Genomic DNA, 86,479 nt, shown 5'->3' with positions numbered 1-86,479 from the left:
GCCGCCGCCAGCGCCAGTGCCGCCGAGGCCCCGCAGATCGCGGTGGCGCCTCCGGAAAGCAGGCCGAACAGGCTGTTGAAGCCCATGGCGCGGGCGGCGGCGATGGACACCAGGATGGTCACGACCACCAGCACGACCACCATCGCCACCGGTTGCCAGCCGAGCGCGGCGATCTGCCCGAGGGTGATGCGGATGCCCAGCAGCGCCACGCCCAGGCGCAGCACCTCGCGGGCGGTGAACTCGATGCCGGCCTTGCAGGTGCCGTCGGCGGAGAGGAAGTTCAGTGCCAGCCCCAGCAGCAGGGCGAAGAGCATCACCGGCGCGCCGTAGTGCTCGGACAGGAAGGTGGCCGCGGCGGCGACCATGGCGCTGACCAGCAGGCCGGGCAGCAGGGTACGGCTGCGCGTACCCAGCGCAGCGATGGCGGTGGCGCTCATGCGGGAAGCTCCTCGGGCTCGGAATCGGAAATCACGACGATGCAGGTGTCGCCGTCCCATTCGATGGCGTGGCGGCGCACGCCGAACCCGGCCACCCCGGCGGCGCAGCCCGTGGCCAGGTCGAAGCGCAGGCCGTGGGCCGGGCATTGCAGCCAGCGGCCCTGCAGCTTGCCGGAGAACAGCGAGGCGCCGGCGTGGGGGCAACTGTCGTCGATGGCGTAGTACTCGCCTTCGACGTTGAACAGCAGCACGCCGCGCCCGTCGAGGAAGAACAGGCGCCGCCCGCCCTCCCCCGGCAGTTGCCCGGCGGGCACGGCCAGGTTGCTCATGCCCCTGCCTCCGCCTGGTGCTTGCGTTCCACGGCGCGCGACAGGGCCGCCAGCAGTTGCTCCGGCGGCTGGGCGCCGAGGGCGAAGGGCCGGCCTTCGAGCAGGAACAGCGGTACGCTTGAATCGGCCAACCCCACCCGGCGGCCGATAAAATAGCGTGCTCCCTCCGTCAGTGCCTGCTCGAAGTCACCGGTCTGGTAGCCGCAGGCGCGCAGGATGCGCCGCAGCGAATCGGTTTGGCCAAGGTCGTCGCCCAGCACGAAGTGCGCGCGGAACAGCTGTTCCAGCAGGCACTCCAGTTGTACCGGCGTACCGACCTGGGCCGCGCGCTGGAACACCCGGTGCGCGTAGGTGGTGTTGGGCATGACGCGGATGCGCTCCAGCTCGATGTCGACCCCGGCCTTGCGCGCCGCGTTGCGCACCTCGGCCTGCCGCGCGCGCACCGCGCGCTTGCCGCCCAGGCGGCGCAGGTAGAACTCGGCGAAGGGCTCGCCCTGCATCGGCACCTGCGGCAGCAGTTGCAGGCCCAGCCAGGAAAGGTTGACGCGAACCTCCGGGCGCTGCTGGGCGAACGCGCGCAGCACCGTATCCAGGTTGCGCTTGCCGATCAGGCACCAGGGGCAGATGAAGTCGAAGGTCATCTCCAGTTGCAGGTTCAGCATGCTGCGCCCTCCCCGCCCCGCAGGCGCTGGATGTCGGCCGGGTAGTGGCGGTAGGCGTAGCAGAACACCAGGGCCGCGGCGACGCTGATCAGCGGTATCAGCTGGAAGGCCCGGTCCAGCCCCAGGTGGTCGGCCAGCACGCCGGTGAGCAGCGGGCCCGGAGCCAGGCCCAGGAGGTTGTTGACCAGGGTCAGGGTGGCGAAGGCGGTGCCGTGCACGGCGGCGTGGGTCAGGTTGGCGACCATGGCCCCGGCCGGCCCGGACGTGCCGGTGGCGACCAGCATGGCCAGGGCGATCAGGCTCAGCTGCACGGCACCCGGCGGCAGGCGGAAGGCGACCGACAGCAGCAGGCAGCTGATCACGCAGAAGGCGATGGCCAGGACGATCTTGCGCTGCGGCGCGGTGCGCCCCAGGCGGTCGCAGAGGATGCCGCAAAGCACCATGCCGGTGCCGCCGACCAGCACCACCAGGCCCGAGACCATGCCGGCGCGGTCGGTGCCCATGTGGTAGTAGCGGTTCAGGTAGCTGGGCAGCCAGACCATCACCGCAGCGCCGACGAACAGCTGCAGGCCACTGCCGATGTAGGCGCTGACCACCGAGCGGCTGGCGAACAGGCTCTTCAGCGAATGCCCGCTGCGCGTGCCCGAGGTGGTGCGCACATGGCCGATGCGCTTGTCGTTGACCAGCAACGGGTAGGCCAGGGCCAGCAGCAGGCCGAACAGCGCCATGCCGGCGAATGCCCAGCGCCAGCCCAGGTGCGCTGCCAGCACGCCGCCCAGGCCCATGCCCAGCACCGAGCCGAACATGCCGCCGGCCATGAAGGCGCCGGTCAGGGTCGCGCGCAGGTGCGCGGGGAACACCGAGATCACCACGGCGATGCCGACGCTGCCGTAGGCCGCCTCGCCCACGCCCACCAGGAAGCGCGCGGCGAACATCTGCGGGAAGTTCTCGGCCAGGGCGCAGCCGAGGGTGGCCAGGCTCCAGAGCATGGCCATCAGCACCAGGCTGCGCACCCGCCCCCAGCGGTCGGCCAGCAGCGACAGCGGGAAGGTCAGCACGCCGACCATCACCGCCACTATGCCGCTGAGCAGGCCCAGCTGCGCATCGCTCAGCGCCCACTCGGTCTTGAGCAGCGGGAACACCGCATTGAGCACCTGGCGCGACATGTAGTCGGAGATCAGCAGGCCGAAGGTCAAGGCGAACACCACCCAGGCGTATCGGCGCGACACGCTGGGTTCGGTGGCGGGAATGTCGCCCAGGGCGACGGAGTGGATGGCCATGGCGCTACCTCTCCAGACGAGATGGTTTCTTGTTGTTGTAATGGACGGCGGCCGGGGCGCGGGCCCCGGCCGGCACTGCTCAGGCGCGTTGCGGCACGCCTTTCTGACCCGGCACGCGGTTCGGCGCCATGCCGTTCATGCGCAGGGTTTCCTCGATGCTCTCGTACTGTACGCCGATGCGGTAGATCGCCCGTGCCTCGCGGCCGTCGGCGACTTCGCGGCCCAGTTCGTGGGCGACGCGCACGCACTGCTGGATCTGCTCCACCGAGGTCATGCGCTGGCCGTGCTGGTCGATGATGGTGTCCTCGATGCCGCAGCGCGGGTGCAGGCCCATGGCCATGGCGATCATGTTGAACGGCAGCACGTTCTTCAGCAGCGACTCGGCGGTGACGCAGGCGCCATCGGGTGCGCGGTGCACGAAGTTCATGAAGTTGAACGGGTTGGGGCCGTCGAAGCCACCGCCGATGCCGATCCAGGTCAGGTTCAGCGGGCCCTTGTAGACGCCCTTGCGCACCAGGCGCTCGAGGGTTTCCAGGGCGTGCATGCCGGTCAGCTGGAAGTGCGGCTGGATATCGTTCGCCTGCAGGCGCTTGAGGTGCTCCTCGACCCAGGCCGGGCCGGCGGGCACGGTCATCTCGCTGTAGGCCGCCTGGTACGCCGGGTTGGCCAGGGAGGTGCCCGCCAGGTATTCCGGGTAGAGCAGCTCCATGATGTTCATCTGGGTGGTGTTGATCGCCACCGTCACCTGGTCCGGCTTGGGCGTCAGCTCGGCGAGCATGTGCCGGGTGTCGTCGGACAGCCACTTGGCCGCCTCGCCCTCGTCCTCCGGGGCGAAGGAGATGGAGCCACCGACCTGGATGATCATCTCCGGCACCGCCTCGCGCACGCCGGCGATCAGCTCGTTGAACTTGGACAGGCGCTTGGAGCCCTTGCCGTCCAGCTCACGCACGTGCAGGTGGAGCACGGTGGCACCGGCCTCGTAGCAGTCCACGGCCTTCTGCACCTGCTCGTCCATGGTCACCGGGATGTCCTCGGGGAAGTCCTCGGGCATCCATTCCGGGCCGTAGGGAGCCACGGTGATGACCACCTTCTCCTGGTTTTCCGGGTGCAGGGAATCGTCGAAAAATTGCATGTCGGTCTCCTCGGATTGTTCTTGTCGGATCGACGTCGGGCGCGCGGCCCGGCTCAGTACGGCTTGTCGCCGATGATCCCGGCGCGCTCCATCTGGCGCACGCAGGGCGGGTAGTCCATCACTGCGTAGTGCTGGGTGCAGCGGTTGTCCCAGATCGCCACGCTGTTCTTCTTCCAGCGCCAGCGCACCTGGTACTCGGGGATGTAGGCCTGGCTCACCAGGTAGCGCAGCAGGTCGCCGGCGCCGGGGTTGGCGTCCTGGCCGAAGCGCACGTTCTGCGCGGTGTGGTAGTTGCTGAAGTGGGTGGTGAAGGCGTTGACGAACAGCACCTTCTCGCCGGTTTCCGGGTGGGTGCGCACCACCGGGTGCTCGGCGTCGGGGTACTGCGCCTTGAGCGCCAGGCGCTTGTCGATCGGCATGGCCGCGCCGAAGCTCGCCTCGATGCTGTGGCGCGCGCGCAGGTCGGCGATCTTCTCCTTGATCTCCGCGGGCAGGTTCGCATAGGCCAGGGCCATGTTCGCCCACAGGGTGTCGCCGCCCACCGGCGGGCACTCCACGCAGCGCAGCACGCAGCCCATGGGCGGGATCTCGCGCCAGGTGGCGTCGGTGTGCCAGGCGTTCTCGTAGCGGTCGTTGGGCTGGTTGGGGTTCTTGTAGATGCGCACCAGGCCCGGGTGCTCCGGGTCGCTGCCGGCCACCGGGTGGTCCTCCAGCTCGCCGAAGCGGCGGGCGAAGGCCACGTGCTCGGCGCGGCTGATGTCCTGGTCGCGCAGGAACAGCACCTTGTGTTCGAGCAGCAGGCGGCGGATCTCGGCGAACAGGTCGGCGTCCCGTGAGGCGTCGCCCAGGTTCACCCCGGAGATTTCGGCGCCGATGCTGCAGGTCAGTCGTTCCACGTGCATGGCCAGGCCCTCAGATGACGAAGATGGATGAACCGGTGGTCTTGCGCGCTTCCAGGTCGCGGTGCGCCTGCACGGCGTCCTCCAGCGCGTAGTGCTGGTTGATCTCGATGCGGATGTCGCCGTTGCCGACGTGGCCGAACAGCTCGTCCAGCAGCGCCTGCTTCTCCAGCGGGTCGGCGATGTAGTCGGCCAGCGCCGGGCGGGTGAGGAACAGCGAGCCCTTCATCGCCAGCAGCACCGGGTCGAAGGCCGGGATCGGCCCGGAGGCGGTGCCGACGCAGACCATCAGGCCGCGGCGCTTGAGCGAATCCAGCGAGGCCATGAAGGTGTCCTTGCCGACGCTGTCGAAGACCACGTCGACGCCGCGGCCGTCGGTCAGCTCGCGCACGCGGCTGGCGACGTCTTCCTCGGCGTAGTTGATGACGTGGGCGCAACCGTGGTCATAGGCGATCTGGGCCTTGGCCGCGCTGGACACGGTGCCGATCACGTTCAGCCCCAGCAGCCTGGCCCACTGCGCGACGATTAGGCCGACGCCGCCGGCCGCCGCGTGCAGCAGCACGCTGTCGCCCGGCTCGAAGTAGTGGATGCGGCGCAGCAGGTAGGCCGAGGTGAGGCCGCGCATGGTCATGGCCGCGGCGGTCTCGAAGGCGATGTTCTCCGGCAGGCGGATCAGCGGCGCGGCCGGCACCAGGCGCTCGGTGGCGTAGGCACCGAGGGTGTTGACGAAGCCGGTGTAGGTGACGCGGTCGCCGGGCGCCACGTTGGCCACGCCCTCGCCCACCGCCACCACCACCCCGGCGGCCTCCACGCCCATGCCCGAGGGCAGCGGCACCGGGTAGGTGCCGTTGCGGAAATAGGTGTCCGCGTAGTTCAGGCCCACCGCCACGTGGCGGATGCGCACCTGCCCGGGGCCGGGGTCGCCGACCTCCACCTCCTCGAAGCGAAGTACCTCGGGGCCCCCTGTCTCGTAAAAGCGTACGGCCTTGGCCATGCCGGATTCTCCAGTCTGCATTGTTCTGCTGGGCACTCGCCCATGGACCGGACTCTAGGCAGGGGGCCTGCTGGCTGCTTCACATGGCACGACAGGCAATTCGCATTTCATGACAGGGGCATGAAGCCAGCTGTCGAGCCGACCGCAGGCCCCTCGCCGCCTCACCGCCGGCTGCTAGCATTTCACTGTACGCAGGCGCTCAAGGGCGCTGCTCATTTCACCGTTGGCGGCCAGGAAGCGGCGCGCGGTCGATACGTCCCTGTGTCAGGAGAACTGGCGATGCAAAGTGGCGGCCCCCTCGACGCGCTCCCCCTCTGGGGGCTGTTCGTCACCATCCTGCTCCTCGTCCTGCTTTCCGTCGAGGCCGGCTACCGTCTGGGCAGGTACTGGCGCAGCCGCTCGGAGGATGAAAAGGAATCGGCCGTCGGCGCGATGGTCGGGGCCACCCTCGGCTTGCTGGCCTTCATTCTCGCCTTCACTTTCGGCCTGGCGGCCGAACGCTTCGATACGCGCCGGCAGGTCGTCCTCGACGAGGCCAACGCCATTGGCACGACCTACCTGCGCGCCGGGCTGCTTCCCGAGCGGCGCGAGGAAATCCGGGCACTGCTGCGCGAGTACGTGGACGTGCGCCTGGAGGCCGTGCGCTCGGGCACCATCGCCGCGGGCATACTCCGCTCGGAGCAGTTGCACACCCAACTGTGGGCACAGACCACGGCCCTCGGCGAAGCACACCCCACGTCGATTGTCCTGGGCCTCTTCGTCCAGTCGCTCAACGAGGTGATCGACCTGCACGCGAAACGGGTGACCGCCGATGTGAGGAACCGCATTCCCGGCGCCATCTGGGTGGCGCTGCTCGCGGTGGCCGTCCTGTCGCTCGCCGCCATGGGCTACCACGCCGGCCTCTCGCGCACGAGCCGCTCGCTCGCCGAGGTGGCGGTGGCGCTGACCTTCTCCATCGTCATCGGACTGATCGCAGACCTCGACCGCCCCCACGAAGGCGCCCTGCAGGTGAGCCAGCAGGCATTGATGGACCTGCGGCAGTCCATGTAGGTGAGTACCCGTAACCGTAGCTGGGCAACGCGGCGCATGGCGGCCTGGTTTCAGCCGCCATGCCCGGTGCTGCGGGGCCCCGTCACTTGCCGCTGGTCACCCGCGTCCACAGCCGCGTGCTCAGGCGCATGCCGGCCGGCGACAGGGTCTGGATCGGGAACAGGCTGTCGAGGACTTCCTTCGGCGGGTAGACCGCCGGGCTGTCGCGCAGCGCCGGGTCGACGTACTGCAGCGCGGCGGCGTTGCCGTTGGGGTATTTCACCGCGTTGCTGATGTTGGCGATTACCTTGGGCTCGAGCAGGTAGTTCATGTAGGCGTAGGCGTTGGCCAGGTGCGGCGCGTCCCTGGGGATCACCACGGTGTCGATCGCCACGGTGGAGCCCTCGCGCGGGATGCTGTAGCCCAGGTTCATGCCGTTCCCCGCCTGGTGCGCGCTGCTCATGGCCTGCAGCACGTCGCCGCTGAAGCCGATGGCCACGCAGATGTTGCCGTTGGCCAGGTCGCTGACGTACTTGGACTGGTGGAAGTAGCGGATGTAGGGGCGGATGGCCAGCAGCGCCGCCTCGGCCTTCTTCAGGTCCTCGGGGTTCTGGCTGTGCGGGTCCAGGCCCAGGACCTTGAGGGTGATGGAGACGATCTGCGTCGGGTTGTCGAGGAAGGCCACGCCGCACTGGCTGAGCTTCTTGATGTTCTGCGGGTCGAACAGCAACTGCCAGGACTGGGTCACGTCGGTATTGCCGAAGATTGCCTTGACCTTGTCGGCGTTGTAGCCGATGCCCACCGTCACCCACATGTAGGGGATCGCGTACTGGTTGCCCGGGTCGCTGGCCGCGAGGATCTGCATCACCTTGGGATCGAGGTTGTTCCAGTTGGGCAGCTTGCTCTTGTCCAGCGCCTGGATGGCGCCGGCCTTGATCAGGCGCGGCAGGAAGTGGCTGGACGGGCTGACCAGGTCGTAGCCGCTGCCGCCGGTCATCAGCTTGGCTTCGGTGGTCTCGTTGCTGTCGATGACGTCGTAGGTGGGCTTGATGCCGGTACGCTGGGTGAACGTGGCCAGGGTGTCGTCGGCGATGTAGCCGCTCCAGTTGGCGATGTTGACGGTTTCCTCCGCCTGGGCGGTGCCGGCGAGCAACGCCATCGAGAACATGGCGGCACAGGTGCGCTTGATCATCTGCTTCCTCTCTTGTTTTGGCTGTGGCCTGTGAATCGCGGGGTCAGCGTTCGTTTCTCGCCCGGTGGACTTCCCAGGCCATGCGCACGCTGGCGCCGATGTCGAAGAAGGGCCTGGGCGGCAGGTAGCCGGGCCGGGCCTGGCTGAGCACGTCGCCGAGCAGGGGTGAGTCGATGCCGCTGGCCATCTCCACCAGCAGGCGGCCCCACAGGGTGCCGCGGGCGACACCGGAGCCGTTGCAGCCGGCGACCGCGTGCAGCCCCTCGTCGACCCGGGCGAAATAGGGTTCGCCGGAGCGGGTGCCGCTCAGGTGGCCGGTCCAGGTGTATTCGAGGTCCTGCGCCTGGATACCCGGGAAGCGCTTCTGCAGCCCCCGCAGGTGCTCGCCTTGGCGCACGGCCAGTTCGCCGGCGTCGAGGTCGCGCTGGCGGTACTCGACGGTGTTGCGAATCATCAGGCGGCGCCCCGGCAGCAGGCGCAGGGTGCAGCCGCCCGGCAGGGTCGAGAGCACGCCCCAGCCCTGCTCGTCGAACAGCGACTGCCAGTGTTCTTCGGTCAGCGGGCGGGTGATGCTGGCGCTCAGTTCCAGCGCGAAGGTGCCGCTGCGCCACAGCCCCACCCGCGGCAGGAAGGCGCCGACGCAGACCAGGACCTGCGCGGCCTCCACCTCGCCGACCGAGGTGCGCGCCTTCCAGCCCCGGCCCGGCAGGCGCCGCAGGTCGGTCACGGCGCTGTTTTCATGCACCGCCACCTGTTCCGGCAGGCTGTCGGCCAGGCCTTTGACGTAGCGCGCCGGCTGCAGCAGCCCGTTGCCCCCGGCGCAATGGATGGCCCGGGCATAGAACGCCGTGCCCAGGCGCTTCTGCAGGGCATCGCCCTCGAAATAGCGCGCCTGGGCGCCGACCGCCTGCAGGGTTTCCACGGCCCGTTCGGCCTGCTGCAGGTGCGCCGGCTCATGCACCGCGAAGTGGTAGCCGTCGTCGCTGAGTTCACAGGCTATGCCCAGCTCGGCGATGCGTCGGCGCACCTCCTTGCCGGCCTCGGCGCCGATGCGCGAAGCCACCTGGTAGGCGGCGAACCCCGGGGCGCCGATCAATTCGCCGGCGCCGGGCAGCTCGTGGCTGACCACGAAGCCGGAGTTGCGCGCGGAGGCGCCCTGGGCAACCCGCTGGCGGTCGAGCAGGACGATGCGCTGCGACGGGAAGCGGCTCGCCAGGGCATGCGCCGCCGAGAGGCCGGTGATGCCGCCGCCGATGATCAGCCAGTCGGCCTTGTGGGCGCCTTCCAGGCGCGGCCGCACGGGAGATTCGCCGGCCAGCGCGATCCAGCCGCAGTGGTTGTTCATTGCCTTTCACTCCTTCACAATCGATGCGCAGGCGTTATTGGCAATAACCCCATGAATGCGCCGCATGGCCTTAATTTACGGGCAGACATGGCCAGGTTCTAACGTTAAAAATTCATCCATCCATTCGGAATTCGCATGGATAACATGCTTCGCGTTCCCTCGCTGCAGGCGCTGCAGGCCCTGGTTCGGGTCGCCGATACCAGCAACTTCACCGAAGCCGCCCGGCAGCTGCACCTGACCCAGAGCGCCATCAGCCGGCAGGTGCAGCAGCTCGAGGAGCACTACCAGACGGCGCTGTTCGAACGCACCAGCCGCAAGGTGGCGCTGACCGCCCACGGGCGGGAGGTGTACGAGGTCGCCCGGGAGATGCTCAAGGCATTGCGCGCACTGGAGCAGCGCCTAGCGCCGCCGCCCCAGGACCGGCCGTTCCGCATCCGCATCTTCGTGTCGCTGGCGGTGCGCTGGCTGCTGCCCAGGCTGAGCTCGTTCTATGCCGTCAACCCCGGCCTGTGCCTGTCCATCGAGACCGTCAGCGGCGAGACGGTGGACACCGGCGGCGACTGCGACGCCTACGTGCTCTACCTGCCCGGCGGCCTGGACGAGCGCCCGCTGACGCCGCTGTTCGACGAATACCTGATCCCCGTCTGCGCCCCGCAGCTCAGCGGCGGCCTGGCGCCGCCACGCTCGCTCGACGAACTGGCCGGCCACGCCCTGATCCACGGCTCCACCGGCCGCCACGAATGGACGCTCTGGCTGCAGGCCCAGCAGGACCTGGCCGAGCGCAGCTACAAGCACATCCTCTTCAACCTCGACGACCTGGCGCTGGACGCCGCGGCCCGGGGCCTGGGCGTGGCCATGACCGACAAGGTCCTGGCCCACGACGCCCTGGCGCGCGGCGACCTGGTCGTCCCCTTCGGCGAGGCCCTGCGAACCGGTGGCGTGTACGCGCTCTGGCTACGCGACAGCGGCGTGAAACACCCCGCGTGCCAGGCCGTGCTGAACTGGTTCGAGGAGCAGCTCGAACAGACGACGGGGCAGGCGCAGGGGGATCGGGCCGGCTGACCCGGCGTGCCCATGTCGTTCCGGGGCCAAGTGGACGGCCCCAGCTGCGAAAAAACCTGGTGGGTGCGCCTGCCACCCACCCTCACTGGCGCTTGCCGCCATTTATTGAGATGATAATTATTCGCATATACGCCTACCCCCTCCCCTCGCGACCGTCAGACACCCGGCACCGTGACAGACCCAGGCCAACACAAGCTGCAGCTGTTCCTTACCCACCGCACCGCGCTGGTCACCTACGCCACGCCCATCGTCGGTTGCCGGGCGCACGCCGAGGACGTCGTCCAGGAGGCCTGGCTGCGCTTCGCCAGCGCGGAGATGAACGTCGCCCAACTGCACCAGCCCAGCGCCTACCTGTACCGCATCGTGCGCAACCTGGCGCTGGACTTCGTGCGCCGGCCACTGCATGGGGAACAGCAGGCGGCAGACGATGACTTCTTCGATTTCCTCAGCGACCAGCGCCCCTCGCCGGAACAGATCGCGCTGCAGCGCGAGGAATTGCAGCGCGTGCACCGCGCGCTCGGCGAGTTGCCCGAGCGTACGCGACGGGTCTTCGAGCTGTACCGCCTGGAAGGCCTGACCCTGCAGGCCATCGCCGACCAGCTGGGGCTTTCCGTGGGGATGGTCCACAACCTGGTGCGCCAGGCCCTCGGCCACTGTGCACGGAGCCTGACCGACGATGGACAATGAAACCTGGCGCCGCGGGCGCAAGCGCCCGACAATGACGCCCTCCTACCCCATGGATGAGCAGGACTGCGTGAGCGAGACCGACGAGCGACACCCGCCCCGGGACGATGATCCAGCCTGGCAGCAGGCCATGGACTGGCTGATGCGCCTGCGTGAAGCGCCGGACTCGATGGAACTGCGCCGCGCCTGCCGCGCCTGGGCCGAGGCCGACCCGCGCCACGCCCGGGCGCTGCGCCAGCTCGGGCGGGCCTGGCAGCTCAGCGGCATGCCCGCCGAAAGCGCAGCGGCGCAAACACTGGCACCCCAGGCCGCGCCTGTGGCGCCAAGGGCCCAGCGCCAACGGCGCAAGCGCTGGCCGCAGGCATTGGCGGCCTCGCTGCTGCTGGGCATGCTCGCCTGGACCCTCCAGCCGGAGGACCCCGACCGCTTCAGCGCCAGCACCAACCGCGAACTGCGCCTGCCCGATGGCAGCCAGGTATCGCTGGCCGCCGGCAGCCGCCTGGAGCTGGCGTTCAGCGGCAACCAGCGGCAGGTCCGCCTGGTGCAGGGCGAGGCCTTCTTCGACGTCGCCCGCGACAGCGCGCGCCCCTTCAGCGTCGAGGCCGGTGGCGGCACGGTGGTGGTGACCGGCACGGCCTTCGACGTCCGTGCCGAGGGGCAGGCCTGGGAGGTAGCGGTGGCGCGCGGTTCGGTGCGCGTCCAGCCGCCCCGTGGCCTGCCGCCGCGCCAGCTGGGCCCCGGTGACCGGCTGCGGGTCGAGGTGCCCGACGGGCAGGTGCGCCAGGAGAAGGTGCCCGCCGGACAGATCGGCGCCTGGCGCCAGGGCCAGCTGCTGGCCAACGACACGCCGCTGCTCGACCTGCTGGAGCAACTGCGGCGCAACTACCCGGGCGTGCTGCTGGTGGATGAACAGGCCTTCGCCGGCAAGCGCGTCACCGGCATCTACGACCTGCGCGATCCACGCCGCGCACTGCAGGCCATGGTCCGGCCCTTCGGCGGCGAAGTGGGCGGCTGGGGCCCGCTGTGGCTGTCGGTACATCCAGGAAAGTAAGAAATTTCATTCGGCGATTGAAAAATCGCCCCCTCACTTACGTCATTGAGCGCTGAACACGACTGATAGTCGTTATCAACTGCACATGGCGCCTTCGCGCGCCTTTCGGAGACAGCGCTCCATGAATCTGAACGGGAAGTCCGTGGCCCACGGCCGCGGCCGTTTCTACCTGCCCCTGCGCCGACTCGGCGGCATCGGCCTGCTGTGCCTCGTCCCCCTCGCGTCCCTGCCCGCCCTGGCCGATGCCCCGGCCCAGGACGACGACGCGCCACTGGAGCGCAAGCAGCGCTTCGAGATTCCCGCGCAACGGCTGGCCACCGCCCTGCTCGTCTTCGGCCAGCAGAGCGGCCTGCAGGTCAGCGCCGACAGCGAACTGCTGGAAGGCCTGCGTAGCCAGCCGGTGTCCGGCCAGATGAGCGCCTGGGACGCCCTCAACCAGCTGCTGCAGGGCAGCGGCCTGCACTGGCGCTACGGCGAGCCGAACCTGGTGTCGCTGTTCCGCGTCGACCTCAGCCATGCCATCCCCACCGCCGACGTCTGGGTGCGCGCCACGCGCGAACAGGACTTCCAGGGTGCGATGAGCTTCGACCGCGAGCTGATCGAGCGCATGCCGGCCGGCAACGGCGACATCACCAGCCTGCTGAAGATGGACCCCAACGTGCAGTTCGACGACGCCCAGCTGAGCAGCAAGACGCCCGGCGAGATCGACCCGGCCAACGTCAGCATCAACGGCGCCAAGTATTGGCAGAACCTGTTCCTGGTCGACGGCGTGAGCATGAACAACGACATCAACCCGGCCGCCGACGCCGGCAGCGCCAGCAACATGACCGACGTGCCCGGGCGCAGCCAGGGCCTGGCCCTGGACACCGACCTGCTCGACTCGGTGACGGTGCTCGACAGCAACGTGCCGGCCGCCTACGGCGGCTTCAACGGCGGGGTGATCGAGGCCAACACCCGGCAGCCCACCCGGGAGCTGCATGGCAAGGTCTCGGCCCAGGTGAGCCGCTCGGAGTGGACGCGCTACCACATCGACGAACGCGACCAGCAGAGCTTCGAGGACTCCACCAGCTACCTCAACCAGCCGGAATTCGACAAGCTGGTGCTGCGCAGCACCCTCGAAGGCCACGTCACCGACGACTTCGGCCTGCTGCTGAACTACTCCTCCAAGCGCTCGACCATTCCGCTCAAGGGCTACAACGCCAACTACAGCGACCCGGCCGAGGGCGTCGACAAGGACCAGACCCGGCGCATCGACAACTACTACCTCAAGGGCGTCTGGCAGGCCCGCGACGACCTCGCCTTCGAGGGCGCGCTGACCTACGCGCCGCAGGACAACCGCTACTTCATCGTCAACGGCCGCGACTCCATGCTCGACATCGAGTCCGGCGGCTACCAGGCCAGCCTGCGGGCAATCTGGGACGCCTCGCTGGCCAACGTCACCCAGACCTTCGGCTGGTCGCGCCTGGACAACTCCCGCGACAGCCAGACCAACTACTACAAGGGCTGGCGCTGGTCGCCGGAGAAGAACTGGAGCGCGCCCAACGCCACCAGCTCCACGATGCTCAGCTCCGAGGGCAACTACGGCGACATCGAGCAGCGCCAGACCAGCCTGACCTACAAGCTCAACGCCGACTGGCATCCCTGGCACCTGCTGGGCAGCGAGCACGAAGTGCAGACCGGCCTGGAGCTGGCCCGGCAGAACGCCTACTACGAGCGCCTGGAGGAATTCCAGTACGGCTCGCTGCTCAAGGGCAGCGACGCCTGCGTGGAAACCGACTGGTGCTCTTTGAGCCCGGCACCCTACTTCCCCAAGAACCAGGGCCAGGCGTTCACCCAGCTGAACGTCTACGAAGCCGGCAAGATCGAGCTCGACACCACCTCCTGGGCGCTCTACGCCCAGGACCGCATCGCCATCGGCCGCCTCACCCTGCGCCCCGGCCTGCGCCTGGACGGCGACGACTACATGGACAAGAAGACCCTGGCGCCGCGCTTCGCCGCCGAGTACGACCTGTTCGGCGACGGCCACACCCGCTTCAGCGCAGGCGCCAACCGCTACTACGGGCGCAACATGTTCGCCTACCGCCTGTACGACGGCCGCAGCGCCCTGCAGTACAAGATGACCCGCGCCAGCGGTGGCGCCGACTGGGGCGCCCCGGTGCGGACCCTGAACGACACCCGCTTCAACCAGCTGGACATCCCCTACGACGACGAGTGGACCCTGGGCGTCAGCCAGTTGGCCTGGAACACCGAGTTCGCCCTGAAGTACGTGCACCGCGACGGCCGCGACCAGATCATCCGCACCCAGGGCCGCTACCTCGGCCAGCCGGCCAGCGGCGACCTGAGCACCAGCTACTACACCTACACCAACGACGGCAGCAGCGAGAGCGACATCCTCACCTTCACCGTCACCCCGCAGCGCCGTTTCGAGCTGGCCGGCACCAGCAGCATGCTGCAGCTGGCCCTGGACTGGACCGACGTGACCAGTTCCAACGTCGACTACTCCACGGCGGTCAGCGAGGCCGACCTGGCCGACCCGATCATCCAGTACGACGGCAAGTTCATGCGCTACTCCGAACGCCCGGCGGACAACTTCAACCGCCCCTGGACCGCGCGCCTGACCACCATCACCGAGATCCCCCGGGCCAACCTCACCTGGAGCAACTTCCTGCGCTACCGCGCCGGCTACCGGCAGATCATCGACACCGGCGACAGCGTGGACTACCAGGGCACCCCGGTGGACGTCTGGGAAGAAAAGCGCCAGAGCGCAGTGGTCACCTGGGACCTGCGCCTGGCCTGGGAGCAGCCGACGGCGAAGGACCAGGCGGTGTTCGTCAACCTCGACGTGTTCAACGTGCTCGACAAGGTCGCGGTGAGCACGGTGAGCAGCACCTCCGGCATCCCCACCTACGAGGTCGGCCGCCAGTTCTGGGTGGAGGTGGGCTATCGCTTCTAGGACGCTGCTGGCCGCCGGGCTGCTGCTCGCCGGCCTGGCCCACGGCGAGGACTGCGCCACGCGCCTGGAGGCGAAGCCGGTGGACTACGCCTGCCTGCGCCAGGTCTACAGCCGGCCCGCTGCGCAGTGGCCGGCGCCCCATGTCGACCCCGGCGTGGCCTGGCGCGAGCTGGCGCCGCTGTCCGCGCCGCCGGCCCAGGACAAGCGCCAGGTCGACCTGGGCAAGCGGCTGTTCTTCGACCCGCTGCTGTCGCGCTCCGGGCAGATCGCCTGCGCCTCCTGCCACGAGCCGGACCTGGCCTTCGCCGACGGCCGCCGCGTGTCCTTCGGCCACGACCGCCAGGCCGGCACACGCAACGCCCCCAGCGCGGCCATGGCCGGCCACTTCGCCAACCTGTTCTGGGACGGCCGCGCCGGCAGCCTGGAGCAGCAGGCGCTGATGCCCATCGTCGACGCCGCGGAGATGGCCTTCGCCATCGACCCGCTCCTCGAGCGCCTGCGCGCGCACCCAGACTATCCGCGGGCCTTCGCCGACACCTTCGGCAACGTGCCGATCGACGCCGCTCAAGTGGGCAAGGCGCTGGCGGCTTACCAGCGCAGCCTGACGCCCCGGCGCGGCGCCCTCGACCGCTTCCTGCTGGGCGACGGCAAGGCGCTGAGCGACACCCAGCTGCATGGCCTGCACCTGTTCCGAGGCAAGGCGCGCTGCCTGAACTGCCACCAGGGCGAGGCCCTGAGCGACGACAGCTTCCACAACCTCGGCCTGACCTACTACGGCCGCCGCTACGAGGACCTCGGCCGCTACCGGGTGACCGGCCGCGCCGAGGACGTCGGCGCATTCCGCACGCCCTCGCTGCGCCAGGTCGCGCGTACCGGGCCCTGGATGCACAACGGCCTGTTCGGCGACCTGCGCGGCATCCTCAACATGTACAACGCCGGGATGTTCCACCCGCTGCCGACGGCCCGGCAGAAGGATGACCCGCTGTTCCCGAAGACCTCGCCACTGCTCAGGCCCTTGCAACTGGATGCGCAGGAGCTGCAGGCATTGCTGGATTTTCTCCAGGCGTTGTAGGTGTCATCGGTGAGAGTGGTCTTGCCGAGAATCATGACGCCAAACAGTTCTTCATCTTCGAGGGGCACCATCAGAAGGTAGCGAAGACGTAGGAGTGCATTGTCGAAAACGACGATGGGCAATTCCTCCCGGATGATTCCGTGATCCAGGATACCGCTCAGGTCCACGCTCGACGGCGACATGCTGTCGGTGGTGTCCATCTCGCTGAACTCGTAACCGGACTCGATCGAGTAGACCGTTCCGTTGCTCATCATGAAGTCAGTCGGGTACACAGCCAATCACACCACGATGCCAGGCCACGATACGGGCGCAGCAAACCCTCGTCCGTGGTTTCATAGGACTCTAGAAATGACGAAGCCCGCTCAGGGCGTAATGCTGTTCACTTAAGCGGAGCGGCCTTGCGGTTCACCGGGTAGCGAGTCTTTGAGATCTTCACCGTCCTTGGCCTGGTAGGCCTTGGACGGCGATCCAGAAACAGCCCGCCGATCCCGGCCCGCAACTCCGTCAATCGCCTTCCGGTAGCAGAAATCGGATTGGCCGCTGCCATCACGATCAGTTGAACGGCGATGTAGTGGGCTACCGGCTTGAAGCGTATCTCGGATGCTGAGCGGCCGAAGGCCACCGCTGCCTGACTCGCCTCACGGCGAATGACGTTGTAGCTCAGCAGCAACCCCCAGACTTCCTGATAGATAAGCTCGACCTTCTTGCTGCGCAGGGTGACCGCGTTCTGCTGCAGGGAGCTCTTGATATCCCGGAAGCCCAGTTCAATCTCCCAGCGCTCCTGGTACAGGTCGGCAAGGGCCTTGGCGCTGTAGCGATCGGCCGGCAACGAGGTCAGCACGGTTTTCAGCTTGCCCTGGCGTTCGTAGCTAACTTCGCGCACCTCCCAGTGGGTCGGCAGTTCCGGGTTACGTTTTCGCGCCTGCGCCGACACCTTCATGCGCAGCAGGCGGTCCTGCTTGCCGTAACGGACCAGCTCTTCGCTGACCAGACCCCTGCGAGCAGGAATCAACCAGTGGCGGTTCTCGCCTGCAGTGGCGACGCTCAGCAGTAAATCGGCACTCCAGAAGGCCTTGTCGAAGAGAGTCACCGAGTGATCGGGGATCTGTTGAAGAAACTCGTCAGCCAGGCGCATTTCGCTGCGTCGGTAGGGGCCCAACTGGGCATCCAGAATCACGTGCGAGCGCACGTTCATCAACGCGACCAGGCGCATCATGGGATACGGCGTCTGGCGGTCAGTGGCGGTGTTGCCGGAGCTGAAATGCTCGCGCAGCTCGGGGGTATCCGGGGTGCGCAGGAGCGCGCCATCCACCGCCAGGACACGCAGATCCTGCCAGGTATCACCGTCATGGCGTTCGCATCCCCACTGGTTGCCGGTCTTGCGGAACAACCATTCGACCGGATCGGCGCCGAGCCGCTTGCGGGCCTCGCTGACACCACTTCTCGCCAGCAGGTGGTCGGAAGCCAGGCCCTGGGCGCAGATATTCAGGCGCCTGGCCACTTCATGGACGGGCTCATCGCGGAATAGCGCCATGCCCAGTACCAACCAGAGCACCTGATCGGCAGGCAGGCGCCGCCGCCGGATGGTGGCCTGCGAGGAAAGGTGCAGCGCGGATTCCACCCACTCGACCGGAATGTTCTGGGTGAAGGTACTCAGATCGGAGAAGTTGAACAGGTCGCCCAAGTCGAGCAGATGCTGTTGGAAAGACATAAAAAATCCGATGCCAGAAGTCTGGCATCGGATTTTCAGGGAAGGCCCCGCTGAGGCTCAAATGCTTAAGTGAACAGCATTACGCTCAGGGCGGGCTTTATTCGTTGCTGACCGTCTATACGGCTATAGGCCGAGAAGGACCTGCGCCAGAGGGGTAACTGCCAGCGCCAGGCAGCCAAGAGCAATCAGCAAAATAGCGACGCCGATACAGGCGCGAATCCACCAGTCAGTGACAAGATCCATTTTCAGCCCCTCTCTCGGGTGAATCTCTAACTTTGATCGACTATCATCCAATCACGCTCTCCTCATGGTCTGTACATGGGGTGGATGAAAACTCCCGCGAGCCGGCCAAGCTCTTGGGGGTTTTGCTTTTTCTATGAAGAAATTTTGCACCCGATCTATCGCCAATTACAGGCGAAGGGGTTCAGCAGTTCTTCATGGTTTTCTACCAACCGACTCCCGCTAGAAGGGTTTCTCCTGCACGTTTTCTGCAATAAAAAAGACTGCCACACCCCTTGCGCACGCAACCGGACTCCCAGCCAGAATGGTCCTTACCCCACGAACGGTCTTTTGGAACCTTCCAAAATTCCGCGCGCCAAGCGTTAATTCTGCACTGGCGGTAGTACTCGATGGACTGCGCAGCCATGACGCCACGCCGCTTATCCTTGTCCGAGTAGTAAGCCAATCGACTTGCCTAGGCCCTGCCTGTCTGCGGCCTGATGTTGACCGCCCCACCTCTGACGTAATCGCTGAAACCAGTGGAGTTGATCACCACGGGAGTGGTCATGTTGCTAACACCCGTTACCAGAGTGCGCAGGTCGTTTATTTGCATCATCCCGACAACGCCAGTGACGCCAATAACGAAGCTGTGCGAGTCCTCGGCAATGACTGCGCTACTTCTTGTAAAGTGCGGCGAGTTCCTCTACAGCAAGCCCACTCAGTTCGATTGCCTTGACCAACCAGGGCCTCAGCGTCCTTCTGATTTACCAGTCGTGCAGTTCTCCAGAAACAATGCAGGGGCCGAAGCCCCTGGTTGTCGTTGTGGGTTGGATCAGCCGAGGAGCAGTCCGATGTGTTCGAACTTAATGGCGTGGCCCCAGGCCAGACAGACGTGATAGGCGGTCCGCAGAAACTGGCGATAAACCGGGTCTTGAGGGCCGGCCGATCAGCGGGTCGGTGATGGTCATCACATCATCCGTCATGTCGCCACCTTCCGGCATGGTGGGATTACGGGTCGCCAGCACAATTGCCAAGCGAGTGCGTCCTCGCCACGTTGTTCGACATCTAAAAGGCCGTCGGCGTATGTGTTGGCTCGGACGCAGCGGATGCGTCGCATCATCTAGCTGACCGTATCTCCCTCGACGCTGCAGCATGCACTTGCTGTGCTGTGCTGTGCTGTGCTGTCTACGAGCCAACTCGAGATATCGCTTACGCGCAGTATGCAATGCCTGAGCATGGCTTAGCGGCAGAGACCTGCCTGGGGAAACTTAGAAAATCAGTGCCATTTCCGCGGCCAAATCCTCAGGTGGAACAATAGAAAGACCGACATTAGAGCGAATGGCACAACAGCAGTTACCAACTGCCACTTCAGGGAAAGATCGAAGAGAAATGTCATCAGTGCGGCAAACGCAGATGCAATGGCCGGAATGGCAAGAGCAAGCGCCCATTCATGCCAGCGGCTTTTGCTGAGAACGACACCGAGAACGCAAAAAGCGATGGCAAGCAATAGCCATCCAAAAGCACCTAGATACACAGACATCTCCTTGAATTGAAAGCTCTTCCTTGGTGCCAGCAATCAACCTACTGACTGGCAGCAACGGTACTCATCTATCGGATTGTGCGTAACCCGCCCTTCCCTAGCGCCATCCGCGGCCCTGCAGCGAGGCGGCCTGGCCATCGGCATATTCGGCTCGTCGATCCTGGACCTGGTGCCCCAGGTGCTCAAGCGGTTCACCAGCGCCCACCCCGAGGTAAGGGTCGCCCTGCACCCAATGGACAAGGACGCGCAGATCCAGGCCCTGCGCGAGCGCCGCCTGACCATCGGCTTCAATCGGCTGGTTCCCGCGTAACCGGACATCGCACAGGAAGAGGTACGCCAGGAGCCGCTGATACTGGCCCTGGGGGAAGGCCATCGGCTGGCGCAGCAGGAAAGCATCGACCTGCAGGAGATTCTCGAAGAACCGCTGATTCTCTACCCGCGCGGCGTGCGCGGCAGCCTGGTGGTGCAGATCCGGCAGATGTTCGAGCGCTACGGGGCTCAGCCGGTGGTGGCGCACGAGGTCACCGACGTGACCACCAGCATCGCCCTGGTCGGTGGCGGCATGGGCCTGAGCATCGTGCCGCGGGCAGCGGTCAACCTGCGCCTGCCGGGGGTGATCTACCGTCCGCTGAATTGCCGCGGCGACTCGACCATCGAACTGATCTGCCTGTACCGCAAGGGTGATCAGTCGCCGGTGCTACGAGCCTTCCTGGAAGTGCTACGCGGCTTCAGAGATATCGAGTAGCACCCCGCTCCGGTTGCCAGAGCCCGTGGACGATGATTGGCTTGCTCCCAGGCATTCGCACAGCGTTTGGTCGGCGCGGCCAAGCGGCCACCCCCTCGATCAGAAGCCAATCAGCTCCTTGCCCGGCACAACCGACAACGCAGTGCCATGAACCACAGCCCGGTCGCCAGCAGCCCCGCCCCGGCCATGGCGACAGACATGGGGTACGCCGTGCCATCCTGCAAGGCGGCGACCAGGCTGCTGACGAGAAAGGCGAAGAGGAACTGCAGGATGCCTATGAGCGCCGAGCCCATCCCTGCCAGGCTGCCGCTGGCGCCCATGGCGAGGGCGGCGGCGTTGCCGGCGATCAGCCCGAGCGAGGCGATGCACAGCCACAATGGCAACAGCAGTAGCGCCAGCTGGCCCAGGCCAGCCACTGCGACCAGCGCCAGCCCGGCAGCCAGGTTCAAGCCGAGCGCCAGCCCCAGCAGGCGTTCCATCGAATGGCGGCGCAGCAGTTGCCGATTGACCTGGGCGCCGACGATCAGGCCCAGCGCATTGAGGCCGAACAGCCATCCATAGGCCTGCTCGCTGACAGAGAAGGTCTCCATGAATACGCTGGGCGAGCCGGTGATGAAGGCGAACATGCAGGCCTGCGCCAGGCCGCCGACCACGGCGGGTATCAGGAAGGCCGGGGTCCGGCACAGCGCCAGGTAGCCACGCCCCACGGCCAGCGGATGAATCGACTTGCGTCGCTGCGGCCCCAGGGTTTCCGGCACGTATCGCCACACCAGCCCCAGGCACAGGGCGGCGAACGACAGCAGGAACACGAAGATCGCCTGCCAGCCGGCGAACAGCAGGATCCACCCGCCAAGCAGCGGCGCGACTATGGGCGCAAAGGCCATCAGCGACATCAACAGCGACAGCACCCGGGCGCTTTCCAGCGGGCCGAACAGGTCGCTGACGATTGCCCGGCCAATGATCATGCCGGCGCAGCCGCCCAGCGCCTGGGCGAAACGCATGCCGCTGAACACCTCCAGGCTCGGCGCCAGCAGGCAGCCGAGGCTGGCGCCGAGGAACAGGACCACGCCCAGCAACAATGGCAGGCGGCGGCCGTAGCGGTCTATCAGCGGGCCATAGAAGAACTGCCCGACCGCCAGGCCGAGGAAGAACAGCGACAAGGTCGACTCCATGCCGCCATGGCTGGAGCCGAAATGCGCAGCCAGTTGTGCGAAGGCGGGCAAATACATGTCGGTGGCGAAGGGCGCGAAGGCGGCGAGCATCGCCAATACGACGATCAGGCGCCTGACGGCGTTGGGTGAACGGATATCTGCCGATGCCCGCATGCAGCGTTTTCCTTGTAGCGGATCCGATGGAGATTGGAGCGGCCTACGGGAACGGGGCGAGGCGCAAGCCGGCCCCCGCCCCAGGGGTCATCCGGCGGTGGCGCCGCCGTCCACCTTCAGGTCGCTGCCGGTGACCCAGGCGGACTCGTCGCTGGCCAGGTAGAGCGCGGCCCAGGCGACGTCCTCCGGCTGCCCGATGCGCTGGCGCAGCATCTGCTTGTCGAGCGCGGTCTGGAGGAACGCGGGGTCGCGCGCCAGGTGCTCGCGGGTGGCATTGGTCTCAATCAGCCCGGGCGAGATGCTGTTGGCGCGAATCCGGTGTGGCCCACCCTCCAGGGCCAGTTGCCGGGTCATCGCCAGCACGCCGCCCTTGCCAGCGCAGTGGGCCAGTGCCGGCGAGCCTTCCAGGGCCATCCAGGCATTGGCCGAGGCGAAGTTGACGATGGAGCCGCCGCGCCGCTTCAGATGAGGCCAGGCGGCCTGGCAGAGCAGGAAGACGATGTCCAGCTCCCCGCTCAGCGTCCGCCGCCACTGGCTCTGGTAGTCCATGTCCTCGATCCAGGCGAAGGCACCGAACGCCGCCGCATTGACCAGGACATCGATGCCGCCGTGGCTGGCAATGGCGAACTCCACCAGGCGCCTGGCGTCCTGCGGCTCGGTCAGGTCGCAGGGGTGCAGGCTGAGCAGCTCCAGCCCCTGTTCGCGGGCCATCGCCAGCGTCCGCTCGGCGGCCGCGGCATCTATGTCGCACCCCACCACCCGCGCCCCTTCCCGAGCGAACAGCAGGGCGCAGCCCTGGCCGATGCCGCTGCCGATACCGGTGACGATGGCGACCTTTCCGGCCAGACGTTGTCCCTTGGTCATTCAGGCGTCCTCCAGGTTGCGGGCCACCACGCGGACGATGCATCTCTTGCGCTTGTATCGGCACAGGCAGGCGACGAAGGCGGCCAGGACGACGGGCACCAGGGCCCAGCCCAGCCACCCCACGGTGACCGGCAGCGCGCCGCTGGCGCGGCTCAGGGCAACCACCAGGATCGGGCTGAGGAACATGCCGAGGCAGTAGCTGCCGTACCACATGCCGGTTCCCAGGCCGCGGCGGAACCAGGGCAGCTCGCGCATGTTCCAGATGGCCAGCGTCGGTAGCAGCAGGCCGCAGCCCAGGCCGTTGACCAGGGCGACCTCGAGCATCCCGCGGCTGTCGTGGACGCCGGGAATCAGCAGGAAGCTCGCGGCGATCAGGCCGAAGGCCAGTGTCAGGCAATGCGGCGTGCGCAGCCCCAGGCGCACCAGCAGGTGCACCGAGAGGGTGCCCAGGACGATCATCACGCTGCAGGCCGAGGCGATCAGGCCGGCGGTGCGTGGCGAGTGCTCGCCGATGCCCGCCAGCAGGTAGGCCATCTGGATCTGCAGGACCATGAAGGCGACCGCGCCGACGAAGGTGATCAGGCAGATACCCAGCAGCAGGTAGGGCCGGAAGACCTGCGGGCCGCCACGGCTTTCCTCCTCGGCCCGGGCCAGCTCCGCCGGCAGAGGCTCCCACAGCAGCAACTGGCAGAACAGCGCCAGCAGCAATGGCAACGAATAGACCACGTACGGCACGCGCCAGCCCAACTCGCCCAGGGCGCCGCCGATCATGAAGAAGAGGATCGCCGAGGTCGAGGCGAAGGTCGTCTGCAGGGCCAGGTACTTCTGGCGCTGGGCACCGCTGTAGTAGTCACCGATCAGCATGGTGCTGACGGTCACTATCACCGCCTCCACGCAGCCCAGCGCGACACGGCTGGCGATGATCGCATGCAACGATTGCAGGAACATCGGCAGAGTGCCGAGCACGCCGTAGCCGACGATTGCCCAGATCAGCAGGCGCTTGCGCCCGAAACGGTCGGCGAGCACGCCCACCAGCGGGCTGAGCAGCGCGACCAGCAGGCCGGGAATGGTCAATGCGACCGGAACCAGGAACTCGACGTGGGGCACGTCGGCGAAATGCGCCTGCATCTGGGGCAGGCTCGGTGCTATGACGATAGCCGCCATGGGGGACAGGCAGTTGACCAGCAGCAGCAGGTAGGTCGCCAGCGCCGCCTTCGGCGAACGGGCCAGGCTGGATGAGCTCATCGGACTCTCCGGTTTGTTCTTGTATCAGATCGAGTCGACAGGGGTGGCGGCCCTCGCCCGGGAACCCGGGACGAAGGCGCGCCGCAACCGCAGGCGCTAGTGCGGCATCCCCATGGAATGGGTGACGCCATCGGTGGTACGGCTGAAGCTGTAGTAGCCGACCTTGATGTCGGTGAACTTACCTTCGTCGTTGAGCTTGTAGAAGATCGGCCCATGGAACTGGAAGCGTTCGCCCTTGCGCAGCGGGCCGAACGGCGTATTCGCCGCATCCCTTGGCACGTCGAAGGTCACGAGCAGTTGCACGGCGAGGGTCTTGCCATCGAAGAGGAACTCCTCGAGGTTGACCTTCTCGTCCATCGCCCCCCAGATCTTGCGGTAGTGCGCCTCCACCTCCGGGATGCTGTTGAACACCAGCCCGCCGTTGGACATACGCACGTTGGGCGCGTAGTACTTCTCGAACGCAGCCGGGTTCTTCTGGTTGAACAACGCCAGGTAGTGCTCGAAGCTCTGCCGGTCAACCACGTGTCCCTCCTCCGGCGCGCTGGCATCGGCGGCGTATGCGCCGGCGATTGCACCCAGGGCCATGGCGGTGACGGCGAGTACGGCGGCGAACTTGTTCAGTTTCATGGTCTTGCCTCTCTCTTTGTTGTTGTACGAGGAAAAATTCAGGCCGGCTCGCGCCAGGCCATGGCGTTGTCCACCAGCGACTGCACGCTGCCGTCGTGGCGGAAACCGATCGCTTGCGCGGCGCGGGCATCCAGCGGCGGGAGACAACCGAAGGCGGCCTCCAGCTGTGCGTCGGGCCGGTAGTCGACCAGCGCCCGGCGTTCTTCTCCGAAGCGTGCGGCCAGCCCCTCCACCACTTCCGCCACGCTCAGGCGCAGCACCGGCAGGGTATAGGCGCGTCGCGCAGCAACCTGCTCGGGCAGCAGCCGGGCCGCATGCAACAGGTTCCCGGCGCAGCAGCCGACCGACATCCACCAGGCCACCGCGCCGGCGGACACCGGGCAACGGAAGGGCTCGCCGGCGGCCAGCTTCCAGAACAGGTCGCTCATGAAAGCCGACAGCAGCCCCGAGGGCTCCGGCGGCCTGGCGACTATGCCGGGCAGGCGCAGGATGCGGCCATCCAGCAGGCCGCGGCGGCTGTAGTCCTCCAGGAGGATTTCGCCAACCAGCTTGTGCGCCCCGTAGGACAACCCCGGGCGCAGCGGCGAGGCATCGTCCACCTGCGCGGGCAGCGGCGAGCCATAGACCGCGATGGTGCTGGTGAAGACCACCCGCGGGCACCTCCCCTGCTGGGCGAGCCGCTGGAACAGCGCGAGGGTCGCGTGGAGGTTGACCTGCAGGCCCAGCTCGAAATTGCGCTCGGCGGCCCCGCCGGGAATGCTCGCCAGGTGGAACACCAGGTCCGGCGCCACCTCCAGCGCGGCATCCAGCACCGCCGGATCGGCGATGCTGCCACTGACCAGATGCAGCCGCGGGTCGGCCGGCAGGTGCTCGCCGCCCATGTCCACCACGCTCAGGCGCCGCAGCGGGGTCCCTTCCGGCAATGGCGAAGCAGCCGCCAACAGGCGCTTGACCAGCTCGCGGCCGACGAAGCCGTTGCCGCCGGTTACCAGTACGTTCATGCCCTGCCCTCCGTGGACACCAGGCGCTGCTCGATGGCGCCGAACAGCGACTGGCCGTCGAGGCCGAGCATCTCGAAGCGCAGCACCTCGCCGAAGCGCATGAAGCCGGTGCGCGGCTCACCCTGTTCGAGCTTCTCGATCGCCCGGCGCTCGGCCAGGCAGGCCGAGCCGACCTCGCGGTAGCCACGGTTGGAGAAGGTCCCCGAGGCCAGCACGGTGCCGGCGCGCAGGTTCCGGTTGTAGGCCAGGTGGGCGATCAGCTCGCCGAAGGAGAAGTCCATCTCCGCGCCATTGGGGTTGCCGAACCATTCCCCGTTGCGGCTCACCTGCAGGTCCAGGTGCACCCGTCCGTCGCGCCAGGCCTCGCCCAGCTCGTCCGGCGTCACCGCCACCGGGGCGAACACGGTGGCGGGCTTGGCGTTGATGAAGCCGAAGCCCATCGACAGCTCGCGGAACAGGTGCGCGCGCATGGACACGTCGTTGAGCAGCAGGAACAGCTTGATGTGCGCCTGGGCCTCCTGCGCCGTCACGCCCATGGGCACGTCATCCAGCAGCACAGCCACTTCTCCTTCGAAGTCGCAGTTGTCCTGCTCGCTCGGGAAGGGATAGTCGTCGCGGGGGCCGCGGAAGTCGTCGCCCTGGCGCTGGACCAGGATGGGCACGCCGCTTTCCTTCCTCACGTCGAGGTCATAGGCGCGCTCCATGATCTCGCCGTGGTTGAGGAAGGCCGAAGCGTCGACGAACTGGTAGGCGCGCGGCAACGGCGCCATGACTTGCGTCGGCTCGAAAACGAAGGCATCCGTCGCCGTGCCGGCGTTCAGCGCGGCGTATTCGGCCTGCAGCGCGGGCTCCAGCTCATCCCAGCGCTCGATGGCCGCCTGTAGCGTGGGCGCGGCCTGGGCAAGGCACGCACGGGCGAGATCGCGTGACACCACCAGCAGCCGGCCATCGCGGCTGCCGTCCCTCAGGGTCGCCAGTTTCATTGAGTGTTCTCCTTGCAATCGCTTGTGGATGACGCCCACAGCTCGGGGCACTGGATCAGCTCCAGCAGGTTTCCCGAGTTGTCGCGGATGAACGCCATGGGCGTGCCCTGCACCACCTTCTCGAAGACGATGTCGGCGCCCTTCTCCCGCAGCCCGGCGACCGTCGCCGGGACATCCCGCACGGCCAGGCACAGGTGCTTGTTGCCATGGGTGCGCACGTCCTGGTTGGGTTCGCGGCGCTCGGCCGGCAGCGGCGCGGCGCCCTCGACCTGGAACAGCTCCAGGCGGAAGTCGCCGCGGCGGACGAAGGCCACGTCCGCCGGGATGATGTCGATGAAGGCGCGCATCTCCAGTTCGAAGCCGAGCATGCGCTGGTACCAGCCGATGGCGGCGTCGATGTCCGGCACGCTGATGCCGACGTGATGCGGGCGTATCTCCGGCAGGGTCGAATTCATCGCTGCGCTCCTGTCGCTCAGCTCAGGGGGCGACCGCCATCCACAGGGATGACGGCGCCGGTGGTGAAGGTCAGATGGGTGGCCGCCGCCAGCACGGCATCGGCCACCTCCCGTGGTTCGGCCAGGCGCCGCAGTGGCGTGCGCTCGGCCTGCTCGTCGCGCCAGGCGCGGTCCATGCGCTGGACGAACTCGGTGTCGGCCAGCCCCGGCGACACCGACACCACGCGGATCGCCGGCGCCAGCGCGCGGGCCAGCGAGCGGGTCATGTTGTCCAGCGCCGCCTTGGACGCGCAGTAGGCGACATTGCTGCCCATGGCGCTCACCGCGGCGATGGAGGAGATGTTCACCACTATCGCGGCGTCGCTGCGCTGCAGCAAAGGACGCAGTGCCCGCAACGTGGCGAAGGGGCCGCGCACATTGGTGGCGAGTATCCGCTCGAACAGCTCGTCGTCGAGGCCATCGAGGTCGTCATGGGGGACGTAGCGCGTGGTGCCGGCGCAGTTCACCAGCAGGTCGCAACGGCCATAACGCCGTTCCACTTCCGCCGCCAGCCCGGCAAGCGCCACGCTGTCGGTCACCGGGACCGGTAACGCGCAATGCGCGCCGCCGGTTTCCGCCAGTTCCTCGACCAGACGCAGCGCGGGCTCGCGGGAGCTGTTGTAGCCCACCACCAGGTTCGCCCCGGCCGCCGCCAGCGTCCGGCAGATCGCCGCGCCTATGCCGCCGGCGCCACCGCTGACAACGGCCACCCGGCCCTGCAGGGATACGCCCATGGCTCAGGCCGTCTTCTTCAGGCGGCGCACGCGGATGTCCGCCTGCTCCTTGTGCCCGGCGAAGTGTTCGAGGGCGCACAGGCGCGAGCAGTATTCGCCGATCAGCACCGAGGCCTCGTCGGTCAGCACGCGCTGGTAGGTGTGCGTCTTGATGAACTTGCCCACCCACAGGCCACCAGTGTAGCGGCCCGCGCCCATGGTCGGCAGGGTGTGGTTGGTGCCGATGACCTTGTCGCCGTACGACACGTTGGTACGGTGGCCGAGGAACAGCGCGCCGTAGCGGGTCATGCGCTGGAGGAACCAGTCGGGGTCGCGGGTCATCACCTGCACGTGCTCGGAGCAGATGCGCTCGGACTCCTGGAGCATTTCCTCGTCGCTGTCGCAGAGGATGATCTCTCCGTAGTCGCGCCAGGCGACGCTGGCCACCGCCGCGGTGTCCAGGCGTTCGAGCACCTTCTCGATGGCCGCCGGCAGCTCCTCGGCGATCTTGCGGCTGGTGGTCAGGCAGAAGGCCGGGGAAGTCGGTCCGTGCTCGGCCTGGCCGAGCAGGTCGACGGCGACCAGTTCGGCATCCACGCTGTCGTCGCAGATCACCATGGTCTCGGTGGGCCCAGCGAACAGGTCGATCCCCACGCGCCCGTAGAGTTGACGCTTGGCCTCGGCGACGTAGGCGTTGCCCGGGCCGACGATCATGTCCACCGGCGCGATGCTCTCGGTGCCCAGGGCCATGGCGGCAACGCCCTGCACGCCGCCCATCACGTAGATTTCGTCGGCGCCAGCCAGGGCCATGGCGGCGATGATCTCGGCCGAGGGCTTGCCGTCGAACGGCGGCGCGCAGGCGATCACGCGCTTGACCCCGGCGACCTTGGCGGTCAGCACGCTCATATGCGCCGAGGCCAGCAGCGGGTACTTGCCGCCGGGGATGTAGCAGCCCACCGAGTTGACCGGGATATTGCGGTGGCCGAGCACCACGCCGGGCAACGTCTCCACTTCGACGTCGCGCAGCGACATCAGCTGCACCTGGGCGAAGCGGCGGATCTGCGCCTGGGCGAACCGGATGTCCTCCAGCGCCTGCGGGCTCAACGAGTCGATGCAGGCCTGGATCTCTTCCTGGCTCAGACGCAGCGACGGCGGGTTCCACTTGTCGAACTTCTCGGAGTACTCGCGCACCGCCGCCTCGCCGCGCGCCTCGATGTCGCGGATGATCTGCTCGACGGTGCCACGCACCTGGGTGTTGAGCTCGGCCTTGACCTCGGCCGGTTTGCCTTTCTTCAGATACTGGATCATTGCTGGTTTCTCCGTTTTCGGTTGCCCCTCGCCAGGGGCGAGGGCTTGCTTGCTCATCAGGTCCAGGCCGCCACGCTTTCCACCTCGACGCCGAGGGTGACGACGAAGCGGGCGACCATGTTGTAGGTGGCGACCACGCCGACCAGCTCCACCAGGCGGGTATCGCCCAGTTCGCCGCGCAGCTGCGCCAGCAGCCCCGCCGGCGCGCGGCCCTGGCGGGTCATGTCCAGCGCCAGGCGCAGCACGGCCCGCTCCAGCGGGTTGAACAGCGCCTCGTGGCCGATGGCGCTCTTCAGGTCGCGCAGGGCGTTGAACTGCGCGGGCGTGCCGCCGGCCTTGAGGAACAGCGGGCCGTGGTGGTGCATCTCGTATTCGGCGCCGCACAGCCCGCACACCGCGCACAGCGCCAGCTCGCGCAGCTTCTCCGGCAGCCCCAGCTCGTTGCGCACCTTGCCCAGCAGCGAGCCCCAGCCTTGGGTGAAGGGCACGCTGTGCAGCAGCATGCGGTCGATGTTGAGCAGCGTGCCGCCACGGCGTTCGAGGATGGGGGCCAATACGTCCGGCGGGCCGGCAGCGTCCGAGGGCTTGTAGGGAATGCCCGGCATAGTCGATCTCCAGCGATCAGTCGGAGGGGGTATGGGCGGCCGGCGCGGCCGCCGTTCAGTTGGATCAGGCGGTGCTCGGCTGCAGGGCCTCGGCCTGTGCGGGCCGGGGCCTGGGCAGGAGAAAACAGGCCAGCGCCGGCAGCAGGACCATGGCGCCGAGCATGTTCCAGAGGAACATGAAGGCCAGCAGCACGCCCATGTCGGCCTGGAACTTGATGGCCGAGAAGGCCCAGGTGGCGACGCCCACCGCCAGGGTCAGGCCGGTCAGCAGGACCACCTTGCCGGTGAAGGTCAGCGCCGCGTAGTAGGCGTCCGAGAGGCTGTCGCCGGCACGCATGCGCGCCAGGGTCACCGAGAGGATGTAGAGCGCGTAGTCCACGCCGATCCCCACGCCCAGGGCGATCACCGGCAAGGTGGCGACCTTCACGCCCATGCCCAGGGCCACCATCAACGCCTCGGCCAGCAGGGAGGTGAGCATCAGCGGCAGGACCGCCACCAGCACGGCGCGCCAGGAACGGAAGGTGACGAAGCACAGCAGGATCACCGCGCCGTAGACCAGGAACAGCATCTGCCGCCAGGCCTGCTTGACCACGATATTGGTTGCCGCGTCTATGCCGGCGCTGCCCCCGGCCAGCCTGAAGTGAATGCCGTCCCCGTCGTTGGCGGCGGCGAAAGCCTCCACCGCGCCGACCACGCGCGACAAGGTGTCGGCCTTGTGATCCTTCAGGTACACGTAGAGGGTCAGCAGGTCGCAGGCGTCGTTGTACAGGCCGCGCGGCGCCCCGGCGGTGATGAAGTTGAGCATCGACTGGTTCTTGATCAGCTCGAACCATTTCGGGTTGCCTTCGTTGAGGCCGACGAGCACCTGGCGGTTCAGCCGCGCCAGCGAGTTGGTCGACTCCACGCCCGGCAGCTGGCGCAACTGCCACTCCAGCGCGTCGACCCGCTTGAGCACCTCGTAGCCGGCGCAGCTGCCGTTGCCGTCGGTTTCCACCATCACGGCGAAGAGGTCGCTGCTGGCGCCGAAACGCTGGTTCATGAAGACCACGTCGCGGTTGTAGCGCGAATCGTCACGCAGTTCCGGGGCCCCCGGGTCGAGGTCGCCGATCTTCAGCTGGTGGCTGCCCAGCGCCCCCACTCCGGCCAGCAGAACGGCAACGGCCAGCGCCAGCACGGCGCCCCGGCGGCGGGTGAAGCGGTCGAGCAGGCGCCACAGCGGATGGCGCGCGCCGGCCTGCTCGGCGCGCAGGCTGCGCGCGGCGGCACCAGCGCTGACGCCGCTGAACGAGAGCAGGATCGGCAACAGGATCAGGTTGGTGAAGATCAGCACGGCCACACCCAGGCTGGCGGCGACGGCCAGTTCCTGGATCACCCGGATGTCGATCACCAGGAGCACGGCGAAGCCCACCGCGTCGGCCAGCAAGGCGGTGAGCCCGGCGAGGAACAGGCGGCGGAAGGTGAAGCGTGCGGCGACGTACTTGTGGGTACCGCGGCCGATGTCCTGCATGATGCCGTTCATCTTCTGCGCGCCGTGGCTCATGCCGATGGCGAAGACCAGGAAAGGCACCAGCATCGAGTACGGGTCCAGGTCGTAGCCCAGGGTCCTGATCAGCCCCAGTTGCCAGATCACCGCGATCAGCGAGCTGGCGACGACCAGGGCGGTACTGCGCACGCAGCGGGTGTACCAGAACACCATGGCGGTCACGATGACCACGGCGATGGCGAAGAAGGTCAGCACCTCGCGCAGGCCGTCGATGAGGTCCCCGACGATCTTGGCGAAGCCGGTGATGTGCAGCTCGATATCGCCCTGCTGGTAATGCGTGCGCAGGTCCTCCAGGCGTGCGGACAACTGCGCATAGTCCAGCTTGCTGCCGTCGGGCAGGCGGCTGAGCAGAGGCACGTAGATCACGCTGGCGCTGCCGTCCGCGGCCACCAGCTGGCCGATTTCGCCGGAGCGGTCGACGTTGGCACGCAGCTGGCGCAGACTGGCCGGCGAGCCATCGTAGCCGTCGGGGATCACCGGGCCACCCTCCATGCCCTCCTCGGTCACGCCGGTCCAGCGGGTGTTCGGCGTCCACAGCGACTTCATGCCGGCACGGTCCACGCCAGGAATCAGGAACACCTCGTCGTTGAGCTTGCGCAGAGCCTCCAGGTAAGCCGCGCCATAGATGCTTCCGGAACGGCTGACCACACCGATGCGTATGGCGTTGCCCAGCCCGCGCAGGTCGTCCTGGTGGCGCAGGTAGTTGGCGATGTACGGATGGTTGGCCGGGATGGTCTTCTCGAAGCTGGCATTGAGCTGCAGCCCCAGGGCTTTCCACCCCAGCAGCAGGGTTGCCAGCAGGCACAGCGCGATGACCGCGAGGCGATGGTTGAACAGGAGGCGCTCGACCAGGCTGCCGGACTGCCGATCGAAATCGGCCAGGCTGGCGACGATGGGGAAGCTGCTGGATGCGGGCTGTTGCATGACGACCTCGGCTCTTCAGTGCTGCGCCGGCATGGCCGGCTGGGCGATACCTTGCAGGCTGCTGACCAGCAGCTCGCCGGCGGCGTTGCGGAGCATTGCCGTGGGTGCCGGCAGCGCCGTGCGCGCCAGCGGCTCCAGGCGCGTGCCGGACGAGCCGCCCTGCCATAGCTGGCCGGCCTGGTCGAGGAGCAGCACACTACCGTCGCGCTGCAGCTGGCTGGCCACCACCGACACCGGCTGGGGCAGCGCCAGCCGGCTCCAGCTCTGGCCGTGGTCGTCGGAACGGAAGGCATTGCCGCGCAGGCCGGCGACCACCAGGCTGTCGCCGTGGGCGCTGACGGTGAAGTAGCTGCCCTGGTAGGGCGTGTTCAGGCGGGTGAAGCTGGCGCCATGATCGGCGGAGCGGAACACCCTGCCCTCCTCGCCGACGATATAGAGGTAGGCCCCCGCCCCGGCGATCGCATACAGATGCCGTGAGCCCGGGTTGTCGAGGCAGGTGGAAAGCGACTGCCAGCTGCGGCCGCCATCCTCGGTCCGCAGGATCAGGTTGTAGGCGCCGATGATGAAGCCGTGCTTCTCGTCGGCGAAGTGCAGGTCGAGGAAGGGCTTGTCCGGACCGTCCTCGACCAGGCGCTGGGCGTTGCCCACGGCACTGGACTGGCTATCGGCCCCATCGCGCGCCTGGGCCTCGTCCAGCACGAGCTGGGCTGCCTGGCCGCCGCGCAGCTGGACACTCCAGCTCAGGCCGCCGTCGTCGCTGTGCAGCACGGTGCCGAAATGCCCCACGGCCCAGCCCTGCTCGGGCGTGGGGAAGCGCACTGCGGTGAGGGTCACGCTGACCGGCACGCGTGCCTGGCGCCAATGCCTGCCGCCATCCTCGGACAGCAGGATCAGGCCGCGCTCGCCCACCGCCACCAGGCGCCTGCCGGTGTCCTGCAGGGCGAGGATGGCCGCCTGTTCGAAAGACTCCGCGTGCAGCGCAGGGCGGCTATCGGCATCGGCCAGCGGCAGGGCAGCCGGCGCACCGGCACCGAACGCACCGCTGACCAGAACCAGGGAAACGGCAAGGATCGATGAACACCATGGACGCGTGGCAACGCGGCGGCGCGAGCCGCTGGGCAAGGCAATCTGCATGACGCTGACTCTTGTAATTGTTATGGCGGTGGCGGCGGTGCGGCGTGATCAGAACACCGTGCCGCCGTCGGCGTTGAGCACCTGGCCGGTGATGAAATCCGCCTCCTCCGAGGTGATGAAGGCGAGCAGCCCGCACAAGTCTTCCGGTACGCCGTTGCGCTTGATCAACTGTTGTTCGCACACCGCGGCGAACAGCGCCGGCGGCAGGTTCTTCTCCGACGCCGCGGTGCGCGTAAGACCTGGGGAAATCGCATTGACGGTGATGCCCTGCGGGCCGAGCTCGGCGGCCAGGGCGCGGACCAGGCCGATACCGGCCATCTTGGTGGTGATGTAGGCGGCGAAGTTGGGCATCGGATTGCCCACGGTGCTGGAGGCGATCTGCACGATACGGCCGTATCCACGGCTGGCCATGTCCGGGGCGAAGCACTGGGCCAGCAGCAGCGAGGCCTCGACGTTCACCGCCTCGAAGCGCCGGAAGCATTCCAGGGTCAGTTCGGCGAAAGGAACCAGCGGCATGTAGGCGGCATTGTTGACCAGGATGTCGCAGCGCCCGAAGCGCTCCAGCACCTTGCCCGCGAAGCGTCGCAGGGCCTCGGCGTCGGCCAGGTCGAAGGCCTCGGCATGGACCTCGGCGCCCAGTTCGCGCACCGCGGCGATGGTTTCCTCGGGGAGGCTCAGGTCGGCCAGGGCCAGGTGGCATCCCTGGCGGGCCAGGCGGCAGGCGAAGTGGTGGCCCAGGGCGCCAGCGGCGCCGGTGATGACCGCGACGCGGCCTTGGTGAGTACTCTGCACGATGAGTCTCCTGGTTGTTGTTCTTGTTATCGGGGCGCCCGCTTGGCCGCCCGGCTCTATGGCAACGACCTTATCGCCCGCCTATTCATTCGGGAAATCGTTTGTCGGAATCCAAGGTATCCATGGAGCAAATGAGTCAACGCTCCCCGCAAAAAAGCGAATGCCCGTGCCTACCACCTCCCTGGCAAGGGATGGGCGGGCACGGGCATTCGGAGCTGACGGGGCCTCTCAGATCGGTGCGCGCAGGGCCTCCTGGGCCGTGATCATCACCCGGGTGTGCTCTTCCAGCGAGCCGCCTTCCTGCTCGATCTGCCCCAGCCGCCCGGAGGCGCGCACTACCAGGCTGGCGCGGTCGAAGTGGCGCCCGGCGTAGGCCGTCAGCGCGCCTTCCAGCGAGTGCCGCCGGCTCAGCTCCTCGGCCAGGACGATGGCGCCCTCGATGGCGATGCCCGCGCCGGACGCCAGGTGCGGCGTGGTGGCATGCACGGTGTCGCCCAGCAATACGATGCGCCCCTTGTGCCAGGGCGCCCCTATCATGTGCCCGGCCAGCGGCCGGTACAGCAGGCGGTGGTTGCGCAGCGAGCCATCGAGGATGCCCTCGCGGATCTCGGCGACCTGGCCGCCGAACTCCCCCAATAACTCGGCCAGCTTGCCCGGCCACTCCTCCGGCGGAATGAAGTCCATGCCTTCGCGCTTGTCGAGGACGAACAGGTAGCATTCGCTGTCGCTGATGGGGTTCACCCCGGCCTTGGTGGTACGCCCCATGTAGACCGTGGAGTTCTCCCTCTGCCGCGGCACCACGGCACGCCACGAACCCTGCCCGGTGAAGCGTGGGCCGGGGAAATCAGGCAATACGAGCTTGCGCACTGCCGAGTTGACCCCGTCGGCGCCTATCACCAGGTCGTAGCGTTCGCCAGTGCCGTCGCTGAACAGCACGTCCACCCCTGCCTCGTCCTGGCGCATGTCCCGGAAGCTCTGTCCCAGGCGTACGCGCACCCCTGCCCGCTCGGTCGCCCGGGCCAGGATGCGGGCCAGCACCGGCCGCAGAATGCCGGCCGCCCCCGGCAGGCCCTCGGCGCCTGGAATGGCGGCTATCGGCACCGTGCGGGTGACGTTGCCGTTGGCGTCACAGATGTCGATGGCCCGCCAGGAGCCACCTTCGTGCAACACCTCGTCGACCACGCCGATCTGCCGCAGGGCACGCAGCGTCGGCCCGCTGATGGTGATGCCGGCACCGTCAGGCGCCCAGTTCGGGTTGATCTCCACCAGCTCGACGGCGATGCCCTGCTTGCTCAGTTCGATGGCGGCGCACATGCCGCCGATCCCCCCACCGACAACGAGCGCACGCTGAATCAATGCCATGGTCTTTCTCCTGGATGCATCTGTGCCTGTAGGCTCATTCGGTGGTTCCGCCCAGTCGTTCCGCCAGCCAGTCGGCGATCAGGGCTCCGGCATTGCCGGGGTTGTCCAGCGAGCTGTGTTCGACGCCGCCTTCGCGGTCGGTGAAGACGATCAGCTCCTTGTCCGGGCTGTTGACCAGTTGCTCGAAGGTGAGATGGGCATAGCGCAGGGGGATCTGGCGGTCGTTCTCGCCGTGGGTGACGAGGAAGGGCACGCGGATGCGCTCGAGCACCCCGTCCAGGTGCATGTGCTCGGCCTTGGCGAAGAAGTCGCCGAGGTCGCGGGCGCCGAACACCCATTGCACGTGCTTCCAGTAGTGCGGCACGGGGTTTTCGCCCTCGCGCTTCAGGCGCGCCTGTTGCACGGCCCGCCAGTCGTGGTTGGCGCCCCAGACCGCGCCGCAGGCGAAGCGCGGCTCGAAGGCCACGGCGCGCGGGCAGTAGTAGCCGCCCAGGGAAACCCCGAGCGCGCCGATGCGACGAGGGTCCACCTCGGGGTGTGACTCCAGCCAGTCGACCACCCGGCTCGCCCACACCTCGGTGTCATGCACCGCCGGCATGCCATGCAGGCGCAAGGCCTCGCCGGTCCCCGGCTGGTCGATGAACAGTGCCGACAGGCCGCGCTCGGCGAATTGGCTGCCCATGACGCTCTTCTGCAGCATCTCCTTGGTGCTGTCGAGGCCGTTCATGATCACCACGATGGGCGCCCGGGCTCCGGGGACAAGGCCCTCGGCGCGAACGTAGAGGCCGCTGATGCAGCCCTCGCCATAGGGAATCTCGACCCGCTGGCAGTTCTCGTGGCGCAACTTGCGGCTCTGCTCGAAGAGTTCCAGCGAACGCTTGTACAGCGCCAGGCGGTGCTCGTAGCCGTGCGCCTGCATGCGCTCGGCGATGGTGTAGTACAGGGCGGCGCGCCCCAGCTTGTCACCCGCGGAACGCTTGCGCCCACGCGCCAGGTCCGCGTCGGCCAGTTCGACCAGCTTGTCGCCGCCGCCCTTCCAGGCCTGGAAAAAAGCCTCGGTGCCGGGGTCGTCCCCTGCCCTAGCGACTTCCAGCAGGGGAGCGCACATCGCATCCACCTCCCCGATGTTGCCGCCGTGGGTCAGGGCGATCATCGTCGAGAGGCTCCAGACATAGTTGGTGGGAAAGTACTGAAACATGGGTTCGACCTTTAGCTTGAAATCAGGATTGCCTGGCCACGCGCCGCTGCGGCGCCGACGCGGCCGGGAGTTGCCGGGGAATCCACACGCCGCCGTCGGCCGCCACGCGCGCCGGCACCGGCGTCAGGCGCTGGCCGACGCAGGGTCCGGCGAAGCAGTGTCCGGCGCGGATGTCGAAGTGCGCGGAATGGGCGAAGCAGACGATGTGCTGGCCATCGCCGGAGAGAAACATGTCCTGCCGGTAGTCCAGCGGGCGATGGTTGTGCGGGCAGTCGTTGAGCCAGACGAACACCTCCTCGCCCTGGCGCACCGCGAATACCCGGTCGTCCCGCCCCTCGCGCAACAGGCCCCGGGCGCCGCCGTCGGGAATGTCCCGGAGCAGGCAGAGCAGTTGTTCATCCGGCATGGCCGCTTCCTCACTCACCCGGCGCCCATTTGTCGATGGCGTCGAAGAGGAAGATCTGCGAGTTGTCCGAGCCGGGGTCCATCGCCCGTGCCGCCCACAGTTCGTCGTGCTGGTCCATGTCGGCGTCCATTTCCATCACGGCGCCAAAGGGGCTGTTGAAGTACCAGAAGTAGTTGCTGCCCATGATGTGCCGTCCCGGCCCCCAGAAGCTGCGATAGCCCTTCTTGACGAAGCGCCAGCCCTGCTGCAGGACCTCGCCGGCCGAGCCCAGGTGGAAGGTGAAGTGGTTGCAGCCGACCATGTGCTCGTTCTGGCTCTGGATCATGAACAGCGTGTGGTGATCCAGGGTGCCGGCCGGGCGCATGAACGGGCCGAGGTGGTTGAAGCGGTCGGTGACCACGAAGCCCAGGCGCCGGTAGAAGGCCTCGGCCTTGTCCACGTCGGAGACGAAATACACCACGTGCGACAGCGAGCGCGGTTCGATATGGGCATCGGGGTCCGCGGCGCAGTCGTTGGGGGCCCGCCCCGGCGCCTGGCCCGGTACGTTGAAGCCCAGGTAGCGCGCCTGGATCGGTTGCCGGCGGGTGACCATGAAAGCCACGCCGAAGCCGCCGTCGTCCAGGCAGTGCAGGCTGCCATCGGCGTCGATGCGCAGCTCCCGGTCACGCCCGAGCTCGTCGCGGATCGCCGCCAGCGTGGCCTCGTCGGCCACGCCATAGACGGTCTCGCGCAGTGAAGGCGAAACCGCCCCCGGCGGCAGCGCCGGCAGGCCGGGCGCATCGCTGCGCCGCACGATGAGGCCGGTGCCGTCGAGGGCAACGTAGACGCCGCCGCCCGCCGGGTCGTAGTCCTGCACGCGCAGGCCGTAGTCAACCAGGTACTGGTGGGCGCCCTGGAGGTCTTCGACGCCGAAGACCAGGTATTCAAGACCGACGATATTCATGGTGCTTTGCTCCTGTCCCGGATCGCTCAGGACTGCTTGGCTTTGCGGAACGGCAGGCTGGCGAGAAACGCCATGTCCTTGAGGCTCAGCATCTTCAGGCCGGCCCGCGTGGCGGCGCCGTCCAGCCGTGCCTCCATGGGCAAGGTGCCGAAGCTCTTGCCCTTGATCACCAGCTCGTCGCCGACCCGGCGGATCGACTCGACGTGCATCAGTTCCTCGTCCGCCGGCCCGCGCAGCACCATGCCCTCGCGGGCGGCTGCGGCCTGGCCGACCGGTGGCGGCAGGTCCTCGCGCACGCCGGAGGAGACCGCACCGAAGTCCATGCCCAGTTGCTCGAACATCTTGATCGCGGTGGCCCGGCCGGCGCCGTAGACACCGCCGCCGGGATGCTGGAACGGACCGGCGAGGTACAGCCGCTCCACGCCGGGCACGGTGAACTGGCCGAGGTCCGGCGTCGGACGGTGGCCGGCGCTCTGATAGAAGTAAGGCGCCACGCCATGCAGGTCGCCGCGCATCATGCTGTTGGGGCTGGAGCGCTCCAGGTCGACCGGGCTGACGATGCTGCGGGCGATGATGTTGTCGCCGGTCAGGTTGCTCACGAACTTGCGGTAGTGCTCCAGCGACAGGTCGCCGATCTCTTCCTTGAAGTCGTCCCAATGGCGGTCCTTCCAGCGCGGGTCGTTGACCTTGTAGGGCGCGAAGGTGATGCCATGGAACATGCCGGCCCCGGCGGGGACGCGGGTCTTGTCGCCGATGCTTTCGTCACCGCCGGCGCACAGGCGGCGCTGGCTGATGTAGCCGCGCTTGAGCTCGTCGAAATCGGCCAGCATCTCGTCCAGGGAGTCAGTGGCCATGAACTCCAGCATGGTGGCGTACCCCACCTCCTCGCCCGCGTGGTACTTGCAGTTCTCCTTCAGGTCGTAGTGGCTGACCATGATCGAGAACGGCGCCAGGGTCGCGCGTTCCGCCCGCGCCAGCACCGGCTCGGGCACACCCTCGACGAACTTGCGCACGACGTGGGGGTGGATGGCGCCGATCACCGCGTCACGGGCCTGGATGGTCTCGCCGCTGCTCAGGCGCACGCCGCTGGCGCGCCCGCCGCTGGTGAGGATCTGCGCCACCTCGGCGTTGCAGCGCACCTCGCCGCCGTGGGACTCGATGCAGCGCACCAGCGACTCGGTCAGCTTGCCGCTGCCGCCGATGGGTTGCGAAACGCCGTAGGTATGGATGATCCCGGGCATCAGCAGCACGCCCATGCCGGTGCCCAGTTCGTTGGGCGCCTGCAGGTTCTCGCTGACCAGGCGCAGCAGGTGGATCTTGATCTTGTCGCTCTCGTAGAGCTGGTTGACCAGGTCCAGACAGTCGCGATTCATGTAGTCCAGCATCAAGCGGCCTTCATCGCTGCGGTCGAGCATCGCCACCAGTTCGCCCAACGGGGGCGGCGGCGCGTACAGGCCGGGCATGAACATCTGCAGGATGTTCTGGCTGAGCTTGACGAAGTTGCGATAGGTCTCGGCATCCTTCGGCGAGACCTTGGCGAAGCATTCGCAGGTCTTGTCGACGTCCCTGTAGGTGAACAGCGCCGACTGGTCCGGGAAGATGGTGGCGTGCGGCACCGGCGAGTAGTGGTACTTCAGCCCGTGCTGGCTGAGCAGGCCCAGTTCATCCTGGCGCAGCATCGGGTTGCCCTGGATCATGATGTGCACGCTGGAATGCTCGTCGTGCCAATAGCCGGGGGTATTGAGCTGGCGCGTGGTGACGCCGCCGCCGGGATAGCCCTTGCGCTCCAGCACCAGGACCTTCTTGCCCGCCTTGGCCAGGTAGGCCGCAGCCACCAGGCCGTTGTGCCCGGCGCCCATGGCGACGATGTCGTAGGGGGTATTGCTCATCTTCAACTCCTTGCTGAATCGGGAGGGAACGGCCGCTGGCGACCGTTCCCGGCCCCCTCGCGGGGGCGGGACTTCAGGTACTCAACGAACCCCTTCGCCGGCCATCGCTTCCGGGGTGAAGGTGGTTTCCGGATAGGTCGGCACGATCTTGTACTGCTCCTTGGAGTCGTTGAGCATGCCGTCGAAGTACCAGCTGCCGGAGATCAGGTCGTAGAACCCGAAGCTCTGCGGCGATGCGGTGGCGGGAATGTCGGGCATCACTATCGGATCGGCGAAGCCCATCTGCCAGAGCTGGCCATTGGCGTCCCAGTGGTCGGCCAGCACGGCGATCCAGGTGTCCTCGTCGACGTAGTAGCGCCGCTTGGGCGCCAGGTGGCGCTTGCCGGGGGCGACCGTGGCCTCGACCACCCAGACGCGGTGCAGTTCGAAGCGCATGTCCTGCGGGTTGATGTGGTGGTCCAGCAGCACTTCCTTGGAAGTGCGCTGCAACAGGCGGTTGGTGTTGTAGGGGATGTACATCTCCTTCTTGCCGACGATCTTCCAGTTGAAGCGGTCCAGGCGGCCGGTGAAGACGTCGGTCTGGTCGAACATGGAGATGCCCGCGCTGGCCGGCGTCGGTGTGTCGCAGCAGGCGTTGGGCAGCTTGCGCACGCGGCGCTGGCCGGTCAGGTAGACCCACGACTGGGTGCTGTCCGGGTCAAGGTTCTCGTGCCCGGTGATGGCCTCGCCGGCGCGGATCGGCGGTCCGTAGTTGAGCATGCGGATCATCCAGTAGTTGTTGCCGTAGCGGCTCTTCAGCTGTTCCGGCGAGCCTTCCTTGAGGTAGTACGGCATCTCGAACGACCCCGAGGCCAGCACGCTGGGCACGTGGTTGCCGTTGGCGGTGGTCTGCACGCCGCGCACGTCGACGTGCCAGGACGAACCACGCCAGCGCAGCAAGTGGTTCCACATGATCTCCTCGGCACTTTGCGGGATCGGGAAGGGAATGCCGCCATAGGCACCTTCCAGCTTGCCGTTGTCGAGCCTGGCGCTGCTGGCGTTCTTCAGGGTGTTGTCATACACCCACTGAGGGGCCGCGGCGGTGCGGTGGCTCGGGTAGACGTCGATGCGGAAGCTGTCCGGGTACTTCTGCATCATCGCCTTGACGCCTTCGGAGAGCTTGTCGGCGTACTGGCTCATGTTGCCCGCATTGATGCTCAGCAGCGGTTTCTCGCTGGAGAAGGGATCGGGGCGGCGGCCGCCGTTGACGAAACCGGGAATCGGCTGGGTGTAGCCGCCGGTCCAGGCCGGGATGCTGCCGTCGGCATTGCCGGCCTTCTCTCCTCCCAGGGGAGTCAGGTCCTTGTTCAGGCGCTCGGCCTCCTGGGGCGAGACGGCAGCCAGCGCCAGGGAACCGAAGGTCAGCAGTGCGCCTAGGATGGCCGTGCGCAGCAGCAGGGAGTGGGCGTTCATGTCAGTTCTCCAGCAGGATCAGAAGGTGCGACGCAGGGTCACCGCGACGAAATCGCGGTCCGCCAGGTTTTGCTTGTAGGAACCGTGGCCATCGGCATCGATGGCGTTGTCCACGGGGCCGAAGTAGTGGGTGTAGGAAACACCGAAGCGCCAGACGTCCAGGTAGGTGGCGTTCAGCCCCACGTTGAGGTCGCCGACATGCTCGCCGAGGAACGAGCCCACCACCGACGAGTTGCCGTCCAGGCCGTAGCCCACCCCCATCGGCACCGAAAGGTCGAGGCCCGGGTAGACCTGGCGGTATTTCGGCTCGTAGACCATGCGGATGTTGGTGGCGTCGCGGTCGGCATTGGGGTTCAGCGCGCTGCGGTTCTTGGTCACGCTGCTCAGGCGGTTCCAGGCGATCTCGCCCAGCAGGTCGGCCTCGTTGGAGATGAAGTTGGGCCCCAGGCTGGCCATCCAGTTGACCTGTGCGTGCACCGAGTTGCCCACCGCGTAGAGGACGTTGCCGTCGCCATCGGCGGTACCGGTAGAATCCACCTGGGCATCGCTGCTGAGCGGAGTGTTGCGGCGGATGGAGATCTCCCCGGCGACGTTCACCTCGCCGAAGGTGCGCGAGGCGCTGGCGCCGAAGGAACGGACGTCTTCCGGGTAGACCCAGCGATAGCTGCCGGCGCGGTAGCCCGAGTCGGTAGCGCCGGCGCCGACGCCCGGCAGGATGTAGATCTGCGGGGTCTTCTCGTTGTAGCGCACTGCGTACAGGCCATAGTCCACCTCGCCGACACGGAAGCGCAGTTGCACGCCGCCCTGCCCCGAGTCCTTAGCCTTGATATCGCTGATGCGGCGGAAGTAGCTGCTGCCGTCGCTGGCCAGCAGCATCCGTTCCGCACCGTTGCTGAGGAAGTCGACACCGGAGAAATAGCTGCCGGCGCCCGGCAGCAGGCTTTTCTCCCACTCCAGCTGGTAGTAGGCGCCAATGGCAACGTCCGGGGTGAGCTGCAACTGGCCGGACACCTGGTTGACCGGGCGCATCAGTTCCTTGAACTGCGTGTTGGGTACCGACTGCGCCTTCACCACATCGATCGGCGCCTGGGCGTTGGCGATGCCGTTGCCGCCGAAGAACAGGCTTTCGCCCCACAAGGTGGTATGTCGTCCGAGACGGCCGGTCAACGGCATGGAGCCCAGGTCGAAACGGCCGAACACGAAGGCGTCGAGCACCTCCGCGTTGCCGCCGTGCAACTTGCGCGTGCCGGAGGTGAACTCGTCATGGTCCACCGAGATGGCGTTGGCGGTGGCCGGCGAGTCGTTGTCGTTATGACCGTGGTACTCGGTGTCGTACCAGCCGGCGCCGCTCACGCGGAAGCCATAGCGCTGCTGGTAGGTCAGGTCGAATTCGCTGAGCACATCCAGGCGATTGGAGATCAGCCCCTTGTCGAAGTTGCGGTCGCCGTCATCGGTGTTGGGCCAGTTCGCCTGGGGCTCGCGAGTCAGCCGCGAATCCTGGCCCTCGACGCGGAAGGCCGCCGAGTATTTCGCGGTGGTGTCCCAGAGGATCTTCAGGTCCGGGTTGTCGGTATCGATCATGAAGGCTTCGCTGGGAGCGCTGCCGAGAGTGGCGAGCACCGCAAGGGCCAGGGTCTGGAGGCGCAGGCCCGGGAGCCCCGGGGCCTGAGGCTTCGCATGTAGCGTGGGTTTCATCGTCTTATCCTTGTTCTTGTTTTGGGACAATGCTGGTGTTGGCGTTCGGCGCCACGGCAGCAGGCGCTAGCGCCAGTGAATCAGCGCCTGGCCGGCCACCGGGGCGCGGAACCAGGGGATGCGGGTGCCTTGCAGGCTGCCCAGGTAAACCGTCTTCAGGTCGGGACCGCCAAAGGTCAGGCTGGCCATCCAGGGCGCGAGGGTGCCGCGGGCCGCGGCCATGATCTCGGGGGTCAGGGTCTTGTCGGCGTAGTGCCGGTTGAGCCGCGCGGTGGCCTGCGGGTCGCCATCGTCGAGCAGCGTCAGCACCTCGCCATCGGGCGTGATGGCAATCAGCTTGTCGCTCATCACCAGCGTCACCCAGAGGTTGCCGTAGCTGTCGAAGGCGAAGCCGTCGGGGAAGCCCTCCAGTTCGCTGGGCCCGTAGATTTCCCGCTCGCCCAGGGAACCGTCGGGACGCAGGCGCAAGCGCGAGATGCGCCGCACGTTGCTCTCGACCACGTAGAGCCATTCTTCGTTGTCGTCGAAACGGATCTCGTTGGTGCCGCCGAAACCCTCGGCGACGATGCGGATGCCCTTCTCGTCGATCACCCCGATGTAGCCATCGAGCACACCGGAATTGATCGAGTCGGTCCATGGCTGCATGGTCGTGGTCACGGTGAACCAGATGCGCCCCCTGGAATCGAGCAGAGGGAAGTTGGTCTTGCCCAGCGGGCGGCCATCCAGGTGGTCGTGCAGTACCTGCAGGCGGCCCTGGCGGTCCAGGCGCTCGATGCGATCCAGGCCCCAGTTGCAGATGATGAACTCGCCCTCGGCGGTCAGCGCCAGGCCATTGGGCAGCGAGGCGCCCTGGGACTGCACGTAGCGCTGCTCGAAGGACACCTCGGCAACCGCCGCCTGCTGCGGCGCCAGCAGCACCTGGCTGCCGTCGGCGCCGATGTGCATCACGCCTCCGCGGGCATCGGCGGCCCAGAGCGTGCCGTCGGGCTGCGCGACTATGCACTCCGGACGTTGCAAGTCATGCCCGATGAACTGGATGGCTTGCCGATCCACTTGCCATCCCTTGAGAGGATTGTGTCCACCCATCATGCGATACCTATGTGCTGGACTGCTGGCGCCGGCCGTGCAGCCGCCATCGACGGCGCAGCCGGACCTCGCCGGGCCTTTCGGCTGGCACCAGGTGAGTCGGGTAATGGAACCTGTGCCCGCGCTGCGCCCGGACGGGGCGTCAGATCGACGGGTACGCGGGGGTCATGCCCAGGCGGCGTCCCGGCGCGGTCGCGCGCATTCGGGAGGCCCGGACGGATTCGGGAAGGAGTCGGTGAATGCCGGGCCAGAACTGGCCGGCAGCGAAGCGCAAGGGGCAAGGTCCTGCCCGGACGTACCTGAGGCGTGGCAGCGCATGGTCATCTCCGGTTTTCGTTCTTGTTCTGCACGCCGCGGCGATCGGCCTGGCGTCTTCCCCTGTCGGTTCTGCGACGGGGCAGTGACGAAATTACGCAACCCTGAACCATTCGGGAAATTTTTAATTGACATACAAACCATAACTGCGGTGGATTATAAAAAGCCCCCGCCCCCGGACGGGTAAAACAACAACAATCATCTCGGCGCCCGCCATCGGCAGGCGTCCGACGTGCCGACAAGAGCCGAATCCGATGCGTTTCTACGGTCTGGACCTCAACCTGCTGGTCGTCCTCGACGTCCTGCTCACCGAGCAGAACATCACCCGTGCGGGCGAGCGCCTGCACCTCAGCCAGCCGGCCACCAGCGCCGCCCTCGCCCGCCTGCGCGACTACTTCCAGGACGACCTGCTGGTGCAGATCGGGCGCCGGATGGTGCGCACGCCGGTGGGTGACGGCCTGACGCTGCCGATCCGCGAGTTGCTGATTCAGATGCGTGCCACCCTGGAAAACCGCGCATTGTTCAAACCTGCGGAATCCAGCCGGAAATTCAGCCTCATCGTCTCCGACTACGTCGGTACCGTGCTGATGCCGGAGGTGAGCCGGCGGATCAACCAGTCCGCGCCCCTGTGCTCGATAGAGATGTTCCCGCCCCACAACGCGCCCACCGAACAGATCGAGCGTGGCGAGATCGACCTGCTGCTCCTGCCGGACCTGCAGATCACCACCGAACACCCGTCGCAGGCCCTGTTCCAGGATGAATTCGTCTGCGTGATGTGCCGCGACAACCCGCTGACGGAGTCGACCCTGAGCTTCGAGCAGTACAAGCAAATGAAGCACGTGCTGGTGCGCTGGGGCGAAAAGCGGGTTCCCACCGTGGACGAGTGGTTCCTGCACAAGTTCGACATCGAGCGCCGCTTCGACGTGATCACGAACACCTTCAACAGCGTGCCGTCCTACCTGATAGGCACCGAACGGCTGGCCACGATGCACCGCCTGCTGGCGGAGCGCTGGGTCACCTACCTGCCCCTCAAGATCCTGCCATTGCCCTGGACCGCCCCACGCCTGACCATCGCCATGCAGTGGAACAAGTACCAGCAGCACGATCCTGGGCTGACCTGGCTGCGCAGCCTGATCGTAGAGGTTGCTGCATCCATCTAGATGTCGACGTTTCCGGAAGCGAACCGACATGCAGCTTTATCGAACACCGGCCCCTGTCCTGCCGCAAGAATCAGAAAAAATCCTTGAAGCGTCCCGCAAAAACAGAAAACAAGAAATCCATTCCACTGATGCAGATCAATGAACCCGGCAAAAGTAATGTCATATTGACATTATCCGTAAAGAAAACTGCACAGAGAAACAACGATTGCGTGCCAAAGACAGAGTAAGGATCGATGTTTGTGAATTGACCGTCGGAATGTATGTGCTGGAGCTCGACGAGTCCTGGGAAAACACCCCGTTTCTGTTCCGTGGTTTCCAGATCAGGACCATGAAGGAGCTGGAGCGGATCAGGCAGATAGCGAACCATGCTTGGGTCGAGGCCCGGTCCCTGCCCGAGGGTCCCTCCGGGGACCCCGACATGGCGCTCGTGCCGCTCATCGGCAAGGTGGACTTCAGGCAAGAGATCGAGCAGGCACAGCAGACCTGGTGCGAAGCGCTGGAGGTTTCCCGGGGCCTGCTGGACGCGGTGCGCCTGGGCCAGGCCCTGGACATCCCCGGGGTCAAGCGAACCATCGAGGGGTGCGTCGAGAGCATCCTGCGCAACCCCGCGGCAATGCTCTGGCTCACCCAGATCAAGAACAAGGACGACTACACCGCCGAGCACTCGCTGAGAACGGCCATCTATGCGATTTCCCTGGGCCGCAGGCTCGACATGCTGCCCCGGGAACTGGTCGACATCGGCATGTGCGGCATGCTCCACGACCTCGGCAAAATCAAGGTTCCGCTGCCGATACTCACCAAGAACGGCCGGCTGTCCGCGGACGAATACCTGATCATGCAGACCCATGCCGACAGCGGCCGCAAGTTGCTCATGAGCACCAGCGACGTGCCACCGGCGGCCGTCGATGCCGCCTACTGCCACCATGAGCGCCTGGACGGCAGCGGCTACCCCCGGGGCCTGCGGCACGACAAGATCCCGCAAGTGGCGAAGCTGGTGGCGATAGTCGACGCCTACGATGCCATCACCAGCGACCGGGTCTACAGCAAGGGGCGCTCCAGCCTGGAAGCGCTGCGGATAGTATTCGATGCAGCCGGCACGCACTTCGACGAGGAGATGGTCGCGCACTTCGTCAAACTCATCGGCATCTACCCGCCGGGGGAAATAGCCGAACTGAGCAACGGCGAAGTCGGCATCATCATCGGCTGCCCACCCGGCAACAAGCTCAAGCCCAAGCTGCTGAGAGTGCTGGACGCCGACAAACGCCCCTGCCGGGAACGGGTCATCGACCTGGCGACGAACCCGAAGGACGACCAGGGAAAACCCTACTACCTCTATCTGGTCCACCCCAGCGGCGCCTTCGGCATCGACATCGAGCATTACCGCAAGAAGGGTCTTCTCGTTCCCGAGAATCTCTAGCCGAGTTCAGATGACATGACGGCTCTGCATCAGGCTGCACCAGGTCAGGGTCGGTACCGCCAGTGGTGGCACGCGCCGATCCGACATGCATCAGCTCGGCCGAGTTCGTCACCGAGAAACCCCAGGAAGATCTACATCCGCCACGGCTTCAATCGCGAAGCCGGCGAAATAGCGGGAGCTTCGGAGCGCGCTCCGACTTGTCGGGCTGTCGCCGTTCCCCGAGACAGTCGCTGGAGGTCCGGCAGCGCGAAGCCGGCATGGACTGGCAGATCCAGGAAAGCCCGGTCCATTTCAAGGCAGACGCAGTTGGCCATCTGGGCAGAGCGAAGTTAAATACCCGCATTGACAGCAAGAACCTTCAGAGGGCACCTGCAGGTAGCGGGCGGCGGGGAGGGGTCACCGTGCAGCATCTTCCGGCACGTAGATCATCCGCCCGTCGGCCAGGCGGTAGGTCACGCCGGCGCGGGTGCCCTGGCCTTCGCCGATCTCGCCGCTGGCCTCGTAGCGCTTCAGCTCCTTGCCCTCCTTGACCAGCAGGCGCATGTCCGCCTCCCCGGGGTTCTCGACCACCACCACCTTGTCCTGGCTGAACGGGTTGAGCGGGTTCTGCACGATCACGATCAGCAGGATGCCGATCACCACCAGGAACAGGTCGATCAGGTTGACCATCGAGAGGATGGGGTCGTCCGCCTCGTCGTGTTCGAGAAAGCGCATCAGTTGCCCTCCTGCGCGCGCTCGACGGCCCGCAGTTCCTGGAGCAGCCAGCGGCGGCGCACGGTGAGGACGAAGAAGGTGATGCTGGCGCTGACCAGGGCGAGGATCACCGCGGAAAACGCCACCACCAGGTTCTCGCCGATACCCTGCGCATCGTTGCGGGTCAGCGCCAGCAGGGCCGGCCCCATGGGGATCATGGTCGCCACCAGGCCGAGCATCGGCGTGCTGCGCGAGGTCACGCGCAGCCATTCCAGGCGCTGCATGATCCACAGTTCGAGGTCGTCGCTGTTGCCGCCGTGGGCTCTCTGCCAGGCCGCCAGGCGCGACTGGTAGCGCCCGCTGCGGCGCTGCCAGGCTTCCACGGCGAAGCCGCCGAGGGCGATGAAGGCGTAGGCCAGGGCGGCCAGGATCAGCAGCAGCACCGGCAGCAGGAACAGGCGCGTCAGTTCGTAAAGGCTGGTTTCCAGGGCATTCATGGGCGGTTTTCCATCAAACGGCGGTTGATAACGACTTGCCGGCCGGCGCCGGCGATAAACAGGACGAGTAGCAGCGCCAAGGCCAGGCGGATGCTCGCGTCCGGCTCGCCCCCCTGGGGCGGCGCGACCTCTTCGAGCACGCGGCCGCTGACCGCCTCGGCGGCACCGGCGGCCGTGGCGCCATCGGCCGGCGCCGTGGCAGCGGACTCGCCGAAGCCGGCGGCCATCTGCTCGATGAAGGCCCGGGTCGTCGCTTCGCTCCCCTGCCCCGCGCCGGCGGCGGCCAGTTGTTGCCAGCGCTCCGCCAGTTCGCGGCGGGTCTGTTCGCTGGCATCCCAGTAGCCCTTGCGAATGGCCTCGGCCAGGCGCTCGATGATCTGCGCCTGGGCCCTCGGGTTGTGCTGCTGGAACCATTCGGCGAGGCCGAGCTGGCGGCGGTCCATGACGAAGGTGTCGTGCAGCGCCTGCCACTGGTCGGCACGGACCATGCTGCGGTCCGCCGCCTGCCAGCCCCACAGGTTGTTGGCCAGGTCGAGCATTTCCAGGCTGCCGGCGTAGCCTTCGCGCTGCATGGCGCTGATCCATTGCGGGTTGAGGTAGCGCCCGCGCAGCTCGTTGGCGAGGAATTGCGCCGCGCCCGTGGTTCGCGGCTCGCGCTGGCGCAGGTCGGCGATGTACAGCGCCGGGCTGGCGCCGTCCAGGTGGCGGACGGCCAGCGACAGGCCGCCGAGGAACTCGAACGGATGGTCGCTGGCGAGCACGCCGTTGAGCGTCGAGGAGCGCGACAGGATCGCCGCCTGCACGCCCTTCAGCTGTTCGGCGAACAGGTTGCCGCCGTCCAGCTTCACGCCCCAGTCGCGGCTGCCGTAGGCGTACTGCAGGCGGCCGAGGAACTGCTCGGCGAGGGCCGAATCGTCGTCCCAGCGGGTGGAGTCCAGGGCCAGTTGCGGTAGGCCGGTGCCATAGTCGCCCGGCGCGTTGCCGAACAGGCGAAGGCGCGACAGCCGCTGCGCCATGTCTGGCGCCACGCCCTGCTCGCGCAGGCGCCGTTCCAGCGCGCGGCTGTTGGCGACCAGCGGGTTGCCCGGCTCGTCCAGGCTGGCCAGGCGCTCGATGGCCTGCGCGAGCAGGCGCATGAAGCCGTCGAACTGGTCGCGGTAGACGCTGGTCACCTGCAGCACCACGTCCACCCGCGGCCGGCCCAGCTCCGTCGCCGGCACGATGTCCAGCGCCAGCAGGCGGCCGCCCGCATCCCAGCGCGGGCGCAGGCCGAGGGCGTGCAGGACCTCGCTTTCGACGATACCCAGATGGCGCATGGTTTCCGAGGACCAGAGGCTGAAGGCGAGCTTGTCCGGCGCCTGGCCCTGGTGCTCCGCCCGGTAGTTCTCCAGCAGTTGGCGGAACGCCTCGTCGCCGGCCTCGTAGGCGGCCCGGGTCGGTACCTTGTCCGCTTCGAAGGCATAGAGGTTGCGTCCGCTGGGCACCCCGGGGTTGCGGATCGGATCGCCACCGGGGCCCGGCGCCACGAAGCGCCCGGCCAGGCCGGCGAGCAGCGCCTCGAGTTCGCCGGTCTCGCCGAGCTGGCGGTCCAGCGCCCGTGCCCGCAGCAACTGCTCGCGCAGGCGCGGGTCGGCGACCGCGCCAATATCGCCATCCTCGCGCAGGTAGCGTTGCAGGGTGCGGTAGGCGCGGTTTTCCTGCAGGGCCTTGAAGTCGCGGGCGAACAGCTCGTTGGGGTCGAGGCCGAGTGCCCGGTAGTAGGGCTCGCCCAGTTGCTGCATCACGGTGCTCAGGCGCAGCTCCGGCGCCGCGGCGACGCCGAAGGTGTGCAGGCCCAGCGGCATGGCCGCTCCGGCAAGCCCGTGCAGGTGGTCGTGGAGCTGCGCGAGGAACGCGGGGAAGTCCTGGCGCATCGCCTCCTCGCTCCAGCCCAGGTCGTCCTGCAGGTGCGAGGCCAGCACCGCGGCGCGGATCTGCTCGGCGCTGCGCTCACGCACGGCGCCCTCGTCCAGCTGCTGGTATTCGTGGATCAGGTGGTGCAGGTCGCGCAGTTCGTCGTACAGGCCCGCCGGGGCGAAGGACGGTGTCTGGTGGCTGACGATGACCGCACGCCCGCGCCGGCGCGCCTGGATCGCCTCGCCGACGTTGTCCTGGATGTACGGATAGAACACCGGCAGATCGCCGAGCACGCGCATGGGGTAGTCACCCGCGGCCAGCCCGCGGTCCTTGCCGGGCAGCCATTCCTGGGTGCCATGGGTGCCGAAGTGGATCAGCGCGTCGGCGGCGAAGCCCTCGCGCACGAACTGGTAGACCGCCAGGTAGAGGTGGTCCGGCGGTACCGCGCTGTCGTGGTAGGCCTCGCCCGGGCGGCCGGCGCGCGGTGGCTGCGGCAGCAGCAGGAGGTTGCCCAGGCGTGCCGCCGGGAACAGGAAGCGACGCTGGCCGTCGATCTCGCGCAAGGCCCAGTGCTTGCCGGGCTCGCCCCAGCGCTGGCGCAACTGTTCGCGCAACGGGGCCGGCAAGGCATCGTACCAGCGCAGGTAGGCGTCCAGCGGCAGGCTGGCGGCAAGGCCGTCGCGGTACAGCGCATCGAGGGTGTCCGGGCGGTAGTAGCCGCCGAGCAGGCGCTGCGCCGTGTCGATCAGCGCGGCCTCCGAGGTTGCCGGCACCAGGTAGCCGGCCCCGTGCAGCGACTCGCTCAGCCTGGCCAGGCTGGCCGGTACGTTGAGATGCGAGGCGGCGATGTTCTTCTCGCCCTCGGGGTGGTTCCAGAACATCAGCGCCAGGTGCTTCTGCGCCGTCGGCAGGCGGCGCAGCCGCACCAGGCGGTCGAGCTTGCCGAGCAGGGCCTCGGCCTGCCCCGCCATCAGCTTCGGCTCGCCGTGTTCCAGGGCGCTGATCACCAGTGGGTCGCTCATGCCCCAGGTTTCCGGCACGCCGAGGAAGGCCGCCGCAGTGCGCGCCGGAATCCCGCTGGCGGCGGCGAGCCAGTCGGCCTCGCTGCCGTCGCGGTAGCCGAGGGTCTGCAGCACCGGGACGTCCAGGGCGAGGAACTCGGCGCGCCGGGCCGGGCCGTTCTGCAGGTGCTGCAGGTTGACCAGCGCCTGGATGCCGGCCCCGGCGAACGACCGTGTCAGCGCTTGCGCGTCGCCGTCGTCGAACCACAGCGCCAGGGGCGCCTGGCCATGCCGCTCGCTGCGGCGCAGCAGCTCGTCGATGGCAGCGGTCTGGGCGTCGGCGATGGCGCTGCGCGGGATCACGAAGGCGATCCGCGGCGCCGCCTTCGCCCAGCGTGGCGTGGCCCAGGCCAGGTAGTCGGCGAGGTTGGCGAACGGCGCCGGCGCATCGGGGTGGTAGAAGCCCGCTTGCGGCAGGCGCTGCGGCGCCGGCACGGCATCGGTCGGCAGCCCGGCGTGCTGGCGCTGGAGCAGTTCGAACAGGTGGCGCAGGTTGGCCTCGCCGCCATTGGCATAGTAGCCGACCAGCCGCTCCGCCAGGGGCGCCGGCAGGTTGCCGAAGCCCGGCGCGCCGCCACCGACGCGGATCCAGGGCAACGGCCGGCGCTGCAACAGGTCGCCCAGCGCCTGCTCGACCTGCGCCCGGTCGCCGGGGCGCGGGGTATCGAGGATCAGCAGGTCGGCCCCGTCCAGCCAGCGGGCATCCGGCTCGCCGCCCTCGCCCAGGCGCAGGCCTTGCAGCTGCACGCCGGCGTCGCGGGCCCAGCCCGCCAGGCGCTGGTGCTTGCCCGGCAGCACGAAGTCGCTGCTGAGCACGCGTACCTGCGCCGGCTCCGCCCAGGCGCCGGCGCACCCCATCAAGGCACAGCAGAACATCAGCAGGCGGCGCATCAGAAGCTCGCCACCAGGCCGATGTGGAAGGTGCGCCCCGCCTCGGCGTAGGTGAAGTTTTCGTTCTGCTCGGCCAGGCGTTCGTCGCCGAGGTTCTCGATGCCGCCGCGCAGCGTCAGGTTGTCGCTGAGCTTCTGGTTCAGGTCCAGGTGCCAGAGGCTGTAGGCCGGCAAGGCGTAGCCGACGTTGCTGCTGTAGGCCACCTGGCTGCCGACGTACTCCGTGCGCAGCTGTGCGCTGAAGCGCGTGTTCGGCGTCCATTTCAGCAGGCTGTTGGCGAGGTGCCGGGAACGGTCGCCAAGACGCTGGCCGACGGTCTGGTTGCGCGCGTCCAGGTAGGTGTAGTTGAGTTCCCAGCGCAGGTCGGCCGGCAGGTCGATGCCGCCGCCCAGCTCGATGCCGCGGATGCGCGCCTTCTCGACGTTCTCGTAGTTGCGCACCTCGGCGCCGCGCACGCCGCAGCGTGACACGCAGACGGTCTGGATCAGGTCGCGCACGTCGTTCTCGAACAGTGTGCCCTTCAGCGACCAGCCCTCCCCTTCGTAGTCCGCGCCCAGCTCGTAGGAGGTGTTGGTCTCCGGCTTCAGGTCGGGGTTGCCGTAGATGGTGAAGCGGCCTCCCCCACCCACCGCCGCGTATTCCGGCGACAGCTGCTTCAGGCTCGGCGCCTTGTAGCCGCGGCCGACGCCGGCGCGCAGGCTGAGCACATCGGAGTAGTGGTGCAGCAGGTACAGGCGCGGGCTGCTCTCCCAGCCAAACGCCTCATGCTTGTCGAAGCGGCTGCCGAGGGTCAGCGACCAGTCGGGGGCGAAGGCGATCTCGTCCTGCAGGAACAGCGCCTTGTGCCGCGCGCTTTCATCACCAGCGGCGTTCACCGTGCTGTCCTCCAACTGCTCCTTGCGCCATTCGCCGCCCACGCTGAACAGGTGCCAGTCGAACGCCGGCACGCTCACATGGCCATCCACCACCGTATCGGTCAGGCGCTGCGGGTCGCTGGCCGGTTGGGCGTCGGAGCGCGCGTTGTGCCGCTCCAGGCGGTTGCGGTAGGTGCGCAGCTGGCTGCTGCCCCAGTCCCACTCGCCGCTGTGGGCGAGCGACCACTGCTCGCGCTCGATCCGGTCGCGGGACTCGTAATAGCTCGAACGCGCCCCGCCGGTCTCGCTGTTGCGCCAGCGCCGCTCGCGGCCGCGCTGATGGCCGAGGTCGATGCGCTGGGCCTCGTCCGGCGTCCAGCTCAGGTTCAGGCCGCCGCTGTCGGCGTTGCGCCCTTCCAGCTCGGACAGGCGCCGATTGTCGGCATCCGGCGTCTCCTGCTGGCGGCGCGTCTCGCCGTTCAGGCTGAGCCCCAGCTTGCCGGGCACCAGCGGCCCCGCGACATAGGCGCCGAGCTGGTGGTTCTGCCCGCCCAGGCCATCCTCGCGCACGCCGCCGTCGAGCAGGCCGCTGCCGTGCCAGGCATCGGTCCCCCGGCGGGTGATGACGTTCACCACGCCGCCCAGTGCCTCGGAGCCATACAGCGACGACATCGGGCCGCGCACGACCTCGATGCGCTCGATGCTTTCCACCGGCACCCAGCCCAGGTCGAAGTCCGAGTGGGCAATGGCGCCGGACGAGGACGCGATGCGCTTGCCGTCCACCAGCACCAGCGTGTGTTCGCTGCTCATGCCGCGGATGCTGATGCCCCGCCGCTCCAGGCCGATGCCGTTGAACTGCAGGCTTTCCGAGCCCCGCAGGGCTTCCTGCAGGTCGCGCACCGGCCGTTGCTGCAGCGCTTCGGCGGTGACCACGGACACGCTGGCCGGCGCGTCCCTGAGCTTGCGTTCGGTCGTGGTGGCGCTGACCACCGTGGGTTCGAGGTCGACCGGCGCGGCCATGGCCAGCCAGGGGAAGAGGCAGACGAGCGGCATGGAACGGGACAGCCGCGGTGAAGGGGAATGGCACGAGTAGGGAGTCGGGGTCATGGTCTGGAAGGTATTGGAAGAATTAATTGACATGTTATAACGTAACACTAAAGTAAATCCATCAAAGTACGCAGGGAGCGTCGCCGGACACTCGGCCACTCGCTACTGCAGCATCAGGTCACGCTTCCAGTGCCGGCCACCCTCGCGATAGCCCAGGCAGGCATAACCGCCCCGCGGGTCTACATGGCTGCCATCGATTCCGCCACTCCGCACATAGGCCGCGGACAGTGACAGGCCGCGGGCACCAAGGGGCGCGAGGTCGAGATCGTGTTGAGGGCGTGGAAGTCCGACAGCTGCACGGCGTTGCCGAGGAAGATCGCGCCGCGCGTGACGTAGCCGAAGGGCGAATCACCGTCCACCTGCTGGTAGCCCAGGCCGATCCACTGCGGGCCGAAGCCATGGCCGCCAAGCAGGCCCCAGGCGGTGTTGTCACCACGCCTTGCCAGTATCGCGGCGGCGGTAGAGGTTGAGCTCCAGCGACAACGCCCTCCCCTCGCCCAGCGGCCGGTGCGAAATGCACGCCATCCAGCGGATTGTGCCCGGCCACCAGCAGCAGGCCGAATCAGCGCCCCCCTGCAAACATGCATGTGCGAATAGCTCGTAGAAGCGCTTGGGCCCCCATCGAGGCGATGCCGAAATCGGAAACGCATGCAGTCCGGCATGAGCACCAAAGCGAAGGGGCTTGGGGAGAGTCCATGCATGGGCGTTTAGCAATGCTGTCGTACGGCTATGGCCTGTCGGTAACCGCCGTGCAGCTGGCCCACGCCTACGCCACCCTGGCCAATGGCGGGCGGATGATGCCCCTGTCGCTGGGTGCCGCGAGCGCGCGCCGAGCCCCGAGCAGGTCATTCCGGAAAGGGTCGCACGTACTGTGGCGGCCATGCCCGAACAGGTGGTCGAGTCGCCTCGCGGCATCCATCGCGCCCGGGTGCCCGGCTATCACGTGGCCGGCTCGACCGCCCTGAGGCTGGGGGCAGTTCTGGAGGCAATGGAGAAATCGACCATTGAACCGCAAACGACTCGGCATCGCCCTGCGCTACCGCTCCAGGCGCTGGAAGCGCCGCCAGTTGGCCGGGGACATGCCGGCCAGGCGGAGGAATACCCGGGAGAAATGCGACTGGTCGGCGAAGCCGCAGTCCAGGCCTATCTGCGACAGGCACAGCGAAGTGTCGCGCATCAGTTCCTTGGCCTTCTCCACACGCCTCCTCAGCAACCAGTCGTGGGGCGACAGGCCGGTGCTGAGCTTGAAGGCGCGCGTGAAGTGACTGCGGGACAGCGCACATTCCTGAGCCAGGCGGGCTACCGACAGGCCGTCGCTCAGATGGTTGGCGATCAGTTCCTGGGCGCGCCGCAGTTGCCAGCCGGCCAGCCCCCTGGCCGACTCCCGCGGCGCGGGGGCCTCGCCGTAGCGCGCGTTGAGGTGGGTGCACAGGGCGAGCATCACCTGGTCGATGAACAACTGGTTGACCTGGCCCGGCATGCCCAGCGCAGGCAGCAGGGCCTGCGCCAGGTGGTAGGCGACGGGATCGACCTGCCCGGTAATCCTGTCGAACGCCACGGGCCTCGGAACGCCCTCCTCGTAGAACAATTCGTTCATGGCGGTGCACGGCAGGGTGAAGCGGAGGTTGTCGTAGGCCGCCCGGTGCTGGCAGCGCACCTCGTCGCCCAGGTAGGCGATGGACATGCTCTGCCGCGCATGACCGCCGTCGTACACCAGGCTGCCGCCGCGCCAGAGACGGTGCGAGGCGAAGTCCCGGAGCTGGACGATGACCGAGAACGCATCGTCGCAGGGGATCTTCAGCACCTGTTCGGCGTCCGGACGCTCCTCGTATTTGCGCAGGATCGAGTAGTTCCCGCCGCCAAGGGCCGCCGGCGCCCGCGCCTGCCCGTCCCGGGCCGCTTCCTGCCCTGCCTTTTTGTCCAAGCGCATGGCCTGCCCTCCCGGCTCGAATTCATCTGTCCAATTGCCCCGAAGCTCCAGAACGCCCTTTCGGGACGATGCCTGGTGAGCCCGGTATAGAGCCCCTGCATTGCAGCGAGACGACAGACTGCAGAATAGACGCCCCGCCACCCGGCCACTCCCGGATCGTTCAAGGAAGATGATATTGAGCGCCTGGATGAGTACAAATAGAATCAATGGAATTCCATCAATTCCGATTCATGCATGAAACTCCTTCCCGACCTGGAAGCCTGGGCGATCTTCGCCCAGGTGGCCAACAGCGGTTCCTTCGCCGGCGCGGCCGAGGCGCTGGGCATCTCCCAGCCCACCGTGTCCAAGGCCATCGCGCGCCTGGAACGCCGCCTGGGCACGCCCCTGCTCCACCGCACTTCGCGCCGGCTCTCACTCACCACCGCAGGTACGCAAGCCTGGGAACGGGCCTTGCGCATCCTCGAAGAAGGGCGTGCCGCGGAAGCCGAGGCCTCCGCCCAGGCCAGCATGGCGTGCGGCCGCATCCGCATGACCGCGCCGATGTCGTTCGGCCTGAAGTACCTCGCGCCGCTCGTCCCGGCGTTTCTTGAGCGTTACCCGGAAATAGAGCTGGACCTGTCCCTCGACGACCAGGTGGTCGACGTGGTGGCCGGGGGCTTCGACGTCGCCCTGCGCATCGCCGAGCTGCCCGACTCCAGCCTCAGGTCACGCCGGCTGTGCGCCGTCCGGCGGCCCCTGGTAGCCACGCCGGAATACCTCGACCGGCACGGCCGCCCGCGCCACCCGCAGGACCTGGCACAGCACCGCTGCCTGCTCTACAGCAACCTGCCGACGCCGGAGGCCTGGAAGTTCCACCACCCGACCCAGGGCGACTGCAGCGTGCCGGTTCGCGGGCGGCTCAGCAGCAACAATGCCGACGTCATCAGCCCCGTGCTGCTGGCCGGCCAGGGCCTGGCGCTGCAGCCGGAGTTCATCGTCTGGGATGCCCTGAAGAGCGGGGCGCTGGAAGAAGTCCTCGCGGACTGGCACATCGCCAATATCCACATCAACCTGGTGACGCCGCCCGGCCCCTTGCGCCCGGCGCGGGTCACCGCCCTGCTCGACTTCCTGGGTGAACACCTGGCCCATGCGCCCTGGGCCCTGGACGGAGACTGAGCGGGCGCACAAACGTCCCAAATGCACGCATCGCTACAAGACCGGGGGGAGCCGGCCAGCGCACAGTCTGCACTCCACGTTCCCACCGGAGACTCTTCGCCATGGGCTGCCCCCGGCCACACGCTGCCGCGCCCGGCCGATCACACCCTGATCGGCCACCGGTCGCAGATGCCCTTCGCCACCCGGTCCATCGACGCCTCCGAAGGCCACTGAACGCCATGCCGGCAGGACGGTGGCATGGCCTTCCCGCCGGTTGTCGCCAAGCGCCGTCCTGCCACAGCCCTGGCATCCGCTACCGTCCGGCTGCCCTGGCCGGGCGGCCACCTGCCCGTCGCGCTATTCGTCAGCCGTGCTGCTGACCTACCTGCTCGTGCCGGCGGCCGGCCGCCGTTTCGCCACCTGGCTGCCTGCCCGCCGACCGAGGAGCACCCGATGAGCCAAGACCCATCCAACCCCAGCCGCCGCCACTTTCTCGCCGCCGGCTCCGTGCTAGGCGCCGCGGGAGCTCTGCTGTCCGCCCTGCCCCTGAGCGGCGCGGCTGGTTCCACGCCTACCGAAACCCGAGGGAGCCCCATGATTGCCGACCTGATCCTGCACAATGGCCGCATCCACACCGTGGATCGCGAAAACCCCACCGCCAGCGCCGTGGCCATCAAGGACGGCAAGTTCCTCGCCGTCGGCACCGACGCCCAGGCCATGGCCCTGCGCGGCAGCGCCACCCAGGTCGTCGACCTGAAGGGGCGCACCGTCATCCCCGGCCTCAACGACTCGCACCTGCACCTGATCCGCGGGGGCCTGAACTACAACCTCGAACTGCGCTGGGAAGGCGTGCCGTCGCTGGCCGATGCCCTGCGCCTGCTCAAGGAGCAGGCCGAACGCACACCTTCGCCGCAGTGGGTCCGCGTGGTCGGCGGCTGGACCGAATTCCAGTTCGCCGAGAAACGCATGCCGACCCTCGACGAGCTGAACCAGGCCGCCCCGGACACCCCGGTGTTCGTCCTCCACCTGTACGACCGCGCCCTGCTCAACCGCGCCGCCCTGCGCGTGGTCGGCTACACCAAGGACACGCCGAACCCGCCCGGTGGCGAGATCGTCCGCGACAGCAGCGGCAACCCCACCGGCATGCTCATCGCCCGGCCCAACGCGATGATCCTCTACGCCACCCTGGCCAAGGGGCCGAAGCTGCCACTGGAATATCAGGTGAACTCCACCCGCCAGTTCATGCGCGAGCTCAACCGCCTGGGCCTGACCAGCGCCATCGATGCCGGCGGCGGCTTCCAGAACTACCCCGACGACTACCAGGTCATTCAGCAATTGGCCGACGCCGGCCAGCTGAGCGTGCGCATCGCCTACAACCTGTTCACCCAGAAGCCCAAGGAAGAGCTGGCCGACTTCAGGAACTGGACCGGCAGCGTGAAGTACGGCCAGGGCAGCGACTTCTTCCGCCACAACGGCGCCGGCGAGATGCTGGTGTTCTCCGCCGCCGACTTCGAGGACTTCCTCGAACCGCGCCCGGACCTGCCACCGAACATGGAAGCCGACCTGGAGCCGGTGGTGCGCCACCTGGTGGAACAACGCTGGCCGTTCCGCCTGCATGCCACCTACAACGAATCCATCTCGCGCATGCTCGACGTGTTCGAGAAGGTCAACCGCGACATTCCCTTCAACGGCCTGCCGTGGTTCTTCGACCACGCCGAAACCATCACGCCGCAGAACATCGAGCGCGTGCGGGCGCTGGGCGGCGGCATCGCCATCCAGGACCGCATGGCCTTCCAGGGCGAATACTTCGTCGACCGCTACGGCGCCAAGGCCGCCGAGGCCACCCCGCCGATCCAGCGCATGCTCGCCGAGGGCGTGCCGGTGGGCGCCGGCACCGATGCCACCCGCGTGTCCAGCTACAACCCCTGGACCTCGCTGTACTGGCTGGTCAGCGGCAAGACCGTGGGCGGGCTGAGCCTGTACCCCGAGGGCCTGTCCCGCGACACCGCGCTGCAGTTGTTCACCCACGGCAGCGCCTGGTTCTCCAGCGAGCAGGGCAAGAAGGGGCAGATCAAGGTCGGCCAGTTGGCGGACCTGGCGGCGCTCAGCGCGGATTACTTCAGCGTCGAGCAAGAGCAGATCAAATGGCTCGAATCGGTGCTGACCGTGGTCGGCGGCAAGATCGTCCACGCTGCCGGCGAGTTCGACAAGCTGGCGCCGCCGGCACTGCCGGTGCTACCCGACTGGTCGCCGGTGGCCAAGGTCCCCGGCCACTGGAAACCGGCCGCGCCGCTCGCAGCGCAGGTGCACCAGTGCGTCGGTGCCTGCGCCGTGCACGCCCACGATCACGGGCGGGCGCGCCGGTCGAACGTGCCGGTCAGCGACTTCCAGGGCTTCTGGGGCGCCTTCGGCTGCTCCTGCTTCGCCTTCTGAAAGCCGGCGCGGGCCTGGCGGCCCGCGCCCCCAGCGAGAACCCGCGATGGTCCGAGCCCCCTACATCCTCCTGCCCTCCCTGGCCTGCGCCGCCTCGGTCACTTGCGCCGCGCCCCACGGCGGCCTGCTGGACGGCGCGCAGTGGTCGCTGCTCGGACGTAACTATTTCCTGCAGAACGACTACCGCACCCGGCCCTCGCCCAGCGGCCAGAGCCTGCGCCAGGAATGGGCCCAGGGCTTCATCGCCGACTTCCGCTCGGGCTTCACCCCGGGCGCCCTCGGGCTGGGCTTCGACGCCCACGCCTTCCTCGGCCTCAAGCTCGACGGCGGCCGCGGTCACGCCGGCACCGGCCTGCTGCCGCGCAATGCCGACGGCTCCGCGGCCGACGACTATTCCGACGTCGGCGGCGCGCTGAAGCTGGACCTCTCCCGCAGCACCCTGAAGTTCGGCGAGATGACCGTGGAGACGCCCGTCTTCGACACCGGCGACAAGCGCCTGCAGCCGGAATACGCCAGCGGCACCCTGCTCGAGGTGCGGGAGTTCGACAACCTGCGCATCCAGGCCGGGCGCTTCACCGCCTTCAGGAACCAGGACTCGGCCTCCGCACACGGCGACTTCGATGGCTATGGCGCCAGCACCCGCGGCAGCGCCCTGAGCTTCGCCGGCGCCGACTTCGCCCCCAAAAGTGACTTCGGCGGCTCGCTGTTCGCCGGCCAGCTCGACGACACCTGGCGCCAGTACTACCTGAACCTGCACTACGGCCACGCCGGCCTGCTGGTCGATGGCAACCTGTACAAGACCCGCGACGAAGGCCAGGCCCGCGCCGGGGCGATGGACACCACCGCCTGGAGCCTGTCGGCGCGCCAGCGCTTCGGCGCCCAGGCCCTGACCCTCGCCTACCAGCAGGTCGACGGCGACACCCCCTTCGACTTCGTCGGCGGCGACTCCATCTACCTGGCCAACTCCATCAAGTACGCCGACTTCAACGGCCCCGGCGAGAAGTCCTGGCAACTGCGCTACGACCTCGACCTGGGCGTGCTCGGCGTACCCGGCCTGGGCTTCATGGCCCGCTACGTGCGCGGCAGCGGCATCGACGGCAGCCATGCCCCCGCCGATGGCGCCTACGCCGGGATGTACGGCCGCGGCGGTCGCCACTGGGAGCGCGACAGCGAGCTGCGCTACGTCTTCCAGTCCGGCCCGGCCAAGGACCTTTCGCTGTACCTCTCGCAGGTCAGCCACCGCGCCGACGCGGCCCAGGGCGGCGACGACATCGACCGCCTGTACCTGATCATCGAATACCCCCTCAAGGGCGCCCTATGAACCCTGCCCGCTCGGCCTCGGCAACGGGCCACGGAGCGTTCCCGCGGCATTCCCCGCGCGCGGCCTGGGCCGTGGCTCGTCGTCACGGACAGACCGCCGACCACCCGGCGCGGCATCTACGCCGCGCTCCATCCACTCGATCCATGAAGGAAGAGTCCCATGACCAACAAATACCTTGAACTCCTGACCCCGCAGAACAGCCAGGTCATCTTCATCGACCAGCAGCCCCAGATGGCCTTCGGCGTGCAGTCGATCGACCGCCAGGTCCTGAAGAACAACGTCGTCGCGCTGGCCAGGGGCGCCAAGGCCTTCAAGATCCCGACCACCATCACCACGGTCGAGACCGAAGGCTTCTCCGGCTACACCTACCCGGAACTGCTGGCGGTGTTCCCGGAAAACAGGATCCTGGAGCGCACCTCGATGAACTCCTGGGACGACCAGAACGTGCGTGACGCACTGGCCGCGAACGCGGCCCAGGGCCGCAGGAAGGTCGTCGTCTCGGGGCTGTGGACCGAGGTGTGCAACACGACCTTCGCCCTGTCGTGCCTGCACGACACCGACTACGAGATCTACATGGTGGCCGACGCCTCGGGCGGCACCTCGGCAGATGCCCACAAGTATGCGATGGACCGCATGATCCAGGCCGGGATCGTACCGGTGACCTGGCAGCAGGTGGTGCTGGAATGGCAGCGCGACTGGGCCCGCAAGGAAACCTACGAGGACGTCATGGCGCTGGTCAAGGATCACTCCGGCGCCTACGGCATGGGCGTGGACTACGCCTACACCATGGTCCACAAGGCGCCCGAGCGCGTGCAGCACGGCGAGCGCATCGGCCCGAGCCCGGCCAAGTAAGGCCGCACCACGAGCCCCGGGGGGAACCGCATTGTCGGTCCCCCCGGGGCCCATCCCCGACCTTCATGCACGCTCCGGCCAGGCGCCCGCGCCCCGTCCCGGAGTCGAGGTGAACCATGAAACTGTATGTCCTGTCCCTGGGCGCCGGCCTGCTGGTCGGCGTCATCTACAGCCTGCTGAACGTACGCTCGCCCGCCCCGCCGCTGGTGGCCCTGGTCGGCCTGCTCGGCATCCTGGTGGGCGAACAGATCATCCCGGTCGGCAAGCAGTTGCTGAACGGCACAGCCTTCAGCACGGCCTGCGACAAGACGCAGGCCACCCGCCATGTGCTGGGCCAACTGCCTGGACGGCATGCGTCGGAAGAGGCGCCCGAACGGGAACGGACGTGAACGGCTTGGCGCCATGGGATAACGCCCCACTGCCCGGAGGGCCCGAGCGCATCCCCGGCACCTGCGGCAGCCAGAGGGCTTCCGCGATCCACCTTCGCGGTTGTTGTCCGCTCAATGCGCCCTGCCCGCCATCGTATCGAAGGAGCCACCATGGAACAGCCCGCCGTCTCACCCACGCTCGCCGGACTGCTGGGGTTCAACGCCGGCTATGTCGATACCGCCGGCTTTCTCGCCCTGCATGGGCTGTTCACGGCCCATGTCACCGGCAACTTCGTCACCCTGGGCGCGACACTGGTGCACGGGACCGGTGGCGCCCTGGCCAAGCTCTCGGCCTTGCCGATCTTTTGCCTGTGCGTGGTGCTGGCGAGGCTGATCCGCTCGCCGGGATGGCTGATGCTCGCCAAGATTCCCCTGCTGTCGGCCGCCGCCGCCATCCTGATCGCATCCGGGCCGTTTCAAGATGCTGACGCGGCCCCCGCTTTCACCGCAGGCATGCTGCTGGTCGCCGCCATGGCCATCCAGAACGCCCTTCAGCGCATGCACCTGTCAAGCGCGCCACCCTCGACGCTGATGACCGGAACCACCACGCAGATCATGCTCGACCTGGCCGACCTCCTGCGCGGTGTGGACGCCCCGGCGCGCTCCCTCGCCCTGGGCAGGATGCGCAAGATGGCATTCGCCATCCTGGTCTTTGCCGCCGGGTGCGGCCTGTCGGCACTCGCCTACGCCTGGGTGGGGATGTGGTGCTTCGCCGTGCCGCCCGCCATCGCCCTGGCTGCAGCGCTTGTCGGTTCGCGCGGTGGGGTGGGCCAGGTTTCGTAGCGTCCAAGAGGGGGCTGCCCATCAGAGCTCGTCGATGCAACTCGCACCACGGATTTTGGACCAGGTACCGGCCTGATGCCCAGGGAGAGCGGCCAGTCGTCCGCACAGTTCGAGCACAAGGCCAAACACATCTAGTCCGAGCAGCTATCGCAGTGGTGAGGGCAACTCATCCAGAGGGTGGGCTTTGGGATGACAACCGGAGGAATACCATGAGCAACACTGAACGGATGAAACTGACCAAGCTAGGAAAAATGATCATCACGAAGGGCGGAATCCGCATTCCTGGCTTCGATGCAGAGAACGTCAGTTGCCAAGAGGTCACAATCATGATCTTCGCCTGGGCTAGACTACCGGGGAGCTTCAGCGTGAGATTCTGAAGACGATAGAGCAACTAGATGGGGGAAGACTGATCATTGATAAAACCATGCCGCCTGACTCTTGAAGTCACGCAATGCAGGCTCCAACGACCTGCTGGACTCCGCATCAAGCTCGTCCCCCAGCAGATTTAACAACTGGATGTTCTGCAACTCGAAAAAGCTCTCGCCATCCATAACGATGACTCTTGCCTTTGCGAGACTCGTATCCAGTTTCTGCGACCAGCGAGCATATTCCGTCAACTTCCGCGGACTGAGTTGTTCGATGTCGCTATCACTCATTTTCTGCAGCTCTTCCGTTGGGGTAAGAAGCTCTTGCCTTAGCGCCTGATGAAGGTCACTCATCCAGAATCTGAGCCCTGCCAACTGACCAGCGACTACCGTTTTCTTGGGCCATCCTTTAGCTAGCCACGCCTCAAGTGTCTGAACCTTCCCATCGGCGTTTTCTTTCGCCATATGGACGTATTGGCGCTCTGCCTCTTCCCTCGTCATGGGAATTCGAGTACCGAGAACAGGGTTATTCAGTTTGCTGCGACCAGTAAGAACACGAACAAGATTTGGATGACACCTATTCAGTAGGATCTTCAACCTGGATACACACTCAGCTGCAGACTTTAAGGAATCCAACTCACTCTGCAATGAACTAATCCGCATCTTGATAGCTCTGATCTGTTCAATATTTCGCTGATGACTCTGTTTCTTCCTGTACAGACTAGTCTTCTCGGTAAAGACGGCACCCAGATGCTTTTTACCACACACGTTCCCAATATTTGTTTCCAAGCCATCCGTAGTACTAATTAGGTAGCCGCGACGATGCGGTGTACGACAATTGCGAATTCCACACTTCACCGACTTGGTATCAGGAAAGATGTAGGCGCCGAGGATATCGAGAAGCTCTCGGCCAGCGCTTTCACCGAAGTCCAAGACCTCTCGATAGTTTGGCCGACTTTCAAGATCGTCGGCTGTCTTGATCTCTAGCGACATCAGTACACATCCCGTTGTGTTGTTGGAAGGCAAACTGCCACTAGCCTACCTCAGTCATCGAATACATCACCACTATCGCCTCCTCTAGGTAGACGGCAGCCGAAAGTACGGTCGGCCATCCGCCAGAACATGACCAGAGAGGAGATGCAACTGACCTGCCCACCGGGAAACTGGTCACCCAGGTAGCCCTAGCCTGCTCGGACAAGCTCAGCTTCGTGCTCGACGACAAGCCGTCAATCCAGCGCCTGCACTTCGAGGACCTGCTGCAAAAGTAGGCAGAAAAAGACGGCGGCTACGATGCCGCGGGCCAGTTCGACGCGAGCTTTGTCCTGATCATGCTCACCTTCCGCCAGCTCCTGCCTGCCATCTTCGATGGTCTTGGGCGGACAAGAAGTCCCCACCGAGATCTGACGCTACGGAGGTTCCATGGATGACTTCTACTACTGCTCCACCACCCCGCGCATCGTCGCCCTGGTACGCGCCTGGTACCTGCAGCGCGACGTGTTCGAGGCCCAGCGGAAGCATCTCGGCGAAGCCTTCGGTGCCGAGGCCTCGGTGATGCGCGGCATCGACTCCCTGCACATCGGCGGCCTGAAGCTGCCCCTGGCGCCCGACATGGACGTGCACTGGCGCCAGCCGGACAACCACGGGTATCGCAACCTACGCACCGCCGGCCAGCCGCCGAAGGGCTCCAGCAAGGCCCACCGCGCCGCGGTCCGCAAGGAACACGCCCGCCTCACCGCCCTCTGGCAGCAGCTGGGCCTCAACACCGGCAGCCTGCTGATGTGCGGCGGCGTCATGTTCGAGATTGGCGGAACCGCCTACTCCAACCTCGGCTTCCCCATCAACGAGCACGAGCACCTGGCCGCAACCGCCAACCACAAACCCTCCTACGGGTGGATCGAAGGCGCCGAGGAAATCCTCTCCAGAGCCTACTTCTCCGCCCGCGACCAGAAGAACCGCACTGCCACGCCCAAGGAGGCCGCCCATGCGTAACGGAAACTCCCACACTGCCGCCAAGTTCGTCGTCCGCCTGCCCGACGGCATGCGCGACCAGGTCGAGCAGCGCAGCAACACCGACCACATCAGCATGAACAGCTTCATCGTCCAGGCAATCGAGGAGAAGCTGGCCCGCGCCGCCGGCAAGCCGGACCTGGTCAGCCACTTCGGCTAACGCCTGGCGGCCTTGGAGCGACGCATGGACGATCGCGCAGGGCTGCTGTCGTGACCATCCACCACTGCTCGATCGACATCGCCAATGGCGTGATCCGCTACGCCAGGACGCCGCGTCGTCTGGATGGCCTGCTGAAGGAGGCCAGCACCGGGCTCAGCCTCCCGGGCGAGGAGGCTCTGCGCCTCGCCTAGGGCATGGCCGACAAAGGCCTCGAGGTCATGCCGATCGGCTGCGACCACTTCGACAGCAGGGCTATTGCCTTGGCCACGAGGAGAAGCCATGAAGCGACCACCCTCCCCCATGCAGGACGAAACGCTCGGGCACATCCGAGCGTTCTGGGCGGAGAAAGGCTAAGCGCCCACCGTAGCCGAGCTGGCCGCCGCGGCCGGCGTCTGCCTCTTCGCCATGCAGCAGCGCCTCGACGCCCTCGAGGAGAAAGGCCACATCAAGCGCGACGCCGGCGTCGCGCGCAACATCCGCCTCCCGTTACCCCTCCTGCGCCTGAATGCCGCGGCTCCGCCGGCGGCACGGCGGCGTTCGCCCTGGAGTGCCCACGCCCCCACCCCGCCCGATCCTCCGCTACCACGGCGGAAAGTGGCTGCTCGCCCCGTGGATCATCCAGCACCTCGCCCCGCACCACACCTACGTCGAGCCGTTCGGCGGGCCGCCTCTATCCTGCTGCGGAAGGCACGCAGCTACGCCGAGATCTACAACGACCTCGACGGGACTTGGTGAACCTCTTCCGCGCCGCCCGTGACCGTGGCGAAGAACGGCTCCAGACGCTGGCATTGACGCCATTCGCCCGGGAGGAATTCGACGCCAGCTACGGCGAGACGACGGATCCGCTTGAGCGCGCCCGGCGAATGGTGGTCCAGTTTCCAGGGCTTCGGCAGCGCGGCAGCCAGCGGTGAGCGCACGGGGTTCCACGCTTTGTCCAGCCGCACCGCTACTTCTCCGGCCATCGACTGGCGCAACTACCCGGAGACCCTGTCGGCGATCATCGACCGCCTGCAAGGGGTGGTAATCGAGTACCGCGACGCCCTGGACGTGATGGCGCACCAAGATCGGCCGAGCACGCTGCACTATGTCGATCCGCCCTACGTCCACTCCACCCGCAGCACCAAGGTCCGCCACAACGCCACCGGCAAGTCATACCGCCACGAGCTGAGCGACACCCAACACCGCGACCTGGCCAAGTTCCTCAAGGAGCTGCGCGGCATGGTCGTGCTCTCCGGCTACCCCTGCCCTCTCTACGACCGCCTCTACCGCGACTGGTACCGCCTGGAGCGCAACGCTCTCGCCGATGGCGCGCGCGATCGCATCGAGTGCCTCTGGCTCAACGAGGCAGCGCGGCGCGGCCTGGCGCAACTCGACATCTTCCACGACACCAAGGAGCTAGCAGCATGACCACTCCCAACGGTGTGCATGCAGTCCTTTTAATCAGCCTTCAGCGTCTTCTGGATTAGCTCTGCCGCATTCTGCATTTCCGGCGATATACCAGAATCGCGATTGTATTCGCTTTGGAGAACCTCTCTTTCCTGGGAAACCAGAGATTCTGCTATAGCTGGAGACAATTTTCTGTGGGAAACCAAGTCGAAAAAGTCCTTGGAAAAGACAATGACAAGTGGCTGTACGCCAAGCTTCGGATTAATGGTACCGAAGAACATCCCTTTTGCTCCGAGGACTCGCTGAAACACAGAACCGCCCTCCAGCCCTTTTGAAATAGCAGCAGCTTGTTCCTCGAAGGCATTCTCAGCGCCCTGTTTCAGCCCGGCTCTGTATGCAGCAATCGCAACCACTACTCCGACAACTGCAATGATCAGTTCTAACACGCCTTCCTCTCCTTGACCGGCCCATGCCGGGCCATTCGAACCTACCTTAAAGAGCATCAAATGGCCACTACTCGTAATGCCCTCGTTCCAGGTACTCTTAGTGCTCTTCCTGACGCCAAGGACAACTCATGACCTCGCCATTCGAGATCGCATTCGAAATCGGCCAGATCTACGATCGCCGTGCGGACATCCACGGGCCTTTCGGCGGAAGCAAGCAAAGCGGTATCGCGCCCTCCCTACGGGTGCCCGCGATCTTCCTCTTCACTGGCGACAGCGGCGAGCAATACGGGTACAGCGATCATTTCGACGATTTCGGCGTATTCCACTACTCGGGAGAGGGTCAGGTCGGCGACATGCAACTGACGGGAGGCAATAAGGCGGTCCTGCAACACGCTCAGACTGGGCGCTCGATTCATCTTTTCAAGGCACTGGGGAAGAAAGCCAGCAAGCGCTACATGGGGGAGTTTGTCTTCGCCGATCATCACTGGAGCGATGGCCTTGATCGAGAAGGCAACATGCGCAAGATCATACGGTTCTGCCTCGTTCCGGTCGGGCGAGTAATCGAGGGGGACGTCGAGGATGAAGTGAAGGCCGACTTCCCGAGCTCTTTGGATGCGGCTCGCGAGTTGGCACTGAAAGCCATAGTGTCCGGCGAAGACGCCAGCCAAGGCGCAGCGATGCGGAACATATATTTGCGCAGCGCTCATGTGAAGAACTACGTACTTCTCCGCGCCGCGGGATATGCGAGTCCTGCGATAAGCCAGCCCCCTTCCTCCGGAAAGATGGCCGTGCCTACCTAGAACCTCACCATATCAATCGGCTATCTGATGGAGGCCTGGATCATCCTCAGTTCGTCGGAGCTGTGTGCCCAACCTGTCACCGTGAAATCCACTATGGGGCCAACGGCGTGAAGAAGAATGAGCGGCTCCGCGCGCACGTGGAAAGCCTGGAAAAAATGCTCGCGAAGAAACTCGCTTGAGGTAGCTACGGGAACAGCAAGGCTATTCCCGTGGTGCTGTGGATTGCGCGCAGTTTGCTCGAACAGGTCCAGGCGAGATACAGGACTTAAGTCACGAATAATGCGATCACTGACACCACCAGCGCTACCAACGAAATCGGAATGGCGAGGCCCGAGTTCTTGTTCGCGTAATCAATCCACTCATCCCACCGATTCATTGACGCGCGGGCGTAGCCTTCAGGGGTTAGCGAGAACTGAGCCCCACCAATGCTCGTCATGTGTCCCGCGTTCCGCAGTTCTACGAGAAGGTCCACCAGCAGGTATCGAACCATGTTTCCGTCCTGCTCGCGAAGTTCAGGCATCCGATCCAGGTAAGCCTCTGCCTCGGTTGTAAGAACCGTGTATTCGTTGAGGTTTCTTGTCCCCTCTCCAAACTCTTCGACGTATTCCGCATAGAAGATCTTCAGCAGCTTGAGCTGCATCTTCTTCGTCACCTTCTTCGTTATGGCCATCGGCGTTCCCTCGCAAAAGGTCATGACGCTAACCCACTCCCTGCCGTTGCGCCACTACGGCGTCGTGGAGCGAATTTCAAGCATCCGTCGATGCCTGCAGTCGCCACCAATAGTCATGATCGTCCCTGTCATGCATCTGCTCCAGCACCGAAGAGCAATTCCCGCATCGATACGTGCGGAAGTATGCCTTTGGCCTAGCGAAATACTGCCAGGACTTCGAATCGATCATCACGAGACCTGAATGCGGACCAGTTCGACCTGGCCCGGAAAGCTGTTGCTGGCAGTCAGCACAGAGAGTCATGTTGTCTCCCTCGGGATACGCAAGGCATCAACCTATCCCCATCTTCTTACGACCTGCCAGCCATACCGACGAAGGGTGGCAAGGAGACCTCATGCCCGCAGAAAATGAGCCGCTGGCCATCACCGGAGTGAACCCCAAGACGCGCGAGTGCACCCTCATCGCGCGGTGCCACCCTGACGACGTGATGGAGGCCCTGGCCGCCGGCTTGGCCGTTATCCCCATCACCGCCGAACAAGCGCGCTGGGCCTTCGGCGAGGTCATCGCCGAGCCGTTCGAACTCGCCAAAGCAGGAGCGCCGTCATGAACCAGTTCGGCACCGAGAACATGGCCAGCCTTGCCGGCGACCTCCTCAGCTGACCGGCCTCCGCCGCCAGCGCCCGAAATAGAACCTCCCCACAAACTCCACGCCACCAGGCGAGGTATCCACATGCCCGAAAAAAGCATCCCCCCGCCGGCCTCAGCTACGCCCGGCAAGCTGCGCTACTTCGCAGCGCTCGACGACTGGCAGGCCATGCTGTCGACCTTCAGCAGCACCCGCAGCCTGCTGGCCGAGGCCCGCACCTGGCTGGGTGACGGCATCAACGCTGGCCGCCTGGCGCGCGATGTCTGGCCCGCCGGCCTGGCCGGACTGCTCGAGCGCATCGACACTGACACCGTCCCGAAACGCCGCCAGCCGGGCATCACCCGCGCGGAGGAGAACAACGTAAGTACAGAGGTGGCATCCATGTCTTCCGCCAAGACAGGAGCAATTGCATCTGCGCACACGCAAAGGTGCGCTTCCATGGCATGTCGAGGAACACGTTGCAACTGATCGGCGTACTCAGATGCCGACAACGAAAATCGAAACTCACATGCAACCAGTCACTGGGGAGACAATGAAAAATCCTCCCCTCGCTCACAAGAATCGGCAATTGCCTGCCCCCTCCAAACTCTGTCGCCAGACCTAATTACCGAACTAAATTGAAACGCGTTACCAATGGACTCAACGAAAAACTCATCTACATCCCCAGCACAATCACCACCCAAATAACTAAATGTTATCCTGCAAACCCAAAATCCTTCATAATCCTTATCATTTTCATCCATTAGCAGTCGATCTTGTAATTTATAAGAGTCCCTTTTCAAAGAATCTATTATTCGCATACCCTCATGATTATTTACTGCACTAAAAATAAACCTCCTTCCTTCTTCATGATTTATCCACGGATGAGATGCCAGAGTTTTTTGAACCTCGTCGCAATCTGGATAGTCTCCAAGCGCAACGGTTGGACCAGTTAGAAACGCCAAAACAGAACCCCAAAAAAACAGCTTATAGCCATTCAGGCCTATGATATTCATGCCGAGCCTCCAAAGCAGATTTCGTATACCTCAGTCTCGCGCCTCAAGCTCCCACGAAACCATGCATTGGTATCCTCCACTTACACTATCCTTATCACAGTCACACTGACTAATTTTTATCTTAGTCTTCGTTGAACTTAGTACTGCCTTACTCTCAGCTTTTGCTCTTGCATAGCTACTAGCGGACTTACACGCTGAAACACGATCAGCTCCGCTACCAGTTTCTTGACCGCTATCGGATTCCGCAAAAACATGAACAGAAAACAATAATAACGAATAGAAAATTAGGCGCCCCATATCACCACCTTCCTCGCAAGCTAATTAGACAAGACCAGAGGAAATCCGAACAAAATTCTCACTAAAACGATCCTAAACAATTGAAATTTCAGTCTAGCAAAACCCAACTGACCTGCTCAGAAATGAGCCTTTCCTTAGGACCACTACAGAGGGGAGTTTAGCTAGTCAGCTCATCATAGCTAGGCGACGGATGCATACAGGCAAACGCGGATCGTCGGGATCACATCGATACTGACCGGCATTTTTCTGAAGGCCCACCGGTTCACACACATCACTTTCGCCATCCACTGAACTCGCGGCGCGGCGGCACTCTACCTGGAGAAACCATGACCATCAGCTACGGATCGGTCTGCAGCGGCATCGAGGCCGCAAGCGTGGCCTGGCACCTGCTGGGCTTCCGCGCCAGTTGGTTCGCAGAGATCGAACCCTTCCCATCCGCCGTGCTGGCCCACCGCTGGCCGGCGGTGCCTAACCTCGGCGACATGACCAAGCTGGCCCGCGAGGTGCTGCTGGGCATCATCGCCGCACAGCTGATCCTGGTGGGCGGCACGCCCTGCCAGGACTTCTCCGTAGCCGGCATGCGCGCCGGCCTGGCCGTGGCCAATCTCTACGCCTACCGCGCAACGGACCCGCGCGAGCTGTGGCGGTGCGCCGATCCGGTCAGTCCGGAAAATGACAGGCACCTGACGGAGCTGGGCGCCGAGTACGGCGACATCGTTTGCGCCTGGGGCTCGCACGCGAGGCCGGAGCGAGTCGCCGCAGTGGTGGGTCTCCTGCTGGCCGCCGGCGCGCGCCTGTGGTGCCTCATCACCAACAGAGACGGCAGCCCGAAGCACCCGCTCTACATCAAGCGTGACCAGCCACTGGTCGAGTGGCAGCCGCCAGCACCGCTCCAGCGCTAACCCCCCATTCAGCACCACCCCCGCCCCTACGGTGAAAACCGCATGGCTGCTGAGCCTGGCCCTCGATAAGGCCGGGTTCGCTCCTACGGCACCACCAGGGTATGCACCTCCTTTCCACCATCGCTGGCCGCCCGCGCCGGCGCGATGAGGTATTGCCCATGGAAAGCGAAATTCTTTCCGATGAGGAACTGGCCGAGATCACCGGCTACAAAGCCATGGCCTGGCAGCGCCGCTGGCTGAAAGAACGAGGCTGGACTTTCGTTGAAAGCCGCGGTCGCCGCCCTCTGGTAGGTCGCCAATATGCACGCATGAAACTGGGCATTCCGCCTGAGACGACCATCATGCAGACGTCGGCACTGCCGGCAACGACCTGGACGCCTGACTTCTCCCGGGTGAGCTAAATACGACCGCGCAACAAGGAAAACCGTGACCTTCCGCCAGGCGTGTACCGGCGGAAGCGCACGCGCAAGAACGGAAAAGTCTGGGTTGGCTACTACTACGAGGATGTGGACGGCAACGAGCGCCCTTTGGGCACCGACCTTGATATGGCCAGGATCAAGTGGGCTGAGCTGGTTGCCAAGGAGAAGCCGGCCGACCTGCGGATCATGGGTGCCATCTTCGACCGCTACATCCGCGACGTGTTGCCAGGCAAGGCGCCCAGGACGCAGAGCGACAACCTGAATGAGATCAAGCAACTCCGGAAGCTGTTCGACGAAGCTCCCATCGACTCCATTACGCCGGCGATGGTCGCGCGTTACCGTGATGCCAGGAAGGCGAAGGTCAGGGCGAACCGGGAAATCGCCACCCTCTCGCATGTCTTCAACATGGCCATCGAATGGGGGCTTACTGGCAATGCAAATCCTTGTCGTGGTGTGCGCAAGAACAAGGAGAAACCGCGCGACTTCTACGCCAGCGATATGATCTGGGACGCGGTCTACCGCAAGGCGGTGCCGGAGTTAAAGGACGCTATGGACCTGGCCTATCTCACCGGCCAGCGGCCGGCGGACGTGCTATCCATGCGCAAGAGCGATATCGATGGCGACTACCTGCTGGTCAAGCAGGCGAAGACCGCGCACAAGGTGCGGATCTTGCTGCGCATCGACGGTGTGGAAACGAGTCTTGGCAGGCTGCTCAAGCAGATTGCCGCCAGGAACGAGCAGTTCAGCAGTCCGTACCTGATCATCAGTGCCCGGGGCAGGCGCGTCGGCGCCTCCATGCTCCGAGATCGCTGGGAAGCAGCCCGTGAGGCGGCCCAGCAAGCGGCCATCGAGGCGGGCGATCCGGAGTTCGGCGCCATCGTCCGGAACTTCCAGTTCAAGGACATCCGGCCGAAAGCGGCAACCGAGATCAACGATCTGAAGGAAGCAAGCCGGCTGCTTGGGCACACAGAGGAGGAGATCACCAAGAAGATCTACATTCGCCGCGGCGCGGTGGCAAGGCCTGCAAAATAGGCGACAGTTTCGGAACTCGTTCCGATTCTTTTCGGAACTCCTGCCATTTTCAGCCCCATCATCGAGCCTTAATGTAGGTCGCCGAAAATGAAAAGGCCCTGAAAAATCAGGGCCTTGAAGATGGCGGAAGTGTAGAGATTCGAACTCTAGGACAGTTGCCCGTCGACGGTTTTCAAGACCGTTGCCTTAAACCACTCGGCCACACTTCCTTTCGGGGGCGCATAGTACCGGATCGCAACACACTGTCAAACTCTGATCCTACGCCTGACAGGCGGGTTTGGTATCATCACTGCAACTATGGTCACGGAATCCCATTCCGCTTACAGGAGTGTCTAGCCATGCAAGAACGGCAATATCTCAACCCCGCCGCGGCGGAGCAACGGGAAGTCAGCGGAGTCCTGCGCAACACCTACGGCCTGCTGGCCATGACCCTGGCCTTCAGCGGCCTGGTCGCCTACGTCTCGCAGCAGCTGCGCCTGCCCTACCCGGGCCTGCTGCTGACCCTGGTCGGCTTCTACGGCCTGTTCTTCGCCACCCTCAAGCTGCGCGACAGCGGCTGGGGCCTGGTAACCACCTTCGCCCTCACCGGCTTCATGGGCTACACCCTCGGCCCGATCCTGAACCTGTACCTGGGCATGGCCAACGGCGCCAACATCATCGCCTCGGCGTTCTTCATGACCGCCCTGGTGTTCTTCGGCCTGTCCGCCTACGTGCTGACCACCCGCAAGGACATGAGCTTCCTGTCCGGCTTCATCACCGCCGGCTTCTTCGTCCTGCTGGGCGCCATCCTGATCTCCTTCTTCGTCCAGATCAGCGGCCTGCAACTGGCGATCAGCGCCGGCTTCGTGCTGTTCTCCTCGGCGGCCATCCTGTTCCAGACCAGCGCCATCATCCACGGTGGCGAGCGCAACTACATCATGGCCACCGTCAGCCTCTACATCTCCATCTACAACATGTTCATCAGCCTGTTGCAGATCTTCGGCATCATGGGCAGCGACGACTGACGCTTCCCGGCAACACCGGAAAAGCCCGCTTCGGCGGGCTTTTTCCTTTTCCGGCGCAGCAAAATCCCCGCACTGGCCTTATCATCGCGTTGTAATCCGCCGACCGGCCCATGCCATGAAATTCGCCATCGCCCTCTTCGCTCCTCCCCACTCGCCCGCCGCCCGGCGCGCCCTGCGCTTCGCCGAGGCGGTGCTCGCCAGCGGCCACGAGATCGTCCGCCTGTTCTTCTACCAGGACGGCGTGCACAGCGCCTCGAGCAACCCGGTGAGCGGCCAGGACGAGCTGGACGTGGCGGCGGCCTGGACGCGCTTCGTCGGCGAGTACCGGCTCGACGCCGTGGTGTGCATCGCCGCCGCCCTGCGCCGTGGCGTGCTCAACGCCGAGGAGGCCGCGCGCTACCAGCGCCCGGCGGCCAACCTGCAGGCGCCCTGGGAGCTGTCCGGCCTCGGCCAGTTGCATGAAGCGGCGCAGTTGGCGGACCGCCTGGTCTGCTTCGGAGGCGACTGATGGCCAAGTCCCTGCTGATCGTCAGCCGCCAGGCCCCGTGGAGCGGCCCCGGCGCCCGCGAGGCGCTGGACATCGCCCTGGCCGGCGGTGCCTTCGACCTGCCCATTGCCTTCCTCTTCCTCGACGATGGGGTATTTCAGCTGGCGCCCGGCCAGGCCCCCGCCAGCCTCGAGCAGAAGGACCTGCAGGCCAACCTGCAGGCCCTGCCGCTGTTCGGCGTCGAAAGGCTCTACGCCGCCGCCCGCAGCCTCGCCGAGCGCGGCCTGCCCAGTGCAGGCCTGAACCTGGCGGTGGAAGTGCTGGACGACCTCGCGCTGCGCCAGCTGACCCAGCAATACGACCAGGTGATCACCCTCTGATGAGCACGCTGCATCTGCTTTCCCACTCCCCGTTCGGCGATGGCCGCTTCGACAGCTGCCTGCAGCTGCTGTCCCACGACGACGGCCTGCTGCTCAGTGGCGATGCCGTCTACGCCCTTGCCGCCGGCAGCGCCCCGCGCCAGCGCCTGGAGCACCTGTCCAACGCCTGCTTCGCCCTCGCCGAGGACCTGCAGGCGCGCGGCCTGCAGGCACAGCTGCCGGCCAACCTGAAGGCGCTGGACTACCCCGCCTTCGTCGAACTCTGCACCCGCTACGACAAGGTCAACGCCTGGCTATGACTACCCTGATGGTGGAAGGGCGCGGCATCGCCCTGGACAAGGACGGCTACCTGCAGTACCTGGACGACTGGTCGGTGCCGGTCGCCGAGGCCCTGGCCCAGCAGGAAGGCCTGCACCTCTCGCCGGAGCACTGGGAAATCCTCCACCTGCTGCGCGAGTTCTATGCGCAGTTCCAGCTGTCGCCGGCCAACCGCCCGCTGATCAAGTACGTAGCCCAGCGCCTGGGCGCGGAAAAGGGCAGCAGCCTGCACCTCAACCTCCTGTTCAAGGGCACCCCGGCCAAGCTTGCCGCCAAGCTCGCCGGCCTGCCGAAGCCGACCAATTGCCTATGACCGCCGCTCCCCTCGTCCTGCAGACACCCGCCGAACACCCCTTCGCGCAGTTCGTGCGCATCCTCGGCAAGGGCAAGCGCGGCGCGCGCAGCCTGACCCGCGAGGAGGCCCGCGAGGCCCTCGGCATGATCCTCGATGGCCAGGTCGAGGAGGCGCAGCTGGGCGCCTTCCTGATGCTGCTGCGGCACAAGGAGGAAAGCGCCGACGAGCTGGCCGGCTTCACCGAGGCCGTGCGCGCCCGCCTGGACGCACCACGGATCGCCGTCGATCTCGACTGGCCCAGCTATGCCGGCAAGAAGCGCCACCTGCCCTGGTACCTGCTGGCCGCCAAGTGCCTGGCCGCCGGCGGCACGCGCATCCTCCTGCACGGCGGCGGCGCGCACACCGCCGGGCGCCTGTACACCGAGCAGTTGCTGCAGACGCTGGACATCCCGCTGTGCCGCGACTGGAGCGCGGTGGACGAAGCGCTCGACCGCGGCGGACTGGCCTTCGCCCCGCTGGTGGACTGGATGCCGGTGCTGCAGCGGATGATCGACCTGCGCAACACCCTCGGCCTGCGCTCGCCCATCCACTCCCTGGTGCGCCTGCTCAACCCGCTGGGGGCCACCTGCATCCTGCAGAGCATCTTCCACCCCGGCTACCAGGAGACCCACCGCGAAGGCAGCCGCCTGCTCGGCGACCGCGCCATCGTGATCAAGGGCGAAGGCGGCGAGATCGAGATCAACCCGGACAGCCCGGCGCACCTCTACGGCACCGAGGCGGGCCAGAGCTGGGACGAGGAATGGCCGGCCCTCTCGGCACTGCGCCACGTCAAGCCGGAGCGGCTGGAGCCGCAGGTGCTGGCGGAGGTCTGGCGCGGCGAACGGGAAGACGCCTACGGCGAGCTGGCGGTGGTCGCCACCATCGCCCTGGGCCTGCGCGGGCTGGGCCGCGACCGCGAGGCGGCCTTCGCCGAGGCCCGGCAACGCTGGGCCGCCCGTGACAAATCGATCGGATAGATAGTTTCCACCCTGTTTTTGCAGCGATCCATCGATGGCAAGGGCGTAGACTGGCTCCCATACCCTTTCATGAGGAGCCAGTCATGGGACAGCTCATCGATGGCCGCTGGCATGACCAGTGGTACGACACCAGCAAGGACGGCCACTTCCAGCGCGAGAACGCGCAACGCCGCAACTGGGTCACCGCCGACGGCAGCGCCGGCCCCAGCGGTGAAGGCGGCTTCCGCGCCGAGGCCGGGCGCTACCACCTGTACGTTTCCCTGGCCTGCCCCTGGGCGCACCGCACGTTGATCTACCGCCAGCTCAAGGGCCTGGCCGGGCTGATCGACGTCTCGGTGGTCAGCTGGCTGATGCTGGAGAACGGCTGGACCTTCGATCGCAGCCTGGGCTCCACCGGCGACGCCCTGGACGGCCTGGAGTTCCTGCACCAGCGCTACACCCGCGACGATCCGCACTACACCGGCCGCGTCACCGTGCCGGTGCTGTGGGACAAGCAGCGCAAGCGCATCGTCAGCAACGAGTCGGCGGAAATCATCCGCATGTTCAACTCGGCCTTCGACGGCCTGACCGGCAACGACCTGGACCTCTACCCCACGCCGTTGCAGGGCGAGATAGACGCGTTGAACGAGCGCATCTACCCGGCGGTGAACAACGGCGTGTACCGCGCCGGCTTCGCCACCACCCAGGCGGCCTATGAAGAGGCCTTCGTCACCCTGTTCGAGGAACTCGACTGCCTGGAGAAGCGCCTGGGCGAACGGCGCTACCTGGCCGGCGAGTACCTGACCGAGGCCGACATCCGCCTGTTCACCACGCTGGTGCGCTTCGACGCCGTGTACCACGGGCACTTCAAGTGCAACCTGCGGCGCCTGGCGGATTACCCGAACCTGTCCGGCTGGCTGCGCGAGCTGTACCAGCTGCCGGGAGTAGCGAGCACGGTGAACTTCCAGCACATCAAGAACCACTATTACGGCAGCCACCGCACCATCAACCCGACCGGCATAGTGCCGCTGGGGCCGCAGCAGGACTTCAGCGGGCCGCACGGGCGCGGGCACCTGCCGGGCAAGGGGATTGCGCGCAAGGGTTGAAGGCGCAACGGTCTTGAACCTCGGCGAGGCCCATGCGGCATGGCGATGGGTATCGCTTCGCTCCACCCATCCTACGGAATCGGCGCTTCGGGTTCGGCCGGGGCGTTGGCGGCAAGAACGGCAACGGCGTACAACCGCGAACGGTTGTACGCCCTACGGGTGGGCCTGGCGTAGGGCGCATAACGCCTCCGGCGTTATCCGCCGTTTGACCTTGGCCGCATTCCGCTCGGTGCCGGGTACGGAGCCGCCGTCGGAGGCGCGCCAGGCTCAACCACGGAGTTCCCGACAGGAAAGGTGTAGCGGCGTACAACCGCGAACGGTTGTACGCCCTACGGGTGGGCCTGGCGTAGGGCGCATAACGCCTCCGGCGTTATCCGCCGATTGACCTTGGCTGCATTCCGCTCGGTGCCGGGCACGGAGCCGCCGTCGCAGGCGCGCCAGGCTCAACCACGGAGTTACCGACAAGAAAGGTGTAGCGGCGGATAACCGCGAACGGTCATTCGCCCTACGGTCAGGAATTCGGCGCCTCAGAGCGGCTTGTCGATGCCGTCGTAGATCTTCTGCAGGGCGTCCAGGCGTTCCTGGTAGCGTTTCTTCAGGCAGGCCTTGTTGCTGCCGCAGGCGCGGCGCTGGTCCAGCCAGGCCAACTGGGCGTCGCCCATGTTGCCGCGCATGCCCATGGCGAACAGGCCGCTGAGCAGGCGGTAGGTGGTGGCCATCTGCACGTCCAGCTCGGACAGCTGGCGGTCGGCGCAGATGGCTTTTTCATCGGTGTGGCGCGCCTTCCTGCAGTCGAAGCTGGCGGCGCCGGCCGGCAAGGCCGCGGCAGCCAGGGCGCAGGCCGCGCCCCAGGCCATCGCAGCGCGCCAGGCTTTCATCGCTGACCTTCGAACCAGGCGAGCTTGTCGCGCAGGGTGACCACCTCGCCGACTATAACCAGCGTCGGCGCGTGCACCTCGTGCTCGGCGACCAATTGCGGCAGGTTGGCCAGGGTACCGGTGAACACCCGCTGGTGTTCGGTGGTGCCCTGCTGGATCAACGCGGCGGGCGTGTCGGCGGAGCGGCCGTGGCGCACCAGCTCCTCGCAGATCACCGGCAGGCCCACCAGGCCCATGTAGAACACCAGGGTCTGGCCCGGGGCCACCAGGTCGTTCCACGGCAGGTCGCTGGTGCCGTCCTTCAGGTGGCCGGTGACGAAGCGCACCGACTGGGCGTAGTCGCGGTGGGTCAGCGGGATGCCGGCGTAGGCCGCGCAGCCGCTGGCCGCGGTGATGCCCGGCACCACCTGGAAGGGGATGCCGTTGGCCGCCAGCTCGTCGATTTCCTCGCCGCCGCGGCCGAAGATGAACGGGTCGCCGCCCTTCAGGCGCAGCACGCGCTTGCCCTGCCGGGCCAGCTCGACCAGCTTGCGGTTGATCTCGTCCTGGGGCACCGCGTGGTCCGCGCGGCGCTTGCCGACGTACAGGCGGTCGGCGTCGCGGCGGCACAGTTCGAGGATGGCCGGGGCCACCAGGCGGTCGTAGAGCACCACGTCGGCCTGCTGCATCAGGCGCAGGGCGCGGAAGGTCAGCAGGTCCGGGTCGCCGGGACCGGCGCCGACCAGGTAGACCTCGCCACGGGCTTCGGCCTGGCCTTTTTCCAGCTTGTCCGCCAGCAGGCGCTCGGCTTCCGCCGGCTGGCCGGCGAGCATGCGTTCGGCCACCGGGCCCTGGAACACCTCTTCCCAGAACTGGCGGCGCTGTTGCAGGTCCGGCAGGCGCCGCTTGACCGCTTCGCGGAAGCGGCTGGCCAGCCCGGCCAGCTGGCCGTAGGTGGCGGGGATCCAGGTTTCCAGCCGTGCCCGCAGCAGGCGCGCCAGCACCGGCGCGTCGCCGCCGCTGGAGACGGCCACCAGCAAGGGCGAGCGATCGACGATGGCGGGGAAGATCACGCTGCACAGCGCCGGCGCGTCCACCACGTTGACCGGCACGCCGCGGGCGTGGGCATCGCGGGAGACCTGGGCATTCAGCGGCTCGTCGTCGGTGGCGGCGATGGCCAGCACGCAGTCGGCCAGGTCGCCCTCGGCGTAGCGGCGTTCGAGCAGTTCGCCAGCGCCCTGCTCCACCAGTTCGCGCAGCTCGCTGTGGACCTGGGGCGCGACCACCCGCAGCACGGCGCCCGCGCTGTCGAGCAGGCGCGCCTTGCGCAGGGCGACCTCACCGCCGCCGACCAGGAGTGCGCGACGCCCGCGCAGGACGTGGAACAGCGGCAGCGCATCCATCTCAGCCGATCACCTCGATGCCGCCCATGTAGGGCTTGAGCACCTCGGGTACGCGGATGCTGCCGTCGGCCTGCTGGTAGTTCTCCAGCACGGCGACCAGGGTGCGGCCCACCGCCAGGCCGGAGCCGTTGAGGGTGTGCAGCAGTTCCGGCTTGCCGGTTTCCGGGTTGCGGAAGCGCGCCTGCATGCGGCGGGCCTGGAAGTCGCCGCAGTTGGAGCAGGAGGAAATCTCGCGGTACTTGTCCTGGCTCGGCACCCAGACTTCCAGGTCGTAGGTCTTCGCCGCGCTGAAGCCCATGTCGCCGGTGCACAGCGCCAGCACGCGGTACGGCAGCTCCAGGGCCTGCAGCACCTTCTCGGCGTTGCCGACCAGGCTTTCCAGGGCTTCCCAGGACTTGGCCGGGTCGACGATCTGCACCATCTCGACCTTGTCGAACTGGTGCTGGCGGATCATCCCGCGGGTGTCGCGGCCCGAGGCGCCGGCTTCACTGCGGAAGCACGGGGTGTGGGCGACGAACTTCAGCGGCAGCTCCCTGGCGTCGAGGATCAGCCCGGCGACGATGTTGGTCAGGGAGACTTCGGCGGTGGGGATCAGGTACAGGTCGGCCTCGCCGTCGCGGCCGATCTTGAACAGGTCTTCCTCGAACTTCGGCAGCTGGCCGGTGCCCTGCAGCGCCGGCGCCTGCACCAGGTACGGGGTGTAGGCCTCCTCGTAGCCGTGCTCGCGGGTGTGCAGGTCGATCATGAACTGCGCCAGGGCGCGGTGCAGGCGGGCGATGGGGCCGCGCATCAGGGCGAAGCGGGCGCCGGACAGCCGCGCGGCGGTCTCGAAGTCCAGCCAGCCGTGCTGCTCGCCGAGGGCGACGTGGTCCTTGATGGCGAAGTCGAAGCTGCGCGGGGTGCCCCAGCGGCGCACTTCGAGGTTGTCTTCCTCGTCCGCGCCCACCGGCACCGACTCGTGGGGCAGGTTGGGGATGGTCAGCAGCAGCGCGTCCAGCTCGGCCTGGATCACGTCCAGCTCGCGCTTGCCGGCTTCCAGCTCGTCGGCCATGCGGTTGACCTCAGCCTTGAGCGGCTCGACGTCCTCGCCACGCTTCATGGCCTGGCCGATCGACTTGGAACGCGCGTTGCGCTCGGCCTGCAGGGTCTCGGTGCGGGTCTGCACGGACTTGCGCTGGTTCTCCAGCGCCTCGATGCGCGCCACGTCCAGGGTGAAGCCACGGGCGGCGAGGCGGTCGGCCACTTCCTGCGGCTGGGTGCGTACCAGTTTGGAATCGAGCATGGTCTGTTCTCGTGTCTAGTGTCGGCGGCGCTCGGGCGCCGCTCAGGATTTTCTGCGTTTTCTCGGGCTGGCCCGGTCCAGGGCCGCCAGGTGCTTGAGCTTCTCGCCGATCTTCAGTTCCAGGCCACGGGGCACGGGCTGGTAATACTGGCGCGGTTCGAGCCCTTCGGGGAAGTAGTCTTCCCCGGCGGCGTAGGCGTCGGGTTCGTCATGGGCGTAACGATACTCCTCGCCGTAGCCGAGGTTCTTCATCAGTTTGGTCGGTGCGTTGCGCAGGTGCAGCGGCACTTCCAGCGAGCCGTTCTCGGCGACGTCGCGGCGCGCCGTGTTGTAGGCGTTGTAGACCGCGTTGCTCTTCGGCGCGCAGGCCAGGTAGACGATGGCCTGGGCGATGGCCAGTTCGCCTTCCGGGCTGCCCAGGCGCTCCTGCACGTCCCAGGCGTGCAGGCACAGGGTCAGGGCGCGGGGGTCGGCGTTGCCGATGTCCTCGCTGGCCATGCGCACCACGCGGCGGGCGATGTACAGCGGGTCGCAGCCGCCGTCGAGCATGCGCGCGTACCAGTAGAGCGCGCCGTCGGGGCTTGAGCCGCGCACCGACTTGTGCAGGGCGCTGATCTGGTCGTAGAAGGCCTCGCCGCCCTTGTCGAAGCGCCGGCGGCTGTCGCCCAGCAGGTTCTGCAGCAGTTCGGGGCTGATCTCGCCGCCGTCCTCGGCCAGGTCGGAGGCGTTCTCCAGCAGGTTGAGCAGGCGCCGGCCGTCACCGTCGGCGGCGGCCATGAGGATGGCGAAGCTCTCGTCCGGCAGGCTCAGGTGGCGCTTGCCGAGGCCCTTGTCCTCGCTCAGCGCGCGCTGCACCAGCTTGCGCAGAGCGGCCTCGTCCAGGCTTTTCAGCACGTAGACGCGGGCCCGCGAGAGCAGTGCGTTGTTCAGCTCGAACGAGGGGTTCTCGGTGGTGGCGCCGATGAAGATCAGGGTGCCGTCTTCGACGTAGGGCAGGAAGGCGTCCTGCTGGCTCTTGTTGAAGCGGTGCACCTCGTCGACGAAGAGGATGGTGCGGCGGCCGTACTGCGCGGCCTGCTGCTTGGCCATCTCCACCGACTGGCGGATTTCCTTCACCCCCGAGAGCACCGCGGAGATGGTCTCGAAGTGGGCGTCGGAGACCTGCGCCAGCAGCTTGGCCAGGGTGGTCTTGCCCACCCCCGGCGGGCCCCAGAAGATCATCGAGTGCAGCGCGCCCTGCTCCAGCGCCTCGCGCAGCGGCTTGCCGCGGGCGAGCAGGTGCTCCTGGCCGACGTATTCGTCCAGGCTGGCGGCGCGCAGGCGCGCGGCCAGGGGCTGGGCTACGGGTTCGGAACGGAACAGGTCCACGCTGCTACCTCACAGGCGCCGGCGGCGCCCGCTCACTCCTGGATGACGTCGACGCCCTTGGGCGCCTCGAAGACGAACTGCTTGGCGTCCACCGGCTGGTTCATCTTCACGTCGAAGAACAGGATGTTGGTGCGCTGGCCGACGCTGTCGATCAGCTGCATGTCGTTGACCACCCCGTTGCGGAAGGAAATCCGCAGGTTGTCGAACAGGGTGTCCTTGTCCTTCGGCTTGAGGATGAAGTCGACCACGTTGCCGCCATCCTTGCTGGTGATGTCGAAGCTCTCGTGGATCTTCGAGATGTCACCGGAGAGCAGCAGCGCCGGGGTCTGGGTCAGGCGCTGGTCGAGCTTCTGGATGGTCACCTGCTGCAGGTCCGGGTCGTACAGCCAGATCTTCTCGCCGTTGGAGATCAGCAGCTGCTCCTGGGGCGCGTCGGTGTGCCAGCGGAACAGGCCCGGGCGCTTGAGCGCCAGGTTGCCGGCGGTCTCCTGCAGGCGGGTGCCGCTGCCGTCCAGGGTCAGCTGGGAGAAGCGCGCGCTCAGGGTCTGGGCCTTGCTCAGCATCGCACTCAGGCGCTGGGTGGCGGCATCGTCGGCGTGGGCCTGGATGCCGGCGACGGCCAGCGCGGCAAGCACGAGCATGCGGATCAGTCGCATGGAAATCCTCGATCAGTCGCGGATGGGGGCCGGCGCGGTCACTTCGCGCGAGCCGTTGGAATTCATCGGGGTGACCACACCGGCCATTTCCATCGCCTCGATCATGCGCGCGGCGCGGTTGTAGCCGATCTTCAGCTTGCGCTGCACCGCGGAGATGGAGGCGCGGCGGCTCTCGGTGACGAAGCGTACGGCCTCGTCGTACAGCGGGTCGTCCTCGCTACCCTCGCCACCTTCACCGCCGCCGCCACCTTCGAAGCTGCCGCCACCGCCTTCATCGGCGCCGGCGAGGATGTCCTCGATGTAGTCGGGCGCGCCGCGCAGCTTCCAGGCCTCGACCACGCGGTGCACCTCGTCGTCGGAGACGAAGGCGCCGTGGACGCGGATCGGCAGGCCGGTGCCCGGCGGCAGGTAGAGCATGTCGCCGTGGCCGAGCAGCTGTTCGGCGCCGCCCTGGTCGAGGATGGTCCGCGAGTCGATCTTGCTCGACACCTGGAAGGCGATGCGGGTCGGGATGTTGGCCTTGATCAGGCCGGTGATCACGTCCACCGAGGGGCGCTGGGTGGCGAGGATCAGGTGGATGCCCGCGGCCCGCGCCTTCTGCGCGATACGGGCGATCAGCTCTTCGACCTTCTTGCCGACGATCATCATCATGTCGGCGAATTCGTCCACCACCACCACTATGGTCGGCAGCGTGTGCAGCAGCGGCGCCTCGTCTTCCATGCTCTCGCGGCGGTACAGCGGGTCGGTCAGCGGCGTGCCGGCCTCCTCGGCGTCCTTCACCTTGCGGTTGAAGCCGGCCAGGTTGCGCACGCCCATGGCGGCCATCAGCTTGTAGCGCCGCTCCATCTCGGCGACGCTCCAGCGCAGGGCGTTGGCCGCCTCCTTCATGTCGGTGACCACCGGGCAGAGCAGGTGCGGGATGCCCTCGTAGATCGACAGTTCGAGCATCTTCGGGTCGATCATGATCAGCCGCGCATCCTGGGGCGTGGACTTGAACAGGATCGACAGCAGCATGGCGTTCACGCCCACCGACTTGCCCGAGCCGGTGGTACCGGCCACCAGCAGGTGCGGCATCTTCGCAAGGTCGGTGATGACCGGGTGGCCACCGATGTCGTGGCCCAGGGCCAGTGGCACGGTGGACTTGTGCTCGTCGTACTCCGGCGACATCAGCACTTCGGAGAAGCGCACCATCTGCCGGTCTTCGTTGGGGATCTCGATGCCCACGGTGGTCTTGCCGGGGATGACCTCGACCACCCGCACGCTGATCACCGCCAGCGAGCGCGCCAGGTCCTTGGCCAGGTTGGAGATGCGGCTGACCTTCACCCCCGCCGCCGGCTGGATTTCGAAACGGGTGATCACCGGGCCCGGATGCACCGACTCGACCACCACCTCGACGCCGAACTCCTTGAGCTTGATCTCCAGCAGGCGCGACATGGCCTCCAGCGACTCCGGGGAGTAGCTGCGCTTCTTCTCGCCGGCCGGGTCGAGGATCGACAGCGGCGGCAGGGTGCCTTCGACGGCGGTGTCGACGAACAGCGGCGCCTGTTTTTCCTTGAGCACGCGCTTGCTGGGCTCGGCGGGCTTGGGCGGCGGCGGCGCGTCGATCTTCGGCGCCGGGCGCTTCTCGCGCTCCTGCACGCTCTTGGCCAGGGCCTCCTCGCGCTCGATCAGGCGCTCCTTGACCTTGGCCTGCTCGCGGCGGTCGGGCACCACGGGCGCAGCCACCTCGGCAACGCGCTCGTCCACCTCGCGCAATTGCGCGACCAGCTGCCGGTGCTCGCTGCGCGCGCTCCACCAGCGGTTGAAGGCGTTCTGGATCAGCTCGAAGAGGTCCAGGGTGATCTTCCCGGTGACGTCCATCACCTGGAACCAGGACAGGTCGGCGAACACGGTCAGGCCGAACAGGAACAGGGCGATGAACAGCAGGGTGCTGCCCTGCACGTTGAGGGCGTTCAGCGCCAGCTGGCCGAGGCTCTCGCCCACGGCGCCGCCGGCGGAGGCCGGCAGGTGGCCGCCGCCGATGTGGAAATGGATGTAGGCCAGCGCCGAGCCGGAGAGGATCAGGAACACCAGGCCGATCAGCCGCCAGGAGAACAGCCAGCCGCTGAACTCCCAGGCCATGTGGCGCTTGCGGAAGATCTGCCAGGTCTTGACCCCCAGCAGCAGCGGGAACAGGTAGGCGAAGTACCCCAGCGCGACGAAGAGGATGTCGGCGCTCAGGGCCCCCAGGCGACCAGCGGCATTCTGCACCTGCTCGACGTGGCTGGAATGGCTCCAGCCCGGATCGGACGAATCGTAGGTGAGCAGCGCCATCCACAGGTAAAGGCAGAGCGCGCCGAGCGCGATCAGGGCCCCTTCCTTCAGGCGAATGTGCAATTGCTGACGCCAGGCTGCGGCGTGGCTAGCGGTGGTCGAGTCCTTCAAAACGCGTCTATTCCTGCGCACTGGGCGCGTCCGAGAGTCATCTGTCGACAAAACGGGCCTATTGTACGGCTTTGGCCGCTCGATGCCACAGGGCCCGCCACGGCGCCTTTTGCCGCCTTTTCCAGGTTCGGTGTAGCATAGCCCACCAAGGTTTCACGGCTGCTCAATTGGAGCATGCATTCTCTTACGTGACAAAGGCTTATGGAGTCTTTTTATGAGTGAAGTCAAGCATTCGCGCCTGATCGTCCTGGGCTCCGGCCCGGCGGGTTACACCGCTGCCGTGTACGCCGCGCGGGCCAACCTCAAGCCTGTTGTCATCACCGGCATCCAGCCCGGCGGCCAGCTCACCACCACCACCGAGGTCGACAACTGGCCCGGCGACGTCGAAGGCCTGACCGGTCCCGCCCTGATGGAGCGCATGGAGCAGCACGCCAAGCGTTTCGATACCGAGATCGTCTACGACCACATCCACACCGCCGAGTTGCAGCAGAAGCCGTTCATCCTCAAGGGTGACAGCGGCACCTACAGCTGCGACGCGCTGATCATCGCCACCGGCGCCTCCGCGCAATACCTGGGCATGGCTTCGGAAGAGGCCTTCATGGGCAAGGGCGTTTCCGCCTGCGCCACCTGCGACGGCTTCTTCTACCGCAACCAGGTGGTCTGCGTGGTCGGCGGCGGCAACACCGCCGTCGAGGAAGCGCTGTACCTGGCCAACATCGCCAAGGAAGTGCACCTGATCCACCGCCGCGACAAGCTGCGCTCGGAGAAGATCCTCCAGGACAAGCTGTTCGAGAAGGCGAAGAACGGCAACGTGCGCCTGCACTGGAACACCACCCTGGACGAAGTCCTGGGCGACGACATGGGCGTGGTCGGCGTGCGCCTGAAGGACGCGAACAGCGGCGAGACCCGCCAGCTGGACCTGGCCGGCGTGTTCATCGCCATCGGCCACAAGCCCAACACCGACCTGTTCACCGGCCAGCTGGAAATGCGCGACGGCTACCTGGTGGTCAAGGGCGGCGGCGAAGGCAATGCCACCGCCACCAGCATCCCCGGCGTGTTCGCCGCCGGCGACGTGGCCGACCAC

The 86,479-nt window shown here is 66.6% G+C and carries 82 protein-coding genes, 1 tRNA gene and 4 pseudogenes; 37 read left to right on the top strand and 50 right to left on the bottom strand.

Features of this window, described 5'->3' with window-relative positions; all coding sequences use genetic code 11:
- The 7 genes from DK254_RS24355 to DK254_RS24325 form a co-directional block, all read right to left on the bottom strand.
- Nucleotides 1-437: putative sulfate exporter family transporter (locus DK254_RS24355; protein WP_177412126.1), on the bottom strand; the 437-nt coding region annotated here is incomplete at its 3' end.
- Complete coding sequence (locus DK254_RS24350) at nt 434-766, bottom strand: Rieske 2Fe-2S domain-containing protein (RefSeq protein WP_109935913.1); 333 nt, start codon at nt 764-766, stop codon at nt 434-436. The genes DK254_RS24350 and DK254_RS24355, both read right to left, overlap by 4 nt.
- Nucleotides 763-1,428, bottom strand: a complete 666-nt coding sequence (locus DK254_RS24345; protein ID WP_109935912.1) for a DsbA family protein — start codon at nt 1,426-1,428, stop codon at nt 763-765. The genes DK254_RS24350 and DK254_RS24345 overlap by 4 nt, the downstream gene beginning before the upstream one ends.
- The gene (locus DK254_RS24340; RefSeq protein ID WP_109935911.1) at nt 1,422-2,708 is read right to left on the bottom strand and encodes an MFS transporter; all 1,287 of its coding nucleotides are present in this window, start codon (nt 2,706-2,708) and stop codon (nt 1,422-1,424) included. Before DK254_RS24340 ends, DK254_RS24345 begins: the two co-directional genes overlap by 7 nt.
- A gap of 79 nt (nt 2,709-2,787) precedes the next feature.
- Nucleotides 2,788-3,840: a 3-keto-5-aminohexanoate cleavage protein gene (locus tag DK254_RS24335; protein ID WP_109935910.1), complete on the bottom strand. Its 1,053-nt coding sequence runs from the start codon at nt 3,838-3,840 to the stop codon at nt 2,788-2,790.
- A 53-nt stretch (nt 3,841-3,893) separates the two neighbouring features.
- On the bottom strand, nt 3,894-4,742 hold the full coding sequence (locus tag DK254_RS24330) for a TauD/TfdA family dioxygenase (protein WP_109935909.1): 849 nt from the start codon (nt 4,740-4,742) through the stop codon (nt 3,894-3,896).
- 10 nt (nt 4,743-4,752) lie between these two features.
- Nucleotides 4,753-5,733: a quinone oxidoreductase gene (locus DK254_RS24325; RefSeq protein ID WP_109935908.1), complete on the bottom strand. Its 981-nt coding sequence runs from the start codon at nt 5,731-5,733 to the stop codon at nt 4,753-4,755.
- 279 nt (nt 5,734-6,012) lie between these two features.
- Between DK254_RS24325 and DK254_RS24320 the strand changes: the two genes are divergently transcribed.
- On the top strand, nt 6,013-6,783 hold the full coding sequence (locus DK254_RS24320) for a hypothetical protein (protein WP_158546437.1): 771 nt from the start codon (nt 6,013-6,015) through the stop codon (nt 6,781-6,783).
- A gap of 82 nt (nt 6,784-6,865) precedes the next feature.
- Here the strand turns inward: DK254_RS24320 and DK254_RS24315 are convergent, their stop codons facing one another.
- Both DK254_RS24315 and DK254_RS24310 read right to left on the bottom strand, forming a co-directional pair.
- Nucleotides 6,866-7,954 carry a polyamine ABC transporter substrate-binding protein gene (locus DK254_RS24315; RefSeq protein WP_109935906.1) on the bottom strand — a complete coding sequence of 363 codons (1,089 nt, stop codon included), beginning with the start codon at nt 7,952-7,954 and terminating at the stop codon, nt 6,866-6,868.
- Nucleotides 7,955-7,997: 43 nt separating this feature from the next.
- The gene (locus DK254_RS24310; RefSeq protein ID WP_109935905.1) at nt 7,998-9,299 is read right to left on the bottom strand and encodes an FAD-binding oxidoreductase; all 1,302 of its coding nucleotides are present in this window, start codon (nt 9,297-9,299) and stop codon (nt 7,998-8,000) included.
- A gap of 135 nt (nt 9,300-9,434) precedes the next feature.
- Here DK254_RS24310 and DK254_RS24305 point away from each other — a divergent pair, with 135 nt between their 5' ends.
- The 5 genes from DK254_RS24305 (at nt 9,435) to DK254_RS24285 (ending at nt 16,121) form a co-directional block, all read left to right on the top strand.
- Nucleotides 9,435-10,361, top strand: coding sequence for a LysR substrate-binding domain-containing protein (locus tag DK254_RS24305; protein ID WP_109935904.1), 927 nt, complete (start codon nt 9,435-9,437; stop codon nt 10,359-10,361).
- A 171-nt stretch (nt 10,362-10,532) separates the two neighbouring features.
- Nucleotides 10,533-11,048, top strand: a complete 516-nt coding sequence (locus DK254_RS24300) for a sigma-70 family RNA polymerase sigma factor (protein WP_109935903.1) — start codon at nt 10,533-10,535, stop codon at nt 11,046-11,048.
- On the top strand, nt 11,038-12,096 hold the full coding sequence (locus tag DK254_RS24295) for a FecR domain-containing protein (protein WP_109935902.1): 1,059 nt from the start codon (nt 11,038-11,040) through the stop codon (nt 12,094-12,096). Before DK254_RS24300 ends, DK254_RS24295 begins: the two co-directional genes overlap by 11 nt.
- Before the next feature lie 121 nt (nt 12,097-12,217).
- Nucleotides 12,218-15,049: a TonB-dependent receptor plug domain-containing protein gene (locus DK254_RS24290; RefSeq protein WP_177412109.1), complete on the top strand. Its 2,832-nt coding sequence runs from the start codon at nt 12,218-12,220 to the stop codon at nt 15,047-15,049.
- Nucleotides 15,050-15,128: 79 nt separating this feature from the next.
- The gene (locus DK254_RS24285) at nt 15,129-16,121 is read left to right on the top strand and encodes a cytochrome-c peroxidase (RefSeq protein ID WP_109935901.1); all 993 of its coding nucleotides are present in this window, start codon (nt 15,129-15,131) and stop codon (nt 16,119-16,121) included.
- Nucleotides 16,122-16,500: 379 nt separating this feature from the next.
- On the opposite strand, the gene DK254_RS24280 is transcribed toward DK254_RS24285, so the two are convergent.
- Both DK254_RS24280 and DK254_RS33890 read right to left on the bottom strand, forming a co-directional pair.
- Nucleotides 16,501-17,832, bottom strand: a complete 1,332-nt coding sequence (locus DK254_RS24280) for an IS4 family transposase (protein ID WP_109935900.1) — start codon at nt 17,830-17,832, stop codon at nt 16,501-16,503.
- Nucleotides 17,833-19,327: 1,495 nt separating this feature from the next.
- Nucleotides 19,328-19,591 carry a hypothetical protein gene (locus DK254_RS33890; RefSeq protein ID WP_218281454.1) on the bottom strand — a complete coding sequence of 88 codons (264 nt, stop codon included), beginning with the start codon at nt 19,589-19,591 and terminating at the stop codon, nt 19,328-19,330.
- 169 nt (nt 19,592-19,760) lie between these two features.
- Here DK254_RS33890 and DK254_RS24275 point away from each other — a divergent pair.
- Nucleotides 19,761-20,336, top strand: a pseudogene (locus DK254_RS24275) (LysR substrate-binding domain-containing protein).
- A 110-nt stretch (nt 20,337-20,446) separates the two neighbouring features.
- On the opposite strand, the gene DK254_RS24270 reads toward DK254_RS24275, so the two are convergent.
- The 21 genes from DK254_RS24270 to DK254_RS24170 all read right to left on the bottom strand — a co-directional run bounded on the left by DK254_RS24270 (nt 20,447) and on the right by DK254_RS24170 (nt 43,892).
- Nucleotides 20,447-21,661: a multidrug effflux MFS transporter gene (locus DK254_RS24270; RefSeq protein ID WP_109935899.1), complete on the bottom strand. Its 1,215-nt coding sequence runs from the start codon at nt 21,659-21,661 to the stop codon at nt 20,447-20,449.
- Nucleotides 21,662-21,748: 87 nt separating this feature from the next.
- Nucleotides 21,749-22,525, bottom strand: coding sequence for an SDR family NAD(P)-dependent oxidoreductase (locus DK254_RS24265; protein WP_109935898.1), 777 nt, complete (start codon nt 22,523-22,525; stop codon nt 21,749-21,751).
- Nucleotides 22,526-23,770 (bottom strand): MFS transporter, encoded by a 1,245-nt coding sequence (locus DK254_RS24260; RefSeq protein WP_109935897.1) that lies wholly within the window; start codon nt 23,768-23,770, stop codon nt 22,526-22,528.
- A 96-nt stretch (nt 23,771-23,866) separates the two neighbouring features.
- A complete protein-coding gene (locus tag DK254_RS24255) occupies nt 23,867-24,397 on the bottom strand; it encodes a nuclear transport factor 2 family protein (protein ID WP_109935896.1) in 531 nt (176 codons plus the stop codon).
- Nucleotides 24,398-24,435: 38 nt separating this feature from the next.
- Nucleotides 24,436-25,398 carry an NAD-dependent epimerase/dehydratase family protein gene (locus DK254_RS24250; RefSeq protein ID WP_109935895.1) on the bottom strand — a complete coding sequence of 321 codons (963 nt, stop codon included), beginning with the start codon at nt 25,396-25,398 and terminating at the stop codon, nt 24,436-24,438.
- The gene (locus DK254_RS24245) at nt 25,395-26,381 is read right to left on the bottom strand and encodes a fumarylacetoacetate hydrolase family protein (protein ID WP_109935894.1); all 987 of its coding nucleotides are present in this window, start codon (nt 26,379-26,381) and stop codon (nt 25,395-25,397) included. Before DK254_RS24245 ends, DK254_RS24250 begins: the two co-directional genes overlap by 4 nt.
- Nucleotides 26,378-26,836 (bottom strand): VOC family protein, encoded by a 459-nt coding sequence (locus DK254_RS24240; protein WP_245323041.1) that lies wholly within the window; start codon nt 26,834-26,836, stop codon nt 26,378-26,380. The genes DK254_RS24245 and DK254_RS24240 overlap by 4 nt, the downstream gene beginning before the upstream one ends.
- A gap of 17 nt (nt 26,837-26,853) precedes the next feature.
- Nucleotides 26,854-27,609: an SDR family NAD(P)-dependent oxidoreductase gene (locus tag DK254_RS24235; RefSeq protein WP_177412108.1), complete on the bottom strand. Its 756-nt coding sequence runs from the start codon at nt 27,607-27,609 to the stop codon at nt 26,854-26,856.
- Nucleotides 27,610-27,612: 3 nt separating this feature from the next.
- The gene (gene hisD, locus DK254_RS24230) at nt 27,613-28,896 is read right to left on the bottom strand and encodes a histidinol dehydrogenase (RefSeq protein ID WP_109935893.1); all 1,284 of its coding nucleotides are present in this window, start codon (nt 28,894-28,896) and stop codon (nt 27,613-27,615) included.
- Between the two features lie 56 nt (nt 28,897-28,952).
- Nucleotides 28,953-29,501: a carboxymuconolactone decarboxylase family protein gene (locus tag DK254_RS24225; protein WP_109935892.1), complete on the bottom strand. Its 549-nt coding sequence runs from the start codon at nt 29,499-29,501 to the stop codon at nt 28,953-28,955.
- Nucleotides 29,502-29,565: 64 nt separating this feature from the next.
- The gene (locus DK254_RS24220) at nt 29,566-31,968 is read right to left on the bottom strand and encodes an RND family transporter (RefSeq protein ID WP_109935891.1); all 2,403 of its coding nucleotides are present in this window, start codon (nt 31,966-31,968) and stop codon (nt 29,566-29,568) included.
- Nucleotides 31,969-31,983: 15 nt separating this feature from the next.
- Nucleotides 31,984-33,102 (bottom strand): YCF48-related protein, encoded by a 1,119-nt coding sequence (locus DK254_RS24215; protein ID WP_109935890.1) that lies wholly within the window; start codon nt 33,100-33,102, stop codon nt 31,984-31,986.
- A 48-nt stretch (nt 33,103-33,150) separates the two neighbouring features.
- Nucleotides 33,151-33,894 carry an SDR family NAD(P)-dependent oxidoreductase gene (locus DK254_RS24210; RefSeq protein ID WP_218281453.1) on the bottom strand — a complete coding sequence of 248 codons (744 nt, stop codon included), beginning with the start codon at nt 33,892-33,894 and terminating at the stop codon, nt 33,151-33,153.
- Between the two features lie 228 nt (nt 33,895-34,122).
- Nucleotides 34,123-35,256, bottom strand: coding sequence for an FAD-dependent oxidoreductase (locus tag DK254_RS24205; protein ID WP_109935888.1), 1,134 nt, complete (start codon nt 35,254-35,256; stop codon nt 34,123-34,125).
- Between the two features lie 34 nt (nt 35,257-35,290).
- Nucleotides 35,291-36,454 carry a S9 family peptidase gene (locus DK254_RS24200; RefSeq protein ID WP_109935887.1) on the bottom strand — a complete coding sequence of 388 codons (1,164 nt, stop codon included), beginning with the start codon at nt 36,452-36,454 and terminating at the stop codon, nt 35,291-35,293.
- Nucleotides 36,455-36,476: 22 nt separating this feature from the next.
- Entirely contained in the window at nt 36,477-36,860 is a 384-nt protein-coding gene (locus DK254_RS24195; protein WP_109935886.1) for a Rieske 2Fe-2S domain-containing protein, read from the bottom strand.
- A gap of 10 nt (nt 36,861-36,870) precedes the next feature.
- A complete protein-coding gene (locus DK254_RS24190; protein ID WP_109935885.1) occupies nt 36,871-37,803 on the bottom strand; it encodes a VOC family protein in 933 nt (310 codons plus the stop codon).
- A gap of 26 nt (nt 37,804-37,829) precedes the next feature.
- Nucleotides 37,830-39,692, bottom strand: a complete 1,863-nt coding sequence (locus tag DK254_RS24185) for an NAD(P)/FAD-dependent oxidoreductase (protein ID WP_109935884.1) — start codon at nt 39,690-39,692, stop codon at nt 37,830-37,832.
- A gap of 81 nt (nt 39,693-39,773) precedes the next feature.
- Nucleotides 39,774-41,144, bottom strand: coding sequence for a DUF1329 domain-containing protein (locus tag DK254_RS24180; RefSeq protein WP_109935883.1), 1,371 nt, complete (start codon nt 41,142-41,144; stop codon nt 39,774-39,776).
- A gap of 18 nt (nt 41,145-41,162) precedes the next feature.
- On the bottom strand, nt 41,163-42,839 hold the full coding sequence (locus DK254_RS24175) for a DUF1302 domain-containing protein (protein WP_109935882.1): 1,677 nt from the start codon (nt 42,837-42,839) through the stop codon (nt 41,163-41,165).
- A 66-nt stretch (nt 42,840-42,905) separates the two neighbouring features.
- A complete protein-coding gene (locus tag DK254_RS24170; RefSeq protein WP_256595952.1) occupies nt 42,906-43,892 on the bottom strand; it encodes an SMP-30/gluconolactonase/LRE family protein in 987 nt (328 codons plus the stop codon).
- 602 nt (nt 43,893-44,494) lie between these two features.
- Here DK254_RS24170 and DK254_RS24165 point away from each other — a divergent pair.
- Entirely contained in the window at nt 44,495-45,400 is a 906-nt protein-coding gene (locus DK254_RS24165; protein ID WP_109935881.1) for a LysR family transcriptional regulator, read from the top strand.
- Nucleotides 45,401-45,470: 70 nt separating this feature from the next.
- Here DK254_RS24165 and DK254_RS34410 read toward each other — a convergent pair whose 3' ends face one another.
- Nucleotides 45,471-45,767 (bottom strand): hypothetical protein, encoded by a 297-nt coding sequence (locus DK254_RS34410; protein WP_177412106.1) that lies wholly within the window; start codon nt 45,765-45,767, stop codon nt 45,471-45,473.
- On the opposite strand from DK254_RS34410, the gene DK254_RS24160 reads away from it, so the two are divergent.
- Nucleotides 45,657-46,817: an HD-GYP domain-containing protein gene (locus DK254_RS24160; RefSeq protein ID WP_109935880.1), complete on the top strand. Its 1,161-nt coding sequence runs from the start codon at nt 45,657-45,659 to the stop codon at nt 46,815-46,817. The genes DK254_RS34410 and DK254_RS24160 overlap by 111 nt on opposite strands.
- Nucleotides 46,818-47,213: 396 nt before the next feature.
- Here the strand turns inward: DK254_RS24160 and DK254_RS24155 are convergent, their stop codons facing one another.
- From DK254_RS24155 to DK254_RS24135, 5 genes are all read right to left on the bottom strand, one after another.
- Complete coding sequence (locus DK254_RS24155; protein ID WP_089394431.1) at nt 47,214-47,531, bottom strand: DUF2149 domain-containing protein; 318 nt, start codon at nt 47,529-47,531, stop codon at nt 47,214-47,216.
- A complete protein-coding gene (locus DK254_RS24150) occupies nt 47,531-48,007 on the bottom strand; it encodes a MotA/TolQ/ExbB proton channel family protein (protein WP_089394432.1) in 477 nt (158 codons plus the stop codon). Before DK254_RS24150 ends, DK254_RS24155 begins: the two co-directional genes overlap by 1 nt.
- Nucleotides 48,004-51,855 carry a cobaltochelatase subunit CobN gene (cobN, locus tag DK254_RS24145; RefSeq protein ID WP_109935879.1) on the bottom strand — a complete coding sequence of 1,284 codons (3,852 nt, stop codon included), beginning with the start codon at nt 51,853-51,855 and terminating at the stop codon, nt 48,004-48,006. Before cobN ends, DK254_RS24150 begins: the two co-directional genes overlap by 4 nt.
- Entirely contained in the window at nt 51,855-53,816 is a 1,962-nt protein-coding gene (locus tag DK254_RS24140) for a TonB-dependent receptor domain-containing protein (RefSeq protein ID WP_109935878.1), read from the bottom strand. Before DK254_RS24140 ends, cobN begins: the two co-directional genes overlap by 1 nt.
- 179 nt (nt 53,817-53,995) lie before the next feature.
- Nucleotides 53,996-54,403, bottom strand: a complete 408-nt coding sequence (locus tag DK254_RS24135) for an OprD family outer membrane porin (RefSeq protein ID WP_256595951.1) — start codon at nt 54,401-54,403, stop codon at nt 53,996-53,998.
- 123 nt (nt 54,404-54,526) lie between these two features.
- On the opposite strand from DK254_RS24135, the pseudogene DK254_RS24130 reads away from it, so the two are divergent.
- Nucleotides 54,527-54,774, top strand: a pseudogene (locus DK254_RS24130) (penicillin-binding transpeptidase domain-containing protein); the annotation flags it as partial.
- A 78-nt stretch (nt 54,775-54,852) separates the two neighbouring features.
- Here DK254_RS24130 and DK254_RS24125 read toward each other — a convergent pair.
- Nucleotides 54,853-55,746, bottom strand: coding sequence for an AraC family transcriptional regulator (locus DK254_RS24125; protein WP_109935877.1), 894 nt, complete (start codon nt 55,744-55,746; stop codon nt 54,853-54,855).
- 234 nt (nt 55,747-55,980) lie between these two features.
- On the opposite strand from DK254_RS24125, the gene DK254_RS24120 reads away from it, so the two are divergent.
- The 7 genes from DK254_RS24120 (at nt 55,981) to DK254_RS34195 (ending at nt 63,074) form a co-directional block, all read left to right on the top strand.
- Complete coding sequence (locus tag DK254_RS24120) at nt 55,981-56,901, top strand: LysR family transcriptional regulator (protein ID WP_109935876.1); 921 nt, start codon at nt 55,981-55,983, stop codon at nt 56,899-56,901.
- Between the two features lie 573 nt (nt 56,902-57,474).
- Nucleotides 57,475-59,313, top strand: coding sequence for an amidohydrolase (locus tag DK254_RS24110; RefSeq protein ID WP_109935874.1), 1,839 nt, complete (start codon nt 57,475-57,477; stop codon nt 59,311-59,313).
- Nucleotides 59,314-59,359: 46 nt separating this feature from the next.
- The gene (locus tag DK254_RS24105; protein ID WP_109935873.1) at nt 59,360-60,634 is read left to right on the top strand and encodes an OprD family porin; all 1,275 of its coding nucleotides are present in this window, start codon (nt 59,360-59,362) and stop codon (nt 60,632-60,634) included.
- Between the two features lie 159 nt (nt 60,635-60,793).
- Nucleotides 60,794-61,486 carry a hydrolase gene (locus DK254_RS24100; RefSeq protein WP_109935872.1) on the top strand — a complete coding sequence of 231 codons (693 nt, stop codon included), beginning with the start codon at nt 60,794-60,796 and terminating at the stop codon, nt 61,484-61,486.
- A gap of 116 nt (nt 61,487-61,602) precedes the next feature.
- Nucleotides 61,603-61,875 (top strand): XapX domain-containing protein, encoded by a 273-nt coding sequence (locus DK254_RS24095; RefSeq protein WP_109935871.1) that lies wholly within the window; start codon nt 61,603-61,605, stop codon nt 61,873-61,875.
- 150 nt (nt 61,876-62,025) lie between these two features.
- A complete protein-coding gene (locus DK254_RS24090) occupies nt 62,026-62,697 on the top strand; it encodes a YoaK family protein (protein ID WP_109935870.1) in 672 nt (223 codons plus the stop codon).
- Nucleotides 62,698-62,906: 209 nt separating this feature from the next.
- Nucleotides 62,907-63,074 carry a hypothetical protein gene (locus DK254_RS34195; protein ID WP_158546436.1) on the top strand — a complete coding sequence of 56 codons (168 nt, stop codon included), beginning with the start codon at nt 62,907-62,909 and terminating at the stop codon, nt 63,072-63,074.
- A 33-nt stretch (nt 63,075-63,107) separates the two neighbouring features.
- Here DK254_RS34195 and DK254_RS33885 read toward each other — a convergent pair whose 3' ends face one another.
- Nucleotides 63,108-64,055 (bottom strand): hypothetical protein, encoded by a 948-nt coding sequence (locus DK254_RS33885; protein ID WP_146219642.1) that lies wholly within the window; start codon nt 64,053-64,055, stop codon nt 63,108-63,110.
- A gap of 120 nt (nt 64,056-64,175) precedes the next feature.
- Here DK254_RS33885 and rdgC point away from each other — a divergent pair.
- The 5 genes and pseudogenes from rdgC to DK254_RS35075 form a co-directional block, all read left to right on the top strand.
- A pseudogene (gene rdgC, locus DK254_RS24080) lies at nt 64,176-64,489 on the top strand (recombination-associated protein RdgC); the annotation flags it as partial.
- Entirely contained in the window at nt 64,482-65,051 is a 570-nt protein-coding gene (locus tag DK254_RS24075) for a hypothetical protein (protein WP_109935868.1), read from the top strand. The pseudogene rdgC and the gene DK254_RS24075, both read left to right, overlap by 8 nt.
- Nucleotides 65,044-65,229 (top strand): YlcI/YnfO family protein, encoded by a 186-nt coding sequence (locus DK254_RS24070; protein ID WP_109935867.1) that lies wholly within the window; start codon nt 65,044-65,046, stop codon nt 65,227-65,229. The genes DK254_RS24075 and DK254_RS24070 overlap by 8 nt, the downstream gene beginning before the upstream one ends.
- A gap of 50 nt (nt 65,230-65,279) precedes the next feature.
- Nucleotides 65,280-65,420 carry a hypothetical protein gene (locus DK254_RS34190; protein ID WP_158546435.1) on the top strand — a complete coding sequence of 47 codons (141 nt, stop codon included), beginning with the start codon at nt 65,280-65,282 and terminating at the stop codon, nt 65,418-65,420.
- A 314-nt stretch (nt 65,421-65,734) separates the two neighbouring features.
- Nucleotides 65,735-66,636: pseudogene (locus DK254_RS35075) on the top strand (DNA adenine methylase).
- Nucleotides 66,637-66,665: 29 nt separating this feature from the next.
- Here DK254_RS35075 and DK254_RS33880 read toward each other — a convergent pair.
- Entirely contained in the window at nt 66,666-67,061 is a 396-nt protein-coding gene (locus tag DK254_RS33880) for a hypothetical protein (RefSeq protein ID WP_146219641.1), read from the bottom strand.
- Between the two features lie 128 nt (nt 67,062-67,189).
- Here DK254_RS33880 and DK254_RS24055 point away from each other — a divergent pair, with 128 nt between their 5' ends.
- Complete coding sequence (locus DK254_RS24055) at nt 67,190-67,861, top strand: hypothetical protein (protein ID WP_218281452.1); 672 nt, start codon at nt 67,190-67,192, stop codon at nt 67,859-67,861.
- Nucleotides 67,750-68,040: an HNH endonuclease signature motif containing protein gene (locus tag DK254_RS35265; protein WP_218281472.1), complete on the top strand. Its 291-nt coding sequence runs from the start codon at nt 67,750-67,752 to the stop codon at nt 68,038-68,040. Before DK254_RS24055 ends, DK254_RS35265 begins: the two co-directional genes overlap by 112 nt.
- Before the next feature lie 86 nt (nt 68,041-68,126).
- On the opposite strand, the gene DK254_RS34185 is transcribed toward DK254_RS35265, so the two are convergent.
- Nucleotides 68,127-68,501 carry a hypothetical protein gene (locus tag DK254_RS34185; protein ID WP_158546434.1) on the bottom strand — a complete coding sequence of 125 codons (375 nt, stop codon included), beginning with the start codon at nt 68,499-68,501 and terminating at the stop codon, nt 68,127-68,129.
- A 422-nt stretch (nt 68,502-68,923) separates the two neighbouring features.
- Between DK254_RS34185 and DK254_RS24045 the strand changes: the two genes are divergently transcribed.
- Nucleotides 68,924-69,136 carry a hypothetical protein gene (locus tag DK254_RS24045; protein ID WP_109935865.1) on the top strand — a complete coding sequence of 71 codons (213 nt, stop codon included), beginning with the start codon at nt 68,924-68,926 and terminating at the stop codon, nt 69,134-69,136.
- Nucleotides 69,137-69,259: 123 nt separating this feature from the next.
- Complete coding sequence (locus DK254_RS24040; RefSeq protein WP_109935864.1) at nt 69,260-69,643, top strand: hypothetical protein; 384 nt, start codon at nt 69,260-69,262, stop codon at nt 69,641-69,643.
- A 50-nt stretch (nt 69,644-69,693) separates the two neighbouring features.
- On the opposite strand, the gene DK254_RS33875 is transcribed toward DK254_RS24040, so the two are convergent.
- Nucleotides 69,694-70,170 (bottom strand): hypothetical protein, encoded by a 477-nt coding sequence (locus DK254_RS33875; protein ID WP_146219640.1) that lies wholly within the window; start codon nt 70,168-70,170, stop codon nt 69,694-69,696.
- A 623-nt stretch (nt 70,171-70,793) separates the two neighbouring features.
- On the opposite strand from DK254_RS33875, the gene DK254_RS35260 reads away from it, so the two are divergent.
- The 3 genes from DK254_RS35260 to DK254_RS24025 all read left to right on the top strand — a co-directional run bounded on the left by DK254_RS35260 (nt 70,794) and on the right by DK254_RS24025 (nt 72,820).
- Nucleotides 70,794-71,369, top strand: a complete 576-nt coding sequence (locus DK254_RS35260; RefSeq protein WP_109935863.1) for a DUF1643 domain-containing protein — start codon at nt 70,794-70,796, stop codon at nt 71,367-71,369.
- Nucleotides 71,370-71,527: 158 nt separating this feature from the next.
- Nucleotides 71,528-71,770: a DUF4224 domain-containing protein gene (locus DK254_RS24030; protein WP_109935862.1), complete on the top strand. Its 243-nt coding sequence runs from the start codon at nt 71,528-71,530 to the stop codon at nt 71,768-71,770.
- A complete protein-coding gene (locus DK254_RS24025) occupies nt 71,771-72,820 on the top strand; it encodes a tyrosine-type recombinase/integrase (RefSeq protein WP_109935861.1) in 1,050 nt (349 codons plus the stop codon). It begins immediately after the preceding gene.
- Between the two features lie 121 nt (nt 72,821-72,941).
- Here the strand turns inward: DK254_RS24025 and DK254_RS24020 are convergent.
- A tRNA-Ser gene (locus tag DK254_RS24020) sits at nt 72,942-73,029 on the bottom strand.
- A gap of 129 nt (nt 73,030-73,158) precedes the next feature.
- On the opposite strand from DK254_RS24020, the gene DK254_RS24015 reads away from it, so the two are divergent.
- The 7 genes from DK254_RS24015 (at nt 73,159) to DK254_RS23985 (ending at nt 77,405) form a co-directional block, all read left to right on the top strand.
- Nucleotides 73,159-73,824 carry a Bax inhibitor-1/YccA family protein gene (locus tag DK254_RS24015; RefSeq protein WP_109935860.1) on the top strand — a complete coding sequence of 222 codons (666 nt, stop codon included), beginning with the start codon at nt 73,159-73,161 and terminating at the stop codon, nt 73,822-73,824.
- A 115-nt stretch (nt 73,825-73,939) separates the two neighbouring features.
- Complete coding sequence (gene tusD, locus DK254_RS24010; RefSeq protein WP_109935859.1) at nt 73,940-74,332, top strand: sulfurtransferase complex subunit TusD; 393 nt, start codon at nt 73,940-73,942, stop codon at nt 74,330-74,332.
- Nucleotides 74,332-74,691 carry a sulfurtransferase complex subunit TusC gene (gene tusC, locus DK254_RS24005; protein WP_109935858.1) on the top strand — a complete coding sequence of 120 codons (360 nt, stop codon included), beginning with the start codon at nt 74,332-74,334 and terminating at the stop codon, nt 74,689-74,691. Before tusD ends, tusC begins: the two co-directional genes overlap by 1 nt.
- Nucleotides 74,691-74,990 (top strand): sulfurtransferase complex subunit TusB, encoded by a 300-nt coding sequence (gene tusB, locus DK254_RS24000; RefSeq protein WP_109935857.1) that lies wholly within the window; start codon nt 74,691-74,693, stop codon nt 74,988-74,990. Before tusC ends, tusB begins: the two co-directional genes overlap by 1 nt.
- Entirely contained in the window at nt 74,987-75,322 is a 336-nt protein-coding gene (locus DK254_RS23995; protein WP_109935856.1) for a TusE/DsrC/DsvC family sulfur relay protein, read from the top strand. Before tusB ends, DK254_RS23995 begins: the two co-directional genes overlap by 4 nt.
- The gene (locus DK254_RS23990) at nt 75,319-76,320 is read left to right on the top strand and encodes a glycosyl transferase family protein (protein WP_109935855.1); all 1,002 of its coding nucleotides are present in this window, start codon (nt 75,319-75,321) and stop codon (nt 76,318-76,320) included. The genes DK254_RS23995 and DK254_RS23990 overlap by 4 nt, the downstream gene beginning before the upstream one ends.
- A gap of 83 nt (nt 76,321-76,403) precedes the next feature.
- A complete protein-coding gene (locus tag DK254_RS23985) occupies nt 76,404-77,405 on the top strand; it encodes a glutathione S-transferase family protein (RefSeq protein WP_109935854.1) in 1,002 nt (333 codons plus the stop codon).
- 527 nt (nt 77,406-77,932) lie between these two features.
- Here DK254_RS23985 and DK254_RS23980 read toward each other — a convergent pair.
- From DK254_RS23980 to ftsK, 6 genes are read right to left on the bottom strand one after another with little or no spacing between them, the layout of a single operon-like run.
- A complete protein-coding gene (locus DK254_RS23980) occupies nt 77,933-78,262 on the bottom strand; it encodes a lysozyme inhibitor LprI family protein (RefSeq protein WP_109935853.1) in 330 nt (109 codons plus the stop codon).
- Nucleotides 78,263-78,279: 17 nt separating this feature from the next.
- Entirely contained in the window at nt 78,280-79,665 is a 1,386-nt protein-coding gene (gene cysG, locus DK254_RS23975) for a siroheme synthase CysG (RefSeq protein ID WP_109935852.1), read from the bottom strand.
- 1 nt (nt 79,666) lies between these two features.
- Entirely contained in the window at nt 79,667-80,947 is a 1,281-nt protein-coding gene (gene serS / locus DK254_RS23970) for a serine--tRNA ligase (protein WP_109935851.1), read from the bottom strand.
- A gap of 42 nt (nt 80,948-80,989) precedes the next feature.
- Entirely contained in the window at nt 80,990-82,315 is a 1,326-nt protein-coding gene (locus DK254_RS23965) for a replication-associated recombination protein A (RefSeq protein ID WP_109935850.1), read from the bottom strand.
- Nucleotides 82,316-82,347: 32 nt separating this feature from the next.
- A complete protein-coding gene (lolA, locus tag DK254_RS23960; protein WP_089394866.1) occupies nt 82,348-82,971 on the bottom strand; it encodes an outer membrane lipoprotein chaperone LolA in 624 nt (207 codons plus the stop codon).
- Nucleotides 82,972-82,983: 12 nt separating this feature from the next.
- A complete protein-coding gene (gene ftsK / locus DK254_RS23955; RefSeq protein ID WP_177412107.1) occupies nt 82,984-85,416 on the bottom strand; it encodes a DNA translocase FtsK in 2,433 nt (810 codons plus the stop codon).
- A 193-nt stretch (nt 85,417-85,609) separates the two neighbouring features.
- Between ftsK and trxB the strand changes: the two genes are divergently transcribed.
- Nucleotides 85,610-86,479: thioredoxin-disulfide reductase (gene trxB / locus DK254_RS23950; protein ID WP_218281450.1), on the top strand; the 870-nt coding region annotated here is incomplete at its 3' end.

The organism is Pseudomonas sp. RW407 (assembly GCF_003176655.1).
In the GTDB taxonomy this organism is placed as follows: domain Bacteria; phylum Pseudomonadota; class Gammaproteobacteria; order Pseudomonadales; family Pseudomonadaceae; genus Pseudomonas; species Pseudomonas delhiensis.
This window is presented reverse-complemented; position numbering and strand designations above follow the sequence as displayed.

What these genes read in the sequence shown, in the direction of transcription:
- DK254_RS24350 (WP_109935913.1), bottom strand. Translation starts at nt 766, where the DNA reads ATGAGCAACCTGGCCGTGCCCGCCGGGCAACTGCCGGGGGAGGGCGGG.
- DK254_RS24345 (WP_109935912.1), bottom strand. Translation starts at nt 1,428, where the DNA reads ATGCTGAACCTGCAACTGGAGATGACCTTCGACTTCATCTGCCCCTGG.
- DK254_RS24340 (WP_109935911.1), bottom strand. Translation starts at nt 2,708, where the DNA reads ATGGCCATCCACTCCGTCGCCCTGGGCGACATTCCCGCCACCGAACCC.
- DK254_RS24335 (WP_109935910.1), bottom strand. Translation starts at nt 3,840, where the DNA reads ATGCAATTTTTCGACGATTCCCTGCACCCGGAAAACCAGGAGAAGGTG.
- DK254_RS24330 (WP_109935909.1), bottom strand. Translation starts at nt 4,742, where the DNA reads ATGCACGTGGAACGACTGACCTGCAGCATCGGCGCCGAAATCTCCGGG.
- DK254_RS24325 (WP_109935908.1), bottom strand. Translation starts at nt 5,733, where the DNA reads ATGGCCAAGGCCGTACGCTTTTACGAGACAGGGGGCCCCGAGGTACTT.
- DK254_RS24320 (WP_158546437.1), top strand. Translation starts at nt 6,013, where the DNA reads ATGCAAAGTGGCGGCCCCCTCGACGCGCTCCCCCTCTGGGGGCTGTTC.
- DK254_RS24315 (WP_109935906.1), bottom strand. Translation starts at nt 7,954, where the DNA reads ATGATCAAGCGCACCTGTGCCGCCATGTTCTCGATGGCGTTGCTCGCC.
- DK254_RS24310 (WP_109935905.1), bottom strand. Translation starts at nt 9,299, where the DNA reads ATGAACAACCACTGCGGCTGGATCGCGCTGGCCGGCGAATCTCCCGTG.
- DK254_RS24305 (WP_109935904.1), top strand. Translation starts at nt 9,435, where the DNA reads ATGGATAACATGCTTCGCGTTCCCTCGCTGCAGGCGCTGCAGGCCCTG.
- DK254_RS24295 (WP_109935902.1), top strand. Translation starts at nt 11,038, where the DNA reads ATGGACAATGAAACCTGGCGCCGCGGGCGCAAGCGCCCGACAATGACG.
- DK254_RS24290 (WP_177412109.1), top strand. Translation starts at nt 12,218, where the DNA reads ATGAATCTGAACGGGAAGTCCGTGGCCCACGGCCGCGGCCGTTTCTAC.
- DK254_RS24280 (WP_109935900.1), bottom strand. Translation starts at nt 17,832, where the DNA reads ATGTCTTTCCAACAGCATCTGCTCGACTTGGGCGACCTGTTCAACTTC.
- DK254_RS33890 (WP_218281454.1), bottom strand. Translation starts at nt 19,591, where the DNA reads ATGTCTGTGTATCTAGGTGCTTTTGGATGGCTATTGCTTGCCATCGCT.
- DK254_RS24270 (WP_109935899.1), bottom strand. Translation starts at nt 21,661, where the DNA reads ATGCGGGCATCGGCAGATATCCGTTCACCCAACGCCGTCAGGCGCCTG.
- DK254_RS24265 (WP_109935898.1), bottom strand. Translation starts at nt 22,525, where the DNA reads ATGACCAAGGGACAACGTCTGGCCGGAAAGGTCGCCATCGTCACCGGT.
- DK254_RS24260 (WP_109935897.1), bottom strand. Translation starts at nt 23,770, where the DNA reads ATGAGCTCATCCAGCCTGGCCCGTTCGCCGAAGGCGGCGCTGGCGACC.
- DK254_RS24255 (WP_109935896.1), bottom strand. Translation starts at nt 24,397, where the DNA reads ATGAAACTGAACAAGTTCGCCGCCGTACTCGCCGTCACCGCCATGGCC.
- DK254_RS24250 (WP_109935895.1), bottom strand. Translation starts at nt 25,398, where the DNA reads ATGAACGTACTGGTAACCGGCGGCAACGGCTTCGTCGGCCGCGAGCTG.
- DK254_RS24245 (WP_109935894.1), bottom strand. Translation starts at nt 26,381, where the DNA reads ATGAAACTGGCGACCCTGAGGGACGGCAGCCGCGATGGCCGGCTGCTG.
- DK254_RS24240 (WP_245323041.1), bottom strand. Translation starts at nt 26,836, where the DNA reads ATGAATTCGACCCTGCCGGAGATACGCCCGCATCACGTCGGCATCAGC.
- DK254_RS24235 (WP_177412108.1), bottom strand. Translation starts at nt 27,609, where the DNA reads ATGGGCGTATCCCTGCAGGGCCGGGTGGCCGTTGTCAGCGGTGGCGCC.
- hisD (WP_109935893.1), bottom strand. Translation starts at nt 28,896, where the DNA reads ATGATCCAGTATCTGAAGAAAGGCAAACCGGCCGAGGTCAAGGCCGAG.
- DK254_RS24225 (WP_109935892.1), bottom strand. Translation starts at nt 29,501, where the DNA reads ATGCCGGGCATTCCCTACAAGCCCTCGGACGCTGCCGGCCCGCCGGAC.
- DK254_RS24220 (WP_109935891.1), bottom strand. Translation starts at nt 31,968, where the DNA reads ATGCAACAGCCCGCATCCAGCAGCTTCCCCATCGTCGCCAGCCTGGCC.
- DK254_RS24215 (WP_109935890.1), bottom strand. Translation starts at nt 33,102, where the DNA reads ATGCAGATTGCCTTGCCCAGCGGCTCGCGCCGCCGCGTTGCCACGCGT.
- DK254_RS24205 (WP_109935888.1), bottom strand. Translation starts at nt 35,256, where the DNA reads ATGGCATTGATTCAGCGTGCGCTCGTTGTCGGTGGGGGGATCGGCGGC.
- DK254_RS24200 (WP_109935887.1), bottom strand. Translation starts at nt 36,454, where the DNA reads ATGTTTCAGTACTTTCCCACCAACTATGTCTGGAGCCTCTCGACGATG.
- DK254_RS24195 (WP_109935886.1), bottom strand. Translation starts at nt 36,860, where the DNA reads ATGCCGGATGAACAACTGCTCTGCCTGCTCCGGGACATTCCCGACGGC.
- DK254_RS24190 (WP_109935885.1), bottom strand. Translation starts at nt 37,803, where the DNA reads ATGAATATCGTCGGTCTTGAATACCTGGTCTTCGGCGTCGAAGACCTC.
- DK254_RS24185 (WP_109935884.1), bottom strand. Translation starts at nt 39,692, where the DNA reads ATGAGCAATACCCCCTACGACATCGTCGCCATGGGCGCCGGGCACAAC.
- DK254_RS24180 (WP_109935883.1), bottom strand. Translation starts at nt 41,144, where the DNA reads ATGAACGCCCACTCCCTGCTGCTGCGCACGGCCATCCTAGGCGCACTG.
- DK254_RS24175 (WP_109935882.1), bottom strand. Translation starts at nt 42,839, where the DNA reads ATGAAACCCACGCTACATGCGAAGCCTCAGGCCCCGGGGCTCCCGGGC.
- DK254_RS24165 (WP_109935881.1), top strand. Translation starts at nt 44,495, where the DNA reads ATGCGTTTCTACGGTCTGGACCTCAACCTGCTGGTCGTCCTCGACGTC.
- DK254_RS24160 (WP_109935880.1), top strand. Translation starts at nt 45,657, where the DNA reads ATGTATGTGCTGGAGCTCGACGAGTCCTGGGAAAACACCCCGTTTCTG.
- DK254_RS34410 (WP_177412106.1), bottom strand. Translation starts at nt 45,767, where the DNA reads ATGGTTCGCTATCTGCCTGATCCGCTCCAGCTCCTTCATGGTCCTGAT.
- DK254_RS24155 (WP_089394431.1), bottom strand. Translation starts at nt 47,531, where the DNA reads ATGCGCTTTCTCGAACACGACGAGGCGGACGACCCCATCCTCTCGATG.
- DK254_RS24150 (WP_089394432.1), bottom strand. Translation starts at nt 48,007, where the DNA reads ATGAATGCCCTGGAAACCAGCCTTTACGAACTGACGCGCCTGTTCCTG.
- cobN (WP_109935879.1), bottom strand. Translation starts at nt 51,855, where the DNA reads ATGCGCCGCCTGCTGATGTTCTGCTGTGCCTTGATGGGGTGCGCCGGC.
- DK254_RS24140 (WP_109935878.1), bottom strand. Translation starts at nt 53,816, where the DNA reads ATGACCCCGACTCCCTACTCGTGCCATTCCCCTTCACCGCGGCTGTCC.
- DK254_RS24135 (WP_256595951.1), bottom strand. Translation starts at nt 54,403, where the DNA reads ATGCATGTTTGCAGGGGGGCGCTGATTCGGCCTGCTGCTGGTGGCCGG.
- DK254_RS24125 (WP_109935877.1), bottom strand. Translation starts at nt 55,746, where the DNA reads ATGCGCTTGGACAAAAAGGCAGGGCAGGAAGCGGCCCGGGACGGGCAG.
- DK254_RS24120 (WP_109935876.1), top strand. Translation starts at nt 55,981, where the DNA reads ATGAAACTCCTTCCCGACCTGGAAGCCTGGGCGATCTTCGCCCAGGTG.
- DK254_RS24110 (WP_109935874.1), top strand. Translation starts at nt 57,475, where the DNA reads ATGATTGCCGACCTGATCCTGCACAATGGCCGCATCCACACCGTGGAT.
- DK254_RS24105 (WP_109935873.1), top strand. Translation starts at nt 59,360, where the DNA reads ATGGTCCGAGCCCCCTACATCCTCCTGCCCTCCCTGGCCTGCGCCGCC.
- DK254_RS24100 (WP_109935872.1), top strand. Translation starts at nt 60,794, where the DNA reads ATGACCAACAAATACCTTGAACTCCTGACCCCGCAGAACAGCCAGGTC.
- DK254_RS24095 (WP_109935871.1), top strand. Translation starts at nt 61,603, where the DNA reads ATGAAACTGTATGTCCTGTCCCTGGGCGCCGGCCTGCTGGTCGGCGTC.
- DK254_RS24090 (WP_109935870.1), top strand. Translation starts at nt 62,026, where the DNA reads ATGGAACAGCCCGCCGTCTCACCCACGCTCGCCGGACTGCTGGGGTTC.
- DK254_RS34195 (WP_158546436.1), top strand. Translation starts at nt 62,907, where the DNA reads ATGAGCAACACTGAACGGATGAAACTGACCAAGCTAGGAAAAATGATC.
- DK254_RS33885 (WP_146219642.1), bottom strand. Translation starts at nt 64,055, where the DNA reads ATGTCGCTAGAGATCAAGACAGCCGACGATCTTGAAAGTCGGCCAAAC.
- DK254_RS24075 (WP_109935868.1), top strand. Translation starts at nt 64,482, where the DNA reads ATGGATGACTTCTACTACTGCTCCACCACCCCGCGCATCGTCGCCCTG.
- DK254_RS24070 (WP_109935867.1), top strand. Translation starts at nt 65,044, where the DNA reads ATGCGTAACGGAAACTCCCACACTGCCGCCAAGTTCGTCGTCCGCCTG.
- DK254_RS24055 (WP_218281452.1), top strand. Translation starts at nt 67,190, where the DNA reads ATGACCTCGCCATTCGAGATCGCATTCGAAATCGGCCAGATCTACGAT.
- DK254_RS34185 (WP_158546434.1), bottom strand. Translation starts at nt 68,501, where the DNA reads ATGCAGCTCAAGCTGCTGAAGATCTTCTATGCGGAATACGTCGAAGAG.
- DK254_RS24045 (WP_109935865.1), top strand. Translation starts at nt 68,924, where the DNA reads ATGCCCGCAGAAAATGAGCCGCTGGCCATCACCGGAGTGAACCCCAAG.
- DK254_RS24040 (WP_109935864.1), top strand. Translation starts at nt 69,260, where the DNA reads ATGCCCGAAAAAAGCATCCCCCCGCCGGCCTCAGCTACGCCCGGCAAG.
- DK254_RS33875 (WP_146219640.1), bottom strand. Translation starts at nt 70,170, where the DNA reads ATGAATATCATAGGCCTGAATGGCTATAAGCTGTTTTTTTGGGGTTCT.
- DK254_RS35260 (WP_109935863.1), top strand. Translation starts at nt 70,794, where the DNA reads ATGACCATCAGCTACGGATCGGTCTGCAGCGGCATCGAGGCCGCAAGC.
- DK254_RS24030 (WP_109935862.1), top strand. Translation starts at nt 71,528, where the DNA reads ATGGAAAGCGAAATTCTTTCCGATGAGGAACTGGCCGAGATCACCGGC.
- DK254_RS24015 (WP_109935860.1), top strand. Translation starts at nt 73,159, where the DNA reads ATGCAAGAACGGCAATATCTCAACCCCGCCGCGGCGGAGCAACGGGAA.
- tusD (WP_109935859.1), top strand. Translation starts at nt 73,940, where the DNA reads ATGAAATTCGCCATCGCCCTCTTCGCTCCTCCCCACTCGCCCGCCGCC.
- tusC (WP_109935858.1), top strand. Translation starts at nt 74,332, where the DNA reads ATGGCCAAGTCCCTGCTGATCGTCAGCCGCCAGGCCCCGTGGAGCGGC.
- tusB (WP_109935857.1), top strand. Translation starts at nt 74,691, where the DNA reads ATGAGCACGCTGCATCTGCTTTCCCACTCCCCGTTCGGCGATGGCCGC.
- DK254_RS23995 (WP_109935856.1), top strand. Translation starts at nt 74,987, where the DNA reads ATGACTACCCTGATGGTGGAAGGGCGCGGCATCGCCCTGGACAAGGAC.
- DK254_RS23990 (WP_109935855.1), top strand. Translation starts at nt 75,319, where the DNA reads ATGACCGCCGCTCCCCTCGTCCTGCAGACACCCGCCGAACACCCCTTC.
- DK254_RS23985 (WP_109935854.1), top strand. Translation starts at nt 76,404, where the DNA reads ATGGGACAGCTCATCGATGGCCGCTGGCATGACCAGTGGTACGACACC.
- DK254_RS23980 (WP_109935853.1), bottom strand. Translation starts at nt 78,262, where the DNA reads ATGGCCTGGGGCGCGGCCTGCGCCCTGGCTGCCGCGGCCTTGCCGGCC.
- cysG (WP_109935852.1), bottom strand. Translation starts at nt 79,665, where the DNA reads ATGGATGCGCTGCCGCTGTTCCACGTCCTGCGCGGGCGTCGCGCACTC.
- serS (WP_109935851.1), bottom strand. Translation starts at nt 80,947, where the DNA reads ATGCTCGATTCCAAACTGGTACGCACCCAGCCGCAGGAAGTGGCCGAC.
- lolA (WP_089394866.1), bottom strand. Translation starts at nt 82,971, where the DNA reads ATGCGACTGATCCGCATGCTCGTGCTTGCCGCGCTGGCCGTCGCCGGC.